Annotated in this window: 102 protein-coding genes, 1 tRNA gene and 1 pseudogene (2 of these 104 only partly in view); 51 read left to right on the plus strand and 53 right to left on the minus strand. The window is 67.2% G+C overall.

The annotated features are described in order from the left end of the window. From ppnN to ACFSQR_RS12230, 3 genes are all read left to right on the plus strand, one after another. On the plus strand, positions 1-33 hold the end of the coding sequence (gene ppnN / locus ACFSQR_RS12220) for a nucleotide 5'-monophosphate nucleosidase PpnN (RefSeq protein WP_377730086.1). Its footprint begins 1338 nt before the window's first position; only the last 33 of its 1371 coding nucleotides appear in the window; its start codon lies off the left edge, out of view; the stop codon is at positions 31-33. A 161-nt stretch (positions 34-194) separates the two neighbouring features. Next, positions 195-1178, plus strand: coding sequence for an OmpA family protein (locus ACFSQR_RS12225; protein WP_377730087.1), 984 nt, complete (start codon positions 195-197; stop codon positions 1176-1178). A gap of 86 nt (positions 1179-1264) precedes the next feature. Then, positions 1265-1549, plus strand: coding sequence for a hypothetical protein (locus ACFSQR_RS12230; protein WP_377730088.1), 285 nt, complete (start codon positions 1265-1267; stop codon positions 1547-1549). Positions 1550-1595: 46 nt separating this feature from the next. Here the strand turns inward: ACFSQR_RS12230 and lysS are convergent, their stop codons facing one another. From lysS to prfB, 3 genes are all read right to left on the minus strand, one after another. Further along, a complete protein-coding gene (gene lysS, locus ACFSQR_RS12235) occupies positions 1596-3140 on the minus strand; it encodes a lysine--tRNA ligase (RefSeq protein WP_377730089.1) in 1545 nt (514 codons plus the stop codon). A gap of 27 nt (positions 3141-3167) precedes the next feature. Next, the gene (locus ACFSQR_RS12240) at positions 3168-3833 is read right to left on the minus strand and encodes an HAD family hydrolase (protein WP_377730090.1); all 666 of its coding nucleotides are present in this window, start codon (positions 3831-3833) and stop codon (positions 3168-3170) included. Position 3834: 1 nt separating this feature from the next. Next, a protein-coding gene (prfB, locus tag ACFSQR_RS12245) for a peptide chain release factor 2 (protein WP_377730091.1) occupies positions 3835-4939 on the minus strand; the annotation gives its coding sequence in 2 pieces (ribosomal slippage) (positions 3835-4857 and positions 4859-4939; 1104 coding nt in all). 117 nt (positions 4940-5056) lie between these two features. Here prfB and ACFSQR_RS12250 point away from each other — a divergent pair. Continuing rightward, on the plus strand, positions 5057-7045 hold the full coding sequence (locus ACFSQR_RS12250) for a bifunctional 2',3'-cyclic-nucleotide 2'-phosphodiesterase/3'-nucleotidase (protein ID WP_377730093.1): 1989 nt from the start codon (positions 5057-5059) through the stop codon (positions 7043-7045). 56 nt (positions 7046-7101) lie between these two features. Here ACFSQR_RS12250 and ACFSQR_RS12255 read toward each other — a convergent pair whose 3' ends face one another. Genes ACFSQR_RS12255 through ACFSQR_RS12270 form a run of 4 tightly spaced genes read right to left on the minus strand, consistent with a single transcriptional unit; the run spans position 7102 to position 8769 of the window. After that, entirely contained in the window at positions 7102-7302 is a 201-nt protein-coding gene (locus ACFSQR_RS12255; protein ID WP_377730095.1) for a hypothetical protein, read from the minus strand. 26 nt (positions 7303-7328) lie between these two features. Continuing rightward, the gene (locus ACFSQR_RS12260; RefSeq protein ID WP_377730096.1) at positions 7329-7649 is read right to left on the minus strand and encodes a DUF2288 domain-containing protein; all 321 of its coding nucleotides are present in this window, start codon (positions 7647-7649) and stop codon (positions 7329-7331) included. Between the two features lie 3 nt (positions 7650-7652). After that, a complete protein-coding gene (locus ACFSQR_RS12265; protein WP_377730098.1) occupies positions 7653-8309 on the minus strand; it encodes an RES family NAD+ phosphorylase in 657 nt (218 codons plus the stop codon). Positions 8310-8331: 22 nt separating this feature from the next. Next, the gene (locus ACFSQR_RS12270) at positions 8332-8769 is read right to left on the minus strand and encodes an antitoxin Xre-like helix-turn-helix domain-containing protein (RefSeq protein ID WP_377730100.1); all 438 of its coding nucleotides are present in this window, start codon (positions 8767-8769) and stop codon (positions 8332-8334) included. Positions 8770-8878: 109 nt separating this feature from the next. Between ACFSQR_RS12270 and ACFSQR_RS12275 the strand changes: the two genes are divergently transcribed. After that, the gene (locus ACFSQR_RS12275; RefSeq protein ID WP_377730101.1) at positions 8879-9322 is read left to right on the plus strand and encodes a YybH family protein; all 444 of its coding nucleotides are present in this window, start codon (positions 8879-8881) and stop codon (positions 9320-9322) included. Between the two features lie 109 nt (positions 9323-9431). On the opposite strand, the gene recJ is transcribed toward ACFSQR_RS12275, so the two are convergent. The 4 genes from recJ to ACFSQR_RS12295 all read right to left on the minus strand — a co-directional run bounded on the left by recJ (position 9432) and on the right by ACFSQR_RS12295 (position 14303). Further along, entirely contained in the window at positions 9432-11126 is a 1695-nt protein-coding gene (recJ, locus tag ACFSQR_RS12280; protein WP_377730103.1) for a single-stranded-DNA-specific exonuclease RecJ, read from the minus strand. Then, positions 11123-12136, minus strand: a complete 1014-nt coding sequence (locus tag ACFSQR_RS12285) for a hypothetical protein (RefSeq protein WP_377730104.1) — start codon at positions 12134-12136, stop codon at positions 11123-11125. The genes recJ and ACFSQR_RS12285 overlap by 4 nt, the downstream gene beginning before the upstream one ends. Before the next feature lie 216 nt (positions 12137-12352). After that, positions 12353-13120, minus strand: coding sequence for a ferritin-like domain-containing protein (locus tag ACFSQR_RS12290; protein ID WP_377730105.1), 768 nt, complete (start codon positions 13118-13120; stop codon positions 12353-12355). A gap of 10 nt (positions 13121-13130) precedes the next feature. Beyond that, a complete protein-coding gene (locus tag ACFSQR_RS12295) occupies positions 13131-14303 on the minus strand; it encodes a hypothetical protein (RefSeq protein WP_377730106.1) in 1173 nt (390 codons plus the stop codon). A gap of 162 nt (positions 14304-14465) precedes the next feature. On the opposite strand from ACFSQR_RS12295, the gene ACFSQR_RS12300 reads away from it, so the two are divergent. The 7 genes from ACFSQR_RS12300 to dcd all read left to right on the plus strand — a co-directional run bounded on the left by ACFSQR_RS12300 (position 14466) and on the right by dcd (position 22563). Continuing rightward, the gene (locus tag ACFSQR_RS12300) at positions 14466-15731 is read left to right on the plus strand and encodes a lipoprotein-releasing ABC transporter permease subunit (protein ID WP_377730107.1); all 1266 of its coding nucleotides are present in this window, start codon (positions 14466-14468) and stop codon (positions 15729-15731) included. Beyond that, on the plus strand, positions 15724-16977 hold the full coding sequence (locus ACFSQR_RS12305) for a lipoprotein-releasing ABC transporter permease subunit (protein WP_377730108.1): 1254 nt from the start codon (positions 15724-15726) through the stop codon (positions 16975-16977). The genes ACFSQR_RS12300 and ACFSQR_RS12305 overlap by 8 nt, the downstream gene beginning before the upstream one ends. Next, positions 16970-17659: a lipoprotein-releasing ABC transporter ATP-binding protein LolD gene (gene lolD, locus ACFSQR_RS12310; protein ID WP_377730109.1), complete on the plus strand. Its 690-nt coding sequence runs from the start codon at positions 16970-16972 to the stop codon at positions 17657-17659. The genes ACFSQR_RS12305 and lolD overlap by 8 nt, the downstream gene beginning before the upstream one ends. Before the next feature lie 2 nt (positions 17660-17661). Then, entirely contained in the window at positions 17662-18465 is an 804-nt protein-coding gene (locus ACFSQR_RS12315) for a TatD family hydrolase (protein WP_377730110.1), read from the plus strand. Positions 18466-18750: 285 nt separating this feature from the next. Continuing rightward, positions 18751-21168, plus strand: coding sequence for a DNA internalization-related competence protein ComEC/Rec2 (locus ACFSQR_RS12320; RefSeq protein WP_377730111.1), 2418 nt, complete (start codon positions 18751-18753; stop codon positions 21166-21168). After that, positions 21165-21959, plus strand: coding sequence for an alpha/beta fold hydrolase (locus ACFSQR_RS12325; protein WP_377730112.1), 795 nt, complete (start codon positions 21165-21167; stop codon positions 21957-21959). The genes ACFSQR_RS12320 and ACFSQR_RS12325 overlap by 4 nt, the downstream gene beginning before the upstream one ends. Before the next feature lie 37 nt (positions 21960-21996). Next, complete coding sequence (gene dcd / locus ACFSQR_RS12330; protein WP_377730113.1) at positions 21997-22563, plus strand: dCTP deaminase; 567 nt, start codon at positions 21997-21999, stop codon at positions 22561-22563. Positions 22564-22594: 31 nt separating this feature from the next. On the opposite strand, the gene ACFSQR_RS12335 is transcribed toward dcd, so the two are convergent. Genes ACFSQR_RS12335 through ACFSQR_RS12350 form a run of 4 tightly spaced genes read right to left on the minus strand, consistent with a single transcriptional unit; the run spans position 22595 to position 27772 of the window. Continuing rightward, positions 22595-23794: an efflux RND transporter periplasmic adaptor subunit gene (locus ACFSQR_RS12335; RefSeq protein ID WP_377730115.1), complete on the minus strand. Its 1200-nt coding sequence runs from the start codon at positions 23792-23794 to the stop codon at positions 22595-22597. Positions 23795-23796: 2 nt separating this feature from the next. Then, the gene (locus tag ACFSQR_RS12340; RefSeq protein WP_377730116.1) at positions 23797-26160 is read right to left on the minus strand and encodes an FtsX-like permease family protein; all 2364 of its coding nucleotides are present in this window, start codon (positions 26158-26160) and stop codon (positions 23797-23799) included. Further along, positions 26157-26885 (minus strand): ABC transporter ATP-binding protein, encoded by a 729-nt coding sequence (locus tag ACFSQR_RS12345; protein ID WP_377730118.1) that lies wholly within the window; start codon positions 26883-26885, stop codon positions 26157-26159. The genes ACFSQR_RS12340 and ACFSQR_RS12345 overlap by 4 nt, the downstream gene beginning before the upstream one ends. A 56-nt stretch (positions 26886-26941) precedes the next feature. Continuing rightward, a complete protein-coding gene (locus ACFSQR_RS12350; RefSeq protein WP_377730119.1) occupies positions 26942-27772 on the minus strand; it encodes a universal stress protein in 831 nt (276 codons plus the stop codon). Positions 27773-27906: 134 nt separating this feature from the next. Between ACFSQR_RS12350 and ACFSQR_RS12355 the strand changes: the two genes are divergently transcribed. Both ACFSQR_RS12355 and ACFSQR_RS12360 read left to right on the plus strand, forming a co-directional pair. After that, complete coding sequence (locus ACFSQR_RS12355; RefSeq protein WP_377730120.1) at positions 27907-30582, plus strand: GNAT family N-acetyltransferase; 2676 nt, start codon at positions 27907-27909, stop codon at positions 30580-30582. Positions 30583-30597: 15 nt separating this feature from the next. Then, positions 30598-33120: a cation-translocating P-type ATPase gene (locus ACFSQR_RS12360; protein ID WP_377730121.1), complete on the plus strand. Its 2523-nt coding sequence runs from the start codon at positions 30598-30600 to the stop codon at positions 33118-33120. 135 nt (positions 33121-33255) lie between these two features. On the opposite strand, the gene ACFSQR_RS12365 is transcribed toward ACFSQR_RS12360, so the two are convergent. Then, on the minus strand, positions 33256-35508 hold the full coding sequence (locus ACFSQR_RS12365; RefSeq protein WP_377730122.1) for an Orn/Lys/Arg decarboxylase N-terminal domain-containing protein: 2253 nt from the start codon (positions 35506-35508) through the stop codon (positions 33256-33258). 166 nt (positions 35509-35674) lie between these two features. Further along, positions 35675-36160, minus strand: a complete 486-nt coding sequence (locus tag ACFSQR_RS12370) for a dihydrofolate reductase (RefSeq protein ID WP_377730225.1) — start codon at positions 36158-36160, stop codon at positions 35675-35677. A gap of 181 nt (positions 36161-36341) precedes the next feature. Between ACFSQR_RS12370 and ACFSQR_RS12375 the strand changes: the two genes are divergently transcribed. From ACFSQR_RS12375 to ACFSQR_RS12385, 3 genes are read left to right on the plus strand one after another with little or no spacing between them, the layout of a single operon-like run. Next, positions 36342-37766, plus strand: a complete 1425-nt coding sequence (locus tag ACFSQR_RS12375; protein ID WP_377730123.1) for an iron-containing redox enzyme family protein — start codon at positions 36342-36344, stop codon at positions 37764-37766. 6 nt (positions 37767-37772) lie between these two features. Next, the gene (locus ACFSQR_RS12380) at positions 37773-38639 is read left to right on the plus strand and encodes a cyanophycinase (RefSeq protein WP_377730124.1); all 867 of its coding nucleotides are present in this window, start codon (positions 37773-37775) and stop codon (positions 38637-38639) included. Then, positions 38636-40336, plus strand: coding sequence for a Mur ligase family protein (locus ACFSQR_RS12385; RefSeq protein WP_377730125.1), 1701 nt, complete (start codon positions 38636-38638; stop codon positions 40334-40336). Before ACFSQR_RS12380 ends, ACFSQR_RS12385 begins: the two co-directional genes overlap by 4 nt. A 33-nt stretch (positions 40337-40369) precedes the next feature. On the opposite strand, the gene ACFSQR_RS12390 is transcribed toward ACFSQR_RS12385, so the two are convergent. Genes ACFSQR_RS12390 through ACFSQR_RS12405 form a run of 4 tightly spaced genes read right to left on the minus strand, consistent with a single transcriptional unit; the run spans position 40370 to position 45287 of the window. Then, positions 40370-41479, minus strand: a complete 1110-nt coding sequence (locus ACFSQR_RS12390; RefSeq protein WP_377730126.1) for a mechanosensitive ion channel family protein — start codon at positions 41477-41479, stop codon at positions 40370-40372. 24 nt (positions 41480-41503) lie between these two features. Further along, a complete protein-coding gene (gene cphA, locus ACFSQR_RS12395; protein ID WP_377730127.1) occupies positions 41504-44140 on the minus strand; it encodes a cyanophycin synthetase in 2637 nt (878 codons plus the stop codon). Between the two features lie 2 nt (positions 44141-44142). After that, complete coding sequence (locus tag ACFSQR_RS12400; protein WP_377730129.1) at positions 44143-45012, minus strand: cyanophycinase; 870 nt, start codon at positions 45010-45012, stop codon at positions 44143-44145. Next, on the minus strand, positions 45009-45287 hold the full coding sequence (locus ACFSQR_RS12405; RefSeq protein WP_377730130.1) for a hypothetical protein: 279 nt from the start codon (positions 45285-45287) through the stop codon (positions 45009-45011). Before ACFSQR_RS12405 ends, ACFSQR_RS12400 begins: the two co-directional genes overlap by 4 nt. Positions 45288-45444: 157 nt before the next feature. On the opposite strand from ACFSQR_RS12405, the gene ACFSQR_RS12410 reads away from it, so the two are divergent. After that, positions 45445-46281 (plus strand): thymidylate synthase, encoded by an 837-nt coding sequence (locus ACFSQR_RS12410; protein WP_377730131.1) that lies wholly within the window; start codon positions 45445-45447, stop codon positions 46279-46281. A gap of 48 nt (positions 46282-46329) precedes the next feature. Here the strand turns inward: ACFSQR_RS12410 and ACFSQR_RS12415 are convergent, their stop codons facing one another. Together ACFSQR_RS12415 and ACFSQR_RS12420 are read right to left on the minus strand one after the other, a co-directional pair. Beyond that, on the minus strand, positions 46330-47625 hold the full coding sequence (locus ACFSQR_RS12415; RefSeq protein ID WP_377730132.1) for a c-type cytochrome: 1296 nt from the start codon (positions 47623-47625) through the stop codon (positions 46330-46332). Beyond that, a complete protein-coding gene (locus ACFSQR_RS12420; RefSeq protein ID WP_377730133.1) occupies positions 47622-48326 on the minus strand; it encodes a c-type cytochrome in 705 nt (234 codons plus the stop codon). Before ACFSQR_RS12420 ends, ACFSQR_RS12415 begins: the two co-directional genes overlap by 4 nt. A gap of 232 nt (positions 48327-48558) precedes the next feature. Between ACFSQR_RS12420 and ACFSQR_RS12425 the strand changes: the two genes are divergently transcribed. From ACFSQR_RS12425 to ACFSQR_RS12445, 5 genes and pseudogenes are all read left to right on the plus strand, one after another. Then, positions 48559-48762 carry a DUF2970 domain-containing protein gene (locus tag ACFSQR_RS12425; RefSeq protein WP_377730134.1) on the plus strand — a complete coding sequence of 68 codons (204 nt, stop codon included), beginning with the start codon at positions 48559-48561 and terminating at the stop codon, positions 48760-48762. A 68-nt stretch (positions 48763-48830) separates the two neighbouring features. After that, positions 48831-50200 (plus strand): annotated as a pseudogene (locus ACFSQR_RS12430) (PLP-dependent aminotransferase family protein). 42 nt (positions 50201-50242) lie between these two features. Then, positions 50243-51688: a cytochrome ubiquinol oxidase subunit I gene (locus ACFSQR_RS12435; RefSeq protein WP_377730135.1), complete on the plus strand. Its 1446-nt coding sequence runs from the start codon at positions 50243-50245 to the stop codon at positions 51686-51688. A 2-nt stretch (positions 51689-51690) separates the two neighbouring features. After that, on the plus strand, positions 51691-52698 hold the full coding sequence (gene cydB / locus ACFSQR_RS12440; RefSeq protein WP_377730136.1) for a cytochrome d ubiquinol oxidase subunit II: 1008 nt from the start codon (positions 51691-51693) through the stop codon (positions 52696-52698). Next, positions 52682-52831, plus strand: coding sequence for a DUF2474 domain-containing protein (locus ACFSQR_RS12445; protein WP_377730137.1), 150 nt, complete (start codon positions 52682-52684; stop codon positions 52829-52831). Before cydB ends, ACFSQR_RS12445 begins: the two co-directional genes overlap by 17 nt. A gap of 15 nt (positions 52832-52846) precedes the next feature. Here the strand turns inward: ACFSQR_RS12445 and ACFSQR_RS12450 are convergent, their stop codons facing one another. The 8 genes from ACFSQR_RS12450 to wrbA are packed head-to-tail and all read right to left on the minus strand — an operon-like array spanning position 52847 to position 62207. Next, entirely contained in the window at positions 52847-53932 is a 1086-nt protein-coding gene (locus ACFSQR_RS12450; protein ID WP_377730138.1) for a threonine aldolase family protein, read from the minus strand. Continuing rightward, complete coding sequence (locus tag ACFSQR_RS12455; protein ID WP_377730139.1) at positions 53929-55749, minus strand: ABC transporter transmembrane domain-containing protein; 1821 nt, start codon at positions 55747-55749, stop codon at positions 53929-53931. Before ACFSQR_RS12455 ends, ACFSQR_RS12450 begins: the two co-directional genes overlap by 4 nt. A gap of 18 nt (positions 55750-55767) precedes the next feature. Continuing rightward, complete coding sequence (locus tag ACFSQR_RS12460) at positions 55768-56823, minus strand: lipocalin-like domain-containing protein (RefSeq protein WP_377730140.1); 1056 nt, start codon at positions 56821-56823, stop codon at positions 55768-55770. Further along, entirely contained in the window at positions 56823-59357 is a 2535-nt protein-coding gene (locus ACFSQR_RS12465; RefSeq protein WP_377730141.1) for an FtsX-like permease family protein, read from the minus strand. The genes ACFSQR_RS12460 and ACFSQR_RS12465 overlap by 1 nt, the downstream gene beginning before the upstream one ends. Further along, positions 59345-59785, minus strand: a complete 441-nt coding sequence (locus tag ACFSQR_RS12470) for a DUF4124 domain-containing protein (protein WP_377730143.1) — start codon at positions 59783-59785, stop codon at positions 59345-59347. The genes ACFSQR_RS12465 and ACFSQR_RS12470 overlap by 13 nt, the downstream gene beginning before the upstream one ends. Before the next feature lie 9 nt (positions 59786-59794). Then, positions 59795-61204: an FAD-binding oxidoreductase gene (locus tag ACFSQR_RS12475; RefSeq protein ID WP_377730145.1), complete on the minus strand. Its 1410-nt coding sequence runs from the start codon at positions 61202-61204 to the stop codon at positions 59795-59797. Next, positions 61201-61596, minus strand: coding sequence for a DUF2069 domain-containing protein (locus ACFSQR_RS12480; RefSeq protein WP_377730147.1), 396 nt, complete (start codon positions 61594-61596; stop codon positions 61201-61203). Before ACFSQR_RS12480 ends, ACFSQR_RS12475 begins: the two co-directional genes overlap by 4 nt. Further along, positions 61596-62207 (minus strand): NAD(P)H:quinone oxidoreductase, encoded by a 612-nt coding sequence (wrbA, locus tag ACFSQR_RS12485; RefSeq protein WP_377730227.1) that lies wholly within the window; start codon positions 62205-62207, stop codon positions 61596-61598. Before wrbA ends, ACFSQR_RS12480 begins: the two co-directional genes overlap by 1 nt. Positions 62208-62269: 62 nt before the next feature. Between wrbA and ACFSQR_RS12490 the strand changes: the two genes are divergently transcribed. Continuing rightward, on the plus strand, positions 62270-63622 hold the full coding sequence (locus ACFSQR_RS12490; RefSeq protein WP_377730149.1) for a YihY family inner membrane protein: 1353 nt from the start codon (positions 62270-62272) through the stop codon (positions 63620-63622). A gap of 3 nt (positions 63623-63625) precedes the next feature. On the opposite strand, the gene ACFSQR_RS12495 is transcribed toward ACFSQR_RS12490, so the two are convergent. Genes ACFSQR_RS12495 through ACFSQR_RS12505 form a run of 3 tightly spaced genes read right to left on the minus strand, consistent with a single transcriptional unit; the run spans position 63626 to position 66052 of the window. Continuing rightward, positions 63626-63937 carry an Mpo1-like protein gene (locus ACFSQR_RS12495; RefSeq protein ID WP_377730150.1) on the minus strand — a complete coding sequence of 104 codons (312 nt, stop codon included), beginning with the start codon at positions 63935-63937 and terminating at the stop codon, positions 63626-63628. Next, positions 63934-64740: an alpha/beta fold hydrolase gene (locus tag ACFSQR_RS12500; protein ID WP_377730151.1), complete on the minus strand. Its 807-nt coding sequence runs from the start codon at positions 64738-64740 to the stop codon at positions 63934-63936. The genes ACFSQR_RS12495 and ACFSQR_RS12500 overlap by 4 nt, the downstream gene beginning before the upstream one ends. A 1-nt stretch (position 64741) precedes the next feature. Continuing rightward, entirely contained in the window at positions 64742-66052 is a 1311-nt protein-coding gene (locus tag ACFSQR_RS12505) for an O-acetylhomoserine aminocarboxypropyltransferase (RefSeq protein WP_377730152.1), read from the minus strand. Positions 66053-66203: 151 nt separating this feature from the next. Between ACFSQR_RS12505 and ACFSQR_RS12510 the strand changes: the two genes are divergently transcribed. Then, positions 66204-66659 (plus strand): CBS domain-containing protein, encoded by a 456-nt coding sequence (locus tag ACFSQR_RS12510; RefSeq protein WP_377730153.1) that lies wholly within the window; start codon positions 66204-66206, stop codon positions 66657-66659. A gap of 80 nt (positions 66660-66739) precedes the next feature. On the opposite strand, the gene ACFSQR_RS12515 is transcribed toward ACFSQR_RS12510, so the two are convergent. Further along, positions 66740-68980 carry an EAL domain-containing protein gene (locus ACFSQR_RS12515; protein WP_377730155.1) on the minus strand — a complete coding sequence of 747 codons (2241 nt, stop codon included), beginning with the start codon at positions 68978-68980 and terminating at the stop codon, positions 66740-66742. Positions 68981-69170: 190 nt separating this feature from the next. On the opposite strand from ACFSQR_RS12515, the gene aroC reads away from it, so the two are divergent. Continuing rightward, positions 69171-70265 carry a chorismate synthase gene (gene aroC, locus ACFSQR_RS12520; protein WP_377730157.1) on the plus strand — a complete coding sequence of 365 codons (1095 nt, stop codon included), beginning with the start codon at positions 69171-69173 and terminating at the stop codon, positions 70263-70265. Between the two features lie 55 nt (positions 70266-70320). Continuing rightward, on the plus strand, positions 70321-71466 hold the full coding sequence (locus tag ACFSQR_RS12525) for an MFS transporter (protein WP_377730158.1): 1146 nt from the start codon (positions 70321-70323) through the stop codon (positions 71464-71466). A 2-nt stretch (positions 71467-71468) separates the two neighbouring features. Here ACFSQR_RS12525 and ACFSQR_RS12530 read toward each other — a convergent pair whose 3' ends face one another. Together ACFSQR_RS12530 and ACFSQR_RS12535 are read right to left on the minus strand one after the other, a co-directional pair. Further along, positions 71469-72959, minus strand: coding sequence for an HDOD domain-containing protein (locus ACFSQR_RS12530; RefSeq protein ID WP_377730159.1), 1491 nt, complete (start codon positions 72957-72959; stop codon positions 71469-71471). Beyond that, complete coding sequence (locus ACFSQR_RS12535) at positions 72960-74684, minus strand: putative bifunctional diguanylate cyclase/phosphodiesterase (protein WP_377730160.1); 1725 nt, start codon at positions 74682-74684, stop codon at positions 72960-72962. Between the two features lie 215 nt (positions 74685-74899). Here ACFSQR_RS12535 and ACFSQR_RS12540 point away from each other — a divergent pair, with 215 nt between their 5' ends. The 3 genes from ACFSQR_RS12540 (at position 74900) to ACFSQR_RS12550 (ending at position 77778) form a co-directional block, all read left to right on the plus strand. Beyond that, positions 74900-76570 (plus strand): isovaleryl-CoA dehydrogenase, encoded by a 1671-nt coding sequence (locus ACFSQR_RS12540; protein WP_377730161.1) that lies wholly within the window; start codon positions 74900-74902, stop codon positions 76568-76570. A 77-nt stretch (positions 76571-76647) separates the two neighbouring features. Further along, the gene (gene upp / locus ACFSQR_RS12545; protein ID WP_377730162.1) at positions 76648-77298 is read left to right on the plus strand and encodes a uracil phosphoribosyltransferase; all 651 of its coding nucleotides are present in this window, start codon (positions 76648-76650) and stop codon (positions 77296-77298) included. Positions 77299-77574: 276 nt separating this feature from the next. Then, entirely contained in the window at positions 77575-77778 is a 204-nt protein-coding gene (locus ACFSQR_RS12550; protein ID WP_377730163.1) for a cold-shock protein, read from the plus strand. Positions 77779-77925: 147 nt separating this feature from the next. Here ACFSQR_RS12550 and ACFSQR_RS12555 read toward each other — a convergent pair whose 3' ends face one another. Continuing rightward, positions 77926-78831 (minus strand): LysR family transcriptional regulator, encoded by a 906-nt coding sequence (locus ACFSQR_RS12555; RefSeq protein WP_377730164.1) that lies wholly within the window; start codon positions 78829-78831, stop codon positions 77926-77928. Positions 78832-78948: 117 nt separating this feature from the next. Here ACFSQR_RS12555 and aceB point away from each other — a divergent pair, with 117 nt between their 5' ends. Next, positions 78949-80538 (plus strand): malate synthase A, encoded by a 1590-nt coding sequence (gene aceB / locus ACFSQR_RS12560; RefSeq protein ID WP_377730165.1) that lies wholly within the window; start codon positions 78949-78951, stop codon positions 80536-80538. Between the two features lie 125 nt (positions 80539-80663). Here aceB and gloB read toward each other — a convergent pair whose 3' ends face one another. Further along, complete coding sequence (gene gloB, locus ACFSQR_RS12565; RefSeq protein ID WP_377730166.1) at positions 80664-81464, minus strand: hydroxyacylglutathione hydrolase; 801 nt, start codon at positions 81462-81464, stop codon at positions 80664-80666. A 30-nt stretch (positions 81465-81494) separates the two neighbouring features. Between gloB and ACFSQR_RS12570 the strand changes: the two genes are divergently transcribed. From ACFSQR_RS12570 to rnk, 6 genes are all read left to right on the plus strand, one after another. After that, positions 81495-82268: a class I SAM-dependent methyltransferase gene (locus ACFSQR_RS12570; protein WP_377730167.1), complete on the plus strand. Its 774-nt coding sequence runs from the start codon at positions 81495-81497 to the stop codon at positions 82266-82268. 2 nt (positions 82269-82270) lie between these two features. Continuing rightward, complete coding sequence (gene rnhA, locus ACFSQR_RS12575; protein WP_377730168.1) at positions 82271-82705, plus strand: ribonuclease HI; 435 nt, start codon at positions 82271-82273, stop codon at positions 82703-82705. Positions 82706-82903: 198 nt separating this feature from the next. After that, positions 82904-83620, plus strand: coding sequence for a DNA polymerase III subunit epsilon (gene dnaQ / locus ACFSQR_RS12580; RefSeq protein WP_377730169.1), 717 nt, complete (start codon positions 82904-82906; stop codon positions 83618-83620). A 37-nt stretch (positions 83621-83657) separates the two neighbouring features. Then, a tRNA-Val gene (locus ACFSQR_RS12585) sits at positions 83658-83732 on the plus strand. Positions 83733-84128: 396 nt separating this feature from the next. Next, positions 84129-84326 carry a hypothetical protein gene (locus ACFSQR_RS12590; protein WP_377730170.1) on the plus strand — a complete coding sequence of 66 codons (198 nt, stop codon included), beginning with the start codon at positions 84129-84131 and terminating at the stop codon, positions 84324-84326. Between the two features lie 19 nt (positions 84327-84345). Continuing rightward, the gene (gene rnk / locus ACFSQR_RS12595; RefSeq protein ID WP_377730171.1) at positions 84346-84756 is read left to right on the plus strand and encodes a nucleoside diphosphate kinase regulator; all 411 of its coding nucleotides are present in this window, start codon (positions 84346-84348) and stop codon (positions 84754-84756) included. Here the strand turns inward: rnk and ACFSQR_RS12600 are convergent. Next, positions 84753-85364, minus strand: coding sequence for a response regulator transcription factor (locus ACFSQR_RS12600; protein WP_377730172.1), 612 nt, complete (start codon positions 85362-85364; stop codon positions 84753-84755). The genes rnk and ACFSQR_RS12600 overlap by 4 nt on opposite strands. 5 nt (positions 85365-85369) lie before the next feature. Next, positions 85370-86950 carry a sensor histidine kinase gene (locus tag ACFSQR_RS12605; RefSeq protein WP_377730173.1) on the minus strand — a complete coding sequence of 527 codons (1581 nt, stop codon included), beginning with the start codon at positions 86948-86950 and terminating at the stop codon, positions 85370-85372. 235 nt (positions 86951-87185) lie between these two features. Between ACFSQR_RS12605 and ACFSQR_RS12610 the strand changes: the two genes are divergently transcribed. From ACFSQR_RS12610 to ACFSQR_RS12625, 4 genes are all read left to right on the plus strand, one after another. Further along, positions 87186-87347 carry a hypothetical protein gene (locus tag ACFSQR_RS12610; RefSeq protein ID WP_377730174.1) on the plus strand — a complete coding sequence of 54 codons (162 nt, stop codon included), beginning with the start codon at positions 87186-87188 and terminating at the stop codon, positions 87345-87347. A gap of 42 nt (positions 87348-87389) precedes the next feature. Next, positions 87390-88250 carry a FapA family protein gene (locus ACFSQR_RS12615; RefSeq protein ID WP_377730175.1) on the plus strand — a complete coding sequence of 287 codons (861 nt, stop codon included), beginning with the start codon at positions 87390-87392 and terminating at the stop codon, positions 88248-88250. 62 nt (positions 88251-88312) lie between these two features. Further along, positions 88313-88942 (plus strand): N-acetyltransferase, encoded by a 630-nt coding sequence (locus ACFSQR_RS12620; protein WP_377730228.1) that lies wholly within the window; start codon positions 88313-88315, stop codon positions 88940-88942. A 64-nt stretch (positions 88943-89006) separates the two neighbouring features. Beyond that, positions 89007-89975, plus strand: a complete 969-nt coding sequence (locus tag ACFSQR_RS12625; protein WP_377730177.1) for a diguanylate cyclase domain-containing protein — start codon at positions 89007-89009, stop codon at positions 89973-89975. An 18-nt stretch (positions 89976-89993) separates the two neighbouring features. Here ACFSQR_RS12625 and ACFSQR_RS12630 read toward each other — a convergent pair whose 3' ends face one another. Further along, entirely contained in the window at positions 89994-90833 is an 840-nt protein-coding gene (locus ACFSQR_RS12630) for a universal stress protein (RefSeq protein WP_377730178.1), read from the minus strand. 118 nt (positions 90834-90951) lie between these two features. After that, complete coding sequence (locus ACFSQR_RS12635; protein ID WP_377730179.1) at positions 90952-92013, minus strand: LacI family DNA-binding transcriptional regulator; 1062 nt, start codon at positions 92011-92013, stop codon at positions 90952-90954. 234 nt (positions 92014-92247) lie between these two features. Between ACFSQR_RS12635 and ACFSQR_RS12640 the strand changes: the two genes are divergently transcribed. The 3 genes from ACFSQR_RS12640 (at position 92248) to ACFSQR_RS12650 (ending at position 96956) form a co-directional block, all read left to right on the plus strand. Then, on the plus strand, positions 92248-93636 hold the full coding sequence (locus ACFSQR_RS12640) for a tetratricopeptide repeat protein (protein WP_377730180.1): 1389 nt from the start codon (positions 92248-92250) through the stop codon (positions 93634-93636). Between the two features lie 124 nt (positions 93637-93760). After that, positions 93761-95938, plus strand: a complete 2178-nt coding sequence (locus ACFSQR_RS12645) for a prolyl oligopeptidase family protein (RefSeq protein WP_377730182.1) — start codon at positions 93761-93763, stop codon at positions 95936-95938. Positions 95939-96197: 259 nt separating this feature from the next. After that, positions 96198-96956 carry a hypothetical protein gene (locus ACFSQR_RS12650; protein ID WP_377730183.1) on the plus strand — a complete coding sequence of 253 codons (759 nt, stop codon included), beginning with the start codon at positions 96198-96200 and terminating at the stop codon, positions 96954-96956. Here the strand turns inward: ACFSQR_RS12650 and ACFSQR_RS12655 are convergent. Further along, positions 96953-97528, minus strand: a complete 576-nt coding sequence (locus ACFSQR_RS12655) for a helix-turn-helix domain-containing protein (protein ID WP_377730184.1) — start codon at positions 97526-97528, stop codon at positions 96953-96955. The genes ACFSQR_RS12650 and ACFSQR_RS12655 overlap by 4 nt on opposite strands. A 153-nt stretch (positions 97529-97681) precedes the next feature. On the opposite strand from ACFSQR_RS12655, the gene ACFSQR_RS12660 reads away from it, so the two are divergent. The 6 genes from ACFSQR_RS12660 to moaD all read left to right on the plus strand — a co-directional run bounded on the left by ACFSQR_RS12660 (position 97682) and on the right by moaD (position 104351). Next, entirely contained in the window at positions 97682-98884 is a 1203-nt protein-coding gene (locus ACFSQR_RS12660; RefSeq protein ID WP_377730185.1) for a glycine C-acetyltransferase, read from the plus strand. Positions 98885-98896: 12 nt separating this feature from the next. Next, complete coding sequence (locus ACFSQR_RS12665; protein WP_377730186.1) at positions 98897-99859, plus strand: NAD-dependent epimerase/dehydratase family protein; 963 nt, start codon at positions 98897-98899, stop codon at positions 99857-99859. 49 nt (positions 99860-99908) lie between these two features. Further along, a complete protein-coding gene (locus tag ACFSQR_RS12670) occupies positions 99909-101288 on the plus strand; it encodes an L-serine ammonia-lyase (RefSeq protein ID WP_377730187.1) in 1380 nt (459 codons plus the stop codon). Positions 101289-101385: 97 nt separating this feature from the next. Next, positions 101386-102861, plus strand: a complete 1476-nt coding sequence (thrC, locus tag ACFSQR_RS12675) for a threonine synthase (RefSeq protein WP_377730188.1) — start codon at positions 101386-101388, stop codon at positions 102859-102861. A gap of 3 nt (positions 102862-102864) precedes the next feature. After that, positions 102865-104097 carry a gephyrin-like molybdotransferase Glp gene (gene glp, locus ACFSQR_RS12680; protein WP_377730189.1) on the plus strand — a complete coding sequence of 411 codons (1233 nt, stop codon included), beginning with the start codon at positions 102865-102867 and terminating at the stop codon, positions 104095-104097. Then, positions 104094-104351, plus strand: a complete 258-nt coding sequence (moaD, locus tag ACFSQR_RS12685) for a molybdopterin converting factor subunit 1 (RefSeq protein ID WP_377730190.1) — start codon at positions 104094-104096, stop codon at positions 104349-104351. Before glp ends, moaD begins: the two co-directional genes overlap by 4 nt. 2 nt (positions 104352-104353) lie before the next feature. Here the strand turns inward: moaD and ACFSQR_RS12690 are convergent, their stop codons facing one another. The 3 genes from ACFSQR_RS12690 to ACFSQR_RS12700 are packed head-to-tail and all read right to left on the minus strand — an operon-like array spanning position 104354 to position 105863. Further along, the gene (locus tag ACFSQR_RS12690) at positions 104354-105280 is read right to left on the minus strand and encodes an alpha/beta fold hydrolase (protein ID WP_377730191.1); all 927 of its coding nucleotides are present in this window, start codon (positions 105278-105280) and stop codon (positions 104354-104356) included. Then, positions 105277-105477: a helix-turn-helix transcriptional regulator gene (locus ACFSQR_RS12695; RefSeq protein ID WP_377730192.1), complete on the minus strand. Its 201-nt coding sequence runs from the start codon at positions 105475-105477 to the stop codon at positions 105277-105279. Before ACFSQR_RS12695 ends, ACFSQR_RS12690 begins: the two co-directional genes overlap by 4 nt. Continuing rightward, positions 105474-105863, minus strand: a complete 390-nt coding sequence (locus ACFSQR_RS12700) for a hypothetical protein (RefSeq protein WP_377730193.1) — start codon at positions 105861-105863, stop codon at positions 105474-105476. The genes ACFSQR_RS12695 and ACFSQR_RS12700 overlap by 4 nt, the downstream gene beginning before the upstream one ends. Positions 105864-105985: 122 nt before the next feature. Between ACFSQR_RS12700 and ACFSQR_RS12705 the strand changes: the two genes are divergently transcribed. Then, the gene (locus tag ACFSQR_RS12705; protein WP_377730194.1) at positions 105986-107215 is read left to right on the plus strand and encodes a TIGR03862 family flavoprotein; all 1230 of its coding nucleotides are present in this window, start codon (positions 105986-105988) and stop codon (positions 107213-107215) included. Here ACFSQR_RS12705 and ACFSQR_RS12710 read toward each other — a convergent pair. The 6 genes from ACFSQR_RS12710 to hpnC form a co-directional block, all read right to left on the minus strand. Further along, a complete protein-coding gene (locus ACFSQR_RS12710; protein WP_377730195.1) occupies positions 107199-108008 on the minus strand; it encodes a head GIN domain-containing protein in 810 nt (269 codons plus the stop codon). The two genes, ACFSQR_RS12705 and ACFSQR_RS12710, sit on opposite strands and share 17 nt — an antisense overlap. A gap of 16 nt (positions 108009-108024) precedes the next feature. Next, positions 108025-108792 carry a DUF1700 domain-containing protein gene (locus tag ACFSQR_RS12715; RefSeq protein ID WP_377730197.1) on the minus strand — a complete coding sequence of 256 codons (768 nt, stop codon included), beginning with the start codon at positions 108790-108792 and terminating at the stop codon, positions 108025-108027. Positions 108793-108809: 17 nt separating this feature from the next. Then, positions 108810-108947: a hypothetical protein gene (locus tag ACFSQR_RS12720; protein WP_377730198.1), complete on the minus strand. Its 138-nt coding sequence runs from the start codon at positions 108945-108947 to the stop codon at positions 108810-108812. A gap of 119 nt (positions 108948-109066) precedes the next feature. After that, positions 109067-110428, minus strand: a complete 1362-nt coding sequence (hpnE, locus tag ACFSQR_RS12725) for a hydroxysqualene dehydroxylase HpnE (RefSeq protein ID WP_377730199.1) — start codon at positions 110426-110428, stop codon at positions 109067-109069. Then, positions 110415-111248: a presqualene diphosphate synthase HpnD gene (hpnD, locus tag ACFSQR_RS12730; RefSeq protein ID WP_377730201.1), complete on the minus strand. Its 834-nt coding sequence runs from the start codon at positions 111246-111248 to the stop codon at positions 110415-110417. Before hpnD ends, hpnE begins: the two co-directional genes overlap by 14 nt. 39 nt (positions 111249-111287) lie before the next feature. Then, positions 111288-111997: the 3' portion of a squalene synthase HpnC gene (gene hpnC / locus ACFSQR_RS12735; protein WP_377730202.1), read on the minus strand. It continues 100 nt past the right edge of the window; the window shows 710 of its 810 coding nt (coding positions 101-810); its start codon lies beyond the right edge, outside the window; its stop codon occupies positions 111288-111290.

Raw genomic sequence — 111997 nt, forward strand, 5'->3', positions numbered from 1 at the left:
GCCTATGTGCCTTGCTACCGTGTGATTACCTGACCACGCGTCGGCATCGCATGAGGGGCGCTCCGGAAAGGCGTCCCTTTTTATTTGGGCTTGCACTCGGCGCGTTACGCGCTAGGATGAAAAGGCTGCCGCGTCGTACAGGCGGTGATGTCGCGCGTCTTGCTCATCTATATAACCGACGAGGAGTAGCAGCCATGTTCGATGACATCGTGAATGGTCTCGCCCAGCGATTCAACCTGGGCGACAAGGCGCGTCCTTTCCTGCAGATGCTGCTGGCCCGCATCAGCGATCCCGCGCGGGGCGGACTGCCGGGTTTCGTGCAGCGCTTGCGTACCGCGGGCATGGCCGACGGCGTGAACGACTGGCTTGCTTCTCCCGACAAGGCCGACCCCGTCGAAGCGCAGGACCTGGAGGTGGCCATGGACGACGACAGGCTGGTGCCGGACCTGGAAAGCCGCTTCGGCCTGGACCGCCATACCGTACTTGCGGCGCTGGCCTATGCGGTGCCCGCACTGGTGGGACGGCTGGCAAGCGGCGGCACCGTACCGGCCACGCTGCCGGGAGATGCCGACGCGTTCATCGGCAACCGGACGGCATGGGCGGCGACGGCTGCGGCGCCCACGCCAACCCCGCGTCACATCGAACCGGAAGTCCAGTCGCGCGGCTGGCTGCCCTGGGTGATCGGCGCGATCCTTGTCGTGCTGGCGCTGGGCTACTGGGCAATGCGGGACCGGTCGGACCGCACCGACATGCGGCCGGTGCCCGAAGTGGCGGCGCCTGCCGCACCGGCAGCGCCGCCAACGCCGACGGTGGAGGCCGAGCCGGCGGGAGCCGCGGTTGTGGCAACGCCCGCCGGCGTGGTCCCCGTCCTCAAGGTCTACTTCGACACCGGCAAGGCGGACGTGGCAGGCGATTTCGCAGCCCAGGCGGCAGTACTGATCGAGTACATGAATACCAACACCGGCACGACCGCGGTCATCTCCGGCTTCAACGATCCCACTGGCGATCCCGAAGCCAACGCGCGGCTGGCGAAACAGCGCGCCGAAGCCGTACAGCAGGCGCTGGTGTCAGCCGGTGTGCCGTTGGAACGCACCTTGCTCGAAAAACCTGCCGAGACCACCGGCACGGGCGCCACGAACACAGCCTCCCGCCGCGTCGATGTCGTGATTCGGGAGTAGTTTGGCCGATGAGCATCTCAACCTACGCTGAAGAACATGCTTGAGCTTGCTTGACCCTGTCAGCAGTGCGGCGCAGGATGCTTATCATGGAAACCGACAAAGACATCCTTGTCCATTACGCCACCAAAGAAGACCTGCAGGGTGTGCGTGTCGAGATGCAAGCTTTGCGTGTCGAGGTGCAGGAAGTGCGGGGGCAGGTAGCGGCTCTGCGCATGGAAATGCTGGCCATCGAGGCAAGGCTGCGCGCAGATTTGCACAAGCTCAGCGCCGATCTCTTCTCCGCCTTGCATGCCCAGACCTGGAGGATGGTCGGGCTCGTACTCACTGTGAATATTGCGACAGTCACAGCGGTGTACTACATCGCACACTGAACGAATCAGCCGAAAAAAAAGCCCGCAATGCAGCGGGCTTTTGGTTTTAGTCTTCGCGGCGCAGGTGCGGGAAGAGAATCACGTCGCGGATGTTGGGCGAGTCGGTGATCAGCATCATCAGGCGGTCGATGCCGATGCCGCAACCGCCGGCCGGCGGCATGCCGTATTCCAGTGCGCGGATGTAGTCGGCGTCATAGAACATCGCTTCCTCATCGCCTGCGTCCTTGGCTTCCACCTGCGCCAGGAAGCGCGCGGACTGGTCTTCCGGATCGTTCAGCTCCGAGAAGCCGTTGGCGATCTCGCGGCCCACGATGAACAGCTCGAAGCGCTCGGTGATGCCAGGACGCGCGTCCGAGCCGCGCGCCAGCGGCGACACTTCCACCGGGTAGTCGATGATGAAGGTCGGCTCCCACAGCTGCGCTTCCGCAGTCTCTTCGAACAGCGCCAGCTGCAGCGCGCCCAGGCCCGCGGTCGCGAACGGCTTGACGCCGAATTTCAGCAGTTCGGACTTGATGAATTCCGCGTCGGTCAGCTGCGCGTCCGTGTAGTGCGGCGCGTACTTGTTGATGGCGCCGACGATGGTCAGGCGGTGGAAGGGCTTGGACAGGTCCAGCTCGCGGCCGCCGTAGGTCAGCACGGCGCTGCCGTGCGCGTCGATCGCGGCCTGGCGGATCACGGCTTCGGTGAAGTCCATCATCCACAGGTAGTCGGTGTACGCCGCGTAGAACTCCATCATCGTGAATTCAGGATTGTGACGGGTCGACACGCCTTCGTTGCGGAAGTTGCGGTTCACCTCGAACACGCGCTCGAAGCCGCCCACGACCAGGCGCTTGAGGTACAGCTCGGGCGCGATCCGCAGGAACATTTCCATGTCCAGCGCATTGTGGTGGGTGATGAACGGCTTGGCCGCGGCGCCGCCCGGGATCGGGTGCAGCATCGGGGTCTCGACTTCCATGAAGCCGTGCTTTTCCATGAAGTGGCGGATCGACGACATCGCCGCGGTGCGCGCCTTGAAGGTGCGGCGCGTCTCTTCGTTCATGATCAGGTCCACGTAGCGCTGGCGGTACTTGGTTTCCTGGTCCGCGAGGCCGTGGAACTTGTCCGGCAGCGGGCGGATCGCCTTGGTGATCAGGTGCAGCTTGCTGACCTTGATGGTCAGTTCCTCGACCTTGGTCTTGAACAGCGTGCCTTCGACGCCCAGGATGTCGCCCAGGTCGGCGCCGTGCAGCAGTTCCATCGCTTCCGCGCCGGCGTTATCGAGCGTGATGTAGACCTGGATGCGGCCGCTCGCATACACGCCGGAGGCGTCCTGCAGCGTGGCGAAGGCGGCCTTCTTGCCGGCTTCGCGGCGCAGCATCATGCGGCCCGCCAGCACCACCGGCACCGGCTCGGCTTCCAGCTCTTCGCGCGTGCGGCCGCCGTAGGTCTCCTGCAGGTCCGCTGCCTTGTGCTGCGGGCGGAAGCTGTTCGGGAAAGCGACGCCCTTGTCGCGGATCGCGGCCAGCTTGGCGCGGCGCTCGGCCATGATCTTGTTCTCGTCCGCCGGGATGACGGCGTGTTCGGCGGTGTTTTCCGTATTCTCGTTAGTCATGATGAAGGTCTTGTTTTGATATCTGGTTCAGTCGCCGAACAGTTCGAGCGTGGTCAGCTCGGAGAAGTCGGTGGCGATGTGGATCACGTTGTCGAAGGAGGCGAAGGCTTCGGCGGGCAGGGTGGTGGTCAGCACCACGCAGCGCATGCCGGCGCGCCGCGCAGCTTCCACGCCCAGCGGCGCGTCTTCGAACACGATGCAGTCCTTGGGAGCGGCGCCGCAGCGCTGGGCAGCGAGCAGGAAGCCGTCCGGCTCCGGCTTGCCGCGCGCGACATCGGCCGCGCCGACGATCACGTCGAAGTGGCGGCGCAGGTCCAGGCCGTCGAGCGTGAACTCGATGTTCGCGTTCGGCGCGGAGGTCGCCACTGCCAGCGACACATTGTGCTTGCGCGCCTCCGCCACCAGGTCGTCGAAACCGTCGAGGGTCTTGAGGTGCGGCTTGTACAGCTCGCGGTAGACCGATTCCTTTTCTTCGTTCAGGCGCTTGTTTTCCTCATCGGTGAGATGCTCGCCGATGTAGGTGCGCATGATCTCCTTGCCCTGGCGGCCGGCAGTCGCGCGGAAGAACTCGTCCGCGTCGATCTTCTGGCCGCGGCGTTCGAAGAAGGTGATCCACGACCTGGTGTGGAACGCCATGTTGTCCACGATCGTTCCATCCATGTCGAAGATGAAGGCGCGCTTCACGTCACTCATCTTAGATGCCCTGCTTGAGCGAGGCGGAGATGAAGTCGTCCAGGTCGCCGTCCAGCACGTTCTTGGTGTTGCCGGTTTCGACGTTGGTGCGCAGGTCCTTGATGCGGGACTGGTCCAGCACGTAGGAGCGGATCTGGTGGCCCCAGCCGACGTCGGTCTTGGAGTCTTCCAGCTTCTGCTGCTCGCTCATGCGCTTGCGCAGTTCGAGTTCGAACAGCTTCGCCTTCAGCATGTCCATCGCCTCGGCCTTGTTGCGGTGCTGCGAGCGGTCGTTCTGGCACTGCACCACAATGCCGGACGGCGCGTGCGTCAGGCGCACCGCGGAGTCGGTCTTGTTGATGTGCTGGCCGCCGGCGCCGGATGCGCGGTAGGTGTCGATGCGGATGTCGGCCGGGTTCAGTTCGATCTCGATCGAATCGTCCACTTCCGGATACACGAACACGCTCGAGAACGAGGTGTGGCGGCCGTTGGCCGAGTCGAACGGCGACTTGCGGACCAGGCGGTGCACGCCGGTCTCGGTGCGCAGGTAGCCGTAGGCGTATTCGCCCTCGACCTTCAGCGTGGCGGTCTTGATGCCCGCGACCTCGCCGTCGGACTGTTCCAGCACCTCGACCTTGAAGCCCTTGCGTTCGCAGTAGCGCAGGTACTGGCGCAGCAGCATGGATGCCCAGTCCTGGGCTTCGGTGCCGCCGGCGCCTGCCTGGATGTCGACGAAGCAGTTGTTCGGGTCCATCGGGTTGGAGAACATGCGGCGGAACTCCATGTCCTCGATGATCTTCCTGAACTCGTCCGAGTCGGCGTAGATCGCCTCCAGGGTATCGTCGTCCTGCTCTTCCTTCGCCATGTCGAACAGGTCGCGCGCGTCGCGCAGGTCGGCGCCGACCTTCTCCAGCGTGTGGACCACGCCTTCGAGCATTTTCTTTTCCTTGCCGAGTTCCTGCGCGTGCTTGGGGTTGTCCCACACGGCCGGGTCTTCGAGTTCCTGGCTTACCTGTTCGAGTTTCTCCGACTTCTTATCGAAGTCAAAGATACCTCCGAAGTTCGGCTTCCCGACCGGTCAGGTCGGACAGCAGGTTGGAGAGGGCGTTGATGCGTTCAGCTTCCATGGTCGTGGCGTCTAGTTATCTGGTTGAATCGAACCCTAGATTATACCCCAGCACCGGTCTTGCCTGCTCCTTGCGGGCCGCTTATGATGCAAGCCACTTTCCAGTAAGGGCTCTCCCATGCGTTATCGAATCGTCAGCGCCGCCGTCGCGTCCCTGTTTGCCACCGTGCCTGCCTGCGCAGTGCAGCCGGGCGCCACCGCCACCCTGGCGCTGCTGGAAACCAGCGACCTGCACGCGAACGTGCTTAGTTATGATTATTTCAAGCTGGCTGCCGACCCCTCGTTCGGGCTGGAGCGCACCGCCACGCTGATCGCCCAGGCACGCAAGGAGTTCGCCAACACGCTCCTGCTGGACAACGGCGACACCATCCAGGGCACCGCGCTGGCGGACTACCAGGCGCTGGTCAAGCCGGTGAAGTGCGGCGAGACCATCGCCATCTACAAGGCGCTGAACAAGCTGGGCGTGGAAGGCAGCGGCATCGGCAACCACGAGTTCAACTACGGCCTCGACTACCTGGGACAGGTCACGGGCCGCCAGTTCGACGTTGCCGGCGTCAGGAAGCCGGCCAAACCGTGCGCCGGCCCGGCGTTCCCGCAGGTGCTGGCCAACGTGTACAGCGCCCGGACGAAAAAACCGCTGTTCGCGCCGTATCACATCATCCACAAGAAGGTGTCCGCGCGGGACGCCAACGGCAAGCCGGTGACGGCGACGGTCAAGGTGGGCATCATCGGCTTTGCGCCGCCGATGATCATGTCGTGGGACAAGCGCCACCTCGAGGGCAAGGTCTATACGGAAGGGCTGCGCGAGACCGCGCTGCGCTACGTGCCGGAGATGCGCCGCAAGGGCGCCGACCTGGTGGTAGCCATCTCGCACGCGGGACTGGACAACAGCGACTATTCGCCGAAGATGGAAAACGGTAACTGGCACCTGGCGCAAGTGCCGGGCGCGAAGATCGACGCGATGCTGATCGGGCACTCGCACCAGGTGTTCCCGAATCCTGCCAGCACGGTCCCGCAGTTCAACCTGCCGGGCGTGGACAAGGTCAGGGGCACGGTGCACGGCGTGCCGACCGTGATGCCCAGCCTGTGGGGCAAGCACCTCGGCGTGATTGCGCTGCACCTCAGGCATGACGGCAAGGCATGGCGCGTCGAGCAGGACAAGACGCGCGTGGAGGCGCGGGCCGCGCAAGGGCAGGCACCGGACGAGCAGATCGCCCGTCTCATCGAGCGGGAGCACGAGGCGACCATCGATTACGTCAAAACGCCGGTGGGCTCGTCCGGCTACCGCATGTCGACCTTCTTTGCCGATGTGGGCGACACGTCCGCGATCTCGGTAGTGAACCTGGCCCAGGCGGACTATGTGGCGGCGTATGTCGCGGCCAACCTGCCGCAGCACGCGGGCTTGCCGGTGCTGGCGATGTCGGCGCCGTTCAAGACCGGCGCGGCCGGCGTCACCGACTACACCGACGTCAAGGCAGGGCCGCTGGCGCTGAATAACGCGGCGGACCTGTACCTGTATCCGAATTCGCTATACGCGGTGAAAGTGGATGGCGTGGGCCTCAAGGCATGGCTGGAAAAGTCGGCCGAGCGCTTCAACCGCATCGATCCGGCCCGGACCGAGGCGCAGGAGCTGATCAATTCCGGCTTCCCCGGCTATAACTTCGACATGCTCACGTCGAAGGACGTGGCGTACGAAATCGATGTCACGCAGCCGGCCGGCGCGCGCATCGCCAAGCTGCGCTACAAGGGCGCACCGGTGGAGGCGGGCCAGGAATTCATCGTCGCGACCAACAACTACCGCGCAAGCGGCGGCGGCAGCTTCCCCGGGCTGGACGGCAGCAAAACGCTGCTGGCTTCGCCCGACACCAACCGCGACGTGCTGATCGCCTACCTGAAGAAGGTCAGGTCGCTGCCGCGCGAGCGCATGGCGCAGGAGCGCAGCTGGTCGTTTGCCAAAGTGAAGACGGCGGGGCCGGTGGTGTTCCGGTCGGCGCCGGGTGTGCTGGAGGTGGCGCGGGACGCCGGGCTGGGTAATGTGTCGCTGCTGAAGGAAGACGACGGGTCGGGGAAGGGCTACTCGGTCTACGCGCTTGACCTGGCGCGCTGACGCTGCCGGGCCTTATCGGCCCAGTATGGGTCCCCGCGAGCGCGGGGACGATGGGGTCAGGCCAGGGCTTCCCTGGCGGCCTCCTCGGGTGTGAGGCCGTTGTAGAACTGGTCCGTGAACCACTCGATCTGCTCTTCGATGTGTTCCTGCGCCTGTTCGACGGTCGCGCCGCCGGCAACGAGGAATCCTTCCACCTCGATGCACCAGTGGATGAGCGCTAGCGTCTCTTCGTCGAGTCCTTCTTTCTTCTTGGCCATGGGGTAAGCCCTTTCGCGTGCTGCGTTTAGTGGAGCCGGTTCTTTTGTGGTTGAACCAGCACGAAGGGGCTGACGACGGAGGTCCACAGCTCGGAATTGGATACGGCCCAGGTCTGGGCCTGTTCGTCGGAGACCTTGGCGACCTTGCCCTCGGCCATCCAGCGCTGGATGCTTTCCTTGTCGTCGTGCGAGATGCGCACCGCGACTTCGATCAGGTCCAGCTCTTCGCTGACGTACACCACGTTACCTTGCGCGAAATGGCGCTCCAGCTCGACCCACGGAATGCGCGCGGTTTCGCTGTTGATCTTGTCATGCAGTTCGACGTCTTTTTCCGGCTTCAGCTTCATTGACTACTCTGTTTCTACGATAGGTTGGGGTGAACCCGCCCATGTTAACCGATACGCCTGGCCTTTGCGAACATTGCCGACCAGGGCAGGGCGGAAGCAAGCCAGGCAATTGCCGTTCTTGCGCCGCACGCTCGGGTAAAGGATACCCATCGATCCTTTCTCCAGCAGCTCCTGGCCCAGCGCCTGTGATTCGATGTAGCTGTCCGGCTTGAGGTACCGGGCGCCGCCGCGCACGCCGCGCAGGTCGTGGAACGTGCTGTTGAAGTCGGCCAGCATCGCCTGGTAGCTGACGCTGTCGTCGAAACGGTTGATTTCCTGGTACTCGACGGTCTTGTGGAAGATGATTTCGGCCAGCGCGGTCTCGCTTTCGAACGCGCAGTACCACGCGCCACGCTCGCTCTGGTTGAAGCGGCTTCCGTCCGGCCGGGTATAGGTGAACGCGGCGTTGATCATGCGGAAATTCGGGACGCCAAACACCAGTTCCTCGACACCGATGCCGGGTAGCGCGCCGGTCTCGCCGCGCCGTCGATTGCTGGTCGCATTGTCGAGGTCAAACAGGTCGCGCAGATCGGCCTCTGTTTCAGCGAGCGGCGACAGTACGGAGTCCTCGCGCTCGGCAAATCGGGACGGAATCAGGCGAATGGTGTCGAACTGGCGCAAGGCGGTAAGCTTCAGCACCAATTCACAGGCCCCCACGCCGGGCGTCGAGCAGGGAGCGCACCGTCTGCATCGCCAGCAGTCCGCCCGCCATCATGTAGTGCAGCGGAGTGCGCCCCGAGAAAATGCTGTTGGAGTTGGCGAGCGACACCCACTCGTCCGCCAGTTTGTCGCCATACTGGATGTGCAGGGACTTGTAGATGCCGATGAGGTAGGAGATGCGCGTAATGCGGTCCACTTCCAGCACGCGGTCGGGGTTCTTCTTCCACTCGTAATACGTGCTCGAAGAGACACCTCCGAGCAGCTCACGCGCGTCCTCGTCGCGCAGGTGCCAGGCCTGCATCAGACGAAAGAAGCCTTTCAGCGCGGAGGCGGACAGTCGCTCCCGCTCCGCGCGCGAAGTCAGGTCGACCAGCGAGTCCGGCTGGAAGCGGCTCCGTGGATAGGCTTGGGCAAGGTTCATGGCGCGATCTCTCCTCTAATGGAGTATTTATACTCCGATTTCGAAAGGTGGGCAAGCGCGGCGCGGCATGGCAGAATTGCAGACTGACAATACTTCGGAGGAGTAGATCATGTTCAGTCGCCTGGCAGTATTCCTGTTCACCGTCCTCGTCGCTGGCGCCGCCATGGCTTCCACCATCGACGAGCTGAAGAAGCAGGTCGCCGACACCGAGCGCGCGTTCGCCGCGACCATGAAGGCGCGCGACCACGCGGCGTTCGTCGGTTTCCTCTCGGAGGAGGCGATCTTCTTTGACGGGAAGCAGTCGCTGGTCGGGAAGGAGACCGTGTCGTCCAAATGGAAGCCGTACTACGACGGCAAGGACGCGCCGTTCTCGTGGGAGCCCGACACGGTGGAAGTGCTGGCATCGGGCAACCTGGCGCTGAGCAGCGGGCCGGTGTATGACGCAGCGGGAAAGCAGATCGCCCGCTTCAATTCGATCTGGAGGCTGGTCGCGCCGGGGAAGTGGAAGATCGTGTTCGACAAGGGCGAGCCGTTCTGCGGACCGCGCAAGTAAACCGATGGTGCGAGGGGACTGTCCCTGCGGGACTGTCCCCGGCCTTTATTTTGTTGAGCGACTACGGTACGAAAGTCGGGGGACAGTCCCGGAGGGACAGTCCCCGGAATCAGGCCGGTTCGGCGTGCTCGACGAGCAGCTGGACCTTGGTGACGCCGTTGTATTCGTTGGCATCGAGCCTGAACGCGACCCGCGCCCGCTCGCCGACTGCCGCGGTATTGCCGAACCAGATGGCGTCGTAGCGCGCGCCGTTTCGCTCCAGCAGCAGCTTGAGGTGGCGCTCCTTGAGGATGCGCTGGCTCACCACCCGGAACTCGTCGCAGAACACCGGCGGCGCGAATCCCTGTCCCCATACCTGCCCATCCATCAGTTCGATGAACTCGGTGGTGTAGTAGCCATCCTCCAGCGGCCCGTCGGTCTCGATCACGCGTTCGAGCTGCAGTTCGCTCAGCCACGAGCGGCCCACTTCCTCGAAGGCTGCCGAGAACGCGTCGAACGCTTCTGCGCGCAGCGTCAGGCCCGCCGCCATCGCGTGGCCGCCGAAGCGCTCGATCAGGCTAGGCGCTCGCTTGGACACCAGGTCCAGCGCATCGCGCAGGTGGAAGCCCGGGATCGAGCGGCCCGACCCCTTGATCATGCCGTCGCCGCCGGGCGCGAACGTAATGGTCGGACGGAAGAATTTCTCCTTCAGGCGCGAGGCAACGATGCCAATCACGCCCTGGTGCCAGGTGTTGTCGAACACGGTGATGGTGCTGCGGTTGGCCGGCTCGAAGCGGTCCAGGTGAACCAGCGCGGCGTCCTGCATCTCCGCTTCGATCTCGCGGCGCTTCAGGTTGATCTCGTTGAGCTGCTGCGCGATGGCCCAGGCGCGGCCCTCGTCGTCGGTGACCAGGCATTCGATCCCGAGGCTCATGTCCTCCAGGCGGCCCGCCGCGTTCAGGCGCGGACCGAGCGCGAAGCCCAGGTCGAACGGCGAGGCGGTGCGCGCCTGCCGGCCGGCGACGCGGAACAGCGCGGCCACGCCCGCGTGCATGCGGCCCGCGCGCATGCGCTTGATGCCCTGCGCGACCAGGATGCGGTTGTTCGAGTCCAGCTTGACCACGTCCGCGACAGTTCCGAGCGCCACCAGGTCGAGCAGTGAATCGAGCTTGGGCTGGGTCTGGGCGTCGAACACGCCGCGGCGGCGCAGCTCCGCGCGCAGCGCCAGCAACACGTAGAACACGACGCCCACGCCGGCTAGGTGCTTGCTGGGGAAGCCGCAGGCCGGCTGGTTCGGATTGACGATGACGCGCGCGTCCGGCAGCGCGTCGCCCGGCAGGTGGTGGTCCGTGATGACCACTTCGATGCCGCGGCGCCTGGCTTCTTCCACGCCCTCGATGCTGGCGATGCCGTTGTCGACGGTGATGATGATATCCGGCTGCTTCTCACGCGCGGTCAGCGCCACGATCTCCGGCGTCAGGCCATAGCCGTACTCGAAGCGGTTCGGGACGATGTAGTCCACGATGGCGCCCATGGCCGCCAGGCCGCGCAGCGCGGTGGCGCAGGCGGTGGCCCCGTCGCAGTCGTAGTCGGCCACGATCACCATGCGCTTGTTGGCTGCGATCGCGTCGGCCAGGAATTCGGCGGCCTTGTCGATGTGGAGCAGCCCGGCGGGCGCGATCAGCGACGCCAGCTCGCTCGACAGCTCGCGCGGGTCGGCCAGGCCGCGCGCGGCGTACAGGCGCGCAAGCACCGGGTGCACGCCGCCCTGGCGCAGGAGCTCGGTGGTGCGGAATGGGCTGGGTCGGGTCGTGATGCGGGTCATTTCAACAATCTGTCGAGGGTGGCGCGGCGCCAGAATTTGCGCTGCGCGAAGCGGGTGGTGATGGTTTCCAGGAGCTGGTCGCGGCCCGAAAGGACCAGCGTGATGCGTGACAGTCCGCCGGAGCGCAATGCGGCCAGCGTCGGGGCGAACCAGTCGCGTTCCAGTTCTTCCATGGCGATGATCCAGGCCGACCAGTCGCCCGCGATGGCGGCGGCGCTCAGGTGGTCGCAATAGACGATGGCATCGGCGGGACAGTCGCCGGCGGAGTCCACCTTGCCGCCGCCGGTGCCGGCCGACAGGGCATCGAGCCATGGCTGCGCAGCGCAGGCATGCACGGGCACGACGCCAACGGCGTCACCGCCGCCGCCCCAGGGCCAGAACGCATTGACGGGAGTTTGGCCTGCCGCTTCGCGCGCGGCGTTGGCCGGATGGTCGTGCCACAGCATCTGGATTTCGTTCTGCAGCTTGCGAAAGCGTTTCGCCGCTTCCCCGGCGGGCATGAAGAACGAGATGTCCAGGCCAGCGGCGGCATCCGGCGAGGCGGTATCGAGGCCGCGCCAGTCGTCCGCGCGCAGGAACCAGGTGGCCGCGTCGCCGTAAGCGAGCGTGAGTCCCGATTCTTCGAAGTACGGCCGGGCCGTCTCGAACAGGGCGCGCGAGTGCTCTTCGGACAACGCCAGCTTGCGCACATCGTTCAGCAGCAGGTGGCTGCGGGCGATCTCGATGTGGGCCGGGTGCACGATGAACCAGAGGCCGTCGGCGGGGTCCAGTCCATAGCCGTGCATGGCGGCGTGGGCGAACGATGGCGCCTCCCCGCCGGAGCCGAGCACTCGGGACAACCATAATTCATGCGGCAGCTGGCGGACGGTGCCCGGTCCGGGCGTGGCTTGCTCGCTTGCCGTCCTGGAAAGCAGCCCGGCCAACGCGGGCGCCTTGAGGTGGCGGGCCAGGTCGGGCGCGATTTCTTTGGGAGGCAGGGAGAAGGGCAGGACAAGCGTTGTGTGACTCATCGCGCCATTGTAGCCGCGTGCGCAATGGAAAGATATTGCTGGGAAGCCTCAAGGGCAGCCCCGGACGCCCCGAAAAACGAACATTATTATTTCGGCAAGTTGGCGGAATCCGCCATAAATGGGGCGATTCCGCCAAAAACCGTCAGAACCAGGTTATTTCGGCAAGTTGGCGGAATCGGCCATAAAAGGGGCGATTCCGCCAAAAAACCGCCATCGCTAGGAGTTGGGAAGCTGGTCTTCCGACCCGGCGCCGGCGTCCAGCGTGACATCGCCGTAGGTCAGGCCGATCGACTCGGCGTACCAGGTCTCCACCATCGCCAGGTGCTCGCGCTCGCTGTCGAGGGCGTCGCTGAACTGGACGACCAGGTCGTCAAGGTCCTGCGCGTCCGCCAGGGCGATCAGGGTCTCCCAGCCCGCACGGTCGGACAGCTCCGCCGTCAGGATCGCGTGCAGGCACTGCGCCAGCGTGGTGCGCGGATCGTTCAATACCTGCACCAGGCCCATTGCCTCCATGCCCGCCAGGTCGGCGCTCGGCGTGACGGCGGTCGGGTCGGCGCCCAGCGTCTCCATCGCGTCGGCCACCAGCGCCATGTGGCGCGCCTCGTCGCCCCGGATGCGGCGCACGTCTTCCAGGGTCATGCTGATCGTGTCGTCGAGCAGAACTTCGCACTTGTTGATCAACGCGTCGTACAGGCGCGTGCCGGTGCGTTCGAAGGCGAGCCGTTCGCCCAGCTTGTCGACCAGCAGCTGCGGGCGCTCACCCTTGAGCAGGGTTGCGCCGGTGGAGACCGCCCCGCGCAGCGTGCCAGGCAGCGGCACGGAACCCAGTGCATCCGCTTCCGCGATGTAGGGACCGCGCGCGGCCGCCAGAGCGGCGTCGCCCGGGATTTCGGCCACGTCCGGCACCATGTCCTGCATTTTCCGGGCGTCGGCCGGCGACATCTGGATGCCGGTCCGGTTCATGCCCATGCGTTCCTTTTCCATTGCCGCCTCCTTAGTGCGTGACCGCGATCTTGCGGTTCAGTTCAGTCCCCGGACGCCAGATGTAGCCGGCTGCCACCTGTTCGGATGGCGATCCTTCGGAGTTCATGTGATTGCGGTAGGCGACCGAGCTCATGCCCTCGTTGGCCTGGTTGACGATTTCGGTGCCGTTGGCGCGCAGGTTGGCCTCGGCCAGCAGGGTCTGGCGCACGAATTCGCGGTGGCTCTTGAATTCGATCGGCTGCGGCAGGTCGGACGTCACGATTTCGGCCGGATCGCGCTTCTCGTATTTCTCCAGCATTTCGCAGGCCAGGTTGAAGTGGCCCAGCTCGTAGTCGAGGAAGCGTTCCCAGATCGCCTTGACCTGGGTGTTGGTTTCCTGCTCCAGGCAGTTATGGTAGTTGTAGACCTCGTTTGCTTCGTGCAGCACCCATTGCTCCAGCCACGATTCGGACGGGTCGAGCAGCGAGGAATACTGGGTCACGTGCTGCTCTTCGATCGATGCGATCTCGGCATACAGCTGGCGCGCCATGGGGTCGGAGAACAGCGGCCCGATATTCATATAGTAGTCGTGCGTCTGGTATTCGGCGGCCACCAGCGTGATCGCGTGCAGCTTGGTCAGGAACTGGGCACGGCCGGCGTCGTAGTGGCGGCGCAGGTCGTCCTCGGGCGCCCGGTGCTCGACCGCGGTAGGCCGGCCGGGCAGGATGTCGGTGTAGCTCTGCAGGATGTTGTTGGCGTCCTTGCCCTCCAGCCGGTCGAGCAGCGCGGCGTAGCGGTACATGTGGTCGAAATCCTCCAGCAGGCCGAACCGGTACACCTGGGCCAGGTAGGGATCGGGCTCATGCTGTGCGACCGAGGCGGTCAGCTCGATCGCCACCTGCTCGTAGCCGATCGTGGTTTCCAGCGGGGAATGGTCGGCGCCGAGCAGCCAGTTGATCATGGTGGCCTGGTGTTGCTCGGCACGCCGCACCCGGGCCAGCGGCAGGCGCAGCTCCGCATTGAAGCGCGCCGCCATGTGGCCGAAGCGCAGGGCCTCGTTCTCGACGCCGTTCATGAGGATGATGCGAACGCGGGTGAATGCATCGTCATCGAGCTTGCTGATGGGCTTTTGCACCAGTTCCCGCCAGGTAAAGCGCTGCTGGTCGATCTCGCATCCTCGTGTGTTGAGTAATGACAGTGCCATTTTGTGTCTCCTTTTCCAGGCGAGGAAAAATGGTACGGCCCGCAAAAAGCCGGTGGCGCTAGTTTGCCCGCCGGGTATTGTGTGTCGTGCACTGTTGCAAAACCTGACAGAAAACGATGTTGTATGGCACACTGCGCGTCTCTTACAACGCTGTCGATATCTATGGGAATTGCCAACAAGCTGCCTTATGAATGGCTGGTCGGGCTGCGCTACACGCGCGCCGGCAAGCGGGGCAGGCGACAGCGCTTCATTTCATTCATCTCCTTCATTTCTGTCGCCGGGATCGGCCTGGGCGTGGCAGCACTGATCGTTGTGCTGTCCGTGATGAACGGATTCCAGAAGGAAGTGGCCGGACGCATGCTGGGCATCCTGGCGCACGTCGAAGTATTCGACAGCAGCGGCGCGATGCCGGGCTGGCGTGGCGCCGCACGCGAGGCGCTGGCCAATCCGCAGGTGAGGGCGGTGGCGCCATTCGTCGAAGCGCAAGGCATGTTGCTGCGCGACGATACGATGCGCCCGGCCGCCATCCGCGGGATTGCCCCCGCCGAGGAGGTGCAGGTGTCGGCAGTGGCGGCGCAGGTCAAGGCTGGCCGGCTCGATGCGCTGCAGCCCGGCTCGATGAAGGTGGCGCTGGGCCGGGAGCTGGCGCGCTCGCTCGGCGTCGACCTGGGCGACACCGTCGGCATTGCCGTCGCGCAGGGCGAGGCCTTGCAGGAAGGCGCGATGCCGCGCGTGCGCCCGTTCCAGGTGGCCGCGATCTTCCAGGCCGGCCACTTCGAGTACGACTCGGCGCTCGCCTTCGTGAATATCGAGGACGCCCAGATGCTGGCCGGGCTGCCCGCCCCATCCGGACTGCGGCTCAAGCTGGCCGATCCGATGAATGCGCTGCCGGTGGCGCGCGAGCTGGCGCAGACGATGTCCGGCGATATCTGGCTGCGCCCATGGACCGCGCTCAACGCGACCTGGTTCGCCGCAGTCGCGTCGCAAAAGCGCATGATGTTCATCATCCTCGGCCTGATCATCGCCGTGGCCGCGTTCAACCTGGTGTCCACGCTGGTGATGACGGTGACGGACAAGCGCGCCGACATCGCCATCATGCGCACCCTGGGCGCTTCGCCGCGCTCGGTCATGAAGATATTCATCGTGCAGGGTACGCTGACCGGCGCCATGGGCGCATTGGCGGGCGTGGCGATGGGCGTGCTGCTGGCGCTGAACCTGGACGTGGTGGTGCCCGCCATCGAAAGCATGCTGGGCGCGCAGATCCTCAATCCGGAGATCTATTTCATCAGCACCGTGCCGTCCGACCTGCACTGGGACGATGTGGCCTCGATTACTGCCGTCTCGGTCGCGCTGGCGTTCGTGTCCACGCTGTACCCGAGCTGGTCGGCCGCGCGCGTGAACCCGGCGGAAGGGCTGCGCTATGAATAAGCCGTTCGAATGGGTCGTGGGGATGCGCTACACCCGCTCGGGCAAGCGCGCGGGCCGCAACAGCTTCATCTCCTTCATTTCGCTGATCTCGCTGTCCGGCATCGCGCTTGGCGTGGGCGCGGTGATCGTGGTCCTGTCGATCATGAACGGCTTCCGCAAGGATGTCACCGACCGCATGCTGTCGGTGCTGGCGCACGTGGAGGTGATCAACCAGGCCGGCGCGCTCGAGAACTGGCAGGACGCTTCGGCGACCGCGCTGCGCCATCCCGAAGTCGTCGGCGCGGCGCCGTATGTGCAAAGCCAGGCGATGCTGGTGCGCGACAAGTCGATGCGCCCGGCGGTGGTGCGCGGCATCCTGCCGGCCGAGGAGGGCAAGGTGTCCGACGTGGCGCGCCAGGTGCGGCGTGGCAGCATGGCCGACCTGCGCCCGGGCGAATTCAATATCGTGCTGGGATACGCGCTGGCACAGGCGCTGGACGCCGACATCGGCACGCGCGTCACGCTGGCGCTGCCGCAGGGGCAGGTCACGCCGGCCGGGGTGTTGCCGCGCATGCGCAGCTTCCGCGTGGTCGGTATCCTGGAATCGGGCCATCCGGAGTTCGACGCCGCCTTCGCCTTCGTGCACCTGGATGACGCGCGCCGCATGGAGCGCCTGGCCGGACCGTCCGGGCTGCGCCTGCGGCTGGAAGACATGCGCCGTGCGCCGGAAGTGGCGGAGCAGTTGCGCAAGCTGTTCCCGGGCGACGTGGAAGTGCGCGACTGGCCCAAGCTGAACGCCAACTGGTTCGCCGCCGTCCAGATCGAAAAAAAGATGATGTTCGTGGTGCTGGCGCTGATCGTCACCGTCGCCGCGTTTAACCTGGTCTCGTCGCTGGTCATGACCGTCACCGACAAGCAGGCCGACATTGCGATCCTGCGCACGCTGGGAGCTTCGCCGCGGTCGATCATGAAGATATTCATGGTCCAGGGCGCGCTGGTCGGGCTGTCCGGCACCGCGATCGGCATCGCGGGCGGCGTCGCGGTCGCACTCAACATCGACGTGATCGTTCCCTTTATCGAAAACCTCCTGGGAGTCCAATTCTTGGCCAAGGATATCTACCTCAACACCACCATCCCGTCCGACCTGCGCTGGGCGGACGTGTGGACGATCGGCGCGATGACCGTCGCGCTGGCGTTCGCCGCGACGCTCTACCCGAGCTGGTCGGCCTCGCGCGTGAAACCGGCGGAGGCGCTGCGCTATGAATGAGACGAACGCGCCCGTGCTGGCCTGCCGCGGCCTTGGCAAGACCTTCACCCAGGGCCAGTACGCGGTCGAGGTGCTGCGCAACATCGACTTTGCGGTCTACCGCGGCGAGCGCGTGGCCATCCTGGGCGCATCCGGCTCCGGCAAGTCCACGCTGCTGCACCTGCTGGGCGGCCTCGACGTGCCCACCACCGGCAGCGTCACGCTGATGGGCGAGGACCTGGCGCAGATGTCGGAGACGCGCCGCGGCGACGCGCGCAACAAGCTGCTCGGGTTCGTGTACCAGTTCCACCACCTGCTGCCCGAGTTTTCCGCGCTGGAGAACGTGGCGATGCCGCTGCTGATCCGCCGCGAGCCGCGCAAGCTGGCGCTGGAGCGGGCCCAGGCCATGCTGGAGCGGGTCGGGCTGGGCAAGCGCACCAGCCATGTGCCGGGCGAGCTGTCCGGCGGCGAACGGCAGCGCGTGGCGCTGGCGCGCGCGCTGGTTACGCAACCTGCCTGCGTGCTGGCCGACGAGCCGACCGGGAACCTCGACCACGCCACCGCCACCTCGGTGTTCGAACTGATGCTGGAGCTGTCGCAGACGCTCGGCACCGCGTTCGTGATCGTCACGCACGACCAGGACCTGGCGCGGCGCTGCGACCGTACCCTGCGCATGGGCGACAACGGCCTGCAGCCGGCCTAGCCATGTGGATCGACACCCACTGCCACCTCGACGCGCACGAATTCGGCGGCGAATCGGTGGCGGTGGCGCAGCGCGCGCAGGCGGCCGGGGTGTCGATGATCGTCATTCCGGCAGTCGAACGGGCCAATTTCGATGCCGTGCGTGCGCTGGCGCATGCGGTCCCGAACGCCTGCTACACGCTGGGCATCCATCCGATCTACGTTCCGCAGGCCGCCGACGAGGACCTGGCGGCGCTGCGGCTCGCGGTCGAAGCTGCGCTGGGCGATCCGCGCTTCGTCGGTGTCGGCGAGATCGGACTGGATTTCTTCATCCCCATGCTGTGCGAGCCTGCGATGCGCGAGAAGCAGGAGCGCTTCTTTCGCGAGCAGCTGCGCATCGCGCGCGAGTTTGGCCTGCCGGTGCTGATGCATGTGCGGCGATCGCAGGACATGGTGCTCAAGCACCTGCGGCAGGTGCGCCCGCCCGGCGGCATCGCGCATGCCTTCAACGGCAGCTTCCAGCAGGCACACACCTATCTCGACCTCGGTTTCAGGCTCGGCTTCGGCGGCGCGATGACTTTTACCCGCGCGCTGCAGATCCGCCGCCTGGCGGCCGATCTGCCGCTCGACGCCATCGTGCTGGAAACCGATGCGCCCGATATCGCTCCCGCCTGGGTCCACCCGGCGCGCAACAGCCCGGAGCAGCTGCCTGCGGTCGGCGCCGTCCTGGCCGAACTGCGGGGAACCAGCAGCGGCGACATCGCACTTGCCACGAGCGCGAACGCCCACGCCGCGTTGCCTCGCCTCGCCGCAACACCCTTCCTCTAAGCAGCTCTTGATTCTAAGAATATTTCTATCGTGCCAATGAGCGCGATAGGAAATGTTGTGGGTATGAAATTGAACGTGGTGAATATAATTCCCTCACGAACGTTGCATTAGTCTAGTTCTGCTGGAGCGCAACGTTCATCTGACCGGTTCTCCCGGCGCGCTGCCGCGCGCCTGCCCTGGTGCCCCGCGCGCCAGGGCTTCTTCTTTCTGCGCCGCCTTGCGTCGCCGCAAACCGCACATCTAGCCTTCAGGCAACGTCTTAGCTCAAACCTTCACGGAGTGCCTATGCGCAGCGCCATCCTGGCCTTCGCCTGCGGTATCGCGGCCCTGCAGTCGTGCGCCAGCCTGCCGGCGCCGGCCTTGCTCGCCGCCTGCGCTGGCGCGGGCCTGCTGTGCGCGTTGTTCGTGCGGGAACGATGGCGCGGCATCGGCGCGGGTGCCGCGTTCGGTTTTTGCTGGGCGGCGCTGCTGGCGCATGCGGCGATGTCCGGTCAACTCGATCCGGCCGATGAAGGGCGCGACATGACCGTCGCCGGCGTGGTGGACAGCCTGCCGTACGAGTTCGATGGCGGCGTGCGCTTCTTCCTGCGGGTCGAGGACGACAGCGGCAAGCTCCCCGCGCGCGTGTCGCTGGCCTGGTATGGCGATCGGGATGGCGGGCCCGGCACGGCCCTGGTCCCAGGCCAGCGCTGGCAGCTGCGCGTGCGGCTGCAACGGCCGCACGGCAACGCCAACCCGCACGGCTTCGATTACGAAGCCTGGCTGCTCGAGCAGGGCGTCGGCGCCACGGGCTACGTCCGGGTGTCGCGCGACAACCGGCGCCTGGACGGCTTCGTGCCCAGCCTGGCGAACGCGGTCGGCCGCGCGCGCTGGCTGCTGCGCGAACGCATCCGCGCAGCACTGCCCGGCAAGGCCTACGCGGGTGTCGTCGTGGCGCTGGTGGTAGGCGACCAGCGCGCGATCGAACAGGCCGACTGGACGGTGTTCAACCGCACCGGGATCGGCCACCTGGTGTCCATCTCGGGCCTGCACATCACCATGGTCGCCGGGCTGGCGGCGTTTGCCGCCTCCTGGCTGTGGCGGCGCTCGTTCTTCACTGGCGCGCGCCTGCCGCTGGTGCTGCCTGCGCAGAAGGTGGCCGCGCTGGCGGGCGTGCTGACCGCGCTGGCCTATGTGCTGCTCGCGGGATTCGGCATTCCCGCCCAGCGGACGCTCTACATGATGGCGGTGGTGGCGGCAGCGGTATGGGCGGGCCGCATGGCGTCGATGTCGCAGGTGCTGGCGGCCGCCCTGGGCGTGGTGCTGCTGCTCGACCCCTGGGCGGTGCTGGCGGCGGGCTTCTGGCTGTCGTTCGGCGCCGTCGCCGCGATCCTGCACGCCACCTCGGGACGGGACGGCGCCCGGGCCACGCCCGGAGCGTGGAGCGCGCTGCGGCTGGCGGCACGCACCCAGTACGCCGTCACGCTCGGGCTGGTGCCGCTTACCATGCTGCTGTTTTCTCAGGTGTCGCTGGTCGGTCCCATCGCCAACGCGGTCGCGATCCCGCTCATCAGCCTGGCCGCCACTCCGCTGGCACTGGCCGGCAGCATCGCGCCGCCCGTGCTGTCCGGCTGGCTGCTGGGCGCGTCGCACGGCTGCATCGAGATGCTGGCGCAGTTGCTCACCGTGCTGTCGCGCCAGCCCTTCGCCGTGTGGAGTGCCCCGGCGCCCGGCCCGTTTGTGTTCGCCTGCGCCGTGATCGGGACGGCATGGCTGCTGGCGCCGCGTGGCTGGCCGCTGCGCTGGCTTGGCGCGGCTGCCTGCCTGCCGCTGCTGGCAGCCGCGCCCATCCGGCCGGCCCCGGGGCAGGTGGAAGTGACGGCGTTCGACGTGGGGCAGGGGATGGCGCTGCTGGTCGAAACGCGCCATCACCGGCTGCTCTACGACACCGGGCCTGCTTACGGTCCCGGCTCCGATGCCGGCCAGCGCGTGCTGCTGCCTTACCTGAAAGGGCGCGGCATCGCCCGGCTCGATGGCGTCGTGGTCTCGCACAGCGATACCGACCATGTGGGCGGCGCACTGTCCGTCCTGGACGGGGTGGACACCGGCTGGCTGCTGTCCTCGCTCCCGCCCGGCCATCCGGCCGTCCGCGCGGCGCGGAAGCACGTGCGCTGCGCGGCCGGACAGCGCTGGACCTGGGACGGCGTGGTGTTCACGGTGCTGCATCCGTCCGGTTCCGATTACGGGCGCAACGAGGTCAAGCCGAATGCCCTCAGCTGCGTGCTGCGCATCTCGAGCGGCGAAGACGACCTGCTGCTGGCCGGCGACATCGAGGCGGCGCAGGAAGCGGCGCTGGTGGCATCGGGCGCCCGGATCGACGCCGAAGTGCTGCTGGCGCCGCACCACGGGAGCGGCACATCTTCCACCATCCCGTTCCTGCGCGCGGTCGGGCCGAGGCTGGCGCTCTTCCAGGTGGGGCATCGCAACCGCTACCGCCATCCGAAGGCCGAGGTCTACGAGCGCTACCGGCAGATGGGGATCGCACGGCTGCGCACCGATGCATCCGGCGCCCTGACGCTGCGCCTTGGCGGCGGCGTGCAGGCCAGCGAATACCGGACCACCCATGCGCGCTACTGGTATCCGAGGGCTTCCTCCACACTTGGAGGCGATGCAGGCGTTACAATCGAGCACGTTAATGACTCGCGGGTACCGACGCCAAGATGACCAAGCTTCCGCTGCACTTCGCCCATGCCAACAGCTACCCCGCCGGCACCTACAAGCAGTATTTCGACCACCTGCGCGAGCGCTTCGAGGTCGGCGCGCTGGACATGCACGGGCACGACCCGCGCTTTCCGGTCGAAGACGGCTGGCGCACGCTGTCGGCGGAGCTGATCCATGAGCTGGAAGGCTATCCCGAGCCGGTGGTGCTGGTCGGGCATTCGCTGGGCGGCATGCTGTCGATGATGGCGGCCAAGAAGCGGCCGGAGCTGGTGCGCTGCGTGGTGATGCTCGATTCGCCACTGGTGGCCGGCTGGCGCGCGCTGGCCTGGCGCCTGCTGAAGAACAGCGCCTGGGCCGACCGCTACACGCCGGCCAGGTACTCGGTCCGGCGCCGCAATGTGTGGCCCGACCGCGCCGCCGCCTTCGAGCACTTCTCGCGCAAGGACATGTTTGCAGCCTGGGCGCCCGGCGTGCTGGACGACTACCTGGAGCACGGCCTGGTGCCGCATCCCGAAGGCGTGCAGCTGCGTTTCACGCGCGAAGTCGAGACGGCCGTGTACCGCTCCCTGCCGCACCACCTCGGCAGGCTGCTGCGCGAACCGTATCCGGTGCCTATCGGTTTCATCGGCGGAACGGAGTCGGTCGAATCGCGCCAGGCCGGGCTGGATGCCACCAGGGCCCTGGTGGGCGGGAATTTCATGATCGTCGAGGGCGGGCACCTGTTCCCGATGGAGAATCCGGCCATGGCAGCCCAGGCCACCGCGGATATGGTTTCGCGCCTGCTTTTCGCGTAGAATCTTCGGCAACTTTAACCAGACGCAGGCCTTATCGATGACCATCAAGAGCGACAAATGGATCCGCCGCATGGCGCAGGAACACGGCATGATCGAGCCGTTCGAACCGGGGCAGGTGCGCAGCGTGGACGGCCGCCGCGTCATTTCGTATGGCACCTCGTCCTACGGCTACGATATCCGCTGCGCCGATGAGTTCAAGGTCTTCACCAACATCAACAGCACCATCGTCGATCCGAAGAATTTCGATTCGAATTCCTTCGTCGACGTGAAGAGCGACGTGTGCATCATCCCGCCCAACTCGTTCGCGCTGGCGCGCACCATCGAATACTTCCGCATCCCGCGCAACGTGCTGACGGTCTGCCTGGGCAAATCGACCTACGCGCGCTGCGGCATCATCGTCAATGTGACGCCGTTCGAGCCGGAGTGGGAAGGCTACGTCACGCTGGAGTTCTCCAACACCACGCCGCTGCCGGCCAAGATCTACGCGGGCGAAGGCTGCGCGCAGGTGCTGTTCTTCGAGTCCGACGAAGTGTGCGAGGTTTCGTACAAGGACCGCGGCGGGAAATACCAGGGCCAGCACGGCGTCACGCTGCCGAAGGCCTGAAGCGCGGCGCGGCGCGTGCCGCACCTGTCGCCTAGGGCGGCGTTTCGCCGTCCACCCGGAGGCCTTCGCGAATCCGGTCGTCCGGGTGTGCAACGACGAGGTCGCCCTGTGCCAGGCCTGACAGGACCTGCGTCTGCAGGCCATTGGTGACCCCCGGGCGTACCTGGCGCCTGACCGCGCGCCCCGACTCGACCACGTAGGCGGCCCATTGCCCGCTATGGCGGAACAGGGCGCTGGCCGGCACCTGCAGCACGTTAGGCGCATCCCACACGATGAAACTGGCCTCGACCCGGTAGCCGTCGCCCAGCCGCTCCCATACCGCGCGCGGCGAACGGATCGCCACGATGGTCCACACGCGCTGCTCCTCCACGCCCAGCGCGGACAGCTTGGTGAAGGCGGCCGGCTCGACACGCTTGACTTCCCCCTGCAGCGGCTGTGCGCCGCCCCAGCGTTCCAGCACCACGCGCGTGCCGGGCCGCACCCGCACCGCGTCGGCAGAGAGCAGGTCCACTTCCACTTCGAGCGAGGACGGATCGCCGATTTCGAGCAGGACCTGGCCGGCGCCGACCGGACCTTCACTCTTGCTGGGAATCCTGAGTATGCGACCGGTCACCGGAGAGCGCACCGCCAGCAGCCCGCTGCTGGAAGGCGCCGCCGCGTACATCAGGGCGGTGCGCGCGGCCGCCAGCGCGTGCTGTGCGGTGGCCGCGTTGAATTCGGCGCTGCGCATCTGGGCGGCGCTGCGCGCGGCATCGGCGGCAGCGCGGTCGAGCGCGGCGGCGCTGGCGTAGCCGGCGCTGCGCAAGCCGCGCACGCGTTCGAGTTCCTGCTTCGCCAGCGCGGCCTCGGTGCGCGCCGCCGCCAGCACCTGCGCAGTCGCGGCGGCCTGGGTGGATGCGCCGGCCACCCGGGCCAGCGCCTCGGCCCGGCTGCGCGCGTCGAGCGCCGGCGCCCGCACGGGCTCGAGTTCTACCAGCGTCGTGCCGGCCTGCACCATGCTGCCGGCGTCGAAGGGGATGCGCCGCGCATAGCCGGCGACGGGCGCGGCGATCGCATACCGGTCCACGACCCGGGTGCGTCCTTCCTGTTCCACCGTCACCTGCAGCGGCGCGCGCACCACCGCGGCGGTTTCCACCATCAGGGGACGCGGATAGAAGCCGTACAACAACACGAGCGCCAGCGCCAGCGCCACGCCGCCCACCACCAACCGCCGCCGCCATTGCAGGTCCATGTCTACTCCGCCTTCTTGAGGACCGCGAGCAGGTCGAGGCGGTCCATCCTGCGCCGCAGTGCGAGTCCGGACAGGATTGCCGAGACCAGCACCACGGCGATCGAAAATGCGTAGGTGCGCGCTTCCAGTACGACCGGCACCCGGTACAAGTCGTTCTGCATGGTGTGCGCGATGTAGTAGCACATCGCCCGTCCCAGCAGCAGGCCCACCGGCAGCGCCGCCAGGGTCAGCAGGCCCAGTTCGCCCAGCAGGATGTAGGCGATTTCCGCGCGCGTGAATCCGAGCACGCGCAGGCTGGCCAGCTCGTGGCTGCGCTCCGCCAGCGCGATGCGGGCGCTGTTGTAAATCACGCCGAAGGCGATGGTGACGGCGAACGCGGTGGCGATCGAGCTGAAATACAGCATGGTCTGCTCCATCATCCGGTTGAAGTTGCGGATCTCCTGCTCGCGCTGGGCGATGCTGGCCACGCGCGGCATGCGCGCGAGGCGCGTGTACAGGCCGGGCAGGGCGGTACGGTCCACCGCGAGATAGGCGCCCGAGATGAGCGGCCCTTCCAGCATCAGCGCGTTGAGCGCCTGCAGCTCCATGTAGGCGGCAACGCCGAAGTACTCCTTGACCACGCCGGCCACCACCACTTCGCGCACGGCCCGGCGGCCTTCCAGCAGCTCGACCACGAGACGCTCGCCGGGCCGCACGCCGAGCATGGTGGCCAGGTAGTCGGTCAGCAGCAGGCCGCGTTGCGGCAGCCGCACCGCGCGCAGTTCGCTGTCGAGCAGGCGTTGCAGATCGGTGCCGTTTTCCGTGCCGCGCAAGGCGGTACGGTAGCTGGACGCGCCGAACCGCAGCCGCACCGGCACCACCCGGTACACCTCCACCGCGCGCACGCCCGGCAGGGCGGCCAGCTCATGCCGGGCGCGGCTGGCCGACGGCTCGTTGAACAGCAGGGCCAGGTCGTCGCGCTGCGCGCGCCGGAAGTGCACATCGAGCATGTAGGTGACGGTATCGCGCTGGTACAGGCTGGTGAGGATGATGCCGCCGGCCAGCGAAATGCCCAGCACGGTCAGCAGCGAGTGCCAGCGTCCGCGCTGGATGTGGCGCAGGATCATGCGGGCCGGCTGGGACAGCAGCCGGCGCGCGCCCAGCCGCTCGATCCAGGAGACGCTGTAGCGGGCCGGCGCTTCCGGTCGCATGGCCTGCGCCGGCGGCAGCGAGGCGCTGCGCCGTACTGCCAGCGCCGCGCCGGCAGCGGCGGACGCCATGCTGATGGCGGCGGCGGCCAGCGCAAGGCCGGGCGGGAGCGTGAAGTGCAGGTAGGGGAAGTGGTAGAAGTCCTGGTACACGCCGGCCAGGCCCGCCCCCAGCCAGGTGCCCAGCGCAATGCCGATGGCAATCCCGGCGGCCGCGATGATGCCGACCAGCTTGAAGTAGTGCCAGGCGATCGCCCGGTCGTGGTAGCCGAACGCCTTGAGGCTGGCGACCTGTCCGCGCTGGGTCGCCACCAGCCGCCCGATCACCACGTGCAGAAGGAACGCCGCGACGCCAAGGAAGATCGCGGGGAACAGCGTGGCCAGTGTGCCCAGCTGGTCCAGTTCCTGGGTCAGGAAGCGGTGCGAGTGCTGGTCGCTGCGGGTGTAGGCGCCCAGCCCGCCATACGGGGCCAGCAGGCGGTCGAGCCGCGTGATCACGGCGGCGCTGTCGGCTTGCGGCGCCAGCCCGATCGCCACGTCGTTGAAGGCGCCGTGCATGTCGTAGGCCTCGCCCAGCGCGCGCCGGCCCATCCACATGACGCCGAAGCGCAGGTAGTCCGGCGTGGCGGCGCCCGGCCGCATCTGTTCGATGAATTCGGGCGACAGCGCGGTGCCGACGATGCGCAGGCGCTGCTGGCGCCCGTTCAGCAGCGCCGTCAGCTGGCTGCCCATGCCCAGCTGGTGGGCCTGCGCGAATGGCTTGCTGACCACGACCTCGTCCGGCCGGTTCGCATCGGGCAGGCGTCCGGCTGCCAGGTAGAGCGCGTTCAGGCCGGCCGCGCCGGGTTCGGGCGCGGAAACCATGAGCCCCATGACCGGTTCGCCGAAGCCGGGCACCGTCAGCCGCACCTGCGCCGCCACCCGGGTCTGGACGCTGGCCACGCCGTCGATGTCCCGGATGCGCACGGCCAGCGATTCCGGTGCCCGCTTGAGCGTGGCGAACAGGTCGGCAAAGCGGTTCTCCTGGTAATAGGCCTGCTGGGTGACGCGCAGGGCCTGGAGCGTGGACAGGAACATGATGAAGGTTCCCACGCCGCAGGCCAGCACCAGCGCGATCGCCAGCGCCTGCGTGCGCATGTGCCACAGGTCGCGCAACAGTTTGCGGTCGAGCGCCTTCACCAGCGCAGCTCCCTGGCCGACACCCTGTGCAGGTTGGGCTCGATGCTGGCGACCATGCCGTCGCGGAAGTGGATGACGCGGTCGGCCATCGCGGCAATCACCACGTTGTGCGTGATGACTGCCGTGGTGGTTCCCAGTTCGGCGCTGACCTGGGCGATCACGTCCAGCACCACCGTTCCCGTTTCGGCATCCAGCGCGCCGGTCGGCTCGTCGCACAGCAGTACGCGCGGGCGCTTGGCGATCGCGCGCGCGATCGAGACGCGCTGCTGCTCGCCGCCGGACAGCTGGGCGGGAAAGTGGTCCAGCCGGGCCGCCAGGCCGACCAGCGCGAGCGCGGCATCGGGCGCCATCGGGCGCTCGGCGATATCGGTTACCAGCGCCACGTTTTCGCGTGCCGTCAGGCTGGGAATCAGGTTGTAGAACTGGAACACGAACCCCACCATGCGCCGCCGGTACAGGGTCATGGCGGCGTCGTCCGCGAACGGCAGCGGCTGCCCGTCGAAGTCCAGCGTGCCGGCCGACGGCGTGTCCAGCCCGCCCAGGATGTTCAGGAGGGTGGACTTGCCGCTGCCCGAGGGGCCCAGCAGGACGACGAACTCGCCCTCGAACAGGTCAAGGTCGACACCGCGCAGCGCCAGCACGGGCACCTCGCCCATGCTGTAGGTCTTGGACAGCCCGCGGGCTGAATACAGCAGCCGTCGTTCCGGTTGAGTTTGCGCGTTCATGGTCGCGGCAACGTGGGGGCATGCGATCGGTGTGGCCGGTCACGGAGCAGTTCGCGTCAGTGCGCCACCAGCAGGGGCACGGTGGTGGACCTGAACAGGGATTTGGTGACGCCGCCCAGCAGCAGCTCGCGGAAGCGCGGATGGCCGAAGCCGCCGATGACCACCAGCGTCGCCCCGATCTCGGCCGCGAGGGCTTTGAGCCCCGCGCCCACATCGCGGCGGCCATCACGTTCCACCAGCTCCGCTTGCAGGCCGTGCCGGCCCAGCCAGGCGAGCAGTTCGGAGGACTGGACGTCACGTTCCTCGGCCTCCTCCTCGGCAAAGTGGCCCACGACGACGCGCGCGGCCCGGTGCAGGAGGGGCAGCGCGCCGGTCACGGCATGGGCGCATTCACGGCTGCCGTCCCATCCGATCAGCGCGGTCCCGCCGAGCGGGCCTGGGTGGCCGCCGCAGGGCGCCAGCAGCACCGGACGCGCGGCATCGAGCATGACCCGCTCGGGCAGGTCGCCCAGGGGTTCCGGGTTGGCAGCGGCGGGGTCGGTCTGGCCCAGCACCAGCAGGTCGCAGAAGCGCGCCATCTGCACCAGGCCGCCCAGCTGGTCATCGGCAACCAGCCGCGTCTCGAACGACGTCGCGCCCGACGCGGCGGCCACCTGCTCGAACTGCGCCAGCGCCCGCGCGGCCTGGTCGTACAGGGCGTCCACGTAACCGCCGATGACGGTGCGGCCGAGGTCCGTCGGGCCGGGATAGGTAAAGCGCGAGATGCCTGTCATGGCCGCGCCGATCAGGTGGGCCTGGTGCGCATTGGCAAGCCGGGCCGCCAGCGCAATGCGGGACGCGGCGTGTGCCGAGAGGTCGGCGTGGACGAGAATTGTTCTGTAGCCCATGGCATCTCCTCCAAAGCCTTGGTGTACATTGGCGTTGAGCGCCGGCGGACCCGCTTTCAAGGCGCCGGACGTGAAGCGACGCGATTCATGATAGCGGGATCGATGCGCGGCGGGAGCGCGATAGGGGGAACACGATGAGCGTGAGGAATCTTAGGTCCATGTTCGAGCCGGGCGCGGTCGCGGTCATCGGCGCCTCGTCCCGGGAGGGCAGCGTTGGACAGATCGTGCTGCGCAACCTGGTCGGCGCCGGCTTCCATGGCGAGCTGCTGCCGGTCAATCCCAAATACGAGACCTTGTCCGGGCGCAAGTGCTATCCCAGCATTGCCGCGTTGCCGCAGGCGCCCGACCTGGCCGTGATCTGCACTCCGGCGGCAACCGTGCCCTCGCTCATCAGGCAGTTGGGCGAGCGGGGGACCAGGGCCGCGATCGTCATCTCGACCGGCCTGGGCAACACAGTGCAAGGCAGCGGCAAGACCCTCAGGCAGGAAATGCTCGAAGCCGCCCGGCCCTACCTGCTGCGCATCCTGGGGCCGAACTGCGTGGGCCTGCTGATCCCGCGCATCGGCCTGAATGCCAGTTTCGCCCATACCAGTGCACTGCCGGGCAAGATCGCCTTCGTTTCGCAGTCGGGGGCGCTGGTGACCGGCATGCTCGACTGGGCCGGCTCGCGCGGGATCGGCTTTTCCGCGTTCGTCTCGCTGGGCGACAGTGCCGACATCGACTTCGGCGACATGCTGGACTACCTGGCCGGAGACCCAGAGACGGCGGCGATCCTGCTGTACATCGAGGACATCAGGCACGCGCGCAAGTTCATGTCCGCCGCGCGGGCGGCGGCGCGCAGCAAGCCGGTGCTGGTGGTCAAGGCGGGACGGGTGCCGGAAGGCGCCACCGCGGCGGCCTCCCACACCGGCGCGATGGCCGGTGCGGACGACGTGTACGACGCGGCGATCCGGCGCGCCGGCATGGTGCGGGTCGACTCGACGGCGCAATTGTTCGGGACGGTCGAAACGCTGGCGCGGGCGCGCCCCCTGTCCGGCGACCGCCTGGCCATCATCACCAACGGCGGCGGCCCCGGCGTCATGGCAACCGATGCGCTGGTGGGCAGCACGGGCCGCCTGGCGCGGCTTGCGGATGACACTGTGCGCCGGCTCGACGAGGTCCTGCCTGCGACCTGGTCGCGGGGCAATCCGGTCGACATCATCGGCGACGCGCCTGCCGCCCGCTACCTGGCGGCGCTTGAGATCCTGCTCACCGACAGCCAGTGGGATGCGCTCCTGTTCATCCATGCGCCGACCGCGGTCGTGCCGAGCGCCGACATTGCGCGCGCGATCCTGCCGCTGGCGGCCGCCGGCCCGCGCAACGTCATCTCGTGCTGGCTGGGCGGCGACGCGCTGGCCGAGGCGCGCCACATGTTCTCGGCCGCGGGAATTCCCACCTACGACACCCCGGAGGAGGCGGTGGCCGGCTTCATGCAGATCGTGCAGTACCGGCGCAGCCAGGAGCTGCTGGTGCAGGTGCCGCCGGCCGCGCCCGCGGGCAGCCGGGCCGACCGGGCGCACGCGCAGGCGCTGGTGCAGGCCGCGCTCGACGACGGCCGCGACATGCTGACCGAGCCCGAGGCCAAGGCGTTGCTCGAGGCCTACGGGATACCCACCGTGGCCACCGGCGTCGCGGCGGACGGCGGCGAGGCGGTCGCGTTGGCGGAACGGATCGGATTCCCGGTCGCGGTCAAGGTGCTGTCGCCCGATATCACCCACAAGACCGAGGTCGGCGGGGTCGTGCTCGACCTCGATACCCCACAAGCTGTGCGCGATGCGGTGCTGGCCATCCAGCAGCGCGTGCAGGCGCTGCTCCCGCAGGCACGGCTGCGAGGGTTCGCCGTGCAGGCCATGGCGCGGCGGCCGCAAGCACATGAGCTGATCGTGGGCGCGAGCTGCGATCCGGTGTTCGGCCCGGTCATCCTGTTCGGGCAGGGCGGCATCGCGGTCGAAGTGACCGCCGACCATGCGGTCGCGCTGCCGCCATTGAACATGGCGCTGGCGCGCGAGCTGGTTTCCCGTACCCGCGTGGCGCGCCTGCTGGCGGGCTACCGCAACCGGCCGCCAGCCAGCATGGACGCCATCTGTGATGTGCTGATCCGGGTGTCGCACCTCGTCACCGATCTGCCGGGCGTGCTGGAGCTCGACATCAACCCGCTGCTCGCCGATAGCGCCGGTGTGCTGGCGCTCGACGCGCGGGTGCGGGTGGAGCGCACCGCGCCGGGAACGAGCGGCTTCGACCGGCTGGCGATCCGGCCCTACCCGGACGAGCTGGAGGAGCGGGTGCCCTGGCAGGGCGGTCAGGTCCTGCTGCGTCCCATCCAGCCGGAAGACGCGCCGCAGTATGCGGTCTTCTTCCAGTCGCTCGATCCGGAGGACGTGCGCTACCGCATGTTCGTGCGCATGCGGACCCTGTCGCCATCGCAACTGGCGCGCTTTACGCAAATCGACTATGACCGCGAAATGGCGTTCATCGCCGCGCGCGAGGACGGGCAGGGTGGGTGGGAGCTGCTGGGCGAGGCGCGCGCCATCGCCGACCCGGACAATATCGTCGCCGAGTTTGCGATCGTGGTCCGCTCCGACCTCAAGGGGCAGGGCCTGGGACGCATCCTGATGACCAAGCTGCTCAACTATTGCCGCGCCCGGGGCATTCGCGAGGTGACCGGCGAGGCGCTGGCGCACAACTCGCGCGTGCTGAACCTGGTCGCCGGCCTGGGCTTTACGATCACCCCGGCCGACATCGAAACGATGTCGTTCCGCATCGAGCTGTAGGGGCATGCCGTGGGCGTGAAGGACACTACCCCCGGATTGACCGCCGCGCAGGCGGCAGAACGGCTGCGCCTGGACGGCTATAACGAGCTTCCGGCCAAGAGCCGGCGCACGGTGTTTCATATCGTGCTGGAAGTCGTGCGCGAACCCATGTTCATGCTGCTGATCGGCGCAGGGGCAATCTACCTGGTGCTGGGCGACCGCAGCGACGCGCTGATGCTGCTCGGCTTCGTCTTCATTACGATGGGGATCACCATCGTCCAGGAGCGCCGCACCGAGCGCGTGCTGGAAACGCTCAAGGACCTGTCCAGTCCCAGGGCCCTGGTGCTGCGCGACGGCCGGCAGGCCCGGATTCCCGGCCGCGAAGTGGTCACGGGCGACACGCTGGTGCTGGAGGAGGGCGATCGGGTCGCGGCCGACGGCGTGGTGATCGAATCGCACGACCTGCTGATCGACGAATCGCTGCTGACAGGCGAGTCGGTCCCGGTCGCGAAGGAAGCCGCCGGCGAGGGCGATGCCGGGCCTGAGCAGCGGGTGTATTCCGGTTCGATGGTGCTGCAAGGCGGTGGCCTGGTGCGCGTCGATGCGATCGGCGGAGCCACGGCGATCGGCAAGATCGGGCGTTCGCTGCAGGCGCAGACGGCCGAACCGAGCCCGCTGCAACGCGAGATCAGGACGCTGGTGCAGCGCTTCGCGCTGCTTGGGGCGGCCGTGTCGCTGCTGGTCGTCGTGCTGTTCGCCTGGTTCCGCGGCGACTGGTTGAACGGGCTCCTGGCCGGCATCACACTGGCCATGTCGATCCTGCCCGAGGAATTCACCGTGATCCTGACGGTGTTCATGGCGCTTGGCGCGTGGAGGATCTCGCGCAACCACGTGCTGACCCGCCGCACCGCGGTGATCGAGGCGCTGGGATCGGCGACCGTGCTGTGCGTCGACAAGACCGGCACCCTGACCGAGAACCGCATGACGGTGAAATCCGTCGTTGCCGGCGCCGGTCCGGTGCTGGCCGGACTTGAAGGGAATGGCTTTCCCGGGCCGGCGGAAGAAGTGATCGAGTATGCAGTCCTGTCCAGCGAGTCGAATCCCTTCGATCCTATGGAGCAGGCTTTCCACCGCTTCCACGCGGAGTGCTCGGCGGGACCGGGCAAGCACGCCGGCTGGTCGCTAGTGCACGAGTACCCGCTGACCAAGCAGCTGCTGGCGATGACCCACGTGTGGCGCACGGCCGACGGCGCCTATGCCGTCGCCACCAAGGGCGCGCCGGAAGCGGTGGCACGCGCATGCAGGCTTCCCGCTTCCAGGGTCGGCGACATCCTGCAGCAGGTCGAGGCGCTTGCCAGGCAGGGCATGCGCGTGATCGGGGTGGCCAGGGCGCGCCATGCGGCTCCGCCGTGGCCGCCGGGGCAGGACGGGCTCGACCTGGAATGGCTCGGGCTGGTGGGCCTGGCGGACCCGCTGCGTCCGCAGGTGCGCAGCGCCGTGGCCGAATGCCACCAGGCCGGGATGCGCGTCATGATGATCACCGGGGACTATCCCGTGACGGCCCAGACCATCGCGCAGGAGGCCGGCCTGCCGAGCGAACGTGTCATGACCGGCGCCGACATGGACGCGATGCCGGACGATGCGCTGCGGGCTGCGGTGCAGGGAGTGCACGTGTTCGCGCGCATCCTCCCCGAGCAGAAACTACGGCTGGTGAATGCCCTGAAATCGAACGGCGAAGTGGTGGCGATGACCGGCGACGGGGTCAACGACGCGCCGGCGCTGAAAGCGGCGCATATCGGCATCAGCATGGGCGAGCGCGGCACCGACGTGGCCCGGGAGGCATCCTCGCTGGTGCTGCTCAACGACGACTTCACTTCGATCGTGCACGCGGCGCGGCTGGGCCGCAGGATCTACGACAACCTGCGCAAGGCGATGACCTATATCGTCGCGGTACACATCCCGATCGCCGGCATGACGATCCTGCCGCTGGTGCTGGGAACCCCGCTGGCGTTCGCGCCGGTGCACATCGTCTTTATCGAGATGATCATCAACCCGACCTGCGCGATCGTGTTCGAAACGGAGGGGGCCGAGCGCGACATCATGCAGCGGCCGCCGCGCGGCATCCATGACCGCCTGTTCGGGCCGCACAGCATCCTGCTGGCCGTGCTCCAGGGCGCGGGGCTGCTGGCGGCTGTGGCGGCGACGTATTTCGGCGGTCTCCGGGACGCCATGCCGGTGGAGGAAGCGCGCACGCTGGCATTCACCGTCCAGGTGATCGGCAGCGCCTGCCTCATCGTCGCCAACCGGTCGCTGGTGCATTCGTTCTTCACCCTCATCGGCATCCCCAACCGTGCGCAGTGGTGGATCCTGGGCGGCACCTTCGCGGCGCTGATGGCGGTCCTGTCGGTGCCGTTCCTGCGCGAGGTGTTCCACTTTTCGGCCGTGGACCGGCACGCGCTGGCCTGGGCGGTGTTGTCCGGTTTCGCCTGCCTGGGCTGGTTCGAGCTGGTGAAATTCGTGTTCAAGACGCGCACCCGCAGGCAGGGCGCTGCCGGCTGAGCGCGGTACGCCGGATTGGCGGAATCGGCCATGAATGGGGCGATTCCGCCACGCAGCGGATGGAAAAAGGGCCCGTCGCGGCGACAGGCCCTGGTGTGCGAAGCTACCGGACTGTCAGGGGACAGTCCCGGACTTCTACTGCTTGACGCAGTCGACGAAGTAGCCGCGCTTGCCGTCGACCTCGCGCTTGACCAGGCCGTGCACGTCGGTCTCGAAGCCGGGGAAGCGCTCGTTGAAGTCGCGTGCGAAGCGCAGGTAATCCACGATCGTCTTGTTGAAGCGCTCGCCCGGGATCAGCAGCGGGATGCCCGGCGGGTATGGCGTCAGCAGGATCGCGGTGATGCGGCCTTCCAGCTCCTCGATCGAGACGCGCTCGATCTGGCGGTGCGCCATGTTGGCGAAAGCGTCCGACGGCTTCATGGCCGGGATCATGTCCGACAGGTACATCTCGGTGGTCAGGCGCGCCACGTCGTACTTCTTGTAGAAGGTGTGGATCGACTGGCACAGGTCGCGCAGGCCGACGCCTTCGTAGATCGGATTGGCCGCTGCGAACTCCGGCATGATGCGCCACATCGGCTGGTTCTTGTCGTAGTCGTCCTTGAACTGCTGGAGCGCCGCCACGAGCGTATTCCAGCGGCCCTTGGTGATGCCGATGGTGAACATGATGAAGAACGAGTACAGGCCGCACTTCTCGATGATGACGCCGTGCTCGGCCAGGTACTTGGTCACGATCGAGGCAGGGATGCCGGTCTCGCCGAACTGGCCGTCCAGCGACAGGCCGGGCGTCACCACGGTGGCCTTGATCGGGTCGAGCATGTTGAAGCCCGGCGCCAGCTTGCCGAAGCCGTGCCAGGTGTCTTCCGCGCGGATCATCCAGTCGTCCTGCACGGCATTGCCTTCCTCGGAGAAGGTGTCCGGACCCCAGACCTTGAACCACCAGTCGTCGCCGAATTCCTCGTCCACCTTCTTCATCGCGAGACGGAAGTCGAGCGCCTCGGTGATCGATTCCTCGACCAGCGCGGTGCCGCCCGGCGCTTCCATCATGGCCGCGGCGACGTCGCACGAGGCGATGATCGAGTACTGCGGCGAGGTGGAGGTGTGCATCAGGTAGGCCTCGTTGAAGGCGTCCTGGTCGAGCTTCACGGTCTCGGACTCGCGCACCAGCACCTGCGAGGCCTGCGACAGGCCGGCCAGCAGCTTGTGGGTGGACTGGGTCGAGAAGATCATCGACTCCTTGGCGCGCGGGCGGTCCTTGTGGATCGCGTGCATGTTGGTGTAGAACGGGTGGAAGGCCGCGTGCGGCAGCCACGCCTCGTCGAAGTGCAGGGTGTCGATTTTCCCGTCCAGCATTTCGCGCAGGGTCTCGACGTTGTACACCACGCCGTCGTAGGTGGACTGGGTGATGGTCAGGATGCGCGGCTTCTTGTTGACGGCTTCGCGCGCGAACGGATTGGCCTCGATCTTGCGGGCGATCGATTCGGGCGTGAACTCTTCCAGCGGGATCGGGCCGATGATGCCGAGGTGGTTACGGGTCGGCATCAGGAACACCGGGATCGCGCCGCACATGATGATCGAGTGCAGGATCGACTTGTGGCAGTTACGGTCGACCACGACGATGTCGCCCGGGGCGACGGTCGAGTGCCACACCATCTTGTTGGAGGTGGAGGTGCCGTTGGTGACGAAGTAGCAGTGGTCGGAGCCGTAAATACGGGCGGCGTTGCGCTCGGACTTGGCGACCGGGCCGGTGTGGTCGAGCAGCTGGCCGAGTTCCTCGACCGCGTTGCAGACGTCGGCGCGCAGCATGTTCTCGCCGAAGAACTGGTGGAACATCTGGCCGATCGGCGACTTCAGGAACGCCACGCCGCCCGAGTGGCCCGGGCAGTGCCAGGAATAGGAGCCGTCGTTGGCGTAGTTGACCAGCGCGCGGAAGAACGGCGGCGCCAGGCCGTCGAGGTAGGACTTGGCTTCGCGGATGATGTGGCGCGCAACGAATTCCGGGGTGTCCTCGAACATGTGGATGAAGCCGTGCAGCTCCTTCAGGATGTCGTTCGGGATGTGCCGGCTGGTGCGGGTCTCGCCGTAGATATAGATCGGGATGTCCCGGTTCTTGTGGCGGATCTCGCGCACGAACTCGCGCAGCGCGGCCAGCGCAAAGTTGGTCTCGTCGACCGAACCCTCGCCGAACTCTTCATCGTCGATCGACAGCACGAAGGCCGACGCGCGCGACTGCTGCTGGGCGAACTGCGACAGGTCGCCGTAGCTGGTCAGGCCGACGACTTCCATGCCTTCTTTCTCCATCGCGGCGGCCAACGCACGGATGCCCAGGCCGGAGGTATTCTCGGACCGGAAGTCCTCGTCGATGATCACAATGGGAAAACGGAATTTCATGGCAAGCCTCCAAAGCAAAGCGCCATGAGGCAAGCCCACAATAGGCTCGCGCTCACGGCACCAGAAAACAGGATGCGGATTGTCGCAGAAATGCCTGCAATCCGGTGAAAAAATTTCAACCAGCCTAACCGCGATCCGGCAGCGGCTGTCGCACTGCTGGGCACGGCTACAGGCGGCGGGTATAGGTCACGAACGCATAGTCGCAGGCGTTCGCTTCCGAGTAATACGTTTCGCGCGCGGTCTCGACCCATTGCGCCGGATCCGGCCGGGGGAAGAAGGTGTCGCAGTCGAAGGTCTTGTCGATCTCGGTCACGATCAGCTGCTCCACCATGGGCAGCGACTCGGCGAAGATCTGGGCGCCGCCGATGATGAAGGAGGGCGAGCCGATCACCTCCCGCAGCGCCTCCTGCAGCGAGCCGACCGCCAGCACGTTCTCGTGCGACCAGTCGCGGTTGCGCGTAATGACGATATTGCGGCGGTTGGGCAGCGGCCGGCCGATCGAATCGAAAGTCTTGCGGCCCATGATGATGGCGTGGCCCGAGGTGACGCGCTTGAAGTGCGCCAGGTCTTCCGGCAGGTGCCATGGCAACTTGTTGTCGACGCCGATGCCGCCCGCCTTGTCCACGGCGACGACGATCGACAGCAGGGGCATGGGCAGGTATTCGGTAGTCAAGATAAAGATGGCATCCAGTTAATAGTCGGCTCCATTATAACGGGTCGTCCCGTCCGCTCGAGCGGTGTAATCCCTTTCTTACATGCTAACAGCCTGCGTACCGATTCTCTGCTGAAACGCGCGCCACCATAATCATCTTGTTAAGACAAAGGATGAGCTGATGGAACGATTTGAAGTCGAAACGATCGACGAAGCGCCTGCGCTTGCCACGCTACCCGCGGGCGAGCGCGCGCTGTTTTTCGCGCTGGAGGCCGATCCGGCCGCGGCGCGCGACGCCGCGCGCGACTTCCTCGACCGCAAACTGGCCGAAGCGCAGACCCTTCCATCGGACATTCCGGACGACCTCTCCACCCTCGGCGGGTGGATCGCCCAGCGCACCGACGACGTGGGCGAGCAGTACCGCGCCTACCTCGCCTCGCGCAAGGGCGGCGCGCCGCGCCTGTATTTCCCGACCCGGTCCGCGGCGCTGTCCTTCATCCGCCATGTCGCGCCCACCAAGCTGGTGGATGGCGCCTGGCTCTACGGCCTGCTGGAGCAGTGGGCCAATCCCGATTTCCATCCGCTGATCCGCACCTACCTGGAAGAACTCGGTGACGGCATCCCGGACAAGAACCACGTGGTCATCTTCCGCAAGCTGCTGTCCACCCATGGCTGCGACCAGTGGCAGGACCTGCCCGACCACTATTTCGTGCAGGGCGCGATCCAGCTGGCCCTAGGCCACGACGCCAGGCGCTACCTGCCCGAAATCATCGGCTACAACCTCGGCTACGAGCAGCTGCCGCTGCACCTGCTGATCACTTCGTACGAACTGAACGAGCTGGGCATCGACCCGTACTACTTCACGCTCCACGTCACGGTGGACAATGCCGCCAACGGCCATGCGCAGAAGGCCGTGCAGGCGCTGCGCCAGCTGCTGCCGCTGGTGGGCGACCGCGCCGGCTTCCTGCAGCGCGTGCTGGACGGCTACCGGCTGAACGACCTGGGCGCGGGCACCACCTCGGTGATCGCCTCGTTCGATATCGAGCGCGAGCTGTGCGCGATCCTGCAGGCGAAATCCGTGGTGGGCAAGAACATGCATTCGGACTACTGCCGGGTCGAGGGGCGTTCGGTCAATGACTGGCTGTCCGATCCGGCGCAGGTGCCGGGCTTTTTGCGGGCGATGGAGTCGTCCGGCTGGATCAAGCGCGGCGAGCCGGTCGAGAACAGCCGCTTCTGGGGCCTGGTGCACGGCGAGCGTGCCCAGATGTTCGGCGTGTTCTCCAGCTACGAGCAGCAGGTGCTGCGCGACTGGATCGCCAGCCGCCCGGAAGCGCCTTCGCGCAGCTTCCGCGTGCAGCAGCGCAGCATGGAGGAGCTGGCCCCGCACCGGCCGCGCAACGAGCGCATGCCGCGCAGCCTGCTGCGCCACCATGCGCAGGAAGCGGAACACAAGAACGAACTGCACCTGCTCGAAGAGCGCGTGGCGTCGGCCGGCAGCAAGGCCGACATCATGGCCATCCTCCTGCCTTTGCTGGCCCCGTCCACGCACCACACGGCGGCCGGCCTGATGGCCACGCGCATGTTCTCGCGGCTGCTCGAGGCCTAAGCCCCCATGGAAAAGGAACAGGACGCATCCCACGGCCACCTGGTGATCGTGGGAGGCAGCGAGGATCGCGAGGACGACAAGCCGATCCTGTCGCGCTTCATTGAACTGTCCGGCGGGCGCGATTGCAGCATCGCCGTGATCACGGCCGCCTCCAGCATCCCGCGCGACGTCTGGCCCGTGTACGAGCGGGCCTTTGCCGACCTGGGCGTGACGAACATGCTGCCGGTGCACCTGTCCACCCGCGCCCAGGCCAATGACAAGGGCCTGGCGGAGACGGTGGGGCAGGCGAGCGGCATCTTCATGACGGGCGGCGACCAGCGCCGCCTGCTCGCCACCATCGGCGGCACGGAACTGGATGCGGCCATGCACAAGGCGCTGAAGCTGCGCGGCGCCTGCATCGGCGGCACCAGCGCGGGCGCTTCGGCCATGTCCGGCCACATGCTGGCGGCGGGCGCCGTCGGCCTGCACCCGGAACTGGGATCGGTGCACCTGGCGGCGGGACTGGGCTTTGTGCAGCGCGTGGTGATCGACCAGCACTTCTCCGAGCGGCACCGCCTGTCGCGCCTGTTGACGGTGGTGGCGCAGAACCCCTACCTGCAAGGCATCGGCATCGACGAGAACACGGCGCTGGTGATCGAGCGAGGCGGCGGCATCGAGGTGCTGGGCGCCGGCGCCGTCACCATCGTGGACGGCCGCAACATGATTTCCAACGTGGCCGACGCCGAGGACCGCTCCTGCCCGCAACTGGTCGACGTGCGCCTGCACCTGCTGCCTGCCGGCACCCGCTTCCAGGCCGGCGGGGAGGGAAGCGACGTGCCGCAGCCGCTCGAAGACGTCTTCCGCAACCTGATCCGAAGGAACCCGATCTCATGAAACTGATCGAGCTGCGCTTCCTGCGCGGCCCCAACCTGTACGCATCCACCCCCTGCATGCTCGCGCTGGTCGATACCATGGCCGGTCCGGCGCACGCCCGCGCGTCCGCCGAGTCGGTACAGCGCTTGATCGGCGAACTGCAGTCGCTGGCCGGCGTGCCGGCGCCGCTGGGATGCGTGCGCCAGGTGGCGGGACGCGAGCAGCAATTCAGGATCGTGTGCGGTTTCCAGGACGAGGAAGTGGCGGAACGGGCGCTCGACATCGCGCTGGAGCTGGCGCAGGCGGGCCAGGACGGACCGCTGGCCCTGCATGGAGAGCTGCTGGCGGCGATTGCCGCGCGCAACCGGCGCGCGCCCGGTATCGCCACGGCGATCGCGCAGGCGCGCATCCGCCATATCCCCGTGATCGAACTGCAGGGCGGCGAGGTGCAGTTTGGCTGGGGGCGCCAGCAGGCGAGGGCGGCGCGCGACGATGTGCAGGCCTGCCTGCCGGGCGGCGATGGCCGCATCCCCATCATTGCGGTCACCGGCACGAATGGCAAGACCACGACCACGCTGCTGATTGCCCACGCCGCGCGCATGGCCGGCCGCACGACGGGCGTGACCACGACCGAAGGCGTATTCATCGACGGCGAACGCATCGTGCAGGGTGACTGCACGGGGTACTGGTCGGCGATGGACGTGCTCACCTCGCGCACGGTGGACTTCGCAGTGCTGGAGACGGCGCGCGGCGGCATCCTCAAGCGCGGGCTGGCATTCGACCGCTGCGACGTGAGCGTGGTGCTGAACATCTCGGCCGACCACCTGGGCCTGGAGGGCGTCGACACGATCGAGGACCTGTCTGAGGTGAAGGGCGTGGTGGCGCGCTCGGCCTCGCGCGCCACCGTGCTCAATGCCGAGGACCCGCAGTGCGTCGCGATGGCTGCACGCGTGGCGCGGGGCGTGGAAATCATCTACTTCTCGATGGACCCGGACAACGCGGTCCTGCTGCGCCACCTGGACCTGGGCGGGCGCGCCGTGTACCTGGACGACCGCTCTCTGGTGGTGGCCGATGGAACGCTGCACGAGGAGCTGCTGCGAGTCGAACAGATGCCGGTGACGCTGGACGGGCGTGCCCGCTACAACATCGCCAATGCGCTGGCCGCCGCTGCCGCGCTGATGGGCGCAGGCTTTGCCAAGCCGGACATCGCCGGAGGCCTGTCGACCTTTGTTTCGGACGGACGCAGCAATCCCTTGCGCACCAATGTCTTCGATGTGAGGGGCGTGACGGTGGTGGTGGACTATGCCCACAACACGGCAGCCTACGCCGCGCTGGCGGCGATGGCGCGTGCGCTCGCGCGGGGCAAGCTGGTGGGCATCGTCACCGCGCCGGGCGACCGGCGCGACCGCGACCTGGAGGACATCGGCGCCACATGCGCACGCGACTTCGACCAGATCGTCGTGTACGAATCCCAAAGCCGCGGGCGCGCGATGGGCGGCACCGTGGAAGTGCTGGTGCGCGGAGCGCGCGCGGGCGGCGGGAAAGCCGTCATCCATGAGGAGTGGATCGATATCCATGCGATCCGGCGCGGCCTGGCGCTGTGCGTGCCTGGCGACGTCATGGTGTTCGCCTGCGGGACCAGCCTGGCCACGTTCGTGGAAGCCCTGCGCCTGCCCGATCCGGCCGCCGCCGAGCGCATCGCCGCCTCCATCGCCTGATTCCAGGCTCCCGGGTACAGTCCCCGTTCGGGTTCAGCGGCTGCGCATGGGCAGGGTACGCACCTGCTGCAGGCCGGCCGCAACCGGGTCCGGCTGCATGACCACCGTGGTGGCCGCCGGCGTCATGGTCACCCCCAGCTCATCGAACACCTTGCGCGCCCCTAGCAGGATCGCCTGCTGGGTATCCATGAACCGCGCATAGGCGGGGTCGAGCATGTAGTACACCAGCTCGAACTCGATCCAGTTCAGGTCCAGCGTCTTCAGGTGCGCGCGGTCGAAGCGCACCTGCTTCTGCCGCTCGACGACCTCGCGCAGCGCGGCCGGCACCTGTTCGGCCAGCTCGAGCGGCGTGCCCGGATTGAGCCGCAGCGAAAACTGCACCCGGCGCTCCCTCATGCGCTTGTAGTTGCGCACCGTATTCTTCAGCAGCTCGGCGTTGGCGATCACCACCTGCTCGCCGCTGTCAGCGCGCACGCGCGTGGTCTTCAGGCCGACATGCTCCACCGTCCCGGAGAAGTCGGACACCGCGATGTAGTCGCCCACCTCGAATGGCTTGTCCACGGCAATCGAGAGCGAGGCGAACAGGTCGCCCAGGATGTTCTGCACAGCCAGCGCGATCGCGATGCCGCCGATGCCCAGGCTGGCGATGAAGGTGGTGACGTTGATGCCCAGGTTCGACAGCATCGCCAGGAAGAAGATGATCCACAGGCTGGTCTTGAGCGCCCAGATGGTGAGCGTCTGCGCCACGCTGGCCGGCGAGTCCGGCGACCGGGTGCGGCGGCGGAAGTAGCGCCGCGCCGAGAAATCGATCGCATGCGACACGTACATGGCCAGCTGCGCGCCCAGCGCGATGAACCACAGGTTGCGCACCCGCGCGTCCCAGGGCACGGGCAGCTCCAGCATGGACACGCCGATCAGGACCGAAGTGGCGATGACGGCGGCATTGCTGGTGCGGGCCAGCGTTGCCTTGATCAGCTGCGCGGCGGGACGGTCGGCCTTGCGGTCCTCGAGCTTGCACAGCCGCCTGCGCACCAGCGCAAGCAGCGTGTGGATGACGATGAAGCTGAGGATGGCGACGCCCAGCGCGAACGCCGCATTGGCCGGGTGGATTTCAATATTCTCGAAGTATTTTTCGATTTCCAAACGGGCCTCCTTCCGGCGCGTTGATCAAGTTGTCGTCTCGACGGTGAGGCGTTCCGCGATCTCCGGCGAATCCGGACGCACCGCCTCGATCAGTTCCGACAGCGAGGAGCCGCAGCCGAATACCAGCACATCGCCCGGCTGGCACAGGGACAGGCCGTAGCGGATCGCCTCGTGCACGTCGAGGCGGCAGTGCAGGTTGTCGGGCTGGATGATGCTGCGGCGCGCGCCGGACATGATCATGGCGGCGGTCTCGCCATCGGGACGGCCGCGGTTCTCGGTCTCGTACACCACCATCTCGTCGAAGCCGGCCGCGCAGGTCATGCCGATCGTGACCAGGTCCTGGTCGCGCCGGTCGCCCGGGGCCGCGACCACGCCGACCAGCTGGCCGGCGGTCATGGTGCGGGCGGTTTCGGCCAGCGCCGCGTAGGCGGCAGGGTTGTGGGCATAGTCGACGATCACGGTCACGCCTTTTACGTCGAACACGTTCGAGCGCAGCGGATTGTGGCGGCCGTCGGAGACGAAGTCGCACAGGCCGCGTTCGATCGCATGGACTTCGAAGCCCGCCGCGAACAGGGCTGCCGCGGCGGCGAGCGCGTTGGCGATGTTGTAGCGCGCATGGCCGTGCAGGGTCACCGGCATGGTGCGCACGTCGAGCAGCGCATGATGGCGCTGTCCGTCCGCGTACACCAGCGAGTTGTCCTGCAGGTAGGCGGCGCGGCCCCCGCGCTCGAGGTGGCGCAGCAGGACCGGATTGTCCGGGTCGAGCGAAAAGTACAGGATCTCCACGCCGTCGCGCAGTTCCTTGCCGATCGCGACGCAGTGGTCATCCTCGGCGTTGAGCACCACCGCGCGGCTGGCCGATGCGGCCACCACGCCTTTCACGCGCGCCAGCTGCTCGATGGTGTCCACCCCGTCCATGCCCAGGTGGTCCTCCGAAATATTCAGCACGATGGCCACGTCGCAGCGGTCGAAGCCCAGGCCGCGCTTGAGGATGCCGCCGCGGGCGGTCTCCAGCACCGCGAATTCGACTTCCGGCGACGCCAGCACGGCGCGCGCGGAGTGGTAGCCGGTGCAGTCGCCTTCGCTGATCATCTCGCCGTTGATGTAGACCCCCGAGGTGGTGGTGACGCCGGTGCACATGCCGGCCATGCGGCCCACGTGCGCCGCCAGCAGGGTGGTGGTGGTCTTGCCGTTGGTGCCCGTCACCGCGATGGTGGGAATGCGTCCGTTGCCGGTGCCGAACAGCGATTCGACGATCGCCGCCGCCGCGTCGCGCGGGGTGCCGCTGCTCGGGTAATGGTGCATGCGGATGCCTGGCGCGGCATTCACTTCGATCACGCCGCCGCCCTGGGCCGCCAGCGGCCTGGAGATGTCCTCGCAGATGATGTCGATGCCGGCCACGTCCAGCCCGATGGTGCGCGCGGCGCGGATGCACAGCGCGCGGGTCGATGGCGGCAGCAGGTCGGTCACGTCCTCCGCGGTGCCGCCGGTGGACAGGTTCGCATTGCCGCGCAGTGCGACAGTCACGCCGGCAGGGGGCACGTCGTCCAGTTCGAATCCCTGCCTGCGCGCTTCCTGCACCGCCAGATCGTCCAGCGGAATCCTGGTCAGCACGTTGGTGTGGCCCGCGCCGCGCGCGGGATTCCTGTTTTCGATCTCGACCAGTTCGCGGATCGTGTTCCTGCCATCACCCGTGACCGAAGGCGGACGGCGCCACGAGGCGGCGGCCACCTTGTTCCCGGCCACCAGCACGCGGTAGTCGCAGCCGCGCAGGTAGCGCTCCACGATGACGTAGCGGCTGTAGCGGCGCGCGTTCTCGAAGGCCGCCTGGACTTCCACCGGCGAATTGCAGGTGGTGGTCACGCCCTTGCCCTGGTTGGCGTCGAGCGGCTTGATGGTGACGGGACCCGGCAGGCGGCGCGCGACGCGCAGCGCATCGGCCAGTTCGGTCACGGTTTCGCCTTCGGGGACCGGCACGCCGGCCTGCTGCAGCAAGGTCTTGGTCAGCTGCTTGTCGCTGGCAATCGTCACCGAGATGCTGTTGGTGCCGCTCGTGGTGGTGGCCTGGATGCGGCGCTGCTTCGCGCCCCAGCCCAGCTGGAACATGTTGGCGTCCTCGGTGATGCGCTGGCACGGAATGCCGCGCTTGCGCGCCGCTTCCAGCACCGCGGCGGTGCTGGTGCCGATCGCGCAGCGCTCGGCCAGGCGCTTCAGTTCCGCCATGCGGGCAGGCAGGTCGAACTCGCGGCCGGCAGCCAGCGCGCGGATCAGGTCGAGCGCAATGTCGAATGCCATTGCCACCACCTTTTCCGATTTGTACGCGCAGACCACGCGGTACAGCCCGGGCTTGCCGCGCACTTCGCGCGCGCGGCCATAGCCCACTTCGTTCCCGGCCAGGCACTGCAGCTCCAACGTCAGGTGTTCGGCGATGTGCGCCATGTAGGTGCCCTCGCGCAGCCGTTCGATGAAGCCGCCGGCGTGGCCAACCGAGCAGCGGTGCTCGTACAGCGACGGGATCAGGGCGATCAGCCGGTCGGTAAATCCGTCAATGTGGGTCGAGGCGACATCATGCAGCGATTCGAGATCGACGATCGCCAGCATGCATGGCTTGTTCGCGTACAGGTTCGGGCCACGCAGGAAGCGTTGTTCAACAATTTTCATGGTCAGGAAATCCGTTTTGTTACGTTGTTCAGGAATTCGGCGACGGGAACGGGGACTGCGCTGTCCTGTTCGCGCTCGCCAGTCAGGGCGTAGTGGGTGCCGGAGGGCAGAAGGTGCAGGCGCACGTCGAGGATTTCGGGGCACTCCTCTTCGCGCACTTCGGCGATATCGGAGATCATCTGGCGGCAGTCGACGATGGTGACCGTGCCGCAGCCGACCACCTCGAGGCCGGTGCCTTGCCCGATCACGAGCGCGGTGTCCTCGTCGATGCCGACGCCCATCAGGTAGGGGTTCTGCGCGATCACCGTTAGCAGGCGCGGCAGGCGGCCGCGCTCGGAGAAGTGCTGGTCGATGATCACTTTCTGGACCAGCCCGAAGCCCGCGCCAAGCTTGACCGCGCCTTTCTCATGCTGGCCCAGGCCCGTTGCCGACGCGAGCATGTGGCCGGACATCGCCGACGCGCCCGCGCTGGTGCCCGCAATGCACACGCCACGCTGGCAGTAGGCCTCGTGCATGGCAGAGTCGATCGCGGTGCCGCCGAGGATCGACAGCAGGCGGCGCTGGTCCCCGCCGGTCATGAAGATGCCTTGTGCGGCAGCCACCTTGCGTACAACGTCCGGGTTGTTCGCGTGTTCGCGCGACTCGATGTGGAGATGCTCGCGGTTCCTGGCGCCGAGGTCGGAGAATGCGTCGTCGTACACCTTCCACATCTCGTCCGGCTCGCCGCTGGCGGCGGTGATCACGACAATCTTCGCGTCCGTGCCGCCGGCCAGTTCCATGAAGCGGGTCAGCACGGCCTTGTCGCCCTCGCGGTCTTCGTGGCCCCCGATGATGACCAGGTGGCCAAGCTTTCTTTCGCTATCCCGGGTCATTGAAACACCTCTGCAACCGGCGTCGGGACGTCGCGCGCCACCAGTACAGGGTTCCTTGCTAATTTGATGGACGACAGTACGGCGCCGCCCCGGGCATGGAAGCGGCCATCGTTTTCCAGGGATTGAACGGCTGCGATAGCCGCGTCGAGTGCATTCTCTCCTGCTTTCAGACGCTCCAGGGCGTCTGCTGCTGACTTGCATCCGTCAGTGTAGTGAAGCGGCTCACCGGCTCCGCTATCCACCACGACTGCGTATTCTTCTTGTGCTATTGCCATTCGGCTCTCTCCGATGAGTCGCGTGTGATCGGGAGATTATCCAAATAACATCGCTCTCTACCTATCGGTTGCCTCGCCGTGTGACTGTAAGAAACGGCTTACAAAAGAGTAAAATAACTAACTTGTTGGAAAGCATGAATGCACTCGGGAGACGCCTGTGGAACAGCAGTACCTTGCACTACTGAACGAAATCATGACAACGGGCATCCAAAAGGGCGACCGGACAGGGACCGGCACGCTGTCCGTGTTTGGCCGCATGTACCGGCACGACCTCAGCCGGGGTTTCCCGCTGTTGACCACCAAGAAGCTGCACATCCGTTCGATCCTGCATGAGCTGCTGTGGTTCCTGCAGGGCAGCACCAATATTGGCTACCTCAAGGAGAACGGTGTCTCCATCTGGGACGAGTGGGCGACAGAATCGGGCGAGCTGGGGCCGGTGTACGGCGCCCAGTGGCGCGCATGGAAGGGCGAGCATGGCGAGACCATCGACCAGGTGGCAAACCTGATCGAGGGCTTGCGCAACAATCCGAACAGCCGCCGCCACATCATCAATGCCTGGAACGTGGCCTACCTGCCGGACGAGAAGAAAAGCCCGGTCGCGAACGCGCTGGCGGGCAAGATGGCGCTGCCGCCGTGCCATGTGATGTACCAGTTCTGGGTAGCGGACGGGAAGCTGAGCTGCATGCTGACGCAGCGTTCGGGCGACACCTTCCTCGGGGTGCCGTACAACTGCGCCAGCCTGGCCTTCCTGACGCACATGGTGGCGCAGCAGGTCGGGCTGGAGCCGGGCGAGATCGTGCATTCGATCGGCGACATGCACCTGTACTCGAATCACATCGAGCAGGCCAGGCTGCAGCTGTCGCGCGAGCCGCGCCCGCTGCCGCGCCTCGTCATCAAGCGCAAGCCGGATTCGATCTTCGACTACCGGTTCGAGGACTTCGAGATCGAGGGCTACGATCCCCATCCGGGCATCGCCGCGCCCATCGCCGTGTAGGCGTTTTGGCGGAATCGGCCCAGTTATGGCCGATTCCGCCAAACCCGCTCAGTCGACCGGCGCGCCGCGGCTGTTGCTGACCTCGTCCGCGCTGACCAGCGTGCCCTTGTTGCCCCAGCTGGTGCGGATGAAGGACACCACCGCCGCCACTTCCGCATCGCTCATCGCCACGCCGAACGGCGGCATGCCGTACGGCCGCGGGTTGCCGCCCGTGCTCGGCGGGAAGCCTCCGTTGAGCACCATCCTGACCGGGTTGATTGCCGAGACGTCGGCCAGCGAGCGGTTGCCCGCCAGCGGCGGATAGATCCTCGGGACGCCTTTGCCATCCGCGCCGTGGCACTGCGCGCAGTTGTCCTTGTAGAGCTGCGCTCCCTGCTTGAGCATCGCTTCGGCGGCGGCCGGAACGACGGTTGCCGTCCTTGCCGTGGCCGATGGCGTGCGCGGCAGCGATTTGATGTACACGGCCATGGAGCGCGCGTCCGCGGCGGTCAGGTGCTGCAGGCTGCGCGCCACGACTTCGGCCATGGGGCCGAAGACGGCACCGCGCTGCGCAACGCCAGTGTGCAGCAGGTCGGCGATCTCTTCCGTGCTCCAGTCGCCGGTCCCGGTCTCGGACGTGAGCGACGACGCATACCAGTCCTGCATCGGAATCATGCCGCCGGCAAGGTCGTTCCCGGCCAGGGTGCCGCCCAGGGCGTCGCGCGCTGTATGGCAGGCGGCGCAATGGCCCAGGCCCTGCACCAGGTAGGCGCCCCTGTTCCACTCGGCGCCGCGATGCGCCTGCGGCTTGAATTCGCCGGGGATGAAGTAGAGGTGGCGCCAGAACGCGAGCAGGATGCGGTTGTTGTACGGGAAGCGCAGCCCATGCGCGCGGTTCGGCTGGCGCACCGCAGGCATGCTGCGCAGGTAGGCGTACATCGCGTCCGAGTCTTCCCGGGTCACTTTGGTGTAGCTCGGATAGGGGAAGGCGGGATACAGGAAGCTGCCGTCCCGGGACTTGCCGTTGTGGATCGCACGCCAGAAGTCGTCCGCGCTCCAGTCGCCGATGCCGGTCTCCCGGTCGGGCGTGATATTGGTCGTGTAGATCACGCCGAATGGCGTTTCGATGGCGCGGCCGCCCGCATTGACCTTGCCGCCCAGCGTGGTGTGGCAGCCCATGCAGTTGCCCGCGAGCGCCAGGTACTCGCCACGGCGCAGCTGCGCGGCCGGGTCGGCCGGCGCGGCCGCCTTCCGGTCGGCGCCGGGTTCGCTCGCTATTTCCAGCAGTACGATGGATACGGGCAGCAGGACCAGCACCGCCACGACGGCCAGCAGGATGCGCTTGATCAGGGTTGATTTCTTCATGGGGTGACGGTGCCGCACGGGAGGGGCAGCTTGGTAGTGGGCGCCGCGGCCGGGCGCATGTCGGCGGCGAGCGGCTGCGATGCCAGCCAGGCCGAGGCCGCGCTGATTTCCTCAGAGGTGAGCCTGGCGGCGATCTGCGCCATGCAGTCCGGCGCCGCCGCCTTGCGGGTGCCCGTTTTCCACGCGCCGAACTGCGCATTCAGGTAGTCGCGCGGCAGCCCGAGCAGGCCGGGAATGGCCGGATTGACGCCGGTGAGCTGCTGCCCATGGCAGGCCACGCAGGCCGGAATATTGCGCGACGGGTCGCCGTTCAGCACCAGGGCGCGCCCGCGCTCGAGCACCTGGGCCGATACTTTGACCGGTGCCGGCGCGGGGTAGGGCGGATGCAGGCTGGCGTAGTAGGCGGCCAGTTCGTTCAGGTAGGCGTCCGAGAGGTGCGCGACCATATAGGTCATCATCGGGTAGCGCCTGCGACCCTCGCGAAAATTGACCAGCTGGTTGTACAGGTAGCCCTGCGGCTTGCCGGCGATGCGCGGGAAGTAGCCGTCCGGCGTCGCGCGGCCTTCCTTGCCGTGGCAGGCAGTGCACGCAGCCGCGCGCTGCGCGATGGTGTCCTCGACCCGGACGGCGGGCTGCGACTGGGCGGCGGCCGGCAGCGCGGCCAGCGCCAGCGCCGCCGCAATGAATAGATCTCTGCACATGCGAATGTCCTGCTGAGTTGATACCCCGCCATTGTCCTCTGGCGGCTGCAAGATGAACAGTAGCAGTACAGCGATGTTTTTCCATATCAGTTGCCGTGCGACTATGCGGCGCCTCCGCGCCATGCCAACTGATCCGCAAATCGGCACGCCGCCTGCCACTGTTTTGTTTGTGCGGTACCATGGACAATGGATGGGAGAAGCGATGTTCCAAACCCTCCTATTAAGGTCAACCATGGACAGCAAACCAGACTCCAAGATGCGCTCGCTGCCGGACACGCTCAAGGCAGTGGCCTGGTCCTTCATCGGCCTGCGCCGCAAGAAGGATTTCGACCAGGACGTCGGCAACATGAACCCCGTGTACGTGCTGGTCTGCGCGCTGCTCGGCGCCGGGCTGTTCATCGGCGCGTTGCTGGCGGTGGTGCATGCGGTGACGTGACGGCACGCCCGATGAAACGCTACGAAGCGCTCGCCGAAGAAATCGCCCAGTCGATCAGGACGGGCGTGATGAAGCCGGGCGACCGGCTCCCGTCGGTACGCCAGTCCAGCGCGAGCCGCGGCGTCAGCCCCTCCACGGTGTTCGAGGCCTACTACCTGCTGGAGGCGCGCGGGCTGGTCCGGGCGCGCGAGCGTTCCGGCTACTACGTGGTCGGCGGCGGCAAGGCGCTGCCGCCGGAACCCGAGCTGGCGTCGCATCCCGACGGCGGCCGCACCAGCGTCGATGTCAGCAACCTGGTGTTCGACGTGCTGCAGGCCACCCGCACCCGGGACGTGGTGCCGTTCGGATCGGCCTTTCCCAGTCCCTTGCTGTTCCCGCTGCCACGTCTGGCGCGCTCGATGGCATCGACCGTCCAGCAGATGGATCCCTGGAGCACAGTCGACGACCTCACGCCCGGCAACGCCGAGCTGCGGCGCCAGATCGCGCTGCGCTACCTGGCCGACGGCGTCCATGTGCATACGGACGAAATCGTCATCACGAACGGCGCGCTGGAGGCCCTCAATCTGTGCCTGCAGGCGGTCGCGCGGCCAGGCGACGCGGTTGTCGTGGAAGCGCCGTCGTTCTACGCGGCGCTGCAGGCGCTCGAGCGGCTCGGGCTGAACGCGGTCGAGGTCAAGACCCACCGCGCGAGGGCATCGACCTGGACGACCTCGCGCAGGCCCTGGCGCGGCACCAGCCCAAGGCATGCTGGCTGATGACGAACTTCCAGAACCCGCTCGGCAGCACGATGCCGGACGAGAAAAAGCGTGCGCTGGCCGAGCTGCTGCGCCAGCATGGCGTCGCCCTGATCGAAGACGATGTCTACGGCGAGCTGTACTTCGGCAACCGGCGGCCACCTCCCGCCAAGGCGTTCGACAGCGGCGGCATGGTCATGCATTGCTCGTCCTTCTCGAAATGCCTTGCGCCCGGATACCGGATAGGATGGGCGGTGGCAGGACGCTTCACCCAGCAGGTAGCCCGGCTCAAGCTGACCACCACGCTGTCGGCATCGGCGCCGGCGCAGGCCGCGCTGGCCGACTACCTGGTGCGCGGCGGATTCGACAAGCACCTGCGCCAGCTGCGCCATGCGCTGTCGGTGCAGCAGGGATCGATGATCCAGGCGGTGGCGCGGCACTTCCCGGCCGGGACGCGCGCCACGCGGCCGGGCGGCGGCTACTTCCTGTGGGTCGAGCTGCCTGGCAATGTGGATGCGCTGGAACTGCACCGGCAGGCGCTCTCGCTCGGCATCAGCGTGGCGCCCGGGCCGATGTTCTCCGCCCACCGCAGTTTCGGCAATTGCGTGCGGCTGAACTACGGCCATCCGTGGGACGCGCGCAGCGAGGACGCCGTCGCCACACTGGGACGGCTGGCCGCCACCCTGATGCGAAAGGCGGCGTAGCAGGACAGGCACCACCGAACAACAACAAACGAAGGGGCTGCGATGTTTGGGTTCACTGCACTGGAATTGGCGCGCATACAGTTCGCCTTTACGATCTCGTTCCACATCATCTTCCCGGCGATTACGATCGGGCTCGCGTCCTACCTGTTCGTGCTCGAGGTGTGCTGGTTGCGCACCCGGCAGGAACGCTACCGCGACCTGTACCACTTCTGGCTGAAGGTCTTCGCGGTCAACTTCGGGATGGGCGTGGTGTCCGGGCTGGTGATGTCCTACCAGTTCGGCACCAACTGGAGCGCCTTCTCCGAGTTCGCCGGCAGCGTGACCGGCCCGCTGCTGGCGTACGAGGTCCTGACCGCCTTCTTCCTGGAGGCCGGCTTCCTCGGCGTGATGCTGTTCGGCTGGAACCGGGTCGGGCCCGCGCTGCACCTGTTCGCTACCGGGATGGTGGCGCTCGGGACGCTGATCTCTGCCACCTGGATCCTGGCGGCAAACAGCTGGATGCAGACGCCGCAGGGCTACGACATCGTCGGGGGCCGCATGATCCCGGTCGACTGGCTGGCCGTGATCTTCAATCCCTCGTTCCCGTACCGGCTGCTGCACATGAGTATCGCGGCCTTCCTGGCGACCGCGCTGCTGGTCGGCGCCTCGGCAGCGTGGCACCTGCTCAAGGGGAACGACAACAAGAGCGTGCGCACCATGCTGTCGATGGCGATGTGGATGCTGGCGATCGTGGCGCCGATCCAGGCGCTGGTGGGCGACTTCCACGGCCTGAACACGCTCAAGCACCAGCCGGCCAAGATCGCCGCGATGGAAGGACACTGGGAGCACCTGCCGCAGGGCGAGGGCACGCCGCTGGTGTTGTTCGCGCTGCCCGACATGGAGCAGGAACGCAACCGCTTGACAGTCGAGATACCGCGCCTGGGAGGACTGATCCTCGCGCACGACTGGAACGGGCGGATCCCGGCGCTGAAGGACTTCCCGCGCGAGGACCGGCCCAACGTGGGCATCGTGTTCTGGGCCTTCCGCATCATGGTCGGGCTGGGCGTGCTGATGATCCTGCTGGGCTTCTGGAGCCTGTGGCTGCGGCGCGGCGGCAGGATGTACAGCCACCGCGCCTTCCTGCACGCGGCAACCTACATGGGAGGCGCCGGACTGGTGGCGATCCTGGCCGGCTGGTTCACCACCGAGGTCGGACGCCAGCCCTGGGTGGTGTACGGCGTAATGCGCACCAGCGAGGCGGTATCGGCGCACGCCGCAGAACCGGTGGCGTTCACGCTGGGCCTGTTCATCATCGTGTATGTGTCCGTGTTTGGCATCGGCACCGGCTACGTGCTGCGGCTGATCCGCAAAGGGCCGGTGCCGTTCGAAGGCAGCAAGCCGACGCCGGGCGGTCCGGGCAGCACGCGCCAGCAGATGCGCCCGATCTCGGCGGCGCAGGAGCACATGTCGGTGGACGACCTGGACGGACAACCTGGCGAGAGGAGCTAATCATGGGAATCGACCTGCCACTGATCTGGGCGATCATCATCTTCTTCGGCGTGATGATGTACGTCGTGATGGATGGTTTCGACCTCGGGATCGGGATCCTGTTCCCGTTCGTGCAGGACCGGCATGAGCGCGATGTCATGATGAATACCGTGGCGCCGGTCTGGGACGGCAACGAGACCTGGCTGGTGCTGGGCGGGACCGGCCTGCTGGCCGCGTTCCCGCTGGCGTACTCGGTCGTGCTGAGCGCCCTGTACCTGCCGCTGATCCTGATGCTGCTCGGGCTGATCTTCCGAGGCGTCGCCTTCGAATTCCGCTTCAAGGCGCCGGAGAGGGAGCGCCACATCTGGGACAAGGCCTTCATCGGCGGCTCGGTGGCGGCCGCTTATTTCCAGGGCGTGACGCTGGGCGCCTTCGTGGCCGGCATCCCGATGCGCGGCCATGTCTATGCGGGCGGGCCGCTCGACTGGATCGCACCGTTTCCGCTGTTTACGGGGCTGGGCGTGGTGCTGGCGTATGCGCTCCTGGGCAGCACCTGGCTCGTGATGAAGACGGTGGGGCCGCTGCACGAACGCATGGTGCAGCTTACGCGGCCCGTGACCTGGGCGCTGCTGATTGCGATTGCCGTGGTCAGCATCTGGACGCCGCTGAGCGACGCGCGCATCGCCGAGCGCTGGTTCAGCCTGCCCAATATCATCTGGTTCTCGCCGGTGCCGCTGCTGCTCGGGCTGACCATCCTGGTACTGGTGCGCAGCCTGAAGCACGAGCCGCGCGTGACCCCGTTCATGTGCGCGCTGGGCGTGATCTTCCTGGGCTATACGGGGCTGGCGATCAGCATCTGGCCCAACATCATTCCGCCGCTGATTTCGTTCCGCGAGGCGTCGTCGCCGCCGCAGAGCCAGGGCTTCGCGCTGGTGGGCACGCTGTTCATCCTGCCGCTGATCCTGGGCTACACGGCATGGTCCTATTACGTTTTCCGCGGCAAGGTGACGGGCGATGAGCACTACCACTAGGCGCAAGGAGTGGCTGGTGCGGCTGGCCTGGATGGCGGGAATCTGGCTGGCCAGCGTCGCCGCACTGGGCGTCGTGGCGCTGCTGCTGCGCTTCCTGATGCGCGCCGCGGGCATGTCATCGCCTGGCGGCTGAACGCGCGGGCGAGCGTCAGGACCGCAGCGCGGCGTCGAGCAGGGTGAAGGCGTGGCGGACGGTGTCGTCGGCCATATCGAGCAGGTTGTCGCCCACGTAGAGCTCGACGTAGCTCGTCTCTGGCAGCGCGGCGTGCGACGCGCGCGTGAACATCCAGATGCCGTGCTCGCGCGCCAGCTCGTCGCGCAACGCAAGCGCGCGCTCGCGCGAGACCGGCAGGTGCAGGTGCAGCATGTTGGCCTGCGGGCTGGCCGGATTGACGCGGATGGCCGGGAACTCGCGCAGCAATCCGTACAGCCATTGCGTCCGCTCGAAGCAGGCCGGCATCGCGGCCAGGCGCTGGTCGAACTGCATGGCGGCTGCGGCGACGTAGGGCGTGCGGTGGATGACGTTCCCGCCTGTGCGGCGGAACCATTCGGCGGCCCGCGCGACAAAGCCGGCGTCGCCCAGCAGCATCGCGCCGCCCAGTCCGCCGATCCCCTTGTACATCGAGACATAGACCGAATCGAAACCGGCCGCGATCTCGCGCGCGCTGCGGCCAAGCGCGGCCGCGCATTCCCACAAACGCGCGCCGTCCATGTGCAGGTGCGCGCCGCGCGCGCGGCAGTGCGACTTGATCGCTTCCAACTCTTCCCATGCCGGGTTCTGGCCGCCGATCTCGCGCATCGGCACTTCCATCGCGACCGCGCCCAGGCGGTCCGGAATCGCGGCCAGGTCCGCGACGGTCCACGGGCGGTAGCGGTCGCCCGCCTGCAATGCCTGGAAATGGCCGAGCAGCTGGTAGTTGGAGCGTTCGTGCACGAGGATGTGCGAGGTCGGATGCAGGGCCACCAGGCGGGAGCCGCGGTCTTCGCAGCCAAGGCGCAGCGCGGTCACCTGCGCCATCGTGCCGGTGATGCAGAATACCGCCTGCTCGAAGCCCAGCAGGTCCGCGACCTTGCGCTCGAATGACTGGATCGCGTCGCCGCTGCCGTACACATCGTGCTCGATGCCGTTGTCGGCGCACCATGCGGACATCAGGGCGAACATCTCGGCCGGCGAGCGTGCGCGGTGCCCCGGCAGGACCGTATGGCAGGCGCGTTGCAGGCCGGCGGCGTTCATTGCGCCTCCTGATGCGTCACATGGACGGAGTGGAACTGCAGCGCCGCCAGGTTGGCATAGATGCCGCCCAGTGCGACTAGCTCCGCATGGGTGCCGGTTTCGACGACCTTGCCGTCTTCCATCACGATGATGCGGTCGGCGCGCTGCACGGTTGCCAGGCGGTGCGCGATGATCACGGTAGTGCGGCCCTGCATCGCCGTCTCGAGTGCGCCCTGGACCAGGCGTTCGGACTCGGCGTCCAGCGCGCTCGTCGCTTCGTCCAGGAGCAGCAGGGAAGGGTTCTTCAGCAGGGCGCGCGCAATCGCGATGCGCTGGCGCTGTCCGCCGGACAGGCGCACGCCGCGCTCGCCGAGGAAGGACTGGTAGCCTTGCGGCAGGCGTTCGATGAATTCGTGGGCGGCCGCCATGCGTGCAGCCTGGATGACTTCCTCGTCGGTCGCGTCCGCGCGGCCGTAGCGGATGTTCTCCATCGCGTTGGCCGAGAAGATCACCGTGTCCTGCGGCACGATGCCGATGGCGCCGCGCAGGTCGTGCAGCGCGAGCGTGCGGATGTCGACGCCGTCCAGGGTGATCGCGCCCGACTGCGGATCGTAGAAGCGCAGGAGCAGCTGGAACAAGGTGGTCTTGCCCGCGCCCGACGGTCCCACCACCGCCACGGTTTCGCCGGGACGGATCGAGAGCGTCAGCTGCGACAGGGCAAGGGTTTCCGGGCGCGACGGATAGGAGAAGTTCACGTCGCGCAGCCCGATCGCCGCGCCGTCGGCGGAGCGCGGCGGCAGGGCGGCCGGATGCGCCGGTTCCTGGATCGGCGACTGGACCGCCATCAGCTCCTGCAGGCGCTCGGCGGCGCCGGCGGCGCGCTGCAATTCGCCCGCCACTTCGGCCAGGGCGCCGACCGAGCCGGCGGAAATCGCTGCGTACAGGATGAACTGGCCAAGGTCGCCGCCGGTCATGGTGCCTTCCAGGACCGCGTGCGCGCCCAGCCACAGCACGAACACGATCGCGCCGAACACCAGCAGGATGGCCAGCATGGTGAGCGTGGCGCGGGCACGGATGCGGCGCATCGCGGTAACGAATGCGTCCTCGATCGCGGCCCCGAAGCGCCGGGTTTCGATCTGCTCGTGCGTGTAGGCCTGCACGGTCGGCATCGCATTCAGGATCTCGCCGGCCATCGCGGAGGTTTCGGCGATGCGGTCCTGCGAGTCGCGCGACAGCTTGCGTACGCGGCGGCCGAACAGCACGATCGGCAGCACCACCAGCACCAGCAGGCCGATGATGATCGACGCCAGCCGCGGGCTGGTCACGAACAGCATCACCAGGCCACCCAGGAACATCAGCGTATTGCGCAGCGCCTGCGAGACATTGGTGCCGACCACGGTCTGCACCAGCGTGGTGTCGCCGGTCATGCGCGACAGGACTTCGCCGGTCTGCGTCGTTTCGAAGAATTCCGGACTCTGGCGCAGCACGTGGCGGTACACCGCGTTGCGGATATCCGCGGTGATGCGCTCGCCCAGCCAGGAGACGGTGAAGTAGCGCGCCGCGGTGCCGGTGGCCAGCAGGGCGGCCAGCCCGAACAGCGTCAGGAAGGTCGTATTCACGTTCTGGATGCCGTGCGCGCCGGCGGCGGCGCCGAAGCCCTGGTCGATCATCTGCTTGAACGCGGCGGGAATCGCCAGCGTGGACGCGGCGGTCACCACCAGCGCAATCAAGGCAAAGATCACCTGGGCACGGTAGGGGCGGAAAAACGGCGCGAGGCCAAACAGGCTGGAAATGCTGCCCTTGCGGTCCTGGTCCTGCGCGGTGGAGCTATTGGTCATTGGTTCTGCTGCTTGTTCTTAAAGTTGTATGGGGTCGACATAACCCGTCATTTCAAGGTATCCCTGTCCTGCGCGCCTGCCTTCGCGTTCCACCGTGACCGCACCTTCCCAATAGACGGCGCCGGTGGAGCGGCGCGAGTCCAGCTCCTGGTCGTCCTGCAAGGGCTTGATCTGCCAGGTCGCCGAACCGGTGCGAAGCTCGGTCGCGACCGGATACTCGGCATTGGTGCGCGGCGAACGCCAGTGCGCGCGCGGCGTAAATACCACCTCGCCGGGCGCGAATCGGGACACCCTGCCTGCGGCGTCGCGCAGGGTCGCATGGGCCCATAGTTTACCACCTTGCTTACTCCTGATCTGGAAAGCCATCAGTGCCGAGCCGTCGTCGAGGTTCAGCCCGACCCAGTCCCAGCCGGCGGCGTCCGGGTCCAGCGCTTCGCTCGACCATTCGTGGTCCAGCCAGGCCGTCCCGCTCACCGCGCCGCGCGACGTGCTTCCGCTCACGGCCAGATGCGGCTCGCTGTAGTAGTAGCTGGCCTGCGCGGGATTCGGTCCCTTGCGCGAGAAGCCGCCTTCGCCCTGGACCAGCACGGGCTGGGTGGGCGTCAAGCGCAGGTCGAGGTTGAATTCGCGGGCCCGCAGCCGCACCCTGTAGGCGCCGTCCGCGCCCCGTTGCATGGTCCAGCCGTCCAGGCGGATATCGGTGTCGCCGACCCTGGCCTGCGCCAGCCCGAAACCTTCGCGCGCGCTGCGCTGGTCGTGCAGCAGTCGCCCGGTCGCCGGATCGGACAGCGCCGCATGGCCGATCACCAGCTGGCGCGCGGCAAAGCGGCTCGGATTGTGGCGCGCCAGGCCGGTGGCGCTGCGGAAGAACGTGACCTGGAAGCCGAGCGGCTTGCCGCTGGTGGTCTTGAGCCAGCCCGTCACGTACCACCATTCGGTCTTGAAGGCCGGATGGGCGCCGTAGTCGCGCGGGAAGGCCAGCGGCTGACCGGGCGTCACGGGCGCGAATGCGGGCGCCGCCGCGCACCACTGCGCGGCCAGCAGCAACAGCGGCAGGAGCAGCCGGCGCAGCATCACCAGTCCTCCCGCACCGCGCGCAAGGGGCCGCCGGACAGCGCAAAGCGCCCGGACACCAGCGCCGTCGCGACGGAGGCCACGACGAGTGCGGCCGCCACCGCCGCGAGCAGCATCCACGGCAGGTGCAGTTCCATGGTCCAGTGGAAGGACTGCGGGTTCACCACGAACACCAGCACCAGGCTGATCGCAAAGCCAAGCGCAAAGCCGCAAGCCACGCCGAGCACGGCCAGCAGCAGGCCTTCGGCAGCAAGGATGCCGAGCACCTGGCCGCGGGTGAGGCCCACATGGCGCAGCATGCCGAATTCGCGCGCCCGGGCCAGCGTCTGGGCCGAGAAGGTGGCCGCGACGCCGGACATGCCGATCGCGATGGCCACGGCTTCGAGCAGGTAGGTCACGGCAAAGCTGCGGTCGAAGATCGCCAGGCTCATGGCGCGGATTTCGCCCGGTTCGGTCAGCTCGAGCTGCTTGCCGAAGGGCAGGTCACGCACTTGCCCCATGACCGTGCCCGCTGCTGCGCCCTCGCGCAGCCAGACGGCGGCATCGGTGGCGTCACGGTCCCCCGTGAGCGCCTGGTAGTCCTCGGCCCGGATCTGTACCGCGCCGAACTGGCGCGCGTAATCGCGCCACACGCCTGCAACGAAGAAGCGGCGCATGCCGCCGCCGACCGGCAGCTCGAGCCATTGGCCGGGAGCCGTGCCGTACAGGTCCAGCATCGCTTCCGAGACCCAGGCCGGCATGGCTCCGGCCGGCACCGGGAGCGCCGCGCCGGTGAGCGGCATGATGTCGCCAGGCTTGCCGGGATCGATCGGCCTGGCCAGCAGCGCCACCGGCGGCCGGGCCGGGTCGAGCGACAGCTGGCGCATGCGCAGGAAGTTCACCCGTTCGACGCCCGGGATCGAGGCTATGGCCTGCTGTTCGGCAGGACCAAGCGCCGCGGTGGCGCCGCCGGAAGCGCTGCGGATGTACACATCCGCCGGGAGCACCTGCACCAGCCAGGCGTCCACCGAGTCGCGGAAGCTGGAGACCATGATGGCCATCGCCACCATCAGGCTGAAGCTGGCCAGCACGCCGCCCAGCGCGATCGAGGCCTGCCCGCTGGCGTTGGCGAGGCGCGCCAGCGCCAGTCCCCCAACCGCGCCGCCGGGCTTCGTGCGCGACAGCAGCCGGAACAGCACGGCGGCAATGCGCGGCATCAGGGCGATCGCGCCGACCAGCATCAGGGCGATGGCGATGTAGGCAAACAGCGGCAGCCCGCCCACCGGCGGCGCCTGCGTCAGCAGCGCGCCGGCCGCGAGGAGCAGCAGGCCCGGCCAGGCGCGCGACAGCCGGTTCAGCGCAGCGTCGCCGGCGCCGGACTTGAGCGCCACCGCCGGCGCCGCGCGCGACGCCTCCAGCGCGGGCGCAGCGCAGCCGGCCAGTGCGACCAGCGTCCCCAGGATGAAATAGCCGAGCGCCGCCGCGGGAGCGAAGTGCACCTGCGGCTGCACGCCGGGGAAGTAGCCGCCGCCAAGGTCGCCGCCGAACAGGTGCAGCACCGCATATGCCAGCCCATAGCCGCCCGCGATGCCCAGCGCCGATCCGATCATGCCCAGTGCAGCGCCCTCCGCCAGTACCTGGGCGAGCAGTGCGCGGCGTTCCAGGCCCAGCACGCGCAGCAGCGCAAACTGGCTGCGGCGGCGGATGACCGACAGCGCCTGCGTGGAGAACACCAGGAAGGCGCCGGTGAACAAGGCGACCAGCGCCAGTACGGTGAGGTTGACGCGGTAGGCCCGGCTCATGGTGCCGACGCGGCTTTCCTGCGTGAGCGCGGCATCGGTGACCACGAAGCGGCCCGGCGCGCGCCGTTCCAGGTCCGCCGACAGGCTCGCCATGAAGCGCGCGGTGTCGATGCCGGGCGCGAGCTTGAGGTCGATCCGCGACAGCTTGCCGAGCCTGTCGAAGCGCCACTGCACGCCGGCGATGTCCATCACGCCGAGGCGCTGGCCGGTGCGCGCGCCGGGCACCGTGCCGGCCACGCGCAGCACCACTTCCCGGGTGCCGCTCAGGACGGCCAGGCTGGACCCGGCTTTGACGCCGAGCCGGTTCGATGCGGCTTGCGACAGGAACAGCGTGTCGTCGGCCATGGTATCGAGCATGGCGCCCTTGGCCGGCACGCCGACAAGGCCGGGCGAGACGGCAGTCGCGCGCATGGCATCGATGCCGATGATCCTCAGGGGGGCTTGCTGGCCGGGCAGGGCGGCGGCCACTTCGAGCACCGGACTGGCAGCGGCGACGCCTTCGCGCTGCGCCAGGTCGGGGTAGATCGCTTCGTCGAAGACGCCCTCGCGGCCCTCCACGCGCAGGTCCGCTTCGCCGGACAGGCTGCGCGCGGCGGCGGAGAACTCGTTCAGTGCGGCTGCATTGATCAGGTGGATCGCGAACCCCATCGCAACGCCGACGGCGATGGCCGCCACGGCGACCAGCGCGCGCATGGGCTGCGCGCGCCACTCGCCCGCGAGCATCCAGCGCCAGAGGAGGGTCAGCCGGGGCATTCGACCTTCAGCGCTTCGGCCGCGCGGTCGGCCTTGCGGCGCAGGATGCGCGACTGGTCGCTGTCGCGCGCGTTGCGTGCGTCGTCATCGGCCCATTTCTTTTGCAGGCGCAGCTTTTCGCAGCGCTGGTGGCGCTGCGCCGCATCGCGCAACATGCGTGCGCGCACCCGTTCATGCTGCGCTTCGCGCTGCCGGCGCTCCGCGCCGAGCTGGTCTGCCAGCGCTTTCTGGCGCTGCAGTTCGGCCTCCGGAGCGGGCTGTGGCGCGGCCGCCGGCGCGGGCGGTGGCACCTCCAGTTGCGTCACCCGGGCGCCGGGACAGGGCGATTCGGAGTAGGTCACTTTGCCATTGTGGGTGCATTTGAAGACTTGCGCGCCTGCGGCGCTGGAGACGGTGAGGCAGAGCAGGATGGTCGCGGCGCGCAGCATGGTGTCCCCCTAGAGTATCTTCCCGGGGTTCATGATGCCGAGCGGGTCCAGCGCGGCTTTGATCGCACGCATCATGTCGAGTTCCACCGGCGGCTTGTAGCGTTCCAGTTCCCCGCGCTTGAGCGCGCCGATGCCGTGTTCGGCCGAGATCGAGCCGCCGTGCGCGGCCACGCTGTCGTGCACGATGCGGTTCACCGCGTGCTGGTGCACCAGGAAGTCCTCGTCCACGCCGCCCGGCGGCGGAGCGACGTTGAAGTGCAAGTTGCCGTCGCCCAGATGGCCGAAGCACACCAGCTGGCAGCCCGGGAAGCCGAGCTGCAACTCGGCGGCGGTGTCGCGGATGAACGCGGGGATCAGCGATACGGGCAGCGAAATATCGTGCTTGATGTTCTTGCCCTCTGCGGCCTGCGCCAGCGGAATGTGCTCGCGCAGCCGCCACAGGTCGCGCGCCTGTCCCACCGACGACGGCACCACGGCTTCGAGCGAAGCGTCTTCCGCGAGCGCTGCGCCGAGGCTGTGTTCCAGCAGCTGCGTGGCGTGCTCCTGCGACTCGCTGCTTTCCACATCGACCAGCGCGTAATACGGCGACGGCGCGCGGAACGGCTGCGGCAGCGCGGGGAAATGGCGCGCCACCAGCTGCATGCACAGGTCGGACACCAGTTCGAATGCGGTGAGCCCGGCGCCGCACTCGTCCTGCAGGCGCGAGAGCAGTCCCAGCGCGGCCTCCGGCGATGCCAGCGCGACCAGCGCGGTGGCCGAACCGCGCGGCTGCGGATACAGCTTGAGCACCGCTGCGGTGATGACGCCCAGCGTGCCCTCCGCGCCGACGAAAAGGTCGCGCAGCGAATACCCGGTGTTGTCCTTGCGCAGGCCACGCAGGCCGTCCCAGACCTCGCCCGACGGCGTGACTACTTCCAGCCCGAGGCACAGGTCGCGCGCATTGCCGTAGCGGAGGACGGCGGTGCCGCCCGCATTGGTGGACAGGTTGCCACCGATGGTGCAGCTTCCTTCGGACGCAAGCGACAGCGGGAACAGGCAGCCATGGACGGCCGCGGTTTCCTGCACCTGCTGCAGCAGGCAGCCGGCATCGACGGTCATGGTGCGGTTCGCCGGATCGACGGCGCGGATGCGGTTCAGCCGCGCCAGCGACAGCACGACCGCCTCGCCGCTGGCGTCGGGCACGCTGCCCAGCACGAGGCCGGTGCGCCCGCCCTGCGGCACGATCGGCACCTGGGCGGCGGCGCAGGCACGCACCAGCGCCGCCACCTCTTCGACGCTGCCCGGGCGCAGCACGGCGCGCGCGCGGCCCGTAAAGCGGCCGCGCCAGTCGGTGAGGAAAGGCTCCATGCCCGCCACATCGGCCAGTACGTGCCCGTCGCCGACGATCGCGCAGCAGGTGTCGAGGAAGGAGTCGCTCATTTTGTCCCGTTGACGCGTTCCAGCAGTTCCTTGGCCATCTTGCGCGCGGCCTTCTTGTAAGGCCGCAGGAACAGCAGGGTACAGGTGAAGTACACCACCACCAGCACCGCTTCGCCCCAGGCCATCAGCGCGGACAGCGGCCCGGTGTCGCTGTAGGCCCGCACCACGCCTTCGGCGAAGTAGAGCAGGATGACCATCGAAGACCATTGCAGGGTGTAGATGTCGCGGCGGATGGCGCCGATCAGCGGCAGCAGCAGCGGCACCGCCTTGAGCGCCAGCAGGCTGCCGCCCGGGCGCAGCGGCGCGACCACGGTTTCCCAAGCCACCAGCCAGGCGATCAGCAGGGCCATGCTGGCGACGGCGCCACGATGGAAGACTTTTTGCGCATCCATCAGCGGACTCCTTCGAGGCGGGCGACGGTTTCGGCAAGCCGGCGGCCGAGCGCGACCGCGAGCTTCTTTTCGTCCTCGCTGATCGGGCGGTTGTTATCCAGGCCGGCCCAGTGCGAGGCGCCGTACGGGCCGCCGCCGGATTCGGTCGTCATCAGCTCCGGGTGCGAATAGGGCAGGCCCATGACCAGCATCCCATGGTGCAGCAGCGGGATCATCATCGACAGCAGGGTCGATTCCTGGCCGCCGTGCAGGCTGCCGGTGGAGGTGAATACGACTGCCGGCTTGCCGGTCAGGCTGCCGGACAGCCATTCGGTCGCGGTCCCGTCGAGGAAGTACTTCACGCTTGCCGCCATATTGCCGAAGCGGGTGGGCGAACCGAGCGCGAGGCCAGCGCATTCGTCCAGGTCCGAGCGTTCGACATACGGCGCGCCCTTGGCCGGGACGTCCGGCTCGACCGCTTCGGCGACGGTGGACACGGCCGGCACGGTGCGGATGCGTGCGTCGATACCGGGAACGCTTTCGATGCCCTGGGCGATGAGTTCGGCCAGTTTGCGGGTCGCGCCGTGACGCGAGTAGAACAATACGAGAATAATCGGGTTGGATGCTTTCATCATTGGTATTATAGGGCGCTTTCAAACTGACAAGGCCGGCTAACGGCCGCGATGACCCACCGATGCATCATGAACCGGCCACTCCCCACCCGCACCGACACGGCGTCCTGGCGCATGGCATGGACGTGGCGAGGGGACTGACCTGGAGCGAAGTCGTCGACCTGGTGCGCTTTGCGCACCGCCGCCTGTCGGAAGAGCGCCTGCCCCAGGTTGCGGGCGGCCTCACCTTCACCACCGTGCTGGCCGTGGTCCCGCTGCTCACGATCGTGTTCGCGGTCTTCACCACCTTCCCCGTGTTTACCGCGTTCCGCGCAGCCCTGGAAGCGTACTTCGTGCAGTCGGTGATGCCCAAGGCGATCGCCGACACCATCGTTGCCAACCTCACGGCCTTCGCGGGCAAGGCCACGCGCCTGTCCACCATCGGCGCGGTGGTCCTGCTGTTTACCTCCACGGCCATGATGGGCATGATCGAGCGCGCCTTCAACCAGATCTGGCGCGTGCAGCGTCCCCGCCCGCTGTCGCAGCGGGTGATGATCTACTGGGCGCTGGTGACGCTAGGCCCGCTGCTGATCGGGCTGTCGCTGACCATGACCACGCAGCTGTACGTCGCGACCAGCGGGCTGCTCGAATCGCTGCCTTACCTGGGCGCGGTACTGTACACGGCGCTTTCGGTGCTGCTGACCACCGGCGCGTTCACGCTCCTGTACATGTGGCTGCCGAACCGCCACGTCGACTGGCGCGATGCGGTCTGGGGCGGCCTGGCCGCGGCGCTGGCGTTCGAGATCGCCAAGCGCCTGTTCGCGGTGTTCATCAAGCAGTTCCCGACCTACGCCATTATTTACGGCGCGCTGGCCGCGCTGCCGCTGTTCCTGCTCTGGATTTACGTGTCCTGGCTGATCACCCTGGTCGGCGCGCTGATCACCGCCGCGCTGCCGGTGGTGAAGTACGAGCGCTGGTGGCACAAGCCGGTGCCGGGGAGCGAGTTCGTCGACGCGATGGCGATCCTGAAGGTGATGTATGCGAGCCGCGAGCTGGGCGACAGCACGCTGGTCGCCTCGTCGATGATCCGCAAGCACACCCGGATCGGCTACGAGGAAATGACGGCGCTGCTGCAGCAGATGGAATCGCATGGCTGGGTGGGGCGCGTACGCGCTCCGGCGCCGGCGCACGGTCCATGGCGCCGCAAGATGCGCTACGACCTCGACCACTGGGTACTGCTGGTGAACCCGGACAAGGTGCGGGTGGCCGATGTCTACCGGATCTTTGCGTTCGCCGGCGGCGAGGGCGGCAGGCAGGAGGCCCGCTCGGCGCTGGAACTCGACACCGGCGCCCTGGCGCGCCAGGTGGAAGAAGCGGTCGAGCGCGGCCTGGAGCAGACCCTGTCGGCCCACTTCAGGCGCCCCGCGCCGCCCTGATTCCTACCAGCTCAGTTTGGCGGTCAGCATCTGCCAGTACATCACCCAGTCGCCCATGAAGGAATACAGCGGGTGGCTGAAGGTGGCGGGCCTGTTCTTCTCGAAGAAGAAGTGGCCGACCCAGGCCGCGCCGTAGCCGGACAGCAGCGCGAACAGCAGCCATGCCGCATCGAGGCTGACGCCGAACTGCACCAGCGCCGCCAGCGCGGACGAGGAACCGATGAAGTGCGCGCGGCGGCACAGGCGGTTCTGGTGTTGCGACAGGTAGAACGGATAGAACTCCGAAAAACTGGCAAAGCGGGTCGCGCTGGTCATGTCGTCTCCTTGCTGCCGAGTGCGAAGCCATACAGGGCGTCGAGCACCGCGTCGGGCTGCTCGGCCATCATCTGGTGCCCCGCATCCACCGTCACGATCCTGGACTGCCGCAGCGCGGCCGCCAGCTGGCGTGCGCTCTTCGGCGGCGTCATCATGTCGCGCGCCCCCTGCAGCAGCAGGACCGGACAGTCAACGCTGGCTGCTGCCGCCTCGCCGTTCGCATACGCGTTGCAGGCCGTGAAATCGGTGTGGAACAGGTGTGCGGGATTGCGCGCGCTCATGCGCTGCATCAGGCGCTGCGACATGCCCATGGTCCAGAAGCCAGGCCCCGGGCAGGACGGCTTTTGCGCCAGCGTCGAGTGCGACCAGATGTTGACCATGTCGATCGCGGACGGCTCGTCGTTATTCGAGGTTTCCAGCAGTGCTTCGGAAACCCGCATCGGATAGGTGCTGCCCACCAGCGCCAGGGCGGACACGCGGCCGGGAGCGCGGAATGCCGCCTCGAGCGCGATCAGCGATCCCATGCTGTGGCCAGCCAGCAGCGCGCGCTGCACGCCGGCGCGGTCCAGCACCGACAGCAGCCAGTCCGCCATCGCTTCGACCGTATCCAGCGCCGGCCCGGCGCTGCGCCCGTGGCCCGGCAGGTCGACCGCCAGCACGCCGAAGCCGTGGTGCGCGAAATAGCGGCTCTGCAAAGCCCACACCGAATGGTCGTTCTGCGCGCCGTGGATGAACACCACGGCCGGCAGCGCGGGATCGAACGGGCGGCCGCCCGTATAGCAGTAAGCGCCATCAATCATCATCTCAGGCTCCTTTCTGCGCGGCCTTGAGCGCGCGCCCGAGGTCTTCGAGCAGGTCGTCGGCGGACTCGAGGCCGACCGACAGGCGCATGGTGCCTTCGGCGATGCCCGAGGCGGCCAGCTGGTCCGCCGGCACCCGCAGGTGGGTGGTGGAAGCAGGGTGGATCACCAGCGAACGCGCATCGCCGACATTGGCCAGGTGGGTGAACACCTTGAGGCTGTCGACGAAGCGACGGCCCGCTGCGCGGTCGCCCTTGAGATTGAACGAGAACACCGCGCCGCAGCCCTTGGGCAGCAGGGTCTTGGCAAGCTCGTAGTCCGGGTGGCTGTCCAGTTCCGGATAGGAAACCGAAGCGACGGCCGGGTGGGACACCAGGAACTCCACCACCTTGCGGGTGTTGGCGATATGGCGCTCCATGCGCAGCGACAGCGTCTCGACACCCTGCAGGATGGCGAAGGCCGCGTGCGGCCCCATGGCCGCGCCGAAGTCGCGCAGGCCTTCGCGGCGCGCGCGCAGCGCGAACGGCGCCACGGTCGACTCTTCTGCGAACACCATGTTGTGGAAGCCCTCGTAGGGTTCGCACAGTTCGGGGAAACGGCCGCTGCGATCGTGCGCCTGCTGCCAGTCGAACGTGCCGCCGTCCACCAGCAGGCCGCCGATGGCGGTGCCGTGCCCGCACAGGAACTTGGTCGCGGAATGGACCACCAGGTCGGCTCCATGGTCGAACGGGCGCAGGAGGTAAGGCGTGGTAAAGGTGGAATCGACCATCAGCGGCAGGTCATGGTCGTGCGCAAGCGCGGCCACGGCCGGGATATCGAGCACGTCCAGTCCGGGATTGCCGAGCGTTTCGCCGAACAGGGCCCTGGTCTGCGGCCGGATCGCGGCCTTCCACGCGTCGAGGTCGCGCGGATCGATGAAGGTGGTCTCCACCCCGAAGCGCTTCATCGTGTAGGCAAGCAGGTTGTGCGAGCCGCCGTACAGCGCGCGCGATGCGACGATGTGCGAGCCCGCCCCGGCGATGGTGGCCAGGGCCAGGTGCAGCGCGGCCTGGCCGGACGCGGTGGCGATCCCGGCGACCCCGCCTTCGAGGGCGGCAATACGTTCTTCCAGGACCGCGTTGGTCGGATTCGATATCCGCGAATAGACGTGTCCGGCGCGCTCCATGTTGAACAGGGAAGCGGCATGATCGGAATCGCGGAATGCGAACGATGAGGTGAAATAGATCGGCGTGGCGCGCGCGCCGGTGGCTGGATCGGGCGCGGCGCCGGCATGCAGCGCCAGCGTGTCGAAGCCGGGATAACGGGGTCCGCTCATAGGTGTGCCGGGTGATGGAGATGGCGCATCGTAGCACCGTTTGCCAGGCATGTAACCCCGCCCGGCGCGTCTTGCGCGAGCGCAAAGCTGGATTTTTTGCTACGCTTAGGCTACAGTCGATCAGCACTGCTATAAAGACAAGGTGACCCCCATGAAAGTCTCTGAAATCCTCCAGGTGAAGGGCAATATCCTCTACACGGCCACGCCCGAGATGCCGCTGGTCGATGCCGCCAGCCTGATGGCGGAAAAGGACATCGGGTCGCTGGTGGTGATGGAATTCGGGGACCTGGTGGGCATGCTCACCTTCCGCGAAGTGATGAAGGCGCTGCACGACAACGGCGGCAGCGTGGGCACGGGCACCGTGCGCAAGCACATGGACGACCACCCGATCACCGTGACGCCCGACACCGAAGTGAACGAGGTGCGCCGCATGATGCTCGAGAAGCACGCGCGCTACCTGCCGGTGATGAATGCCAAGACGCTGCAGGGCGTGATCTCGTTCTACGACGTGGCGAAGGCGGTGCTGGAGGCGCAGAGCTTCGAGAACCGCATGCTCAAGGCTTACATCCGCGACTGGCCGGCCGAGACGGCCAACGAGGAAGACTGAACCGGCAGCCGCCGGTTTTTTTTTATTCCACGGCAGTCCGCCGAAGGCGGGGGGGCCGGGCCGCTGCCCGGACCACGCGCCTATCCGGCGGGGACGGCGGTCGCCAGCCAGTCGGCCAGCGCCGGAGCGGGCAGGGGCTTGGCAAATAGGAAGCCCTGCGCCAGCGGGCAACCGAGCGCCGACAGCACCTGCGCCTGGCGTTCGTCTTCCACGCCTTCGGCGACGATCGACAGCCCGAGGTTGCGACCCAGTTGCACCACCATCTCGGCGATGCTGCTGCCGCGCGCCGATCCCGTGATCTCGGTGACGAAGGTGCGGTCGATCTTGAGCCGGTCCACCTGCAGGCGCTGCAGGTGCGACAGCGACGAGAAGCCGGTGCCGAAGTCGTCGATCGCGATCGACACGCCGGTCTGCTTGACCTGCGCGAGCACGCGGATCAGCAGGTCCGGCTCTTCCATCGCCATCGATTCCGTGATTTCCAGCTCGATGTGCTGCGGCGGCGCGCCGGTGTCGGCCAGCGCCCGCTGCAGCATGTGCAGGAAATACGGATGGCGGAACTGGACCTGCGACACGTTGATCGAGATGGTGAAGTCGCGGTGCCCGCAGGCGCGCAGGCGCACCAGTTCCCGGCATGCCTCGCGCAGGACCCATTCGCCGATCTCGATGATCAGGCCGGAATATTCGGCGATCGGGATGAAGCGGTCCGGCGAGATGAACTGGCCGTCGCGCGTCTGCCAGCGCAGCAGGGCCTCGGCGCCGACCGTGCGGCGCGATTCCAGGTCGATCTGCGGCTGGTACACGATCGACAGCTCGTTGCCGGCAAAGCCGGCCCGCAGCGCGTGCATCATGCTGACCCGCTCGCGGATCTCCACGCCCATGCTGCGCGTGAAATAGAAATGCCCCGAACGCTTCTGGCTCTTGGCGCGCTTGAGTGCGATGTCGGCATCCTTGAGCGCGTCGCCGCCGGTGCCTTCGTGCTCGCCCAGGCGCACCAGTCCCAGCGTCGCCGAGATCTGGACATCCTGGCCTTCCAGCGTGAACGGGATGTCGAACAGCGGCAGGATGCGTTCCGGATTGACCGCGGAGGCGTCGCCCAGCACGGCAAAGGTATCGCTGCCGATCCGCGCCAGCACCAGGTTCAGTCCCAGGCGTGCCTGCAGGCGGCCGGCCACCGCGACCAGCAGCAGGTCGCCGAAGTGGTGGCCAAGGGCGTCGTTGGTCTCGGCGAAGTCGTCGATATCCACCAGTGCGAGCGTGGTGCGGGCGCGCGCCGGCGCCAGCATGGCGCCGTCGAGCAGTTCCACCAGGCGTGCGCGGTTCGGCAGCTTGGACAACTGGTCGTAGAAAGCGGCGTTGTGCAGGTGGCTGACCAGCTCCACGTTATCGAGGCCGACCGCCACGTGGCTGGCAAAGATGTCGAGCAGGCGCAGCTCGACGGAGCCCGGGGCCTGTGCCACCGGCAGGTGGGCGGCGAACTCGCGCTTGCTCTTGCCGCGGATGTACAGGGTGATGCTGTCGTCGCGCACGATGGTGCGCCGCTCGCCCAACGCCTGCTCCAGTGCCGCGTGGATCGCGCCTCCGCGCACGGCCGTCAGCAGGCCGCCGCCCAGCGCCGCGTGCGGCCCGGCCGCAGCCAGCGCATGCAGCAGGTGTCCGTCGCCGGCCGGCTCCTTGGCGCACAGCACGCCGGACGGGGTGGCGCGCAGCAGGCCGCAGGCCTGTTCCAGCACGCCGGCGCCGAAGTCCCGGGCGCCGTTCAGGGCCATCAGGCCGGTGCAGGCATTCAGCACGCGGTCCATGCCCTGGCGGCTGCGGTTGATCGCGGTGATCTGCTCGTACGAGCGGATCGCGGCAGTCACCGCGGTGTACAGCTTGATGCGGGTGAGTTCGGACTTGGTCTTGTAATCGTTGATGTCGTAGTCGCGGATCGCGTCGATCTCGGGCGCGTAGCCGGGCTGCCCGGTGCGCAGGATGATGCGCAGCTCGTGCAGGCCGAGCGTCTCGCGGATGTGGCGGACCAGCGCCAGGCCCGCGTCGTCGCGTTCCATCACCACGTCCAGCAGGACCACGGCGATATCGCGTTCGCGGCCCAGCAGCTGGCGTGCCTCTGACGCGGAATACGCGTGCAGGAACTCGAGCGGGCGGTGCTGCATTTCCAGGCTGCCCAGCGCAAAGGTGGTGGTCGAATGCACGTCCTCGTCGTCGTCGACGATCAGGACCCGCCACACGCTACCCCCGCTTGCTGTCGCCGGCACTGCTTCCTCGTCCAGGAAGACCAGCTGATCGTGGTCCTGCCCCGGCATAGGGGAGGGTGCTGCCATATTGCTTCTCCGGGGATATATACATACTCACACAAACTCACTACTGCTGTGTGACTGAAGTATATGCGGAACGTCAACAGTAGAGAAATAAAAAGATGTAGCGGAGAATTAAAACAACACTGGACGGTCGCCGGCAGCGCCGCGCAGCGACTGGTAGAATTGGTTTTTTCGCACCTCTCCCGCTCCTCCCATGTCCGGCAATTCATTTGGCAAGCTCTTCACAGTCACCACCTTTGGCGAATCGCACGGACCGGCCATCGGCTGCGTGATCGACGGCTGCCCGCCGGGACTCGAGCTGGCCGAAGCGGACATCCAGCCGGAACTCGACCGGCGCAAGCCGGGCACCTCGCGCCACGTGACCCAGCGCCAGGAAAGCGACACCGTGTCGATCCTGTCGGGCGTGTACGAGGGCCGCACCACCGGCACCCCGATCGCACTGCTGATCCATAACGAAGACCAGCGCAGCAAGGACTACGGCAATATCGCCGAGAGCTTCCGTCCCGGCCATGCCGACTATACCTACTGGCACAAGTACGGCATCCGCGATCCCCGCGGCGGCGGGCGCTCGTCGGCGCGCCTGACCGCGCCAGTGGTCGGCGCCGCTGCCATCGCGCGCAAGTGGCTGCGCCAGCAGTACGGCACCGAAGTCATGGGCTACATGAGCCAGCTGGGCGATATCGCGGTGCCGTTCGACGGCTGGGAGCACGTGCACGCCAACCCTTTCTTCGCGCCGACCGCCGATGCGCAGCTGCTGGCGCGGATGGAGGCGGCGATGGACGAGCTGCGCCGCGCCGGCGACTCGGTCGGCGCCCGCATCGAGGTGGTGGCGCGCCAGGTGCCGGTCGGCCTGGGCCAGCCGATCTACGACAAGCTCGATGCCGACATCGCCTACGCCATGATGGGGATTAACGCGGTCAAGGGCGTGGAGATCGGCGCCGGCTTCCGCTCGGTGGCGCAGCGCGGGTCCGAACATGGCGACGAGCTGACCCCGCACGGATTCGTCGGCAATAACGCCGGCGGCATCCTGGGCGGGATCTCGACCGGCCAGGACATCCTGGTGTCGGTCGCGATCAAGCCGACGTCGTCGATCCGCACGCCGCGCCGCTCGATCGACAAGGCGGGCCAGCCGGTGACGGTGGAGACCTTCGGCCGCCACGATCCCTGCGTCGGCATCCGCGCGACGCCGATCGCCGAAGCGATGCTGGCCCTGGTGCTGATCGACCACGCGCTGATGCACCGCGCCCAATGCGCCGACGTGCGCGTCGATACCCCGCGCATCGCCTGACTTTTTTTCTAACCGAGGCGCCCGTGCCGGCGCCGCGCCTACAGCTTCACGCCCGATGTCCACGCAGTCGCCGAAATTCGCGCAGTTCCTGTTCAGCTATTACGCCCACGCGGGCACCTTCGCCACCTACGCCAGCCTGTTCTTTGCCGCGCGCGGCATGAGTCCGGGCCAGATCGGCGTGCTGATGTCGCTGATCCAGGTGATGCGCATGATCGGCCCGAACCTGTGGGGCTGGGTTGCCGACCGCAGCCACCGCCGCATCCTGGTGCTGCGCGCGAACGCAGTGGCCGCGCTGTTCGCGTTCACGGGACTGTTCTTCGCGCACGATTTCGCATCCCTGTTCGCGGTCATGGTGCTGCTCAACCTGTTTACCAGCGGGATGGTGCCGCTGGCCGAAGCCCAGCTGCTGTCGGAGATGCGCGGCGACCTGTCCGGCTACGGGCGGGTGCGCCTGTGGGGTTCGATCGGCTTCATCCTGGCGGTGACGGGCGCCGGCTACGGGCTCGAATGGTGGGGAGTGGAAAGCCTGCTGTGGATCGCGGGCGCGTTGCTGCTGCTCGTGCTGGCGGCCACGCTGCAGGTGCGTGAAGCGGCCGCCATCGAACGGCCGAAGGGCCACGTGCCGGTGTTGCATGTGCTGCGCCAGCCCGACGTCGCCGCCTTTTTTGCCAGCACCGCGCTGATGGTCGCGGCCCATACCTCGCTCTACGTTTATTACTCGCTGTACCTGGAGCGGATCGGCTACAGCAAACCGGTGATCGGCGCCATGTGGTCGGTCGGCGTGCTGGTCGAAATCGGGTTCTTCTATTTCCAGTCGGCCGTCATGGCGCGGCTGGGCGCGCGCAGGCTGATGATGCTGGCGTTCGCGGTGGCGACCGGCCGCTTCATCCTGATCGGGGCAGGCGCAGGCTGGTTTGCGGTGCTGCTGTTCGCGCAACTGCTGCATGCGGTGACGTTCGCGGCCCACCATTCGAGCGCCATCGTGGCGATGCAGAAGTGGTTCGCCGGGCCGCTGCAGGCGCGCGGCCAGGCCCTGTACATGAGCATCGCCTACGGCGTCGGGGGATCGGCCGGCGGCCTGTTCATGTCGCTGTGCTGGGAGAAGCTGGGGCCGTCCGGCGTGTACTACGCGGCCAGCGTGCTGGCGACGCTCGGCCTGCTGTGCGCGCGCTTTTCGTTCCGCTGGCAGGGGCGCAGCTAGCGTCAGGCAAGTGCGCGCGGCGCCAGTTCCATCTGCTGGCGGCGTTCCACCGAGCGCGCCACCAGCGTACGGATGTCGTTCAACAGGGCGAATTCTTCCTGGCCCAGTTCCCCCGGCGCCAGCTGCCTGTCCCATTCCCCGTACAGGAAACCTGCGGCCTGCCCGTGCACGCACACCGGCAGGATGATGAAGCTTGGCGCATCGGCCAGGGTCTCCTTCCACCAGCCCGGCAGCCTGGCCGAGAAGCGCGGATCGCGCGCATTGTCGATCAGGATGGCCCGGTCGCTGTCGAGGGCGGCATGGAACACGTCCGCCGCATAGGCATCCGGGAAGGACATCGCGGGGAGCAGTTCGCGCACGCCGTCGCCCAGGCCCATGCGCGCCGCGTAGGCCTTTTCGCGGCGGTTGCGCAGGAACGCCACCGCGCGCGCGAAAGGCAGGCCCTTGTAGACAGTCTCCAGCGCCAGCGTCATCATCTGTCCCGGGCTGGCGGTGGCCAGCACGTCGCGCATGTCCGATACGCCGGAGCGCAGGATGCGTTTGCATTCGGCGCGGCGGCGCGCGGCGTCGTCGGCCTTGTTGCGCCTCTCCTGCGGACGCGCCAGCGGGGCGAGCACCAGGTCGTCGCTGGCGGCGAGGCGCGCTTTGGACACCGCCTCCATGATGACGTCCGTGTCCACCCCGACCAGGCGCGAGAAGCGCCCGGCCAGTGCGCGCACCTGCCCGGCGGCGCCGGCGTCGTCGGCCCATAGCGGCGCCGCGCACTGCGACGCCATGGTGGCAACCGCGGCCAGCCAGCGTTCGTGCGACATCTCGGCACCTTCGCGGTCCGGATCCACCACCCGCATTCCCGCCAGCAGGTTGCGCGGCAGGCCCCAGCGCTGCGCGGCGGCGCGGCCGATCTCTTCCAGCGCCAGGCCCAGCACCGCCGGAGCGGCAGCTTCCTCCCGGCCCTGGCCGGCGGCGTCGACCAGCCGGGTCCAGTGCTCGGGCAGGTAGAACGTGACCAGCATCCGGCCCAGCATGTGCAGCATCGAGCAGACCACCGCTTCCTCCGGATCGCGCATGTCGGCGCGGGTAGCCACCTGCTGCGCCACCATCCCGGCCAGGATCGCCTTTTCCATCTCCTCATGGGCCGCCTGCGTCCCGGGCGAAGTGGCGGACAGCTCCTCGATCAGTTTCAGGCCCAGCGCGAGGTGGCCGATCGCATCGGTGCCCAGCACCAGCACCGCCTTCGACACGGTGTTGATGCACTGGCCGAATGCCGCGTACATGCCGCTGTTGGCAAGCCGCAGCACCTTCTGGGTAAGGATGGGGTCGGACAGCACCGTCTGCGTCATGTTGAATTCCGGGTCAGCCTCGCCCCGCATCGCCCCCAGGATCGAACGCACCGCGCGCGTGAAGCCGGGCATGTCGCCGTTGCGGCGAATGCGCTCCCACAGCAGCGCCAGCGTGGCGTCGGGACGGGGCGGGGTGGTCGTCGTGGCTGCCATCTAGTCGATCCTCGCGCGCAGTTCGGCGGGAAGCAGTTCGGCGTACAGGTTCTCCTTGAGCGCGGCCATCGCCACGTGGGCCGGCATCGGCTTGCCGGTCAGGTAGCCCTGCACGAACTGGCAGCCGCGCTGTTCCAGGTATTCCAGCTGCTGCCCGGTCTCCACGCCCTCTGCCACCACCGACAGGCCGAGATGGCGTGCCAGGTCGAGCACGGCGTTGACGATGGCGCCGTCCTTGGCCGATGCCAGCAGGTCCTTGACGAAGGCGCGGTCAACCTTGAGCACCGAGATCGGGAAACGCTTCAGGTAGGCCAGCGACGAGTAGCCGGTGCCGAAGTCGTCGATCGCGATGCGGGCGCGGCGCGCCGCCATCCTGGCCAGGATGGCCTCGGCGTGCACCGGGTCGACCATCAGCGTGCCCTCGGTGATCTCGAGCACCAGCTGTGCGCCGGGCAGGCCGGACAGGGCCAGTGCCTCGTCCAGCACGTCCAGGAATTTATCGCTGCGGAACTGGCGCGGGCTGATGTTCACCGAGATGTAGAGCGGACGGCCGGCCACCTCCTGGAATTGCAGCAGCTGCACGCAGGCCGCCTTCAGTGCCCAGGCGCCGAGCATGTTGATCAGGCCATTGGTCTCGGCGATCGGCACGAAGCGCACCGGAGGCACCATGCCCAGCGCCGGATGGCGCCAGCGCATGAGTGTCTCGAAGCCTTCGATACGGCGGCTCGACGCGTCCACGATCGGCTGGTAGAACAGCAGGAACTCGCCCTCGCGCACGGCCTGGAACATGGCCGCTTCCAGCGAGATGTCATGCGCGGGTGCGCCGGGCACCTCGCGCGCGCTGTAGATCATGTACTTGCCCTTGCCGGCCAGCTTGGCGCGCGACATCGCGCTGTCGGCCAGCGCCACCAGGCGCACCTCGTCTTCCGCATGCTGCGGATAGACCGACACGCCGATCGTCGCCCCGACATAAATGGTGTGGCCCTCGACATCGAACGGCGGCTGCAGCGAAGCGAGCAGGCGGCCCGAGATCAGTCGGATCTGCTGTGCGTTGCAGGTGCCCGGCAGGACCGCGACGAATTCGTCGCCGCCGATGCGCGCCAGGGTATCGCTGTCGCGCAGCGTCTTGCGCAGGCGCGCGGCGGCCATGCGCAGCACCGCGTCGCCGACCGTGAGCCCGAGGCCGTCGTTGACCTTCTTGAAGCCATCCAGGCCGATCGAAGCGACCGCGAAGCCCTGCCCGGAACGGCGCGCCGAAGCGATCACCATGCGGATGCGGTCGGCCAGCAGCAGGCGGTTGGGAAGCTCGGTCAGGCTGTCGTGGGTCGCCATGTGGCGCAGCCGTTCTTCGGTCGCGTGCTGGGCGGTCATGTCGCGCCCGACCGCGAACACGCTGCTTTCCCTTGCATCGTTGATGGAGGCGGTCAGGCGCAGTTCGAACCAGGCTTCGCGACCGCCGATCTGGATGCGCGCTTCCGCCAGCATGGCCTTGCCCGGTTCCAGCATGGCCGAGGCGATGGCCTGGCGCAGGGCGCTGCGGTCGGGCGCCGCGACCAGCGAGGCAAGCGTTACCTCCGGGGCGCCCTGCAGTTCGCGCAGACTGGTGCTGGCGCGCAGGATGCGCCCCTCGCCGTCGAGCCGCGCGGCGATGTCGCCGGCGGCGTCCAGCAGGGCATCGAACTCGCCGCAGCGCGCGGCAGGCAACGCGGGGTCAGGGGTACGCATGTGACTGGCGTGGTTTCCCACGGCACAAATGACGGAACGTGACCCACTCTAGCACCGAAAGATTTCCAAATCGCACCAAAACAGCAAGCTTGGCGGCCCATGCGCCGGTGCTTTGATTTGCCTCAAAAGGACGCGCGGCAGCCAAGGGAAACGGGACGGTTTTACGACGCGGCACGACCGTGCTATTGTGCTTCGGACAAACCGGGAGCCCTGCGATGAGCCAGTTCGATACCCACACGCCATTCAACCTGCCGCAGCCGTTCGAGGGCGTTAACCTGTTCGCCTGCGACACTGCGCTGCGCGAGGCGCTGGAACGGGAGGGCGCGGGCTGGGCCACCGGCGAACTTGCGGCGCTTGGCGCGCGCCTGGGAAGTGCGGCAACGCTCGACCTGGGACGGCTCGCCAATGCCAACCCGCCCCGGCTGCTGCAGTACGACCGCGCCGGACGGCGCATCGACGAACTCGAATTCCATCCTTCCTGGCACGCGCTGATGCAGCAGATGATCGAACAGGGCGTGCACGCCTCGCCATGGGAGGGCACGCAGGAAGGCCGCCAGGTGGCGCGCGCCGCGCGCTTCTTCCTGTTCGGGCAGGTGGAAAACGGTGCGCAGTGTCCCGTCACCATGACCTACGCGTGCGTGCCTGCGCTGCGCCATGCTGCGCCGGCGATCGCGCAGCAATGGCTGCCCAAGATCCTGTCGCGCCGCTACGATCCGCGTTCGCTGCCGGTGGACGAGAAGGAGGGCGCGCTGGTCGGCATGGGCATGACCGAGAAGCAGGGCGGCACCGACGTGCGGGCCAACAGCACCCGCGCCACGCCGATGCCGGAACACGAAGCGCGCGACCGCTTCGGCGACATGGGCGAGGGCGCGCACACGCTGGTCGGCCATAAATGGTTCTTCTCGGCGCCGCAGGCCGATGCCCATTTAGTGACGGCGCAGGCGGGCGAGGGCGACGGCGCGCTGGGCTGCTTCTTCGTCCCGCGCTATCTGCCGGACGGCAGCCGCAACGCGATCCGCGTGCAGCGCCTCAAGGACAAGCTGGGCAACCGCTCGAATGCGTCCGCCGAGGTCGAGTTCTGCGGCGCGGTGGGCTGGCCGGTGGGCGAAGCGGGCCGCGGCATCCCCACCATCCTGGAGATGGCCAGCCACACGCGCCTGGACTGCGTGGTCGGCACGGCCGGCATCATGCGCGCCGCGCTGACCCATGCGGTCCACCATGCGCGCACGCGTTCGGCGTTCGGCCGCACGCTGGCGGAGCATGCGCTGATGCAGAACGTGCTGGCCGACCTGGCGCTCGAATCGGAGGCCGCGACCGCGTTCGCGATGCGGCTGGCGCGCAGCTTCGACCGCGCCAGCTACCCGGCCGAGGCGCTGCTTGCGCGGGTGCTCACGCCCGCCGGCAAGTACTGGATCTGCAAGCGCGGCCCAGCGTTCGGCGCCGAAGCGATGGAAGTCCTGGGCGGCAACGGCTACGTGGAGGACGGCCCGCTGGCGCGCATGTACCGCGAGTTCCCGGTGAATTCGATCTGGGAAGGCTCCGGCAATGTGATGTGCCTGGACGTGCTGCGCGCCTTCGCCAGGTCGCCCGCCGTGGCCGATGCGCTGGGCGCAGAACTGGCGCTGGCAGCGGGCCTGGACGCCATCTACGACAGCCACTGCGAGCAATTGCTGGCGGACCTGGGCAGCGCCAGCGAATACGCCGCGCGCGACCTGGCCGAACGGATGGTGGTCGCGGTGCAGGCCGGCCTGCTGCTGCGGCACGCGCCCGGCTTCGTGTCGGGCGCCTTTGTCGCGTCGCGCCTGGCGCGGCCGGCCGGGGGCGCGTTCGGCGCGCTGCCCGCAGGCGTGGACGCCGCCGCCATCGTGGCGCGGGCGCTGGCCTGACGTCCGACTTTTTTGTACAGCACCCGATGTGCATGGGATAATGCGCGCCAGCGTCCACGACCACCTACCACACCACCATGAAACAAGATTCCCGTTTCCCGAACCTCTTCATCCTGAGCCACCCGCTGATTCAGCACAAGCTGTCGCACATGCGCGCCAGCGACACCTCGACCCGCACCTTCCGCGAGCTGCTGCGCGAGATCACGCTGTTGATGGGCTATGAGATCACGCGCGACCTGCCGCTGACCACGCGCTCGATCGACACGCCGCTGGTCACGATGGACGCTCCCGTCATCGCCGGCAAGAAGCTGGCAGTGGTGCCGATCCTGCGCGCCGGTATCGGCATGAGCGACGGGCTGCTGGAACTGGTGCCGTCGGCACGCGTGGGCCACATCGGCGTGTTCCGCGATCCGGACACCCACATGCCGGTGGAATACCTGGTGCGCCTGCCGGACCTGTCCGAGCGCACCTTCATCCTGTGCGACCCGATGGTCGCCACCGGCAACTCGGCCGTGTATGCGGTGGACGTGCTGAAGAAGCGCGGCGTGACCGACGCACAGATCATCTTCCTGGCGCTGGTCGCCGCGCCGGAAGGCGTGCAGGTGTTCCAGGACGCCCATCCGGGCGTGAAGATGTATGTCGCCTCGCTCGATTCGCACCTGAACGAGCACGCCTACATCGTGCCGGGCCTGGGCGACGCGGGCGACCGCATCTTCGGCACCAAGTGAGCCCCAAGGCCGAAAAGTAAATTCCGTCTGGAAAGATTTTGCCTTCCGCACGTTTGATTAAAATCAAACGTGCGGGCCTGCTTTGTCATATATTTATCGTACGTAGGCAAATAAATCATAAACAGGGCGAACTTTTTTGCGTGCACTGCTGTTTTTCTGATTTATTTGAGTATAATGCGGGATCGTTGGATTCGAGGTGGTAGTGCAGGTTGTCTGTCATTCCTTTCTTGCTTTCTTACACGATCTTAATATTTAAACTGAAATAGGAAATTAGTAATGGCAACTGGCATCGTAAAATGGTTCAATGACGCTAAAGGTTTCGGCTTCATTACCCCGGACGAAGGCGGTGAAGATCTGTTCGCCCACTTCTCGGCTATCCAAAGCGCCGGCTTCAAGTCGCTGCAAGAAAACCAGCGCGTGTCCTTCGAAGTGACCTCCGGTCCAAAGGGCAAGCAAGCATCGAACATCCAGCCGCTGTAATCCAGCCCAGCTGATTGTTTGACGAAAAATCCCTGGCATTGCCGGGGATTTTTTTTTGCCTGTGCTCCCTGCGCGGCAGTACCGCTGCGCAAGCTGAAGACCGGGGGACAGCACTGCCCGCTCAGCGGCCTGGGGGCAGTCCCCTTCCTACGCCCGGCGCCAGTAGCCGGGACGCGCGTAGGTGCGCCGCAAGAACTCCACGAACGCCCGTATCCGCAGCGGCAGGTGGCGGCGCTGCGCAAAGACCGCATAGATATCGTTGCCCGGCGCCGCAAACTGGTCGAGCACCGTGCGCAACTTGCCCGCCTCGATCTCGGCGCCCACTTCCCACATCGACCGCCACGCCAGGCCCTTGCCTGCAAGCGCCCAGTCGTGCAGCACCTCGCCGTCGTTGCACTGCATATTGCCCGCCACTTTGCACGTCACGATCCTGCCGTTGTCGCGGAAGGTCCAGCCGCGCTGGCTGCCTTCGCTGGAAATGGCCAGGCAGTTGTGGCGCTGCAGATCGTCCAGCGTCTTCGGCACCCCACGCCGCTTGAGGTAGGCCGGCGAAGCGACCACCACGCGCCGGTTATCGGAGAGCTTCACGCCGACCAGGTTCGAATCCTCCAGGCTGGCGATGCGGATCGCCACGTCGACTCCTTCGCCCACCATGTCGACCAGCCGGTCGCTCAGGTTCAGGTTCGCCGTCACGTCGCGGTGTTCGGCGAGGAAGGAGGGCAGCAGCGGCGCCACATGCTGGCGGCCGAAACCGGCCGGGGCGGAGATGACCAGGTGCCCGGTCGCGCGCGCGCTGCGCTCGGCGACTGCCGCCTCGGCTTCCTGCATCTCGGCGAGGATGCGCTTGCAATCCTCCAGGAAGGCGGCGCCCTCGTCGGTAAGCGCCAGCTTGCGTGTGGTCCGCTGCAACAGCTTGACGCCAAGCCGCTGCTCGAGCGCGTCCAGGCGGCGTCCGATCATCGCCGGCGCGATGCCCTCGGCGCGCGCCGCTGCCGACAGGCTGCCGCGCGCCACTACCTCGACGAACGTGGAAATCTGTCGGAACTGACCCATGCCTTCCCCCTGATTTGATACAAATCCGCACAAATGATGTGATTATTTGTCTCGTTTAGATAACTCAGCGTGAATATACTGCATAAAACAACATCTTCCCACCTCAAGGAGCAGCACATGGCAATCGATACCCCGGCCGGCATGACCATCACGGGCGAGATCAAACCTGGCTACGAACAGATCCTCACGCCGGCGGCGCTGGAACTGGTCACGAAGCTGTCGCGGGCGTTCGAGCCGCGCCGCCAGCAGCTGCTGGCCGCACGCGAGGAGCGCGCGCGCCGCCTCGACGCGGGCGAGCGGCCCGATTTCCTGCCCCAGACCGCGCACATCCGCGAGGGCGACTGGACCATCGCGCCGCTGCCCAAGGCGCTGGAGTGCCGCCGCGTGGAAATCACCGGGCCGGTCGAGCGCAAGATGGTCATCAATGCGCTGAACTCGGGCGCGGACAGCTACATGACCGACTTCGAGGACTCAAACACGCCCAACTGGGACAACCAGGTCACCGGCCAGATCAATATGCGCGATGCGGTGCGCGGCACCATCGCGCTGGAGCAGGGCGGCAAGAGCTACAAGCTGAACGACAAGGTCGCCACCCTGGTGGTGCGGCCGCGCGGCTGGCACCTCGACGAGAAGCACGTGCTGGTCGATGGCAAGCGCGTCTCCGGCGGCATCTTCGACTTCGCCCTGTTCATGTTCCATAACGCGAAAGAGCAGCTGGCGCGCGGCGCCGGCCCGTACTTCTACCTGCCGAAGATGGAATCGCACCTGGAAGCGCGCCTGTGGAACGACATTTTCGTGATGACGCAGGACGAACTGGGCCTGCCGCGCGGGACCATCAAGGCCACCGTGCTGATCGAAACCATCCTGGCCGCCTTCGAGATGGACGAGATCCTGTACGAGCTTCGCGAACACAGCGCGGGCCTGAACGCGGGCCGCTGGGACTACATCTTCAGCTGCATCAAGAAGTTCAAGCGCGACAAGGACTTCTGCCTGGCCGACCGCCCCAAGGTGACGATGACGTCGCCGTTCATGCGCGCCTACGCGCTGCTGCTGCTCAAGACCTGCCACAAGCGCAATGCGCCGGCGATCGGCGGCATGGCGGCGCTCATCCCGATCAAGAACGACCCGGAGCGCAACGAGGTGGCGATGGCCGGCGTACGCGCCGACAAGGCGCGCGACGCGACCGACGGCTACGACGGCGGCTGGGTGGCGCACCCGGGGCTGGTTCCGCTGGCGATGGAGGAGTTCACGAAAGTGCTGGGCGACGCGCCGAACCAGATCGCGAAGCAGCGGCCGGATGTGGAAGTGACGGCCGCGCAGCTACTCGACTTCAAGCCCGAAGCGCCGATCACGGAAGCGGGCCTGCGCTACAACATCAACGTCGGCATCCACTACCTGGGCAGCTGGCTGGCGGGGAATGGCTGCGTGCCGATCCACAACCTGATGGAGGACGCTGCGACGGCCGAGATCAGCCGTTCGCAGGTGTGGCAGTGGATCCGCTCGCCGAAAGGCGTGCTGGACGACGGCCGCAAGGTCACGGCCGAGATGGTGCGCGCGATGATCCCGGAGGAGCTGGCCAAGGTGCAGCAGGTGGCCCCGGACGGCCACGGCCCGACCTATCCGCGCGCCGCGCAGATTTTCGAACAGATGTCGACCTCCGAGGAATTCGCCGAATTCCTCACGCTGCCCCTGTACGAAGAAATCTGACGCTGTCGCCGACCGTCGCGCGGATACTCCCCCGGAGTATCCGCCTGTGCCGCCTGGCGCGGAAAAAAGCAGGGGGGTATGCGCCGGCAAGCGATTCCGGACCGCATACCCCCCCCCCTAAGAAATCAGAAGGTATTCTTCCACTCGCGCAGCGCCGCAAACACCTGCACCGGCCCCGCCTGCGGGCCGATCCGCCCCTCGCGCACGAGCGTCGCGCGGATCTCCGGCGAATCGCAGCGCAGGAACGGATTGGTCGCGCGCTCCAGTCCCACCGTCGACGGCACGGTCGGCTCTCCGGCCGCACGCATCGCTTCGGCCTGTACGTAGCGCGCCTGCAGCGCCGCATTGCCCGGCTCGACCGCCAGCGCGAAGCGCAGGTTCGCCAGCGTGTACTCATGCGCGCAGTACACCAGCGTGTCGTCCGGCAGGCTCGCCAGCTTGCCCAGCGACGCCAGCATCATCTCCGGCGTGCCTTCGAATAGCCGCCCGCAGCCGCCCGCAAACAGCGTGTCGCCGCAAAACACCCAATGCGCGCCCTGCGTCTCGCGCACGTAGGCGATGTGCCCGCGCGTATGGCCCGGCACATCCAGCACCCGGAATGCGATGGCGGGCCGGTCCAGCACGACCCGGTCGCCTTCGGCCAGTCGCACCGTCGCACCGGCCACCGCATCGTGCAGCGGCGCGTACACCGGCACATCCCACTGCCGCGCCAGCTCGCGCACCCCGCCCACATGGTCGGCATGGTGATGGGTGGTTAGAATGGCGGTCAGTTCAAGGCTGTGGGCGTCGAGCGCAGCGGCGATCGCGGCTGCATCGCCGGGATCGACCGCCACAGCGTTCTTGCCATCATGAACCAGCCACAGGTAATTGTCGTGGAAAGCTGGTATGGTAAGGACGCCTGGTTCGCTGCGCGGTATAGTCGTCATGTATTCAGGTTCAACAGGAAAAAGGCAGGCATGGACAGCGCGGAATCGCAGAAATCCATTATAGCGCTCGACGGTTGGCTCAGGACCGCGCCGGGCGCCTACGTGCGCGCGTGGGAACAGGCGAGCCTGGACGAGCTCACGGCCGACATCTTCGGCTTCAACGCGCTGCAGGTCGGTGTGCCGCAGATCGATGCGCTGGCCGCCAACCGCATGCCGCACAAATGGCAGGCAGCCACGCACACCTCGTCCGCCGAGCAGCTGGCCGACGTCGAGGGCGGAAGGCAGGTCGCGGTCGCGCTCGATTTCGCCGACCTGCCGTTCGCTTCGCAAAGCCTGGACCTGGTGGTGCTGCCGCATGTGCTCGAGTTCGCCGAAGAGCCGCACCAGGTGCTGCGCGAGGTGGAGCGGGTCCTGATTCCCGGCGGCCAGCTGATCATCTGCGGCTTCAATCCCGCCAGCCTGTGGGGCGCGCGCCAGTACACGGGACGCGCCATCCGCAATCCCTATTTGCCGGCCGAGGGCGAGTTCATCTCTATGCCGCGTATGAAAGACTGGTTAAAATTGCTCAACCTTGCGCCGGCGCGCACCAGCTATGGCTGTTACGCGCCTGCTTACCGCAGTGCGCACTGGCTGCAGCGCAGCCGCTTCATGGAGCGCGCCGGGCAACGCTGGTGGCCGTATTTCGGCGCGGTGTATATCGTGCAGGCGGTCAAGCGTGTCAAAGGAATGACACTGGTCGGTCCTGCATGGAACAAGAAAAAAGCCAAGGCGCCGCAAGCGGTGCCGGCAACGAACAGGAAGTAGCAATGACCAAGGTTGAGATTTACACGGACGGGGCCTGCAAGGGCAATCCCGGCAAGGGAGGGTGGGGCGCCCTGCTGGTGGCCGATGGGGCCGAAAAAGAACTGTTTGGCGGCGAAGCCAACACCACCAACAACCGCATGGAATTGCGCGCGGTGATCGAGGCGCTCTCCGCGCTCAAGCGTCCGTGCGAAGTCGTGCTGCACACCGACAGCCAGTATGTCCAGAAGGGGATCTCCGAGTGGATCCACGGCTGGAAGGCGCGCGGCTGGAAAACCGCGGCCAGGGAGCCGGTCAAGAATGCCGACTTGTGGATGGAGCTGGACGCGGCGCGCCAACAGCACCAGGTCGACTGGCGCTGGGTGCGCGGGCACAACGGGCACCCCGGCAACGAGCGCGCCGACAAGCTGGCCAACCGCGGCGTCGACACCGTCCGCTAACCCGTCCCCGCGAACGCGGGGACCATGCCGAGCCTCCGTCGAACTTTTCCCTATATCGAACGTCGTATGGAATGACGGAATCCGCTCGCTGTCAACCGGTGTTGTATGTTGCCGAGAGCACAGCCGATAACGTGGCGGCCCGGACGGTCCGCAGTTATACTGCCATCCGTCAGTAAGTTTCTCTAAAAGAATAAGTCCATGCGCCAGATCGTCCTCGATACCGAAACCACCGGCCTCAACCCGCGCAACGGCGACCGCGTGATCGAAATCGGTTGCGTCGAGATCAGGAACCGCATGCTGACCGGTAATAATTTTCACCGGTACATCAATCCTGAGCGCGACTCGCACGAGGAAGCGCTTGCCGTGCACGGTCTTACCACCGAGTTCCTGAGCAGCAAGCCCAAGTTCGCGGAAATCGTGCACGAGCTGCGTGAGTACATTGATGGCGCCGAAGTCATCATCCACAACGCGCCGTTCGACCTGGGCTTCCTGAACCACGAGTTCAAGATGCTGGGCCTGCCCGAGTTCGTGAGCCATTGCAGCAACGTGATCGATACCCTGGTCACGGCCAAGGAAATGCGTCCAGGCAAGCGCAACTCGCTTGATGCGCTGTGCGACCATTACGGCATCTCCAACGGCCACCGCAAGCTGCACGGGGCGCTGCTCGATGCCGAGCTGCTGGCCGACGTCTACCTGGCGATGACCCGCGGCCAGAACAGCCTGACCATGGACCTGGACGCCGATGTCGTGGTGGAAGGCGTGTCGCTGGACGCCGTTGCGCTGGCCGAGGTCATCGTCGTGCAGGCCAGCGCGGACGAAGCGGCGGCCCACGACGAGCTGCTGAAAGGCCTCGACAAGCAGGTCAAAGGCACCAGTATTTGGCGTTCGTATGAAGTTTCTGCGGAAGTAACGTGACGGCAGGGAAAACCTGTGTCATAATACGCCCCGCTTCGGGAGGTTAGCTCAGGGGTAGAGCACTGCATTCACACTGCAGGGGTCGCAAGTTCGAAACTTGCACTTCCCACCAGAATTCAAAAGGCTTGCAACGTCAGTTGCAGGCCTTTTTTGTTTTCCTGGCGTCATAAACCATGCCGTCTGCGCATGCGGGGAACCCGTACGGGGTCGCCGGATTCGCTAACGCGTCCGGTCGGCGATACTTGTCCGTGACAACGACTCCACCACCGACGATGACCCTGCCAACCGAAACCTTGATGCGCTGCGATGCGACCGTCAGATTGCCGGGCCGCAGCGTCTCCCATCCAGCCTGCCTCACTTAGGCTCGGCGAACACCCAGGGCTGCGCCTGCGCCGCCCGGACTGTTCGCCGAGCTCATCCCGACCACCATTTCCCTGCCTCGTCATCGGCGTGCGGCAGGGACTCGATTCATTGGCCGGCCATCCGGCCTCCGGCAGGGAGATTACACATGAGGAATTTTCGCTATCCGTTCGGCCGCGACGTCGGCGCGCAGGCGCAGCAATACATGCAGGTGCGCGACAAGCGCCGCCGCGTGCGGGAAATCCTGGCGCGCCGCGAGGAATGGCGGCTGCTTGTCCTGATGGTGGCGATCCTGGTCGCCGTGGCGAGCGCCGCCGTGCTGCTGGCTCGCCACGCCTATGTTTGAATTGAATGACGAGGTTAACATGCAGAAGCAATCGAACATCATCGTGTCGTCTGCCGACCTGGCCCGCCTGGAGCACCTGCTCAATTCATTGCCGCCGGCGGCCAGGCGGGAAATCCGCGCGCTGCTCAGGCAACTGGACAGCGCGCAGGTGCGCGAACCGTGCGACATGCCGCCCAATGTGGTCACCATGAATTCGACCGTGCGCTTTACCGTCGACATGCGCGAACTGTGCCTCACGCTGGTCTATCCGTACGATATCAACGGCAGGAACCGGGTCTCCGTGTTCGCGCCGGTCGGCAGCGCCCTGCTCGGGCTGTCGGAAGGGGCGCGGGCCCGGTTGCCGCGCCCCGGGGGCGATGTGGACGAGATCCGCATCATCGAAGTGGTCGCGCAGCCGGAGCGGGAGGAGGCCGCCTGCCATGCCTGCTAGCCGGCGTGCTGCAGGTGCTGGCGCACGAGGTCCGGGATCGTTGCCGCACCCAGCTTTTCCATCATCCGTCCCTTGTGCACCTCGACGGTGCGCACGCTGATGCCCAGGTCCGCCGCAATCTCGCGATTGTGGCGGCCGGCCACCACCAGTAGCATCACTTCGCGCTCGCGCGGAGTGAGCGTGGCCTCGCGCCGGGCGTAGTCCGCGCGCTCTTCCGATCCCTGGCCGCGCGCATTCGACTGGCGCGCGAACGCCTCCTCGATGGCCCCGACCAGCTGCTCTTCCTGCAGCGGCTTTTCCAGGAAATCCACCGCCTGCGACCGGAACGCGGCGCGCGCCGAATCCACGTCGCCATGTCCCGTGATGATCAGGACCGGCAGCGCGCAGCCGCGCTCCACCAGTGTCCTCTGCAGGGTCAGCCCGTCCATCCCGGGCATCCGGATATCGAGCAGGACGCAGCCGCGCATGGCGCCGTCGAGGGCGCGCAGGAACGCATCGGCGTCGGCATAGAACGCGGTCCGGTAGCCGTGCAGGCTGAGGAGCAGGCCGAGCGAATCCCTGACCGCTGCGTCGTCATCGACGATGAACACCGTGTTTGTGTGCGACATACCGCCTACTTTCCTCCTTCGATCCGCCATTGTGCGGGTAATGCGATCCTGAGTACAGTGTGCCGGCCCGGCTCCACAGCGAGCGTGCCGCCGTGCGTCTCGACAATGGCCTTGCTGATGGCCAGGCCCAGTCCAAGGCCGCTCGATTTCATCGACATGAACGGCTCGAACAAGCGCGCGCGGATCTTGTCCGCGATGCCGGGGCCATTGTCGGCGATGCGTATCCACACCTGCGCGCCGTCGATGCCGGCATCGACCGTGAGCCGCCGGTCCGCGCCTTCCGGCAGGTCCGCCAGCGCCTGCAGCGCATTCGACAGCAGGTTGCGCAGCACGATCTCCAGCTGGATGCGGTCCCCGGTCAGTTCGACGTCGGGGATCGCATTCACCTGGAGCGACACGTGTTCGGCGCGCGACTGCGCCAGGAACGGCGCCACCGATGCATGGATCAGCTCCGGCAGCGACAGGCGCTCCAGCGTGAGCGAACCGGTGCGGAAGAATTCGCGCAGGCGCTTGAGCACGTTCGATGCGCGCTGCGATTCGGCCGCCATCGATGCGACCGTTTTTTGCAGCAGCGGATCGCCGCCATTGCGCTCGACCAGGCGCTGGCACGCGCTGCCATAGACCGACAAGGCCGTGAGCGGCTGGTTCAGCTCATGCGCCAGCGCCGCGGCCATCTCGCCGGCGGCGGCGAGGCGCAGCGACTGGCGCAGCTCATCGCTGGCGCGCCGCGCGACGTCGACGGCGATGCCGATCAGGAAGCCGGACAGCGTCAGCGTCAGCACCAGCATCTGCACGTCCGGCATCTGCGCGGGGTAGGCGATCGGGCGCAGCGCCGTGACCGTCACGCTCACTTCGAGCACCAGCACGGCGGTCAGCGCGCCCGCCATGCCCTGCCGCGCGGCCGCCCAGGCGAGCGGAAGGATCAGCAGGTAGTAGGTGAGCGCTTCCGGCGCCGGCCGCTGCAGGGCGACCGACAGCACCAGCGCGGTCAGTGCGGTATAGGCGGCGGTGTCCCATTGCAGGATCCGGCGCAGGTAGTCGGCGCGCAGCTGGCGGTCCAGCAGGATGCAGGCCGCTGGCACCGTCACCAGGATGCCCGCCACTTCGGCGATCGTGTAGCGGGTCAGGGTATCGGTCCAGGCGCCGCGCGCCGCGCTGCCCAGGCCGTGCAGCACGCTCGCGTACAGGCATGCCGCCGCCAGGCTGGCCAGCGTCGCCGCCGCCGCCCACATCAGCATGCCGCGATGCGTGGCAATGAAGGCGCCGCCGGGCAGGTAGCGGCGCATGAACAGGCCGACCGCCAGATACACCGGCACAGGCAACAGGCCGACCAGCAGCGACATTGCGCGGTCCGACGGCAGCGCCGGGGTGATCGTCGCGGCCAGCAGTGCGGCGGCCAGCAGCGCGAAGGTGGACGCCAGTCCGCGCCGCGCGGCGAGGCAGGCCGCGAGACCCGCGGCGGGATGCCAGACCGGCGCGATGGTCTGGTAACGCGCCTCCGGGCCGCTCAGGATGTCGCACACCACGTAGGCTGCGATGAACAGGCAGCCGTGCCAAATCGACCGCGCGTCCGGCAGGTCTTTCATAAGGTTTCGCTTGAAGTGTAAAGGCGGCACACAGCGTGCGCTGGAGCCTGCGAGGGATTGGTCCGCGCGCCATTCAGCTGCGCCAGCCGATTGTACTACGCGGTGCGGCGGCTGGCGGTAGGGGAAACCCGTACGCGCGATCGCGAATAGGCAAGCCGGTCGCAATGGCCGATACTTTCCGGGTCGCGGCCCGCGTGCCGCGCCGCAGTCACAGTCAACGCAAAGGGATGAAGCAATGATCGAAGCAGCCACCTTGTTTGGTGCAATTGGCGTGTGCCTGTTCTGGACCGCCTGGCAGGAGAAACGGCAGAACAATCCGCGCGACAGCAGGTTCATGGCGCTGGTCGGCGCCGCAATGATGGCCGGCGCCGGCGCGTCCGCGTTTCCGCTCCTGTAGCATCACCGGCCGCGCGAGCGGCATACGAGGTAGTAGCGAAGTATGGAAATCACGAAGAAGTTCGTCGCCGCCAAGCAGCCTTGCGCCAGCGGTTTGCGCTGGTTCCTGCGCCATTACGAGAACGGCGCCGACTATCAGCCGCTGCTCGATTCCCTGGTCGCGGACGGACGGGTGGACGACGCCTGCTGGCTGCTATCGCAGTTCGGGCCGACCAACGAGGTGCTGGCCGCCGGCCACATCGAGGCCGAAGCGCTGGTATTCGCGGGCAGCGTGGAAGTGCAGGGGAATATCGCTGTGGATACCGTGCTGCGCACGGGCGGCTCGATCCGCGCGGGAGGCGGCGTGCGCGCCGCTTTCATTACCTGCGGCGGAGACCTGGCAGCCGGCGGCGGTATTTATTGCAGCGGCCGAATCGATGCAGCCGAGGGCATCGAAGCGCGCTGGGGCATCGAATCCCGCGGGGCGATCCGGGCGCGCGGCGATGTGCGTTGCGGCCGCTCGATCGTCTGCGGCGGCGAGCTCCAGGTGCAGGGCAACTGCATCGTCGCCGAGGGGCTGGACGTCGATGGCGCGATCGTCTGCGGCAAGGGAATCCGCAGCGCCGGCCCGATCAGCGGACGCGATCTGATCCGCACCGGCCACGGGATCGAGTGCGGCGGCGGGATTGTCTGCGGCAAGCACCTCGAAACGAACTGGGGTATCAAGGCCGCCGGGCCGATCACGGCGGATGGCGCCATCAAGGTAGGGGAGAGCCTGCACGCGGGCGGCGAAATCCGGGCCGGAGCGCGGCACGCCATCTACGCCGGCCTGACGGTGCAGATGGATGCCTGGAACGTGAGCGCGCAGGTGTGCGCGAGCGCGCGGCCGGAGCGCCTGCTGAGCGGATGGTGGAGCGGGCAGTGAGCGCCGCTGCGTCCTACCTCGACCGCCTGCCAGTTTCCGGGTGTCCGCGCCAGCCCTGGCGCATGCTGTCCAGGCGCGTCGCACGGCTGTTCGCGCCCCGGCCTGAACCGAAGGCATTGCGCATCGACGTCCACCAGCATCCGGGCGCGCTGCAGCAGGACCTTGACGAAACGTACCGCCGCATGTCGCGTAACGGCGACCTGCTGCACGGCCTGCCGGCACTCGACATCGACTTCCCCGGTCTTGTGTTCCGGTACCGGCAGGCGGACGGCGAGCATTACGTCTACGCCGAGGACACGGCACGCCGCTGCCTGGCAGGATATACGGTGTTCAACCGGCTTATCGAGATCAACCGGCGCGCCGACCGCCACCTGCGCGCGCCGCATTCGAAGTATGCGCCGTACTACCAGCGGCGCGGTATCGCAAGTGCGGTTTACCGGTGGTGGCTCGACGCCGGGCATTGCCTGATCAGCGGGGCGCGCCAGTCCGCGGGCGCCCATGCCTTGTGGCGCGCACTCGGCAGGCGCTACCCGCTCGTGCATGTGGAGGTGCGCGACAAGTGCCTGCATCACCTCGGTGCCGATGTGGACGAATGCGTACGCGAGGCGCTCGCCACGCGGATGGTCCTGGCTGGCGAGGGCTGGGATGGGGCGCGGCTGGCGACCATCCTGGAGGGGGCGCCGCGCGGCTGATGTATTCTGCCGCTGTGTTCCAACGTACAATGCTGCAACCAACAAACAGGGTTTGCGACCAACGATGGAACACGATCTCAGCGACGCGGAAGCGTCCGCCCTTGCCGGCCTGCCGGCGCTCGCGCTCAACCTGCTCAACGCGGGCATCCTCGTCCTCGACGCCGATCAGCGGGTCGTGCTGTGGAACGCCTGGATGGTGCCGCGCTCGGGCCGGTCGGCGGCGCGGGTGCGCGGCAATGCGCTGCTGGCGGTGTTCCCGGAGCTGCGCGGCTCCCCGGTCGAGATGGCGGTCCTGGCAGCACTCACCAGCGGCCTCGCCACCAGGATTCCGCAGGCCCCGGGCAACCCGCCGTTCCCCTTGCGCGAGGCGGGCAGCTTCGACGGCGCGCGCATCGAACAGTCCATCTCCGTCACGCCGTTTGACCAGGGCAAGGAGCGCTTCTGCCTGATCGAGATCCGTGACGTCAGCGGCACCGCCGAACGCGAGCGCCGCCTGCTCGACCATGCGGAGTCGCTGCGCGCCCGCTCGTATGTCGACGGCCTGACCGGCATCGCCAACCGGCGCTATTTCGATGTTGCACTGGATCGCGAACTGCGGCGCGCGCAGCGCTCGGGCAGCGCGCTCTCGCTGCTGCTGATGGATATCGACTCGTTCAAGGCCTACAACGACCACTTTGGCCACCAGCAGGGGGACAGCTGCCTGACCACGGTGGCGCAGGCGCTGGCGGCGACGCTCAAGCGGCCCGCCGACGTGGCGGCGCGCTACGGCGGCGAAGAGTTTGCGGCAATCCTGCCCGACACGTCGGCGGAGCAGGCGCGCACCGTCGCCAACGCCGTGCGCGAGCACGTGGCGTCGCTGGCGCTCACGCATGCGCCGGCAGCCATCCGGCCGCATATCACGCTCAGCATCGGCGTGGCGAGCTTCGACAGGGAACGGCTGAGCGAGGCCGCCCCGCTGATCGAAGCGGCCGACAAGGCGCTGTACGCGGCCAAGCGCGGCGGCCGTGACTGCGTCGTCGTCAGTGGCGACTAGCTCCGGCACCAAACCGGCTCAGTGTGCGATCAGGACCGGCACATGGGTTGTTTCCAGCACGGTCCGCGTCACCCCGCCCAGCAGCAGTTCCCGATAGCGCGGCCTGCCGTAGCCGCCCATCACCAGCAGGTCGCAATCCAGGTCGGCCGCCATCGATAGCAGCGAATTGCCGATGTCCAGTTGCGTCTCCTGCGCCATGACCTGCACCTTCACACCGTGGCGGGACAGCCATGTGGCGATGTCTGCGCCCGGCACCTCTCCGTGGATGCCGTAACTTTCGCCCGGATTGAACACGGCCACGGTGACTTGCCGGCTGCGCTGCAGCAGCGGAATGGCGCCGGTGATGGCGCGGACCGCCTCGGCACTGCCGTTCCAGCCCACCAGCGCGTGACGCCCGATCTCGGCAGGGGGTGATGCGTGCGGCACCACCAGCATGGGACGCGCGCTGTTGAGCATTACGTATTCCGGCAGCGCGCTCACCAGCCGCGTGCCCGGATCGCTGGGATCGCTCTGGCTGACCACCACCAGGTCGGCGTAGCGCGCCTGCATCGCCAGCGCGGTGTCCGGCTCATCTTCCACCTTGCGGTGTTCGTAGGTTTCGATTCCCGTGCGCCGCACGATCTCGTCGAAGCGGGCGATGGCCGCCTCAGCGCGCTCGTTCATGAGTTCGACCTGGGTGGCGATCAGGTCGACCGCGAGGGGCATGGACGGATCGGGATAGACAAACCGCGCCAGGCCGGTCATCGACGCGCCGACCAGGTGCGCCTTGCATGCGTAAGCCAGGTTGGCGGCAAGCTCGATGCGCGCCTGGGCATGGCGCGAGCCGTCGACGTGGACGAGGATAGTCTTGTAGGACATGGCAGGCCTCCGTGCATCGGATGCTGCCAGCGTAGTCCTGAGCGCGGGCACGGTCCAGCGCTGTCCGATACGAAGCCCGACTGCTTCGGCGCTTTTTGATAAGTGTCAAAACGGCGGGCTAGGCGGCGGGGCCGAGGCGCGCGGTGGTGCCGTCCACGACCACCGGGGAAAACAGGCGTTGCTGGGGCGCCGCGCCGCCTGCCATGAGGCCGGCGAACATCTCCGCCGCCGCCAGCGCCATCTCGGCAATGGGCAGGCGCATCGTGGTGAGGTTGTAGCTGAGCCATCCGGACGAGGCGCTGCCATCGAAACCGGTGACGGACAGGTCGCACGGGACCGACAGGCCGAACTCGGTGCGCGCGGTGTCGATGCAGCCAATCGCCATCATGTCGTTGGTGCACACCACCACGTCCGGCAGCGCTTCGCTGCGTGCGCGGATCTCGCGCATGGCGCGCGCGCCGCTGGCGTAATCGAAATTGCCGGCCACGACGAGCGGACGCGGCAGGCCGAGTTCGGCCAGGCGCTCGCACACGCCGCGCAGGCGTTCCTGCGCCACGCTGGAGTCGGCCGGGCCGCTCACCAGCGCAAAGCGCTTGTGGCCGGCGCTGGCCAGGCGGGCAGCCAGCGTGCGCGCGGCCGCGTAGTGGTCGCACGCGACTGCATTCACCTCGTGTCCGGCGGGGCGGTTGAACAGCAGGAAAGGCAGCGCGCGACGGGTGAATTCGGCAATGTGCGCCTCGCCCAGGCGCGCGGCGACGATGGCGCCGTCGACCTGGTGCTGCCACAGCGCGGCCAGGGTGCCGTCGATGTCGGCCTCGCTCGCCAGCGTAAACAGGACGGCGCGCATGCCGCGCCGCGCGAACTGCTGCGTCAGTTCGGTCACGATGCCCGGGTGGCTCAGGATGGCCTGTTCCCACAGGATCACGGCGACCAGGTTCGAGCGGCGCGTGCACAGGCTGCGCGCGGCGGCGTTCGGAATGTAGTCGAGTTCGCGCGCGGCCTGCATCACGCGCTGGTAGGTGGCCTTGGACACGCTGGCGCCCGGCTTGAAGCACCGCGATACCGCCGACTGGGACACCCCGGCCACGTTCGCGACATCATACGAGGTGACCCTGCGCGTCCCGCGCCGCCCGCTGTCGTCAGGTGGCAGGTGGATGGCTGGCGCGGTCAGGGTAGGCATCCGGCCATGATAAGGGGCGTGATTCCTTGTGGCAACATCTTTCCACCCAGAAACAACACTGGGTAGAAAGAAATATATTCGCAGGCGGCTGCGATCGGCCCCGGGCGGCAATGCCAGCGCCGCAGCGAACAGCGAAACCCATCGCTTGTGCGCACTCAAAACACCGTGGACGCCGTCCAATTACAATTTTATCAATACCCCCCAGTCCGCCTGAATCCAGCCGGAGACCTTGCCATGGGCCGCCCCAACACGACGCCGGAGCACCACCAGACCCTTGTCTGGTTCCGCAACGCTGCGGAACGCGGCAATCCCTACGCCCAGTTCAACCTTGGACTGCTGTACCGCAAGGGCGAATGCGTCGAGCGCGACGACTCCCGCGCGTTCAAATGGATGATGCAGGCCGCGCGCAAGGGCCTGGCCTACGCGCAGAACCACGTGGGCGCGATGTACTGCGATGGCGTGGGCGTGCGCCAGTGCGACGAGCAGGCGGCACGGTGGTTCCGACGCGCCGCCGAGCAGGGCGACGCTTCGGCGCAACAGAACCTGGGCCAGATGTACCGCCACGGACGCGGCGTCGCCGCCTGCGCGCAGCAGGCATTCAACTGGTTCTACCGCGCCGCCGACCAGGGCGTTGCGAGCGCCCAGGCGCTGGTGGGCGAATGCTACCTGGCGGGCAACGGCGTGCCGCTCAACCACGCGCTGGCGATGGCATGGCTGCGCAAGGCCGCGCTGCAGGGCGAGCCGGGCGCGCAGCTGAACCTCGGGCGCATGTACGCGGAAGGGCTGGGGGTGGACCGCAGCGACATCATGGCGCTGGGCTGGTTGCGCCAGGCCGCCGTCCAGGACCATGCCGTGGCCCAGCGCCTGCTCGGCAAGGCCTATGCGGACGGGCGCGGGGTCTCCGCCGATCCGCTGCGCGCGCTCGGCTGGCTGGAGCGCGCCGCCGGCCAGGGCGACTGCGAAGCGCAGTTCGACCTGGCCATGCTGGTCGCCAGCGGCCGCGCCGTGCCGGCCGACGACAAGCGCGCACTGGACCTGTTCACGCGCGCCGCCGAGGCAGGCCACATCGGCGCGCAGTACAACCTGGGCAGCATGTACGGCAATGGCCGCGGCACCGGGCGCGACATGCAGCGCGCGCTGGCCTGGTACCGCCGCGCCGCCGAGCAGGGCGCGCTGAACGCCCAGTTCAACCTCGGCGTCATGTACGCCACCGGACAGGGCGTGGACAAGGACGAAGCCTGCGCCGCGCTGTGGTACCGCAGCGCCGCCGAGCAGGGCGACCCCAGCGCGCAGAACAATCTCGGCGCCATGTACGCGAACGGGCAGGGCGTCGAGCAGAGCGACTCGCTGGCCGTGTTCTGGTACGCCAGGGCCGCCGAACAGGGGCATGCCCTGGCCCAGTTCAACCTGGGCAGCATGTACAACGCGGGCCGCGGCGTGCAGCGCGACCCCGCCGTCTCCTATATGTGGATGCTGCTGGCGGCGGAGGGCGGCGACGAAACCGCCATCGCCGGCCGCCAAATGGCCGAAGAGCGGCTCACTGCCGCGCAGCTGGAGCAGGGCCGCCAGATGGCGTCCCGCTGGCACGCCGCCCATATCCCCGCCGCTGGCGCCGCCGGCTGACCGCCGGCCGGCTCTCCGCGCCGGCAGTGGCAACCACCCCCCATTCTTCCAGCCGGGCTGCTTTTCGCGCTATCATCCAGCTCGGCCATAAGCCTGTTTAACTTTCTACACCAGGACAAACAATATGCAAATGAGACAAGCAACGCTGGTCGCCAGCCTGCTCGCTGCCTTCTGCGGCAACGCCTTCGCCCAGGCGGCCTGCACGCCAGGCGTCGCGCCCGCGCTCGCCTATCCGGCATCGAAGAAGGTCGACCAGGTCGACAACTACCACGGCACGACCGTCGCGGACCCATACCGCTGGCTGGAAGACGCCAACAGCGCCGACACCAAGTCGTGGGTGGAAGAACAGAACAAGGTGACCCAGGCTTACCTGAGCCAGATCCCGCAGCGCGAGGCGATCAAGAAGCGCCTGACCAGCCTGTGGAACTACGAGCGCTACAGCGTGCCGTACAAGGAAGGCGGCCGCTATTTCTACAGCCGCAACGACGGCCTGCAGAACCAGTCGGTCCTGTACACCATGAAGTCGCTGTCGGACACCCCGCGCGTGCTGCTCGACCCGAACAAGCTGGCCGCCGACGGCACCGTCGCGCTGTCCGGCATGGCTGTCAGCCCGAACGGCAAGCTGCTCGCCTACGGCACCGCCGCTTCCGGCTCCGACTGGAACGAATGGCGCGTGCGCGACATCGAGACCGGCAAGGACACCGCTGACCACATCAAGTGGGTCAAGTTCTCCAACACCGCATGGCTGGCCGACAGCAGCGGCTTCTTCTACAGCCGTTACGACGAGCCGAACGAGGCGACCAAGCTGGCAGACGTGAACTACTACCAGAAGCTGTACTTCCACAAGATCGGCACGCCGCAAAGCGCCGACACGCTGGTGTACGAGCGCCGCGACGAGAAGGAGTGGGGCTTCGGCGGCGACGTCACCGACGACGGCCGCTACCTGGTCATTACCGTCACCAAGGGCACCGCGCCGAAGTACCGCGTGTTCTACAAGGACCTGACCAAGAAGGATTCGAAGGTCACGCCGCTGATCGACGAATTCAGCGCATCGTGGTCGCTGATCGACAACGACGGCCCGGTGTTCTACTTCACCACCGACAAGGACGCGCCGCGCGCCCGCATCGTGGCGATCGACACGCGCAATCCTGCGCCGTCGAACTGGAAAGTCATCGTCCCTGAATCGAAGGACACGCTGACCGGCGCCAACATCATCGACAACAAGATCGTGGCCGAGTACCTGGCTGACGCGAAGAGCGTGGTGCGCGTGTACGACCTGAAGGGCAAGCACCTGCGCGACCTCGACCTGCCGGGCATCGGCACCGTCGGCGGCCTGCCGGGCAAGCGCGGCGACAGCGAGACTTTTTACTCGTTCGCCAGCTTCACCAACCCGACCACGATCTACCGCTACGACATGAAGACCGGCAAGAGCTCCGTGTTCCGCCAGCCGAAGGTCGACTTCAACCCGGCCGACTACGAGACCCGCCAGCAGTTCTTCACGAGCCGCGACGGCACCAAGGTCCCGATGTTCATCGTGTCGAAGAAGGGCCTCAAGCTGGACGGCTCGAACCCGACCTACCTGTACGGCTACGGAGGCTTCAACATCTCGCTGACCCCGGCGTTCTCGCCGGCCAACCTGGCGTGGATGGAAATGGGCGGCGTGTACGTGCTGGCCAACCTGCGCGGCGGCGGCGAATACGGCGAAGCGTGGCACGAAGCGGGCACCAAGCTGCAGAAGCAGAACGTGTTCGACGACTTCATCGGCGCAGCCGAGTGGCTGGTGGCGAACAAGGTCACCTCCCCATCGAAGCTGGCGATCGGCGGCGGCTCCAACGGCGGCCTGCTGGTGGGCGCGGCGATGACCCAGCGTCCGGACCTGTTCGGCGCAGCGCTGCCGGCAGTGGGCGTGATGGACATGCTGCGCTTCCACAAGTTCACCATCGGCTGGGCATGGACCTCGGACTACGGCTCGTCGGAGAACCCGGACGAGTTCAAGGCGCTGGTCAAGTACTCGCCGCTGCACAACCTGAAGGCGGGCACCTGCTACCCGGCGACCATGGTCACCACGGCCGACCACGATGACCGCGTCGTCCCGGCGCACAGCTTCAAGTTCGCTGCCGCGGCCCAGGCTGCGCAGTCGGGCGCCGCGCCGGTCCTGATCCGCATCGAGACCAAGGCAGGCCACGGTGCCGGCAAGCCGACCACCAAGCAGATCGAAGAAGTCGCCGACAAGTGGGGCTTCCTGTCGCGCGCGCTGCAGATGGACCTGTCCGCAGCGCCGCAAATCGGCGCCTCTAAGTAAGCGTGGCTGGGGACTGTCCCGCCAGGGACGGTTCCCGCCCTGTAGCGCGCGAAAGGCAGCCCCGGAAAGGGCTGCCTTTTTTATTGGGCAGTTGGCGGAAAAAGCCACGATATGGCCGATTCCGCCAAACGCGCAGGGACAGACCGCAAGTATCGCCTTGCGCTACGCCGGGTGCAGCCCGAATGCACGCTCCGGATATCACTTCTTCCACACGCCAGACGCAGGCAAACTCGCCGGCATTCTCTTCCCAAGGAATGCCATGTTTACCCGCCCGTTCATCCTTCCCGCCACGCTGCTTTGCGCCATTGCCCTGGCAATGCTGGTTGCCGGCCCCATCCCGCAGCTCGACGACTACCACGCTTTTGCCGACCAGCGTTCTTTGCTGGGCATCGCCAACGCGGCCGATGTCCTGTCCAACCTCGGCTTCCTTGCGGTCGGCATCCATGGCCTCGCCATGGTGCAGCGTGCCCGCGCCTTGCCGCATCTGGACGACGTGCGCTTCTCCTACGGCCTGTTCTTTGCCGCGCTGATCGCCACTGCCGCCGGGTCGTCCTGGTACCACCTGGCGCCCGACGACACGCGCCTGCTGTTCGACCGCCTGCCGATCGCGCTGGCCTGCGCAGGGCTGCTGGCCGCCGTCGCGCGCCGGCATCTCGCGGCGCCGCGCTGCATCAACGGCCTCCTTGTCGCATTTGCGGTAGGCAGTGTCGCGTGGTGGGGGCTGACAGGGGATCTGCGCCCGTACCTGTTGCTGCAGGCGGCGCCCCTGGTCGCGATTCCCGCCGTGATGTACGTGGTGCGTGCGCGCCGGCCGGAGGTGACGGCGTACGCGGCGGCGATTGCATGCTATGCCGCGGCAAAGGGGTTCGAGCTGGCCGACCACGCCGTGTTTGCAGCGCTCCCGCTGAGCGGACACACGATCAAGCACATCCTGGCGACCGCCGGAACCCTCTGCATTGCCCGCTACTTCGGCGCAGAGGCGGCGACGGTCCCCGCGGGACTGCCCCGGGTGCGTTAGCGGTGGACGACGACCAGCAGCGCCTTGGCCTCGGTCTTGCCGTGGTTGCGGATCGAGTGGTTCTGGTCGGCCGGATAGCGTGCGGTGCCGCCGTGGCGGACCTTCTTCTTTTCCGCGCCCACCTCCACTTCGACCGTGCCGTTGATGACCGTGAGGTGCTCGCTGGTGCCCGGGTCGTGCGCCTGCGAGGTCAGTTCGCCGCCGGGCGCCAGCGTCAGCTCGTACCACTCGTACTTGCCGGCCAGGTCCATCGGACCGAGGATGCGCAGCGAGTAGCCGGCGTGGGTGCCGGGCAGGGTAGGGGTTTCGTGCGCATCGACCACACGGATGGTTTCCGTCACCCGCACTTCCGACGATAGCAGTTCGCTAATGTCCACGCCCAGCGCGTTAGCGAGCCGCCACGTGATGGCGATGGTAGGATTGGCCTTTTCCCGCTCGATCTGCGACAGCATCGACTTCGATACCCCTGCAATACGGGACAGGTCCTCCAGCGTCAGCCCCCGGGCGAGGCGCAGCCGTTGCAGCGTGGCGCCGACTTCTGGCGGGGAGTTGAGCGTGAGCGGTTTATTCATCTGGGTGTATTGCTAAGTGGTGGCGCTGCGGGTAATATTCAATATATTGAATCTGTGTTCGACATACTGAATATGTTTTGTTTGTCGAACGGCCCCACGGTACAGCATTCGCCAACCCCCGGTCAAGCCGGACCATTCACGCACGAGGAAACCATGAGCGACCAGGCATTCTATAGCGGCCTCCAACAGAAACTCGACACGCTGACCCAGGAAGGGCTGTTCAAGCCTGAACGCGTGCTCGCATCGCGCCAGGGCGCGGAAGTGACCGCACAGGATGGCCGCACGCTCATTAATATGTGCGCGAATAATTACCTGGGCCTGTCCGGCGACGTCGAGACGCAGAAGGCTGCCGCCGCCGCGCTCGAACAGTACGGCTACGGCCTGTCGTCGGTGCGCTTCATCTGCGGCACCCAGACCGTGCACAAGCAGCTGGAAAAGGCGCTGTCCGACTTCCTCGGCACCGAAGACACGATCCTGTACGCGGCGGCCTTCGACGCCAACGGCGGCGTGTTCGAGCCGCTGTTCGACGAGAACGACGCGATTATCTCCGACGCGCTGAACCACGCCTCGATCATCGACGGCATCCGCCTGTGCAAGGCCGGCCGCTACCGCTACGCGCACAACGACATGGCCGACCTGGAAAAGCAGCTGCAGGACGCCACCGCAGCCGGCAAGCGCCACAAGGTCATCGTGACCGACGGCGCGTTCTCGATGGACGGCACCATCGCCCAGCTGGACAAGATCGTGGCCCTGGCAGAGAAATACGGTGCGCTGACGATGATCGACGAATCGCACGCATCGGGCTTCATGGGCAAGACCGGCCGCGGCACGCACGAGCATTTCGGCCTGGTCGGCAAGATCGACATCATCACCGGCACGCTGGGCAAGGCCCTGGGCGGCGCAATGGGTGGCTTCACCTCCGGCCGCAAGGAAGTGATCGAGATGCTGCGCCAGAAGTCGCGCCCGTACCTGTTCTCGAACACGCTCGCCCCGATGATCGCCGGCGCCTCGCTGGCCGTGCTGGAACGCATCAGCAAGTCGACCGAGCTGCGCGACCGCCTGCACGAAAACACCGCCTACTTCCGCAAGGAGATCGAGCGCATCGGCTTCACCATCAAGCCGGGCACGCACCCGGTGGTGCCGGTGATGCTGTTCGAAGCACCGGTCGCGCAGAAATTCGCCGCCCGCATGTATGAGCTGGGCGTGCTGCTGTCCGGCTTCTTCTACCCGGTGGTGCCGATGGGCCAGGCGCGCGTGCGCGTGCAGCTCTCGGCGGCGCACACCCGCGAACAACTGGACCGCGTACTGGCGGCATTCGAACAAGCCGGCCGCGAGCTGGGCATCATCAAGAACTAAGGAAGCAGAATAATGGAACGTATCCTCATCATCGGCGCCAACGGCCAGATCGGCAGTGAACTGGTCGAAGCGCTGGCGCAGCAGCACGGCGCGGCCAACGTGATCGCCTCGGACATTTCGGACACCAACTTGTACAACGCCGCGCGCTACGTCAAGCTGAACGTGCTGGACAAGGAAGCGCTGGAGCGCATCGTCGCCACCGAGAACATCACGCAGGTGTACCAGCTGGCCGCGATGCTGTCGGCCACCGGCGAAAAAGCGCCGCTCAAGGCCTGGACCCTGAACATGGATGGCCTGCTGAACATCCTCGAGATCGCGCGCGAGCGCAAGGAAGCGGGCAAGCCGATGAAGATCTTCTGGCCTTCGTCGATCGCCGCCTTCGGCCCGAACACCCCGTCCGTCAATACGCCGCAGTACACGGTGATGGACCCGAGCACGATCTACGGCATCAGCAAGCTGGCCGGCGAGCGCCTGTGCGAGTACTACTTCAGCAAATACGGCGTGGACGTGCGCTCGATCCGCTACCCGGGCATCATCAGCTTCAAGTCGCCTCCGGGCGGCGGCACCACCGACTACGCCATCGCGATCTTCCACTCGGCGCTGCGCGGCGAGCGCTACGACTGCTTCCTCGGCCCTGAAACGACCCTGCCGATGATCTACATGCCCGACGCAATCCGCGCTACTATCGAGCTGATGGATGCGCCGGCGGAGCAGGTGAAGATCCGTTCGTCGTACAACGTGGCGGGCGTGTCGTTCAACCCGCGCGAGCTGGCCGAGGCCATCACCCGCGCGCGTCCGGAATTCCGCATCGCCTACACGCCGGACAGCCGCCAGGCGATCGCCGACAGCTGGCCAAAGAGCCTGGACGATAGCAGCGCGACCGCCGACTGGGGCTGGAAGGCCCGTATCGGTGTCGAAGAGATGGTTGCCGACATGCTGGCAAACATCGACGTCGGCCTGGGCAAGGCTGCGTAAGCAGCTCCCGCGATCAACACAACAATAATAAGAAACCGGAGACAAACTGATGGACATGAGTGTTTTCGATCTTTTCAAGATCGGTATCGGACCATCGAGCTCGCACACCGTGGGCCCGATGGTCGCCGCGCGCCGCTTCCTGCTGGAAGCGGGCAGCGTGGATAACGCGACGGGCGTGGAAGCGCACCTGTTCGGCTCCCTCGCCCTGACCGGCGTGGGCCACGGCACCGACAAGGCCGTGATCCTCGGCCTGCTCGGCGAAACGCCGCAGGACACCGATCCTGACAGCGCCGACGACAAGGTCGACGAGGTGCGGCTGGACGGCCGCATCCGGCTGCTGGGCGGCAGGGAAGTGCCGTTCGTGCTCGGCTTCCACAAGTCCGAGTCGCTGCCGGAGCACCCGAACGGCATGCGCTTTGCGCTGACCCGCGCGGACGGTTCGATCTTCGAAAAGACCTACTATTCGATCGGCGGTGGCTTCATTCGCGCCGCGGGCGAAGCGCAGGCGGAAGCTGCTGCTGGCGGCGCCCCGATTCCATTCCCGTTCGATACGATGGACCAGCTGCTTGCGCTCGGACGCGACAGCGGCCTGCGCATCCCCGACATGCTGCGCGCGAACGAGGAAGCGCGCATGAGCCGGGAGCAGCTGGACGCGGGCCTGGACCGCATCTGGCACGTCATGAACGACTGCATCTCGCACGGCTTGGTCACGCCGGGCCAGCTGCCGGGCGGGCTGAATGTGAAACGCCGCGCGGCCGACTTGTGGAAGCAGGCGCAGTGCGCCACCGCATCGGACCGCGCCAACCAGCTGCCGCACGACGCGTTGCACCACGTCACGCTGTACGCAATGGCGGTCAACGAGGAAAACGCGGCCGGCGGCCGTGTCGTCACGGCGCCGACCAATGGCGCTGCGGGCATCATCCCGGCGGTGCTGCGCTATTACGCCGAGGACTGCAACCCGAGCAATCCGGTAGCGGGCCTGCGCGACTTCCTGCTGACCGCATCCGCGATCGGCATGCTGTGCAAGCGTAACGCCTCGATTTCCGGCGCCGAAGTGGGCTGCCAGGGCGAGGTGGGCGTCGCCTGCGCGATGGCGGCGGCGGGCCTGGTCGCAGCGCTCGGCGGCACCAATGCGCAAATCGAGAACGCGGCCGAAATCGGCATCGAACACCATTTGGGCATGACCTGCGACCCGATCGGCGGCCTGGTGCAGATCCCGTGCATCGAGCGCAACGGCATGGGCGCGATCAAGGCGATCACCGCGGCATCGCTGTCGCTCAAGGGCGACGGCACGCACTTCGTCAGCCTGGACAACGTGATCGAGACGATGCGCCAGACCGGCGCCGACATGCAGGTCAAGTACAAGGAGACCTCGCTGGGCGGCCTGGCCACCATCCACGTCATCTCGGTCAACCAGCCGGCCTGCTGACCACAAGGGGACTGTCCCCCTTGGGGACGGTCTCCGACAGCGCAGCCCCGTCGCGCTACAATAGCTGTTCGACAAGCAGCTACCGGACGACCCGCCCATGCAATACGTTTCGACGCGCGCCGCCAACCCGGCCGATCCCGAGTCCCGCAAGAGCTTCACCGGCATCCTGCTGGGCGGCCTGGCCCCCGACGGCGGCCTGTACATGCCGCTTGAGTATCCGCAGGTGACCGCGGCCGAACTCGATGCCTGGCGCAGCCTGTCCTATGCGGACCTGGCCTATGAGATCCTGCGCAAGTTCGCCACCGACATCCCCGATGCGGACCTGCGCGCGCTCACGCAGAAGACCTACACTCCCGAGGTATACCGCAACGCGCGGCCCGGCGAATCGGCCGCCGACATCACCCCGCTGCGCGTGCTGCACGACGAAGGCGGCCAGACCCTGATCCTGCAGGCCCTGTCGAACGGGCCGACGCTGGCGTTCAAGGACATGGCCATGCAGCTGCTCGGCAACCTGTTCGAATACGCGCTGGCCAAGCAGCACGCGCAGCTGAACATTTTTGGCGCCACCTCCGGCGACACCGGCAGCGCTGCGGAATACGCCATGCGCGGCAAGGCCGGCATCAGCGTCTTCATGCTGTCCCCGCACAAGAAGATGAGCGCCTTCCAGACCGCTCAGATGTTCAGCCTGCAGGACCCGAACATCCACAACATCGCTGTGGAAGGCGTGTTCGACGACTGCCAGGACATGGTCAAGGCGGTTTCCAACGACCTCGAATTCAAGGCGCGCCACAAGATCGGCACCGTCAACTCGATCAACTGGGCACGCGTGGTGGCGCAGGTGGTGTACTACTTCCGCGGCTACCTGATGGCGACCACGGCCAACGACCAGAAAGTCTCGTTCACGGTCCCGTCGGGGAATTTCGGGAACATCTGCGCGGGGCACATCGCCCGCATGATGGGCCTGCCCATCGACAAGCTGGTCGTCGCGACCAACGAGAACGACGTACTGGACGAATTCTTCCGCACCGGCGTGTACCGGGTGCGCAAGGCTGCCGAGACCTTCCACACCAGCAGCCCGTCGATGGATATTTCCAAGGCGTCGAACTTCGAACGCTTCGTGTACGACCTGGTCGGCCGCGACAGCGCGCGCGTGCGGGCGCTGTTCGAGAAGGTGGACACCGATGGCGGATTCGACCTCTCCGGCCGCCCCGGCAGCGATGGCGACGAGTTCGCGCACGTGGCGCAGTATGGCTTCGAGTCCGGCCGCTCGACCCATGCCGACCGCATCGCCACGATCCGCGACGTGTTCGACGACTACGGCATCACGGTGGACACGCATACCGCCGACGGCATCAAGGTGGCGCGCGAGCATATCGAAACCGGCGTGCCGATGATCGTGCTGGAGACGGCGCTGGCCGCCAAGTTCAACGAAACGATCCTTGAAGCGATCGGCACCGACGCCGAACGTCCGCCAGGCTTCGAAGGCATCGAGGCGCTGCCGCAGCGTTTCGTGGTGATGCCGACCGACGTCGCGCGCATCAAGGAGTTCATCGCCAGCCAAACGGGCCTGTAAAACATGAGCTACACACCCAAGCCACTGATGCCGGTGCGCGATGCGCTCGACACCATGCTGTCCGCGGCGCGCCCCGTGGAGGACATCGAGACCGTGCCGACGCTGGAGGCGAATGGGCGCATCCTGGCGCAGGCGCTGCATTCGACCATCGACGTCCCTGCGGCCGACAATACCCAGATGGACGGCTACGCGGTGCGCGCAGCCGATTGCGCCGGCGGCGGGGCCACGCTGCGGGTGGCGCAACGCATCCCGGCGGGCCACGTCGGCGCCTTCCTCGAACCGGGCACCGCGGCGCGCATCTTCACCGGCGCCCTGATTCCCGAAGGCGCGGACGCGGTCGTGATGCAGGAGCAGTGCGAACTGTCGGCGGACGGCGCGAGCGTCACCGTGAAGCACACGCCGGCACCGGGCGAATGGATCCGCCGCCGGGGCGAGGACATCCGCGCAGGCAGCGTAGTCGTGCCGGCCGGGGTGCGGCTGCGCAGCCAGGAACTGGGCCTTGCGGCATCGGTGGGCCTGGCCCAGGTGAGCGTGCGGCGCCGCCTGCGCGTTGGCCTGTTCTTCACCGGCGACGAACTGGTAATGCCGGGCGACGCGCCCGGCGGCGTGCTGCCGCCCGGCGCCATCTATAACTCCAACCGCTTCCTGCTGCGCGCGCTGCTGGAAAACCTCGGCTGCACGATCGCGGACTACGGCAACGTGCCCGATTCGCTGGACGCGACCCGCGCCACGCTGCGCGAGGCCTGCGCCAACTGCGACCTGGTCATCACTTCCGGCGGCGTCTCGGTCGGCGAGGAGGACCACGTCAAGCCTGCCGTCGAAGCTGAAGGGCGGCTGGACATGTGGCAGATTGCGGTCAAGCCGGGCAAGCCGCTCGCGTTCGGCCAGGTCGGCAAAGCGTTCTTCCTCGGCCTGCCTGGCAATCCGGTATCGAGTTTTGTCACCTTCCTCGTGTTCGTGCGCCCGTTCATCCTGGCCATGCAGGGCGCTGCGGTGCGCGCTCCGCGCTCGTTCATGCTGCCGGCAGCATTCGACTGGCCGCGGCCGGACAAACGCAACGAGTTCCTGCGCGCCCGCGTCAACGACGATGGCGCGCTGGAGCTGTTCCCCAACCAGGGATCGGCCGTGCTGACATCGACATCATGGGCCGACGGCCTGGTCGACAACCCACCCGGCAAGGCGGTCGTGCGGGGAGACCTGGTGCGCTTCATTCCGTTTTCGGAGCTGCTCGGATGAACGTGACGGTCAAATTCTTCGCCAGCGTGCGCGAGCAGCTTGGCACTGCCGAGGAGCGCCTGTCGCTGCCGGAAGGCATATCCACGGTCGGGGAGCTGCGCGACCTGCTGGTGCGGCGCGGCGGCGCATGGGAAGAAGCACTGGGCGGCAACCGCGCGCTGCGCATGGCCTGCAACCAGGCGATGTGCAATGAGACCGCGCCGCTCGAAAGCGGCGCCGAAATCGCGTTCTTCCCGCCCGTGACGGGCGGCTGAGGTTACAAAGTCTTGACGAAGTCGCGGATCATGCTGGCGACGGCGTCCGGCTGGTCGATCATGGCAAAGTGCCGGGCCGGCGACACCGGCATTACCGTCAGCTTGGGCGTGCCCGCCATCAGTGTCTTGTAGTACTCCAGTTTCTGTTCCATGCTGATGTTCTCCTGCGCCACGTCCGGTGCATAGTAGGGCGCGATCACCAGTACCGGCGCCCTGATCGTGGCCAGCCGGTCGCGCAGGTCGAGCGCCAGCAGGCTGGCCATGGTGTCGGTCACCACCGCCGGGTTGCTGGACGACGACATGACCGCCATATCGTCCGCGCGCGCCATGTCGATGGAGCCGATGGTGCGCATGTAGTTCTTTTGCTGCGCCTCGTACATGGCCGGCGTCATGCCCGCTGCGCTGGCCTTCGCCTGCGCCGCCATCTGCGCGCGCTGCTCCCTCGGCACGTCTTCGGTGCCCGGGAAAACCGGCAGGCCGTCGATTGCCACCACGCCGCCCACCAGCGCAGGCTCGTCCTGCGCGAGCATGATCGCCAGGGTGGCGCCCATGCTGTGCCCGACCAGCACCGGTGCCTTGAGGCCGCGCTGCACGATCAGGTCCTTCAGCGCCTGCCGCGTTGCCGCGACCAGGTCGCCCTGCAGCGGCGCGCGTCCGCTGAAGCCGGCCGGCGTGACCACATACAGCACATGGTCGCCCTTGAACCGTTCGACCATGCCTTGCCAGGCCCAGGCGCCGCTGGCCAGGCCAGGCACCAGGATCATCGGCCTGCCGCGTTCACCATGGCGTTCGACCAGCATGCCGCCGACCTCGAACCGTTCGGCGGGCGCGGGAGCGGAGGCGAAGCGCAACGGCGTGGGGGCGGCGCATTGCGCCGTGAGGGGGATGCCCAGTGTCAGTGCGGCGGCAAGTGTCAGTGCAGCTTTCATGCGTGCTCCTCGTCGGTAAAGATCGATTCGATCGGTTGTTCAAACAGCCGCGCCAGCGCAAAGGCGAGCGGCAGGCTGGGGTCGTAGCGGCCGGTTTCTATCGCATTCACGGTCTGGCGCGACACTTCCAGCAGGTCGGCCAGGTGCGCCTGGCTCCATCCTTTTTCCGCGCGCAGTTCACGCACGATGTTCTTCATCGCGCCAGCAGCCGGCAGCGCAGCAGGCTGATCCCGGCCCATGCGCCGCCCATCGTGATCCAGACGGAGAACATGGACAGTTTGGGGAAGCCCGCCGTCTCCAGGAAGCCGTAGGTGAACGAGAGTCCGGCCGTGATGCCTGCTGCCATCGCGATGTTCTCCAGCTGCGTACGGCGGATGTATTCGTCCATGCGCGCGAAATGCCGGACGATCGCCCAGAAGGCCGCGCCGAAGCCGATCATCGGACTGGCCAGCACCACGGTGCGCAGCAAGCCTTCCGGCATCGGGCGGCCGAAGCGGATCGCCAGCATCAGTATGACCGCGTAGAGCGCGAGCGACGACCACATTTCGCGCTTGTACATCCGTGCCGCATCTTTCTCCCGCATCGCCATCTCCTGTGTGTAAAGTATGCTTTACATTAGACGCAAGCAGGCCGCATGTCAAGCAAACTTTACACATGCCGTTTTCGACTACAATGCGGCTCCTTCCAGCTCCCGTGATAACGCAGATGACGCCCCAGAATACTCCCCGCCACGCAGCCGTCATTGGCGGCGGTCCGGCCGGCCTGATGGCCGCCGAGGTGCTCGCGCAAGCGGGAGTGCGCGTCGACCTGTACGACGCCATGCCGTCGGTCGGCCGCAAGTTCCTGCTGGCGGGGAAGGGCGGCATGAACATCACGCACTCCGAGGATTTCGGCGCGTTCGTCCAGCGCTACGGCGTACGCGCCGGCGAGGTGCAGGCATGGCTGGACCAGTTCACGCCGGGCCAGTTGCGCGAGTGGATCCACGCGCTCGGCATCGATACCTTCGTTGGCACGTCAGGCCGCGTGTTCCCGACGGACATGAAGGCGGCGCCGCTCCTGCGCGCGTGGCTGCACCGGCTGCGCGAATCCGGCGTCCAGTTCCACATGCGCCACCGCTGGATTGGCTGGAACGATGACGGATCGCTGGCATTCGAGACGCCGCAGGGAAGGATGGCGATCGCGCCCGGTGCCGCGGTCCTCGCGCTGGGCGGAGCAAGCTGGCCGCGGCTCGGATCGGACGGCGCATGGCTGCCGCTGCTGCGCGCACGCGGCGTCGACGCGGCGCCGCTGGTGCCGTCCAATTGCGGTTTCGACGTGAACTGGAGCGCGCATTTCAGCGCCCGGCACGCGGGCGAGCCGCTGATCACGGTCGCCATGCAGGCGGAGGGCGCCGGATGGCGGCGCGGCCAGTTTGTGGTCACTGCGACAGGCATCGAGGGCAGCCTGGTGTATGCCTTGTCGGCGCGCCTGCGCGACCAGATCGCTGCCGCGGGAAAGACCACAGTGTGGCTGGACCTGTGCCCCGACCACACGGCGCAGCGTGTGCTGGAGGAAGTCTCGCGTCCGCGCGGCTCGCGCTCGATGTCGAGCCACCTGCAGGGACGGCTCGGCATCAAGGGCGTCAAGGCGGGCCTGTTGCGCGAGTGCCTGCCGAAACAGGACTTCGACGACGTGGACAAGCTGGCCGCCGCCATCAAGCGGCTGCCGCTTGTGCTCGAGCGCGCGCGCCCGGTGGAGGAAGCGATCAGCAGCGGTGGCGGCGTGCGCTTCGAAGCGCTCGACGGCCAGATGCTGCGGGCGCTGCCGGGGATGTTCGTGGCGGGAGAGATGCTCGACTGGGAAGCGCCGACCGGCGGCTACCTGCTGAGCGCGTGCTTCGCCAGCGGCCGCGCGGCAGGGCGCGCGGCGCTGGACTGGATCAGTCGCGGAAGTTGACGTCGCCGGAACCGTTGCGCGATACCGTACGGTCCTTCGGATTGCCGTGCACCTCCACGTCGCCGCCGCCGTTGGTCGTCACGACCACGCTGCGGCGCGCGAAGATGCGGGCGCTGCCCGAACCGGCCTGTTCCAGCACGGCCTCGTCCGCGGCCAGGTGCTGCGCATCGAGCTCGCCGCTACCGGAGTGCTCGGCACGCAGGGTCTTGCAGCTGCCGATCACCGTCATTTCGCCCGAGCCAACCATTTCGAGCGCGACCTTGTCCGTATCCCCGGTGTTGATCTCGGTGGCGCCGCTGTCGTAGGCGCTGGCGACGACCTGGCGATAGCGACCGTCGAACACCAGCCGGCCGGAGCCGCGCTTGTTAATTTCGATGCGTTCGCCGCCGAAGCCGCGCACGCTGTGGGTGCCCGAACCCGCTACTTCCAGGTGCTCCAGCGCTGGCAGCACCAGGTCCACCTCGATCTTGTTGCGGTGGTAGAGCAGCATGCCGGACACGTGGATCTGGATGCTCGATCCTTCCTGCACGGTGGCGATGTTCGACAGCAGGCGCTGCTCGCCGCGCACCGTCAGCGAAGGCGTATCGCCGCGCCGCACGGTCATGCTGATCGGGCCGCGCAGTTCGATATTGGTGACATCGCGGTTGATCGGGCGCTGCTCGCTCACCACCACACGGCCTTCCGCGTTGGCCGGCGCGTTGATGCCATGCACGCGCAGCGCGCCATAGCCGGCCGAAATCAGCAGGAACGCCACTACCAGCAGCGTGAAACCGGTCTTGATCAATGTACGCACAATCTGCTTCCTATTCCTACCCGCCCCGGATCAGGGACAGGTTCATGTCAAAGTAGCGGCGCAGGCCGATGAACGCGTAGTTCGAAACGACCAGGCAAAGCAGGAACACGACGATCCCGCCGGCCACCATGGCCAGTCCGACCAGCGACTGCGTGGTGCGCGAATGGGTGTCGAGGTCGGTGTAGATGCGGATGCCGCGGCCGGCCACTGTTTCCTCATGGCGGATGACGCGCGACGGCGCGCTGACGTCGTCGTCCGGGTTCGCGTTCCCGCCATGCTCCTTGTGCACGTTCACGCCGTCGTGGCCGATCGTCACGCGGGTCAGTTCGCCGCGCCGCACTTCGCGGCCGTCCTCGTAATACACATTCGGGCTGCTGAAGACGATTTCGTTGGCGCCAGCCAGGCCGCTCGCGGTGACCACGATGCCTCCGAAATAGAGCGCAAACGAGACGGCGTAGATGGCGGCCAGGATTGCTGCGAACACCGCTGCCGGGACCACCATGAACAGGTTGAACACGGCCAGCCCCACCGTGGTGGCGGCCATGCGCAGCACGGAAGGGCGCGCCTTGGCCGGTTCCAGCGACTCGCGGTGCGCGTTGGCGCGCAGGGTCATTGCGATCTGCTTGGGGTCGCCCAGATCCGCGCTGATTTCGTCTTCGCTGCGGCCGGCGGCCAGTCCATCGATGAAGCGCTGCTCGTAATAGGCCAGCGTGCGCGCCACGGTATCGGTCGGCAGGCCCGCGAGGGCCCGCTTCAGCGCGTCGATGTATTCCAGTCTGCCCATCGTTACTCCGTCTTACCTCAGGCCCGGTACAGGCCGATCTGCGTCAGCGCGCGCAATTCGAGCGCCTCCGCGGTTAGCATATTGACAATCAAAGCCGTGCTCGCAATCACGAGCGCCAGTACCGCGAGCAGTCGTATCGTTTGCAAGATGTTCATTTGGGGTCCCGTTTGTCCACGCCGTTGTCGATGATGGAACTGTACTGGCGCGGCCCGCGCGCAGCCACGGGAATGCGACAGGCTGCAAAATTGCAGGGACAGGTGGGTCATCGGGCCGATTACCGGAGCGCCGCCAGCAACTTTGCGGCCTCTACGCCGCTGCGGACCGCCGCCTCCAGCGTGGCCGGGTAGGCGCTGGCCGTGTGGTCGCCCGCCAGCACCAGGCCTGGCAGGGCGGTCGCGTTCGCGGGCCGCGCGAGGCCGGGCGTGCACGCGAACGTGGCGCGCTTTTCCGTGATGACGCGGCTCCACAGCGGCTGCGCCAGCGCAGGATCGCCAAACGCGGCCGCGAGCTGGGCGGCGGTGGACGCGGCCAGCTGTTCCTGTGGCAGCGCGGCAGCATCGGCGGAACAGCTGATGACCGCAGCCAGCAGCCCGGCATGGCCGGGGTCCACGTGGCCGCGGTCGAATACGAACTGGGCGAAATGGCCGTGCGCGGGGGCGTCCTCGAGCGCGAAGAACGGCCGCGCCAGGCGCATCGCCGGCGGGAACTGGAAGTAGCAGGTGGTGATCGGCTCGTAGTCGAAGGCGCGCAGCTGTGCGGCCAGCTCCGCGACCGCTTCCACGGCTGCGGCCAGCGGATCGAGTAGCGCGGCGGCGGCGCCGGGCGGGACGGCCAGCACCACGCCGGCATACTGCGCGGACAGCGCGCCACCGACCGCGCTGCCGCTGGCGTCGACCTGCCAACCGCCGCCGGACGCGGGGGCGACGCGGTCGACCCGCGTTGCGCAGTGGACCGCGCCGCCGCGCGACTGCACCACATTCAATGCGGCGGCCGGGAAGGCGCTGGTCAGGTCGGTACGCGGCAGCAGCATGTCGGATGCGGCCCGCCTTGCGCCCAGGCTGTCGCGCAGGACGTTCAGGAACACTTGTGCCGAGGCGCGCTCGGGCGGCGTGTTCAGCGCGGCCAGGCACAGCGGATGCCACATCAGGCGGTTGATGCGCGCGGTCTGGTCGAAACGGTCCAGCAGCTCGGCCACGCTGCAATCGGTGTGCAGCGTCCAGCCCATCCAGCGCGCCGTGGACGAAAAGCGCGCCAGTGCCAGCTTGTCCTCGCGGCCAAGGCCGCGTGCGCGCAGCAGGGCGCCCAGCAGGTGCAGCGGGGCAGGGAGGCGCGGCGCGGCAAAGTCCATGCCCTGGCCCGGCGGATAGCGCATCTGCAGCGGCAGCTTGAGCAGGGCATGTCTGGCGTCGAGTCCCGCAAGGCGCATCAGGCGCAGCGTTTCGCGGTACGCGCCCAGCATGATGTGCTGGCCGTTGTCGAGCATGTGCCCGTGCACCTCGACCGCGCGGGCACGCCCGCCGGGGGTGCGCTGCGCCTCGAACAGGGTGACCTTGCGGCCAGCCTGCGCCAGCGTCAGCGCCGCGGCGGAGCCGGCCCAGCCGCCCCCGACGACGGCAATGCCGTCAGTTGCGGACATAGGTCTTCCACGCCAGCCACAGCTTGCGGATCGGGGTCAGCGAGGTGCGCTGGGTGAGGACCTTGAAGCCGTCGCGCTCGATTTCGTCGAGCACCGTGCGGTAGATCGCCGCCATCATCAGGCCGGGACGCTGGGCGCGCCGGTCTTCCTTCGGCAGCAGCGCAAACGCTTCGTCGTACAGGCGTTGCGCGCGTTCGGCCTGGAACTGCATCAGGCGCTCGAACTTGTCGCTGTGGCGCGCATTCAGGATTTCCGCCGCCTTCACGTCGAACTGCTGCAGTTCGCTGACCGGCAGGTAGATGCGGCCCTTGCGCGCGTCTTCGCCGACGTCGCGAATGATGTTGGTGAGCTGGAACGCGAGGCCCAGCTTTTCCGCGTACTTCAGGGTCTGCGGATTGGTCACGCCGAAAATGCTGGCCGACAGGATGCCCACCACGCTCGCCACGCGCCAGCAGTACTTCTGCAGCGCCGCGAAGTCGAGGTAGCGGGTCTGGTCCAGGTCCATCTCCATGCCGTCGATGATCGCCTGCAGGTGCTCCTGCTCCAGGCCGTACGCGGATACGTGCCGGTGCAGCGCCTGCGTCACTGGATGGCCGGGCGTGCCCTTGTACATGCTGGAGATCTCGTTGCGCCACCACGCCAGCTTGATGCGCGCGACGCCCTGGTCCGTGCATTCGTCCACCGTGTCGTCCACCTCGCGGCAGAAGGCGTACAGCGCGGTGATGGCGCGGCGGCGTTCGGGAGGCAGGAACAGGAAGCTGTAGTAAAAACTGGAGCCGCTTTGCGCGGTCTTCTGCTGGCAGTAATCGTCCGGGGACATGAAGGACCTGGTTCTTCGTTTGTGGTCAAAGGCGCTATTTTACATGCGCAGGGCGCGCCAGCCGATGGCGACCCAGTCGCGCGGCCCCAGCACGGGGCGGTGCCGGAACACGTCGAAGCCGGCCCGTTCGATCCGGTCGAGGATGCGCAGTCCTCCCTGGACCACCAGCCGCAGCTCCCAGCCGATGCGGCCCGGCAGGCGCACGGCCAGCGGCGCGCCGGACAGCATCAGCGCGCGCGCCCGCTGCACTTCGAATGCCATCAGCGCGCGACACGCGTCCTCGACACGCCCCAGCGCGATATCGGATTCGCTCACGCCGAAGCGCTGCAGGTCCTCGAGCGGCAGGTAGATGCGCTGCTTGCGCCAGTCGACTTCCACGTCCTGCAGGAAATTGATGAGTTGCAAGGCCGTGCAAATCGCGTCCGAGTCCGCGACGTTGCGCCCGCTGTCGGCGCCGTACAGCTTCAGCATGAGCAATCCCACGGGATTGGCGGAACGCGCGCAATACCCGCACAGCTCTTGATAGGTCTGGTAACGGGTCGTTTCTATATCTTGAGAGAATGCCGACAACAGGTCGCGCATCGGCTTGAGCGGCAGCCGGTACTGCGCCACGACATGCGCCAGCCGTGCGAATATCGGGTCGTCCGGAATGCTGCCCGCCGCGATCAGGTCCAGTTTGCTGCGATAGGCTTCGAGCGCGGCGAGGCGCTGGGACGGCGTGGCGTCTCCCTCGTCGGCAATGTCGTCGG

It is taken from the genome of Pseudoduganella sp. GCM10020061, assembly GCF_042683405.1.
Taxonomy (GTDB): domain Bacteria; phylum Pseudomonadota; class Gammaproteobacteria; order Burkholderiales; family Burkholderiaceae_D; genus Telluria.

What these genes read in the sequence shown, in the direction of transcription:
- ACFSQR_RS12225 (WP_377730087.1), top strand. Translation starts at nt 195, where the DNA reads ATGTTCGATGACATCGTGAATGGTCTCGCCCAGCGATTCAACCTGGGC.
- ACFSQR_RS12230 (WP_377730088.1), top strand. Translation starts at nt 1,265, where the DNA reads ATGGAAACCGACAAAGACATCCTTGTCCATTACGCCACCAAAGAAGAC.
- lysS (WP_377730089.1), bottom strand. Translation starts at nt 3,140, where the DNA reads ATGACTAACGAGAATACGGAAAACACCGCCGAACACGCCGTCATCCCG.
- ACFSQR_RS12240 (WP_377730090.1), bottom strand. Translation starts at nt 3,833, where the DNA reads ATGAGTGACGTGAAGCGCGCCTTCATCTTCGACATGGATGGAACGATC.
- ACFSQR_RS12250 (WP_377730093.1), top strand. Translation starts at nt 5,057, where the DNA reads ATGCGTTATCGAATCGTCAGCGCCGCCGTCGCGTCCCTGTTTGCCACC.
- ACFSQR_RS12255 (WP_377730095.1), bottom strand. Translation starts at nt 7,302, where the DNA reads ATGGCCAAGAAGAAAGAAGGACTCGACGAAGAGACGCTAGCGCTCATC.
- ACFSQR_RS12260 (WP_377730096.1), bottom strand. Translation starts at nt 7,649, where the DNA reads ATGAAGCTGAAGCCGGAAAAAGACGTCGAACTGCATGACAAGATCAAC.
- ACFSQR_RS12270 (WP_377730100.1), bottom strand. Translation starts at nt 8,769, where the DNA reads ATGAACCTTGCCCAAGCCTATCCACGGAGCCGCTTCCAGCCGGACTCG.
- ACFSQR_RS12275 (WP_377730101.1), top strand. Translation starts at nt 8,879, where the DNA reads ATGTTCAGTCGCCTGGCAGTATTCCTGTTCACCGTCCTCGTCGCTGGC.
- recJ (WP_377730103.1), bottom strand. Translation starts at nt 11,126, where the DNA reads ATGACCCGCATCACGACCCGACCCAGCCCATTCCGCACCACCGAGCTC.
- ACFSQR_RS12285 (WP_377730104.1), bottom strand. Translation starts at nt 12,136, where the DNA reads ATGAGTCACACAACGCTTGTCCTGCCCTTCTCCCTGCCTCCCAAAGAA.
- ACFSQR_RS12290 (WP_377730105.1), bottom strand. Translation starts at nt 13,120, where the DNA reads ATGGAAAAGGAACGCATGGGCATGAACCGGACCGGCATCCAGATGTCG.
- ACFSQR_RS12295 (WP_377730106.1), bottom strand. Translation starts at nt 14,303, where the DNA reads ATGGCACTGTCATTACTCAACACACGAGGATGCGAGATCGACCAGCAG.
- ACFSQR_RS12300 (WP_377730107.1), top strand. Translation starts at nt 14,466, where the DNA reads ATGGGAATTGCCAACAAGCTGCCTTATGAATGGCTGGTCGGGCTGCGC.
- ACFSQR_RS12305 (WP_377730108.1), top strand. Translation starts at nt 15,724, where the DNA reads ATGAATAAGCCGTTCGAATGGGTCGTGGGGATGCGCTACACCCGCTCG.
- lolD (WP_377730109.1), top strand. Translation starts at nt 16,970, where the DNA reads ATGAATGAGACGAACGCGCCCGTGCTGGCCTGCCGCGGCCTTGGCAAG.
- ACFSQR_RS12315 (WP_377730110.1), top strand. Translation starts at nt 17,662, where the DNA reads ATGTGGATCGACACCCACTGCCACCTCGACGCGCACGAATTCGGCGGC.
- ACFSQR_RS12320 (WP_377730111.1), top strand. Translation starts at nt 18,751, where the DNA reads ATGCGCAGCGCCATCCTGGCCTTCGCCTGCGGTATCGCGGCCCTGCAG.
- ACFSQR_RS12325 (WP_377730112.1), top strand. Translation starts at nt 21,165, where the DNA reads ATGACCAAGCTTCCGCTGCACTTCGCCCATGCCAACAGCTACCCCGCC.
- dcd (WP_377730113.1), top strand. Translation starts at nt 21,997, where the DNA reads ATGACCATCAAGAGCGACAAATGGATCCGCCGCATGGCGCAGGAACAC.
- ACFSQR_RS12335 (WP_377730115.1), bottom strand. Translation starts at nt 23,794, where the DNA reads ATGGACCTGCAATGGCGGCGGCGGTTGGTGGTGGGCGGCGTGGCGCTG.
- ACFSQR_RS12345 (WP_377730118.1), bottom strand. Translation starts at nt 26,885, where the DNA reads ATGAACGCGCAAACTCAACCGGAACGACGGCTGCTGTATTCAGCCCGC.
- ACFSQR_RS12350 (WP_377730119.1), bottom strand. Translation starts at nt 27,772, where the DNA reads ATGGGCTACAGAACAATTCTCGTCCACGCCGACCTCTCGGCACACGCC.
- ACFSQR_RS12355 (WP_377730120.1), top strand. Translation starts at nt 27,907, where the DNA reads ATGAGCGTGAGGAATCTTAGGTCCATGTTCGAGCCGGGCGCGGTCGCG.
- ACFSQR_RS12365 (WP_377730122.1), bottom strand. Translation starts at nt 35,508, where the DNA reads ATGAAATTCCGTTTTCCCATTGTGATCATCGACGAGGACTTCCGGTCC.
- ACFSQR_RS12370 (WP_377730225.1), bottom strand. Translation starts at nt 36,160, where the DNA reads ATGCCCCTGCTGTCGATCGTCGTCGCCGTGGACAAGGCGGGCGGCATC.
- ACFSQR_RS12375 (WP_377730123.1), top strand. Translation starts at nt 36,342, where the DNA reads ATGGAACGATTTGAAGTCGAAACGATCGACGAAGCGCCTGCGCTTGCC.
- ACFSQR_RS12380 (WP_377730124.1), top strand. Translation starts at nt 37,773, where the DNA reads ATGGAAAAGGAACAGGACGCATCCCACGGCCACCTGGTGATCGTGGGA.
- ACFSQR_RS12385 (WP_377730125.1), top strand. Translation starts at nt 38,636, where the DNA reads ATGAAACTGATCGAGCTGCGCTTCCTGCGCGGCCCCAACCTGTACGCA.
- cphA (WP_377730127.1), bottom strand. Translation starts at nt 44,140, where the DNA reads ATGAAAATTGTTGAACAACGCTTCCTGCGTGGCCCGAACCTGTACGCG.
- ACFSQR_RS12400 (WP_377730129.1), bottom strand. Translation starts at nt 45,012, where the DNA reads ATGACCCGGGATAGCGAAAGAAAGCTTGGCCACCTGGTCATCATCGGG.
- ACFSQR_RS12405 (WP_377730130.1), bottom strand. Translation starts at nt 45,287, where the DNA reads ATGGCAATAGCACAAGAAGAATACGCAGTCGTGGTGGATAGCGGAGCC.
- ACFSQR_RS12415 (WP_377730132.1), bottom strand. Translation starts at nt 47,625, where the DNA reads ATGAAGAAATCAACCCTGATCAAGCGCATCCTGCTGGCCGTCGTGGCG.
- ACFSQR_RS12420 (WP_377730133.1), bottom strand. Translation starts at nt 48,326, where the DNA reads ATGTGCAGAGATCTATTCATTGCGGCGGCGCTGGCGCTGGCCGCGCTG.
- ACFSQR_RS12425 (WP_377730134.1), top strand. Translation starts at nt 48,559, where the DNA reads ATGGACAGCAAACCAGACTCCAAGATGCGCTCGCTGCCGGACACGCTC.
- ACFSQR_RS12435 (WP_377730135.1), top strand. Translation starts at nt 50,243, where the DNA reads ATGTTTGGGTTCACTGCACTGGAATTGGCGCGCATACAGTTCGCCTTT.
- cydB (WP_377730136.1), top strand. Translation starts at nt 51,691, where the DNA reads ATGGGAATCGACCTGCCACTGATCTGGGCGATCATCATCTTCTTCGGC.
- ACFSQR_RS12445 (WP_377730137.1), top strand. Translation starts at nt 52,682, where the DNA reads ATGAGCACTACCACTAGGCGCAAGGAGTGGCTGGTGCGGCTGGCCTGG.
- ACFSQR_RS12450 (WP_377730138.1), bottom strand. Translation starts at nt 53,932, where the DNA reads ATGAACGCCGCCGGCCTGCAACGCGCCTGCCATACGGTCCTGCCGGGG.
- ACFSQR_RS12455 (WP_377730139.1), bottom strand. Translation starts at nt 55,749, where the DNA reads ATGACCAATAGCTCCACCGCGCAGGACCAGGACCGCAAGGGCAGCATT.
- ACFSQR_RS12460 (WP_377730140.1), bottom strand. Translation starts at nt 56,823, where the DNA reads ATGCTGCGCCGGCTGCTCCTGCCGCTGTTGCTGCTGGCCGCGCAGTGG.
- ACFSQR_RS12465 (WP_377730141.1), bottom strand. Translation starts at nt 59,357, where the DNA reads ATGCCCCGGCTGACCCTCCTCTGGCGCTGGATGCTCGCGGGCGAGTGG.
- ACFSQR_RS12470 (WP_377730143.1), bottom strand. Translation starts at nt 59,785, where the DNA reads ATGCTGCGCGCCGCGACCATCCTGCTCTGCCTCACCGTCTCCAGCGCC.
- ACFSQR_RS12475 (WP_377730145.1), bottom strand. Translation starts at nt 61,204, where the DNA reads ATGAGCGACTCCTTCCTCGACACCTGCTGCGCGATCGTCGGCGACGGG.
- ACFSQR_RS12480 (WP_377730147.1), bottom strand. Translation starts at nt 61,596, where the DNA reads ATGGATGCGCAAAAAGTCTTCCATCGTGGCGCCGTCGCCAGCATGGCC.
- wrbA (WP_377730227.1), bottom strand. Translation starts at nt 62,207, where the DNA reads ATGAAAGCATCCAACCCGATTATTCTCGTATTGTTCTACTCGCGTCAC.
- ACFSQR_RS12490 (WP_377730149.1), top strand. Translation starts at nt 62,270, where the DNA reads ATGCATCATGAACCGGCCACTCCCCACCCGCACCGACACGGCGTCCTG.
- ACFSQR_RS12495 (WP_377730150.1), bottom strand. Translation starts at nt 63,937, where the DNA reads ATGACCAGCGCGACCCGCTTTGCCAGTTTTTCGGAGTTCTATCCGTTC.
- ACFSQR_RS12500 (WP_377730151.1), bottom strand. Translation starts at nt 64,740, where the DNA reads ATGATGATTGATGGCGCTTACTGCTATACGGGCGGCCGCCCGTTCGAT.
- ACFSQR_RS12505 (WP_377730152.1), bottom strand. Translation starts at nt 66,052, where the DNA reads ATGAGCGGACCCCGTTATCCCGGCTTCGACACGCTGGCGCTGCATGCC.
- ACFSQR_RS12510 (WP_377730153.1), top strand. Translation starts at nt 66,204, where the DNA reads ATGAAAGTCTCTGAAATCCTCCAGGTGAAGGGCAATATCCTCTACACG.
- ACFSQR_RS12515 (WP_377730155.1), bottom strand. Translation starts at nt 68,980, where the DNA reads ATGGCAGCACCCTCCCCTATGCCGGGGCAGGACCACGATCAGCTGGTC.
- aroC (WP_377730157.1), top strand. Translation starts at nt 69,171, where the DNA reads ATGTCCGGCAATTCATTTGGCAAGCTCTTCACAGTCACCACCTTTGGC.
- ACFSQR_RS12525 (WP_377730158.1), top strand. Translation starts at nt 70,321, where the DNA reads ATGTCCACGCAGTCGCCGAAATTCGCGCAGTTCCTGTTCAGCTATTAC.
- ACFSQR_RS12530 (WP_377730159.1), bottom strand. Translation starts at nt 72,959, where the DNA reads ATGGCAGCCACGACGACCACCCCGCCCCGTCCCGACGCCACGCTGGCG.
- ACFSQR_RS12535 (WP_377730160.1), bottom strand. Translation starts at nt 74,684, where the DNA reads ATGCGTACCCCTGACCCCGCGTTGCCTGCCGCGCGCTGCGGCGAGTTC.
- ACFSQR_RS12540 (WP_377730161.1), top strand. Translation starts at nt 74,900, where the DNA reads ATGAGCCAGTTCGATACCCACACGCCATTCAACCTGCCGCAGCCGTTC.
- upp (WP_377730162.1), top strand. Translation starts at nt 76,648, where the DNA reads ATGAAACAAGATTCCCGTTTCCCGAACCTCTTCATCCTGAGCCACCCG.
- ACFSQR_RS12550 (WP_377730163.1), top strand. Translation starts at nt 77,575, where the DNA reads ATGGCAACTGGCATCGTAAAATGGTTCAATGACGCTAAAGGTTTCGGC.
- ACFSQR_RS12555 (WP_377730164.1), bottom strand. Translation starts at nt 78,831, where the DNA reads ATGGGTCAGTTCCGACAGATTTCCACGTTCGTCGAGGTAGTGGCGCGC.
- aceB (WP_377730165.1), top strand. Translation starts at nt 78,949, where the DNA reads ATGGCAATCGATACCCCGGCCGGCATGACCATCACGGGCGAGATCAAA.
- gloB (WP_377730166.1), bottom strand. Translation starts at nt 81,464, where the DNA reads ATGACGACTATACCGCGCAGCGAACCAGGCGTCCTTACCATACCAGCT.
- ACFSQR_RS12570 (WP_377730167.1), top strand. Translation starts at nt 81,495, where the DNA reads ATGGACAGCGCGGAATCGCAGAAATCCATTATAGCGCTCGACGGTTGG.
- rnhA (WP_377730168.1), top strand. Translation starts at nt 82,271, where the DNA reads ATGACCAAGGTTGAGATTTACACGGACGGGGCCTGCAAGGGCAATCCC.
- dnaQ (WP_377730169.1), top strand. Translation starts at nt 82,904, where the DNA reads ATGCGCCAGATCGTCCTCGATACCGAAACCACCGGCCTCAACCCGCGC.
- ACFSQR_RS12590 (WP_377730170.1), top strand. Translation starts at nt 84,129, where the DNA reads ATGAGGAATTTTCGCTATCCGTTCGGCCGCGACGTCGGCGCGCAGGCG.
- rnk (WP_377730171.1), top strand. Translation starts at nt 84,346, where the DNA reads ATGCAGAAGCAATCGAACATCATCGTGTCGTCTGCCGACCTGGCCCGC.
- ACFSQR_RS12600 (WP_377730172.1), bottom strand. Translation starts at nt 85,364, where the DNA reads ATGTCGCACACAAACACGGTGTTCATCGTCGATGACGACGCAGCGGTC.
- ACFSQR_RS12605 (WP_377730173.1), bottom strand. Translation starts at nt 86,950, where the DNA reads ATGAAAGACCTGCCGGACGCGCGGTCGATTTGGCACGGCTGCCTGTTC.
- ACFSQR_RS12610 (WP_377730174.1), top strand. Translation starts at nt 87,186, where the DNA reads ATGATCGAAGCAGCCACCTTGTTTGGTGCAATTGGCGTGTGCCTGTTC.
- ACFSQR_RS12615 (WP_377730175.1), top strand. Translation starts at nt 87,390, where the DNA reads ATGGAAATCACGAAGAAGTTCGTCGCCGCCAAGCAGCCTTGCGCCAGC.
- ACFSQR_RS12620 (WP_377730228.1), top strand. Translation starts at nt 88,313, where the DNA reads ATGCTGTCCAGGCGCGTCGCACGGCTGTTCGCGCCCCGGCCTGAACCG.
- ACFSQR_RS12625 (WP_377730177.1), top strand. Translation starts at nt 89,007, where the DNA reads ATGGAACACGATCTCAGCGACGCGGAAGCGTCCGCCCTTGCCGGCCTG.
- ACFSQR_RS12630 (WP_377730178.1), bottom strand. Translation starts at nt 90,833, where the DNA reads ATGTCCTACAAGACTATCCTCGTCCACGTCGACGGCTCGCGCCATGCC.
- ACFSQR_RS12635 (WP_377730179.1), bottom strand. Translation starts at nt 92,013, where the DNA reads ATGCCTACCCTGACCGCGCCAGCCATCCACCTGCCACCTGACGACAGC.
- ACFSQR_RS12640 (WP_377730180.1), top strand. Translation starts at nt 92,248, where the DNA reads ATGGGCCGCCCCAACACGACGCCGGAGCACCACCAGACCCTTGTCTGG.
- ACFSQR_RS12645 (WP_377730182.1), top strand. Translation starts at nt 93,761, where the DNA reads ATGCAAATGAGACAAGCAACGCTGGTCGCCAGCCTGCTCGCTGCCTTC.
- ACFSQR_RS12650 (WP_377730183.1), top strand. Translation starts at nt 96,198, where the DNA reads ATGTTTACCCGCCCGTTCATCCTTCCCGCCACGCTGCTTTGCGCCATT.
- ACFSQR_RS12655 (WP_377730184.1), bottom strand. Translation starts at nt 97,528, where the DNA reads ATGAATAAACCGCTCACGCTCAACTCCCCGCCAGAAGTCGGCGCCACG.
- ACFSQR_RS12660 (WP_377730185.1), top strand. Translation starts at nt 97,682, where the DNA reads ATGAGCGACCAGGCATTCTATAGCGGCCTCCAACAGAAACTCGACACG.
- ACFSQR_RS12665 (WP_377730186.1), top strand. Translation starts at nt 98,897, where the DNA reads ATGGAACGTATCCTCATCATCGGCGCCAACGGCCAGATCGGCAGTGAA.
- ACFSQR_RS12670 (WP_377730187.1), top strand. Translation starts at nt 99,909, where the DNA reads ATGGACATGAGTGTTTTCGATCTTTTCAAGATCGGTATCGGACCATCG.
- thrC (WP_377730188.1), top strand. Translation starts at nt 101,386, where the DNA reads ATGCAATACGTTTCGACGCGCGCCGCCAACCCGGCCGATCCCGAGTCC.
- glp (WP_377730189.1), top strand. Translation starts at nt 102,865, where the DNA reads ATGAGCTACACACCCAAGCCACTGATGCCGGTGCGCGATGCGCTCGAC.
- moaD (WP_377730190.1), top strand. Translation starts at nt 104,094, where the DNA reads ATGAACGTGACGGTCAAATTCTTCGCCAGCGTGCGCGAGCAGCTTGGC.
- ACFSQR_RS12690 (WP_377730191.1), bottom strand. Translation starts at nt 105,280, where the DNA reads ATGAAAGCTGCACTGACACTTGCCGCCGCACTGACACTGGGCATCCCC.
- ACFSQR_RS12695 (WP_377730192.1), bottom strand. Translation starts at nt 105,477, where the DNA reads ATGAAGAACATCGTGCGTGAACTGCGCGCGGAAAAAGGATGGAGCCAG.
- ACFSQR_RS12700 (WP_377730193.1), bottom strand. Translation starts at nt 105,863, where the DNA reads ATGCGGGAGAAAGATGCGGCACGGATGTACAAGCGCGAAATGTGGTCG.
- ACFSQR_RS12705 (WP_377730194.1), top strand. Translation starts at nt 105,986, where the DNA reads ATGACGCCCCAGAATACTCCCCGCCACGCAGCCGTCATTGGCGGCGGT.
- ACFSQR_RS12715 (WP_377730197.1), bottom strand. Translation starts at nt 108,792, where the DNA reads ATGGGCAGACTGGAATACATCGACGCGCTGAAGCGGGCCCTCGCGGGC.
- ACFSQR_RS12720 (WP_377730198.1), bottom strand. Translation starts at nt 108,947, where the DNA reads ATGAACATCTTGCAAACGATACGACTGCTCGCGGTACTGGCGCTCGTG.
- hpnE (WP_377730199.1), bottom strand. Translation starts at nt 110,428, where the DNA reads ATGTCCGCAACTGACGGCATTGCCGTCGTCGGGGGCGGCTGGGCCGGC.
- hpnD (WP_377730201.1), bottom strand. Translation starts at nt 111,248, where the DNA reads ATGTCCCCGGACGATTACTGCCAGCAGAAGACCGCGCAAAGCGGCTCC.